We start from the raw sequence: 112,140 nt of genomic DNA on the forward strand, positions 1-112,140 counted from the left end.
GCTCGGCGTGGTGGCGTGCCGAGATCACCGATGCGCTGCTGGTGACCTGGCCCACCGGCCCTGACCCGCTGAAGCGCTCCGATACCGAGTGGGCGGCGCTGCGGGCGGCGCTGCCGGACGGAGGTGCGGTGGCGGCCTCGGTGGTGCGTGCACGCACCCGGCAGATCGGGGCCTTCCATGCCGCCCAGGGTCGGCTGCCCGCTGAACTGTGTGAGCTGGAGGATCCGCCCGGTGGCGGGTATCAAGTGGTGCTGGCCGCCGCCGACAAGCAGCTGGCTACCTTGGCCCGGTGTGAGGAGGATCCTGCCCGCTTTGCGGTGTTGACGGTGCGGTTGCCGGTGCGGCCCGACCCGCGTACTCGCACCGACTGGCACCCGGTGCTGATCCGGTTCCGGCTGCCGCCGACCATCGCGCACACCGCGGCACTCCATATGCCCACCCTGCGGCTGCGCAGCGGCAGGCTGCGGCTGGATGTCGCCCACACCACCGCCGTCCCCAAGACCCGCCGCAACGGCCACGTACGGGCGGTGGCCTTCGACTACGGGCTGAACACCCTGCTCACCGGCGGGGTTCTGGCACTGTCCGGCGGGGTGCAGCCGACTGTTCTCACCGATGGCCGACCGGTGTTCTTCCGCACCAGCGGGGTGCTGGCGAAGGCCGACCGGCTGCGTGTGCTGGCCGAGCGGTTGTGGGCCAAGGCCGCTCGCCTCCAGTCCCTGATCGACGGCCGGACCGCACGAGGGTGGCGCGCCGACCCACTCATCGTGGCGAAGCTGGCGGTACTGCGGGCCGAGTACGCGGCGGTCGGCCGACGCCGCAAACGCCTGAACGAGCAGCTTGCCCAGGCCGCCGCGCGTTTCATGGTCACCCAGGCGCGGGCGGCTGATACGTCGGTGATCTATCTGGAGGATCTGCGGGACATGGAGGTGCGCGGCAAGGGCCGTACCCTCAACACCCGCCTCTCGCAGTCCGTGCGTGGGCAGATCGTGGCCCGTACCCGCCACCAGGCCATGAAGTACGGGATCGCGGTGGTGATTGTCCCGGCCCGGGGCACCTCGAAATACTGCCCCAGGTGCCTCACCGCCTTCCGGCACCGCACCGCCCCGGACCGTACGACCCCGGGCTGGAAGTGGGCGAGCTGCCCCAATACGGCCTGCGCTTACAGCGTCGACCGTGATGTGGCGGCCTGGCAGCGCATCGGAGCCCGCGGTCTGCAACATCAGCATCTGACCGTCCTGGACCGGGCGAGTGGCACGTATGTGATCCGCCGCACCGTTCAGGAGTTGGACCTCCCGGTCCAACACACCCCTCGCCCCGGACCCGCCACCATGTCTGTGCCACAGCAGCCTGCTGTTGTGGACCGGACGAAGGCGGGGCCGACGAGAAACCGCCCTGTGCCCAGGCAGCGACGCAGGGTCCCCGCCCCACCCGCAACACCCGCAGCGCATACTGCGGGCCCGGGTGGAAAGCGTCCGGCGGGGCGGCCGCCCCAGTCCCCAACCCACCGCACCCAGCGGCGGCGCAGGGGGCAGGCACCGCACACGATGAGCACCCCCACCCGGCAGTCACACCAGCCGTGCGGGGCGAGACTCGGCGCAGGCTTCCACCTGCACACCCACGCCACCCCCGTCACACCACGCGGGCGGCCAGGGCCGAGACCTCTTTTCCTTCAAGGCCGGGCCGAAGACCCAGCCCGCCCAGGAAAGCCTAAGCTCATCTGAGACGCTGTACCAGCTGGTGTCGAAGTTGACGAGCTGCACGCCGCCCCACACCACGTCCGCGTTGTCACGCCAGAAGTCGAAGTCGACGTGGCTGAGAAGTTCGTGGTGGACGATGTCCTCCGCGTCGAAGACGCCGATGATGTCGCCCCGGGCGTACGGCAGCGCGGTGTTGAGGGCGCGGGGCTTGTTCTTGACCTCGTGGGTGTCCACGACGGCCTGGGTCAAATGCGGGTGTTCGGCGGCCAGTTGGTGTGCGATGGCGCGGTGCCGGGGGCGTCGTGGTCGAGGATCAGCACGACCTCGCAGCCGGGATGGTGGTCGGTCCGCTCAGAGTGTGAAGTCGCCCTTGAGGGTGTCCAGCGCGCGGTCGACCAGCGCGATCAGGTCGTCCTGCCGGCTGCCCTCGGCTATCATCCGGGCGCGTACGGCGGGCACTTCGACCAGCCTCGTGCGCAGCAGCATCTCGTCGGGCTCGGCGTCGAGGGCGTGCTGCAGGGCCTGCCGGCCATCAGGCCTGGTAGGCGACGAGCGAGATGCCGACGTAATGCGCGACGAAGGCGGCCAGCGTCAGGGAGTGGAACACCTCGTGGAATCCGAACCAGCGCGGCGACGGGTTGGGGCGCTTGAGGCCGTAGATCACGCCGCCGGCGCTGTAGAGCAGGCCGCCGACGATGACCAGGACGAGTACGGCGATTCCGCCTGCTCGCATGAAGTCGGGAAGGAAGAAGACGGCCGCCCAGCCCATCGCGATGTAACAAGGGGTGTAGAGCCAGCGCGGGGCGCCGACCCAGAAGACCCGGAAGGCTATGCCCGCGAGTGCCGCCCCCCAGACCGCCCACAGGAGCGTGCGGCCGGTGGAGTCGGGGAGCAGGAGCATCGTGAGGGGCGTGTAGGTGCCCGCGATGATGAGAAAGATATTGGCGTGGTCGAGTCTGCGCAGGATGGCTTCGCCGCGCGGACCCCAGGTCCCGCGGTGGTAGATCGCGCTGATGCCGAAGAGCAGACAGGCCGTCAGGATGTAGATCGCGCAGGCCACGCGGGCGCGGGTGGAGTCCGCAAGGGCGATGAGCACCAGCCCGGCGACGACCACGGCGGGGAACATGCCGGCGTGCAGCCAGCCGCGCAGCTTCGGCTTGACCAGGCTGGAGAGGTCGGTCTCGGCGGTCGTCATGGCGGCAATCCTAGCTACGCCACCGTAGGTTACGCGTCGGTACCCCCGTATTGAGTGGTGATGCTCACGTGAGAGGTCCTCTGGACATATGGGCGCGCGGCACGGATCATCAGATGAGTGCGGTCGGCACCGGATGAGCGCCAAAGAATCAACGCCGTAAAGCGTCCGGGTCGAGGCCCCCAAGGGGCATACATCTAAAAAACCCCTCATTTAGGAGCAACCGTGGCGCGCGACAACGCGGCTCCCACCACCCTTCCGACGAACCACCAGGAGCTGATCTCCTGGGTCGACGAGATCGCAGCCCTCACCGAGCCCGCCCAGGTCGTCTGGTGCGACGGCTCGGAGGCCGAGTACCAGCGCCTCGCCGAGGAGCTCGTGGCCAGGGGCACGTTCAAGAAGCTGGACCCGGTCAAGCGCCCGAACTCGTACTACGCCGCCTCCGACCCGAGCGACGTCGCCCGCGTCGAGGACCGCACCTTCATCTGCTCCGAGAAGGAAGAGGACGCGGGCCCGACGAACCACTGGAAGGCCCCCGCAGAGATGCGCGAGATCTTCTCGGGCGAGAAGGGTGTCTTCCGCGGCTCGATGCGCGGCCGCACGATGTACGTCGTCCCGTTCTGCATGGGCCCCGTCGGCTCGCCGCTCTCCGCCATCGGCGTCGAGATCACGGACTCCGCGTACGTCGCCGTCTCGATGCGCACCATGACCCGTATGGGCCAGGCCGTCCTCGACGAGCTCGGCACCGACGGCTTCTTCGTCAAGGCCGTCCACACCCTCGGCGCCCCGCTCGCCGAGGGCGAGGCCGACGTGCCGTGGCCGTGCAACTCCACGAAGTACATCTCGCACTTCCCCGAGGACCGCGAGATCTGGTCGTACGGCTCGGGCTACGGCGGCAACGCCCTGCTCGGCAAGAAGTGCTACGCCCTGCGCATCGCGTCCGTCATGGCGCGCGACGAGGGCTGGCTGGCCGAGCACATGCTGATCCTCAAGCTGACGCCGCCGAGGGGCGAGTCGAAGTACGTTGCCGCGGCCTTCCCGTCCGCCTGCGGCAAGACCAACCTCGCCATGCTGGAGCCCACGATCTCCGGCTGGACCGTCGAGACCATCGGTGACGACATCGCCTGGATGCGGTTCGGCGAGGACGGCCGGCTGTACGCGATCAACCCCGAGGCCGGCTTCTTCGGCGTCGCGCCCGGCACCGGCGAGCACACCAACGCCAACGCCATGAAGACCATGTGGGGCAACTCGGTCTTCACGAACGTCGCGCTCACCGACGACAACGACGTGTGGTGGGAGGGCATGACCGAGGAGGCGCCCGCGCACCTCACGGACTGGAAGGGCAACGACTGGACCCCCGAGTCCGGCACCCCCGCCGCCCACCCCAACGCCCGCTTCACCGTCCCGGCGGGCCAGTGCCCGATCATCGCGCCCGAGTGGGAGGACCCCAAGGGCGTACCGATCTCGGCGATCCTCTTCGGCGGCCGCCGCGCCACGGCCGTGCCGCTGGTGACTGAGTCCTTCAACTGGCAGCACGGTGTCTTCCTCGGCGCGAACGTCGCGTCCGAGAAGACCGCCGCCGCCGAGGGCAAGGTGGGCGAGCTGCGCCGCGACCCGTTCGCCATGCTGCCGTTCTGCGGCTACAACATGGGCGACTACATGGGCCACTGGGTCAAGGTCGGTGCGGACAAGGACCAGTCCAAGCTCCCGAAGATCTACTACGTCAACTGGTTCCGCAAGAACGACGCGGGCAAGTTCGTGTGGCCCGGCTTCGGCGAGAACAGCCGCGTGCTCAAGTGGATCGTGGAGCGCCTGGAGGGCAAGGCCGAGGGCGTCGAGACGCCGATCGGCATTCTGCCGGCGAAGGGCGCGCTGGACACGGAGGGCCTGGACCTGCCGGAGTCCGACCTGGACTTCCTGCTCTCCGTCGACAAGGAGGTCTGGCGCGAAGAGGCCGCGCTGATCCCCGAGCACCTCAACACCTTCGGTGACCACGCCCCGAAGGAGCTGTGGGACGAGTACCGCGCACTGGTCGAGCGCCTGGGCTGATCCCCGGCTCACCAAGAGCCCCGCGGCCGGGCCTTCCTGACATCCGCCCTGACCTGTGGGGTCACGGGCCCGCCGCGGCAGAGCCCCCCGAAGCCCCCTCACGGTTTCGGGGGGGCGCCTCTTTGCGCCTAAACCGTTGCCTCCCCCAGACTCCGTCCGGGGGTACCCCCACTCGCGGATGTGGCTGCTCGCCGTGTGGGGTTGCTCAATTGATGGTTGCGATTTGTGGCACCCGGTTCGTGGGCCTCTGCGGCCTACGAACCGGGGCCGTCAGTGGGCGCCGACCAGATCGAGGTCGGCGAGCGCAGCCGCGTGCGCATCCATGCGCTCGGCGGCGAGAATCGCGGCCGCGGTGTCCGCGCGCGACGCCGCCACGACGAGCGCGCGGCCCGCCAGCTCGTGTGCGCGGCGGTGGAGCGCGGCCGGGGCCGCGTGGGTGAGACCGGCGTGCCTGGCCGGCGGGGCTCCGCGCAGCCTGGCCACCTCGGTGGCAATGCGCTCGGCCGCGGCGTCGAGGCCGAGCTCGTCGGTGACGGCGAGGAGCGCCGCGAGATGCCCGGCGAGCTGGATGTCCAGCTCTTCCTCACGGCTGCGGTGCGGGAAGTCGGCCTGGTCGACGGCCATGCGGTGGACCGACTTGCTGCGGATCGGCTCGTACATGGGAAGGCCTCCTGCCAGGGTCAGGACACCAGCCTACATTAGATTCTGTCTAAAGTTGAGCCGAGTCGGGGCGAGTCTGTGATCGCCTACGGCTGCCCGTACCCGTCCAGGAAGCGCCCGATCCGAGTCACCGCATCCGCCAGATCCTTCGCCGCCGGCAGCGTCACGATCCGGAAGTGATCGGGCTCCGGCCAGTTGAAACCGCTGCCGTGCACGACCATGATCTTCTCCGCCCTCAGCAGGTCGAGGACCATCTCCCGGTCGTCCTTGATCTTGTAGACCTTCGGGTCGAGACGCGGGAAGAGGTACAGCGCACCCTTCGGCTTCACGCACGTGACGCCCGGAATCTGGGTCAGCAGCTCGTACGCCGTGTTCCGCTGCTCCAGGATCCGCCCGCCCGGCAGCACCAGGTCCTCGATCGACTGCCGCCCGCCGAGCGCCGTCGCCACCGCGTGCTGCGCCGGCATATTGGCGCACAGCCGCATATTGGCGAGGATCGTCAGCCCCTCGATGTACGAGGAGGCGTGCGCCTTCGGGCCGCAGACGGCCAGCCAGCCGGACCGGTATCCCGCGATGCGGTAATTCTTCGAAAGCCCGTTGAAGGTGAGCGTCAGCAGGTCGGGCGCGACGGCGGCGGTCGGCGTGTGCGTCGCGCCGTCGTACAGAATCCGGTCGTAGATCTCGTCGGAGCAGACGACCAGCTTGTGCCGCCGGGCGATCTCTGTCAGACCGCGCAGCATCTCGTCGTCGTACACCGCGCCCGTCGGATTGTTCGGGTTGATGATGACGAGGGCCTTGGTGCGGTCCGTGATCTTGCGCTCGATGTCGGCGAGGTCCGGCATCCAGTCGGCCTGCTCGTCGCACCGGTAGTGCACGGCGGTGCCGCCCGCCAGCGAGACCGACGCGGTCCACAGCGGATAGTCCGGCGCCGGTACGAGCACCTCGTCGCCGTCGTCGAGCAGCGCCTGCATCGACATCTGGATCAGCTCGGAGACGCCGTTGCCGAGGTAGATGTCCTCGACGTCCAGGTCGATGCCCTTGGTCTGGTAATGCTGCATGACCGCGCGCCGCGCCGCCAGGAGCCCCTTCGCGTCGCCGTACCCGTGCGCGCCCGCGAGATTGCGGAGGATGTCCTCCAGAATCTCGGGCGGGCACTCGAAGCCGAAGGCCGCCGGGTTGCCGGTGTTGAGCTTGAGGATGCGGTGACCCGCCGCTTCGAGCCGCATCGCCTCCTGGAGCACGGGGCCGCGGATTTCGTAACAGACGTTTGCGAGCTTCGTCGACTGGATCACCTGCATGACGGCAACCTTACGGGCGCGTAACGGGACGCGCTCCGTGTTTTTGGCCACGTGGGTGTCAGGCCGGGTGTCGGTCCTTGTCTCAAGCCTTCTCCAGAAATGCGGTCTTGAGGACGAGGCCCTTGACCTTCTTCGTGTTGCATTCGATCTCGTCGGGCTTACCGGTAAGGCGGATGTTTTTACCAACGTTCCGCGTTTCAGGGTCTCCGAAGTGCCTTTTACCTTCAAATCCTTGATCAGGTTTACGGAATCACCGCCCGTCAGAAGGGTGCCGTTGCTGTCTTTCGTCTCACTGCTCATGGCGTGAAAGGTTATTCATCGGCCCGAGCGGTGGTCGATATGCCCCATTATCGGCCCCAGCTACTCCCGGCGCCCCGAAGTCCTTACAATCCGCGCCCATGAGCCACCAGGACAACGCGGTCTTCGTCGACGCGTCGGGGCGCCGCAACCGCCTCATGAAATACGTGGCCGTGCTGATCGGCGTCGTCCGCACCGGTGGCACCCCCGGACGTGGCACCCCCGCCGCCCCCGACGCCCCCGGCAAGGGCCACGACAGGTGACCCGGCACGCCTGCGGGCGCCGGTACGCGCTGCTGGCGGCGGCGGTGACGGCAATGGTGGTGCTGTACAGCCGCTCGACGCGAGTCGACGCAACGCTGTGATCAGCGACGCGCAGTGGCGCCGGATCCGTGGTGAGTTGCGCTTCGGCCAGGTCTTCACCGGCACCGTCGTCAAAGTGCCCAAGCCCGGGGTGATCGGCATCTTCGTGGACATCGGGCTTGACGTGGGCGGCTTCGTCGATGTCGTTCACCTGCCGAGGACAAGGGCCGAGGAGCGGTGGCCCGTTGAAGGAACGGTCACTCGGTTCGAGGTGTGGTGGGCAGCGGACGAGCCGCAACAGATACGCCTGAGGCCGCTGGATCCCGCCTACCGGTGCGACGACTTCGCCGACTACGTGGAGCGTTGGCGACCAGGGTGGCCCGAGCAGATCGGGCAGATCGTCGAACCGCAATAGCCCGAATCGGCTGCGCTCCAGGGGTCTTGTCCGCCGCACCGAATCCCCCAACAATGCCCATGACAAACCGAGCGCAACTCCGGTTGCGCAACTTCGGTCACAGAGGCAACAAAGAGGGGACCCCCACATGAAGAAGCCTCTCGTCGGCGCGCTCTTCGCCCTCCTTCTCCTCGGAGCAGGGGCGGCGCCCGCAGCCGCGGAGACTCTCGTCAAGCCCCAACCGGCCGCCAAGGCGGTCGACTTCGCCGGAACGGTGGCGCTCAGCAACTGTTCCGGCTCTGTTGTGCGTACGCCCGATTCCCAGCCGGACGACCCCGCGCTCGTCCTGTCCAACGGCCACTGCCTGGAGACCGGCTTCCCCGGCCCGGGCGAGGTCATCGTCGACCAGCCCTCCTCCCGTACCTTCAGCCTGCTCAACTCCTCCGGCAGTAAGGTCGCGACGCTCCGCGCAAGCAAGATCGCGTACGCGACGATGACCGACACAGACGCCTCGCTGTACGAACTCACCACCACGTACGCCCAGATACAGAACAGCTACGGCATCAAGGCGCTGGAGCTGAACGCCGCCCGCCCGGCGCAGGGCACGGCCATCAAGGTCGTCTCCGGCTACTGGAAGCGGATCTACAGCTGCAGCATCGACGGCTTCGCGTACCGCCTCAAGGAAGGCGCGTGGACCTGGAAGGACTCGGTCCGCTACACCTCCGCCTGCAAGACCATCGGCGGCACCTCGGGCTCGCCCGTGATCGACACCGCCACGGGCAAGGTCGTCGCCGTGAACAACACGGGCAACGAGGACGGCGCCCGCTGCACGGACAACAACCCGTGCGAGGTCGACGAGAGCGGAAACGTCACCGTGCGCAAGGGCATCAATTACGCCCAGCAGACGTACGGCTTCGTGGCGTGCATCGGCACCGGGAACAAGATCGACCTGACCCGCCCCGGCTGCGTACTTCCCAAGCCGTAGGCGTGTGACGCGGCGCCGCCGGGGTACCGGCGGCGCCGTGACGGGCCGGTCCGGTATCGGCCAACTTCGAGGCATTGCTCCCGCACACACCCGGGTGAGGCCGTCGGCAGGTTAGGTTCGCCGCAGCGTGACGGTCACTCCATTCCATGTGCATGAGAAGGGTGTGTCATGAGCGAACTGCCTGTTCAGACTTGGGGTTTGTGGGATCGCGAAGGTGCTGCGACCGTGCCGGCCGCTCCCGCCCCCGACGCCGAATGGATCTTCCCGGCCGAGCGCACCAGACTGGGCGGCTTCGCGCGGGTGTACTACGCGAAGGACCGTACGCGGCTGGAGAAGCCGGTGATCATCTCGGACGGGTTCAACTCCGGCCGGTCCGACATGGACGAGTTCTGGGACGGACTGAACAACAAGAACTACCCGTTCGCGACCGAGCTCTCCCACCGCGGCTACGACCTGATCCTCCTCGGCTACGAAGAGCGCTCCGCGCCGCTCCTCGACAACGCCAAGGTCGCGCGGGCCTGCATCCTCAAGGCCATCGCCGAGCGCTCCGGCACCGCGACGCTGACGGTCGGCGGCTTCAGCATGGGCGGACTCATCACCCGCTACGCGCTCGCCAGAATGGAGTTCGACCGGGTCGACCACGAGACGTCGCTGTACTTCAGCTACGACACCCCGCACCGCGGCGCGTGGATCCCCGTCTCCCTCCAGGCGCTCGCCCACTTCATGACCGGCATCCCGAAGCTGAGCAGGCAGATCAACAGCCCCGCCTCGCGGGAACTGCTGTGGCGGCACATGTCGACCGTGGACGGCACGCCGGCCGAGGACCGGATGCGCCGTGAATTCCGCCTCGCGCTGCGCGAGGCGGGGGAGTGGCCGATGATGCCGCACAAGATCGCGGTGGCCAACGGCGACGGCCGTGGCCGCGGTAACGGCGTACCGCCCGGCGCGAAGGCGCTGGAGTGCACGGAGGGCTACTTCACGCCCACCACCCTGCGGAGCCAGACCCCCGACGACTCGGTCGTCGTCGCCTACCTCAAGGGCCTGCTCCAGGAGAAGGAGGTGGGCGGCGCAGGCCTCCCGGCGCTGGACGGGGCGGCCGGCGGCATGCTGGAGTCGTTCGGCATCGCCGCGCACAACCTGACGAAACCGCTGCTGGGCATGAAGGCGGTCGCGTACCACCCCTCGATCTGCTTCGTACCGACGATCAGCGCGGTCTCGATCCGGGACATCGGCCCGGAGACGCTGCAGGAGGCCGTCAGCGCGCTCTCGCAGGACGAGAGCGACCTCGACGAGTTCATGTGCTCGTCAACGAACACCATGCACTCGCAGATGACGCCGGAACTGGGCAGCTGGATCCTGGACCGGCTGCCGGAGAAGTAACCGGCAACCCCGACTGGACGCTGGCACATCGGGCGGCGGGAACAGGCATGTGGCCGCCGCCCGATGCCCCGACTGACGTCAAGGACGCATCACCGGGAACTCGGCAGGGCTCCACAGCGCACGTACGCCGACCCGCTCGTCGTACGCCAGACCGTCGTCGGTGTTCCAGATCTTGACGGGGGTGGTGGCGTCCTCGACCGGCGCCCAGCCCGGGTCGCCGGTGGCGGCGAAGTCGGCCCACGCCCGGACCATCGACCGTGACAGCCGGTGGTCCGCGGGGTTGGGCGGGCCGCCGATGAGGAATGCGAGGCGCTCGTCGTCGATGTTCCCGAAGGCGAAGGGAATGTCCGCGCAGTGCCAGGCGCGTACCGCCGCCGCCCCCTCTGTCCCCGTACGCCGACGGGCGAAGTGCGACATGAACGCGCGGCCACCAGCCTTGGCGTGTTGCTCGGCGAGCCGGCTGCTGTACTCGCCGAAGAGAAGGTCGCCGAAGACCGCGAGGTAGACGTTGAGCACCGGGGCGTCGGGCATGAGGTCGTGGTAGCCGGTGACCAGGCCGTCAGGCAGCCCGAAGTCCTTTGCGAACTGTGCGAGTTGCTCATCCGTCGTCACCTTGGCGCTGCTGCCGACGGCGTCGAGCAGCCAGTACTCCTCGGTGGTGTGGCACACCAGCAGATCCACGCCGACGGCGGCACCGGCGGCCACGCCCGCGAGCGGGTCATGAGGGAGGACATCGCCGTCGACCACCGGGGCGTAGATCACGGGGTCGTAGTGGCGGTTACCGGAACTGGGGTCCTTGCGGTACCTGTCGACCACCTGGTCCGAGGCGCGGACCAGCGCCTGCGGGGTCGCAGCAGCCAACCCCTCGGCGGTGGCGGGGCAGCCCGCCGCTGCGGCGACTTCGCGGGTGGTCGCGTCGGCGAGTCCGGGCGAGTAGCAGGGCCTGGCGACGCTGTGGGCGATGGCGCGGTGGAACAGACCGCGGGCGCGTTCCATCACCATCAGGCAGGCGACGGAAGCGGCCCCCGAGGACTGCCCGGCCACCGTGACGTTGCCGGGGTCGCCGCCGAAGGCAGCGATGTTGTCGCGGACCCAGCGCAGGGCGGCGACCTGGTCCAGCAGCCCCCGGTTGTCCGGGAAGGAGGTTCCACCGCCAGGTATACGGCCGAACCCCTCGAACCCCAGCCGGTAGTTGAGCGTGACGACGACGAGCCCGGCGCGGGCGAGCGCGGTGCCGTCGAAGTCGGGCTGGGCGGAGGATCCGAAGGTGTAGGCACCGCCGTGTATCCAGACGAGAACGGGCAGGCGCCGCCCATCGGCATCCGGCGTCCAGACATTGACGCTGAGGATGTCCTCGTGACTGGGCGACCAGGTCGGCGAGCCCGGCAGCTCGGCCGACTGCGGGGCGATCGGACCGTACCGGCCGCAGTCCCGGACACCGCTCCACGCCGCTGCGGGGCGTGGCTCGCGGAACCGATTGGCGCCGAACGGCGGGGCGGCGTAAGGAATTCCGAGGACGGCGACGACGCCCGGCACAGCGCGATGCCCGAGTACCCAACCCGCCTGCGTACAGAAGATGTCGTCGCTCACAACCGTCCCTCCGACCAGGGCCGCCCTGCTTGACCGGCCGCGAACATTCCACCGCGGGCCACCTGCCCGGGTCCAACACCAAGATCACGCCGATTGACGCACCTCGAATGTCAATCCCTTACTCGCCTCTACTCGTACCGGTACTTGAGGGAGTCCGCCTCCGACTGCAGGACGTCGTCGATGGTCAGACCGGGCATCCGCAACTGGCTGAGAGTCACCTCGGCCGAGCTGGGCTGCGCATCGGCGGGCAGCCACTCCTCGGGCTTCCACGCGGAACTGCGCAGCAGCGCCTTGGGGCAGTGCGGGTACACCTCTTCGATGCCCACCACCAGCGCGCTGACCGGCGGCTTGCCCACGGCGGTCAGCTGAGAGAGCAGCTCCGGCCGGGCGGACACACAGGCGCGACCATTGACGCGCAGGGTGCTGGTGCGGCCGGGTATGACGAACAGCAGCCCGACCCGGCCGGTCTCCAGCACGTTCTGCCAGGTGTCCAGCCGCTTGTTGCCGGTGGCGTCCGGTATCGCCAGCGTCCGCTCATCAAGCACGGACACAAACCCGGCGGGCCCGCCGCGCGGAGTGTTGTCGCAGTTCCCCTCGGCATCGGCGCTGGAGATGAACACCAGCGAGGCGCACGCGATGAGCTGCCGCGTCTTGTCGGTGAGGCGGTCCATCTGCTTGCGTACGGCGGCTTCACCGGGCAATTGGTACAGCTCGCGCAGTTCGGCGGCGTCGCGCACGGCATCGGCGCGCAGGTCCTCGAACAGGCTGCTGAGGTGGCTGTTTGACATGAACGCAAACCTAGAACATGTACGCGTCCGGCAACTGACGCCCGCCCGGACGGTCGGCCCTGGGCGAGGGGCGACGGTCAAAGACACGCCCTGAGCGCCGCCACTCTCCGACGTACATCCTCCGCATGGCCGCCGGACTCGCAGCCGGACTCGCCCCCTCCGCCGTCTCCCCGGCACCTCTTGCACAGCCCGTCCGGCAACAGCTCAGGCAGCCCGGGTGCGCCGCACTCCGCGCACTCCACCAGGACCTGCCGCCGCGAAGGCCCCGGCACAGCGGGCCGTACGGGCATACTCGGCGGCATCTTGTCCCGCAGTCGGCGTCGGACGAAGGCCCCGGGAGAGTGAACCTGATCCGGCAGCCCGGCGCAGAGCGACCGCAGCAGCTGGTCCGGGGTGATTCCCCGCGCAAGCCACTGCGCGGCGAGCTCTTCGAGCGCGAGGCACTCCGCGGCGGACAGCGTCAGCCGCACATCGCAGCCGCCCAATTGGGCAAGCGCGCCGTACGCATCGGAACGCACGGCCGGCGCCGCCGCCTCCTCCGGCGGTACGTCGCCGCTGAGGAACCGCAGCCACCAGTCGCGGTCGCGCGCGGTGCGGCTGAAGTAGGTGTGGAACACCCACTGGGTCAGCCCTTCGCCGAGCGGCACGCGCAGCCGCCGCAGGTGCCCGGCGCGGGTGAGAGCAACGAGCGCGGAAGCAACCGCCTGCTGTCCGTACCGGGGCAGGTGCTTGGCCAGCGTTTTCACGTCCATCGCGGCGCCCTCGGGCAACCGGTCCAGGTAGGCGGCGATGGCCGCCTCTCGGGCGGGCAGATGATCGAACTCACCCTTGCGTCGCACCGCTTGCCCGGGGACGTTGCGTTTGCCGTACCCCGGCTTGGCCAGGGGGTGTGCGGACGCGGGCAGGGCAGCGTTAAAGTCTTCAGAAGCCACGAGATCGCTCCACGGATCTTGTAGGTCAGACCCCGGTCAGGTGCGCTAACACCTGGTCGGGGTTGTTTGTTGTCGCGAACGCTAAGCGCTCGCAACACCCCGTGGCAAGCCGATCACGAAAAGTCACCTTCGGTGCCACGGGGGCCAATTGGGAGGGTGGGTGGGTTGAGCCGACCACCCATTCCGTTAAGAAGGCGCTCGGATCCCGAGCCCCGAATCCCGGATCTCACCGGGGCGGCGGCGCCCAGTAATCCCCCAGCATCTCGCCGGGCCACGCGGGCTGCCGCTGATCACCGCGCGGTCCGAACTCGGCGAAGTACGGGGCGAGGTCGTAGACCGGGGTCCCGTCGATGGCGTCCAGGTCGGTCACGTGCAGATCCAGTCCGTCGGCCTTGAGCAGCCGGGGGAAGCTCACGGCCAGCTGATTCGGCCGGCGGTGGTTGCGGTGTACGAAGGTGCCGGTCGCCGGCCAGGCCGGGTTGTTGCGCGGGCTGCGGGCGTGAAGGGCGACGTCGTCGGGCGAGGCCTTGTGGAAATGCCAGGTCACCACCAGATGCGAGAACTCCTCGATCCCCTGCACCGACTCGACCGGGAAGCCGGGGTTGAGACGGATGATCGACGTGGTCCCGCCCCAGTGGTCGTCGGTGGGTTCAACGCGCCCTCCGACCACCGTGCCAATGGGCTTGATCTCCAGCGACTGAGTCACGCGCCCTCCTCATTCTTCGACGTTGCGCGGTTAATCTACTTGGCTGAGATAGCCGGTCGCGCGGGCGCTCAGCCGGGCCGCAGCGGGCACTCCTCGGTTCCGGTACGGGGAAAGCAGTCGGCGGATATCGATGACCGCTTGCCGGGCGCGACCCGAATAGACGCCGTCCTCCATCGCATCAAGCGCTCGGCTCCATGTCGCGCATGCCTCCTCAACCCTTCCCCCGGCCACCTGAACCGCCCCGAGATAGCCAAGCGTCACCAAGTGGGTCCGGCGGAAGGTGGTGGCCTTGCGGGTCCGTACGCTGCGATTGAACTCACGGACAGCGCCTTCGCGGTCTCCGCATTCCCGCAAAGTGCAGGCCGTCTCGTGAGCCAGCGAAGCCTCCGCGAAGAAGAACGTGCGGTTTGGTTCCTGTATCCCCGGCCCCGCTGACGACAGATCGTCCTCGGCGTTCAGCAGGGCCTTCGCAGCAGCCCGTTTCTTGCCAATGGCGGCGAGGCTTCGGGCGTACACGACGCCCAGCAGCGCTCTCTCCCGGGGCGTGGCTGCTGCGTAGCGCTGCCCTTCCATGGAGGCAGACGCGAGGTCCAGGCCCTGCTGATGGAAGCCGAGATCGATGGCTTGGTGAGCCATCGCGCGCAGGATGTGACCGCTCAATGGCGGGTCGTCGGCCTGCGCCGCGAGCTTTACCGCCAGGGTGAAGTACTTCTGGGCCAACGCGTGGTCACCATTGTCGAACGCCATCCAGCCCGACAGGTAGGAAAGTTCACCCGCTGCCGAATACATCTCCCGTCGTACGTGCTCGCTCGCGAAATGGCCGTGCAGGAAGCTGGTGACATCCGTACGCAGATATTCGACGAGAGCTCGCCGACCGTGGCCCCCGCCGCGCTGCTGATCGACCCGCGAAAAGGCTGCCGTCATGTCCTGGACGATTGCCACGTCTCCGCGCCCTACCCGTCGTGAGTCGACAGGGCTGAGGGGCTGGCTGGAGGCCATCTCCACCCACCAGTCTTCTCGCGGCAGCGCCAGTGCAGTGATCGAGTACACCGCGCCTGTCAGAAGGCTTCGCCGGTCCGCGTTCAAATCGGATCTCCCGAGGTCGGGCAGCACGATCAATGGGTCGATATGCCAGTCCAGTGCGCTCTGAGTGGGAGGGGTGGGATCTGAGAACCCGAGTTCCTCCGGGGTGATTGGACGCTTCAGGCGGCGGGACAGTGCCTGGCACAAGACTATGGGTGCCTGACCCGAAGGCATGGTCCCGCCCACCCACATGGTGATGTGCCCGCGTCCAATATGGGTGAAGTCGTCCAACTTGCTCTCTTGGGCAACGCGAATGAATGCAGCCGCTGCCTGGGCCCGTGACCAGCCCGCTTCCGCCAGCAGTGCTGCGAGATGCTCATTTCGTGTACGCGCCATGATGCGCCCTCGTATGTCCGATGGCCTGTTGCCACCTTGCCGAATCTCAGGGCTTGAGCCTGTCAGGCTGCTGCCCGCGCAGAACGACGAAAGTAGCCGCAATACCCCTGCAAGGGTGGGCAATTGGCTAGACCGTACCCATGCGTGTGGAGGCGTAGCGGGGAAACGAGCCTTTACCACTTTGACCAGCCTGAGGTCTCTCATGGGATACCCAGTCGGGCTGCACCACGGTTGCCTGTTTGTGTCCGCCCAACCTCTCGGACGCAGGAAGGAAGCCGAGCACATGAGACGCCCCCACAAGGGAGTGACAACAGTCGAGCCGAGATCACGCCCACTTGTCGAGTCGGCTACGCAAGGGATGGCCATAGGGCTGAAGCGCGAGGTGTCCGAAGTCGCGAGAGTCAGAGACGAGTTGTCGCGTTGCTTGGTGGCTTGGCGCATCCCCAGAGCCATCGACGACACGCTTCTGGTCGCGAACGAACTTGTCGCCAACGCTCTGGTGCATACCGCCGGAGACGACATCGGGCTGACCGCGACATACGGCGATGGACTGCTCCTCGTCGAGGTGCGGGATGCCAGTGATGAGCCGCCCAGTCCCGTCGCAGATGCGGGACTGGACGTATGCGGACGGGGGCTGGCGATGGTTCATGCGCTCAGCTCCGACTGGGGTTGGACGCGTCGCGCTGAGGGCGGCAAGAGCACCTGGGCGCTGCTGGCGGTGCGCCGTGCCGAGTCGCCGAAGCGCCGAGTAGAGACGAGGGAAGGGTGTCCCTGATGCAACACACACTGAGTGAGTGCGACCACGAGTGGGTGCAGTGGAGCGGGCAGCAGCGTTGTCGTAAGTGCGGCGCGACTCAGGGGTAGGGGACATATGGGACCGCATGTCGAGTGGGAAGAACTTCCTGACGACGTTCGGCAGGCCGTTGAGCTGCGGACGGGCCGTGTGGTCGCGGCAGAGGTGGTCGAGGAAGGGCTCAACTGCTCGACCGCGCTCGTTCTGGACACTGAACGGGCCGGGGCCGTCTTCCTCAAGGGTGTACTTCTGACGGACAGCGCGGGGGTCGGCGCGCTGACGGTCGAAGCCCGGGTCAACACCGCTGTCGCGGGTGTCGGCCCCCGCCTTCTATGGGCGGGAATCCAGGCGGGTGGCTGGTACTGCCTCGTCTTCGACTACGTCGACGGCTGCCATGCGGACCTGAGCCCCGGATCGCCCGATCTGGATTCCGTGGCGCTTCTGTTGCGCAGGATGCAGCTGCTCAGGGCTCCGGCGTTGCCCTTTCCGCAGCTCGCAGCCAGATTCCGGGCGTACTTGTGTCCGGGGGAGGCTGGTCTGTTGCGTGGGGACCATCTGCTTCATACGGATGCCAACCCGCACAACATCCTGATCAGCGACGACGGCTCGGCCTCCCTGGTGGACTGGGCCATGCCCGCTCTCGGGCCCGCCTGGGTGGATGCGGCGTACACCGCCGTACGACTCATGGAGAGCGGGATCGCTCCCGTGCGTGCCAGGGCCTGGCTGTACGGCTTCGAAAGCTGGAAACAGGCGGATGTGAAGTCCGTACGGACATTCATCGGTGTGACGTGCAGGCACTGGGACGCCGTGGTCGGGCCGGACAAGGCGCGGCCGAGCAATCAGCGCTTTCTTCAACTCATCGAGTGAGGGCCTGCCGTGGGCTGCGCGTTCGGTCGTCTGTTCCCAATTTTCCCTGCGCGGAGGTCTCTTGATCTTGTACGTTGATCGCACAAACCACTGACCATGGTTGTTTTGTCTTCAGGGGGAAATGAGTCATGCGCAAATTCATCGTTGCCGCCGCGGCATCGTCCGCACTTGTCCTTGCCTTCGGGGCGGCGGCTCCTGCGGGCGCTGCCGAGCAGGCGGCTCCGCCCGAGCCGGGGGTGTTCGTCACCAATGGCGACCACGTTCACATCTCCAGCACGGCGCCCGCCACCGCGTCCGCGCACGGATGGTGGAAGAAGATCAGCGGGCCCGGCACCAAGGCGAAGGTGACCATCGAGCTGCAGGCGCTGGACTACCGGGACAACAAGTGGAAGACGGTCGCGACCGGCTCCAAGACCGTGAAGTCCGGCGGTGGCAGCGTCAACCGGGCCAATGCCCGCAAGACGTGTACGAACCGGGTCATGCAGGTAAAGTGGCGCAGCCGTATCGACGTCGACCTCATTGGTGTCGCCGACTCGCCGGAGAAGGCCATCACGGCGACCAAGACACTCTGGTGCGGGGCCTTCTAGGAGACTGCATTGTTGGGACCGGGCTCGGAATCGACCATGATCCTCGGTGTTCACGGAGTCCTCGGCCTGAAGCCCTGGATTCGTCGGGCGTACGAGGACGAGGGGCTCGAAGAGGACACCTTCAGCCTCGTGGTCAAGCGGACCATGGCCTACGGGTGGAGTTCGTTCCACGCCGGAGGCCCGGAAACCGGGCGCTGGGGCCACAACGACGCAGGCGGCGACTGGAGCCAGGACGGACGCGTTCGGCAGCTGGCCTGGCTCCAGGTCGACGTCCCGGGCGATCCGCGTGGGCAGCGTCTGCCGGTCCTTCCGGCTGCCACGGTTCTCGGTGACGTACTCCATCGCGTGGGCCAGTTCCAGCTCACGGGACTGCACACGCTGGCACCGATGGACCTGGCTGTCGACAGCCGCGCGGACCTTGCCAACGCGGCTGACTGGTTTTCCCTGGCGGAACAGGGCGGGGAGTCCGGTGAGTTCACCCTGTCCGTCCTCGGTACGGAGGGAGCGGACCTGCCCGGGCGCATGGCCGGCATTCTCGCCTCAGCCCTGGACCGTACGTACGGATGCATGACCATCGAGGCTTCACCGGCCGACGACGGCACCGCACGGGCCGGGCTGTCCCTGCCGCTGGCCGGGGAGTTGCAGACGGAAGGCCTGCGGCACGGTCCGGCCTTCCGGTGCGGTGTGCGGGAGTGGTCGCTGGACGTCGCCGCCTGGGCGACCGAGGTGTTCATCGATGCGGTGAGGGAGACGGGACCTACGGGGCCGGTGCTCCTCACGGTGTCCAGGCCTGCGGCCGCCTGAGCGTCAGCCTCTGTCAGGCAGCAGCCCGCGCCTCCCGGCGGTATACGCCGGGAGCCGTGCCGTATTCGCGTTTGAAGGCTTTCGCGAAGGCGAACTCGGAGCCGTATCCCGTGCGGGAGGCGACGGTCGTCAGCGGTGCGTCGGATTCGCGCAGCAGTCTGGCGGCCGTTGTCATGCGCCAGCGGGTCAGATACGCCATGGGCGGTTCGCCGACGAGGGTCGTGAATCGTCGGGCGAAAGCCGCGCGGGAGAGGCCTCCCCGGTCGGCCAGCGCCTCGACGGTCCACGTCGCCGATGGGGCCTCGTGGATGGCCGCCAGGGCCGGGGCGACCGCCGAGTCGCCGAGCGCGGCGGCCCAGCCGGCGGCGGCTGCCGGTGGCTGGGCCTCCAGCCAGGCCCGCAGGATGTAGAGCAGGAGCGAGTCGATGAGGGTCGGCACAATGCCGTCCGATCCGATCCGCGGGTTCTCCAGCTCCGCGCCGAGCAACTGGACCGCCGCGCTCAGCTCGGGATGGCGTCCGTTCCGCGTCGGCAGGTGGATCACCTCGGGCAGCTGGCGGACCAGGGGGTGCGGACGCCCCTGGTCCAGGTGGTAGTTGCCGCACAGCAGGCTCGTACGGGCGCCGTCGCCGCCCATCGAGACGGTGGCGATCGGCGAACCCGGACGGAAATGCTCCGGCCTCTCCTCCTCGGCGGGTGTGGCGGGATCGTCGGCGAGGATGTGGCCGCGGCCGTCGCGCAGGAAGATCACGTCGCCGGGGCTCAGCGCGATCGGCTTCAGCGGCTCCAGTGGCTCCAGTCGTCGCGCCGGTGCTTCCTCGTCCTCCAGCGGGATCAGCCAGCACGAGCCGTGCAGCACCACATGGAAACCCGCCCCCGCGACGGACGGCAGCCGCAACCCCCACGGCGCGCGGCCTTCCGTACGGACGGACGTCGGACGCCCGGTGCGCATCGACGCCAGAGCTTCGGTCAGGATGTCCAACGTCCTCCCCCTCCTCATGGCCGCCCGAGACTGCCTCAGACGACGGTCAGTACGATCTTGCCCTGCGCACGCCCAGATCCGACCACCTCATGCGCCTTGCCGGCCTCGGCCAGCGGGAACGTCTCGCCGACGTACGGGCGGATCCGCCCCGCGTCGACGAGCTCGGCGATCGCCTCCAACGACGCGTAGTCCGGCTCCACCGAGATCCCCGCGAAGCGGTACCCGGCCGCCTCGACCTTGGCGGCGAGCTCCCGGTCCCCGTGCTCCATGATGCTGACGAGCATGCCGCCGGGCTTCAGCACGTTCAGGGAACGCTCGCCCTGGGAGTTGGAGTCGAAGACCACGTCGACGTTCGTCACCGCCTCGGTGAAGTCGGTGGTCCGGTAGTCGATAACCTCGTCGGCTCCGAGACCCCGTACGAAGTCGTGCTTGGCAGCACTCGCCAGCGCGATCACATGAGCACCGCGCGCCTTCGCTATCTGCACCGCGAGGTGACCGACGCCGCCCGCCGCCCGGTGGATCAGCACCCGGTCGCCGGCGGACACGTTCGCCGCGTTCACCAGGCCCTGCCAGGCAGTGAGCGCGGCGAGGGGGAGCGCGGCGGCGTGCACATGGTCGAGGGATGCGGGCTTACGGGCCAGCTGGCGCGACGGTGCTGCGACGTAGTCGGCGTAACCGGTCGCGGCCCGGGGGAAGAACGGCATCCCGTACACCTCGTCGCCCACCTTGAACCGGGCCCCGGGGCCGGCTTCCTCGACTACGCCGGAGATGTCCCAGCCGACGCCGAAGACCGGCTCGCCGAGGAGGGGGAAGGCGCCGGACCTGACGGCCACGTCGACCGGGTTCACGGCGCTCGCGTGGACCCGTACGAGGACCTCTGCGGCGAGCGGCTCGGGTCGCTCGGTCTCGACGATTTCGAGTACTTCGGGACCGCCGAAGGACTTCTGGACAACAGCGCGCATGGGGAGTCTCCCTGGGACGTTCGGGTTGATGTCCTCAACCGTAGGGAGATCCAACGAGCCGCAGAATGGCCTGCCGTCTCGGAAACATGTCCCAGCGTCTTGCGCCAGGGCTGGGTCAGGCGCCGTTCGTCTGGGGGTAGTTCGTCGCGATGTACGACCAGCGCGCCATCCCCAGCACGACGAACACCGCCGGCGGCGCCAGCCACCAGCCGCTCAGGGCGCGGCGCATCACCGGGAGGGCTGCGATCAGCAGGGTCGTGACGCCGATGAGGATCACGCAGAAGGAGCCGACCTCCATCGCCGTCAGGCTGCTCTCGTCCCATGCGCCCTGCGGCGGATGCAGCGCCCAGAACGCGATGTAGGCGTTCAGCGCGTTCGCGAGGACCATCGCCGCTACCGCGGTCCCCCGGAGGAGGCCATTCAATTCAGGCGCCCCATGTCTCCCCCGTGGGCTGTGCCGTGCCGTGCCGTGCCGTGTCATGCAGTGCAGTGCCGTGCCGTTTGGTCTCGTGCAATACAGATTTTGATGCCTGGTTAACGTACAACATCCGTAAGGGGGTTACGGGGCTCGGCCTGTTACGCCGCCGCTTACGCCACCCCCTTGGTGCGGCGGATCGCGCGGCCCGCCAGGACGTCCGTACGGCGGCCGTCCTCGACCACGAACTTGCCGTCGATCAGGACGTACGGGATGCCGACCGGCAGCGTGCGCGGCGACTCGAAGGTGGAGCCCGCCGCGACCGTGGCCGGGTCGAAGAGAACCAGGTCGGCCCGGTAGCCCTCACGGATCAGGCCCCGGTCGGGGAGGCGCAGGCGTGCCGCCGGGCGGGAGGTGAGGTGGGCGACCGTCTCTTCGAGGGAGAGGATGTTCAGGTCGCGGGCGTAGTGGCCCAGGTAGTGGGGGAAGGTGCCGTACGCGCGCGGGTGCGGCTTGCAGCCCTGGAGGATGCCGTCGCTGCCGCCCGTGTGCACGCGGTGGCGCATGATCTGCCGCACGTTCTCCTCGTGGCCTACGTGCTGGAGGATCGTCGAGCCGAGGCTGTCGTCGATGAGCAGGCGGCGGGCCGTGGCCCAGGGGGCTTCGCCGCGCAGGGCGGCGGACTCCGCGATGGTTGTGCCGACGCAGCTCGCCAGGCTGGGGTCGCTGACGCCCGAGATCTCGATGGTGTCCCACTCGATGGGTACGCCGTGGCAGCCGTCCGCGCCGATCTCCTCCATGTGGTGGCGGATTCTCTCGGCGGTCGCGTCGTCCCGGAGGCGGGCGAGGATCGCCTCGGGGCCGCCCTCGCTCGCCCAGCTCGGCAGCATCGCGACGAGCGTCGTGCAGCCGGGCGTGTAGGGGTACGTGTCGAGGCTGATGTCCGCGCCGTCGACGAGGGCCTTGTCGAGCAGGGCCAGGAGGTCCGGGGCCTTGCCCTTGTTCACGCCGAAGTTCATGGTGGCGTGGGCGAGGTGGAGGGAGCAGCCGGCGTTCCGGCTGAGGGTCACCATCTCCTCGTACGCCGCGAGGGCGCCGACGCCGTAGGAGCGGTGGTGGGGGCAGTAGTAGCCGCCGTACCGCGCCACCACCCGGCACAGCTCCGTGAGTTCGGCGTCGTCGGCGTACATGCCGGGGGTGTAGGTCAGGCCGGACGACATGCCGACGGCGCCCTGCTCCATGCCCTCGGCGACGAGCTGTTTCATGCGGGTCAGCTCGGCGGGGGTCGCGGGGCGGTCGTCCCAGCCCGCCGCGTACATACGGACGGTGCCCTGCGGGACGAGGTACGCGGCGTTGACGGCGATGCCCCGGTCCAGGCGGTCCAGGTACTCGCCGACCGTCCGCCAGTCGAAGTCGATGTCCGAACCTCCCCCACTCTCGGCTTCGGTCGAGCGGGAGGGGCCCCCTCCGTTCCAGCCGGTGATCGCGCGGCGGACCTCGGTGAGCGTGCGGTCGTCGACGGGTGCGTAGGAGAGACCGTCCTGGCCCAGGACTTCGAGGGTCACGCCCTGCGCGGCCTTGGCGCTGTGGTCCGGGTCGCGGAGGAGGGCGAGGTCGCTGTGGGCGTGCATGTCGATGAAGCCGGGGGAGAGGGCCAGGCCGGTCGCTTGCAGCGTGCGGGGGGCGGTGAGGCGGGGGCCGCCGCCCTCGCGCTGTATTTCGGCGATGCGGCCGTCGCTGATGCCGATGTCTGCGCGGTAGGAGGGGGTGCCGGTGCCGTCGATGACGCGGGCGTCGCGGATTACCAGGTCCATTGGTGTTGCCTCTCGCTTCTGGGGCCCCAGTCCCCCTTGCATACGGGGGCTGCGCCGCCCCGGGCTCTGTGGTGGGGGGGCGTGTCCGGCGAAGCTTTTTGTTTCCCCACCCCGCCCCTTCCCGAACTGGGGCTCCGCCCCAGACCCCGCGTCCTCAATCGCCGGACGGGCTGAAATGAGGGCATCCGGGGGTCTGGGGGCCTGCCCCCAGTTTCGGGAAGGGGCGGGTAGGGGAATGCGCCGCAGGCAACCCGCACCGCACCCGCTCTGCAACCGCACCGCACCCGCTCTGCAACCGCACCGCGCCCGCTCTGCAACCGCACCGCACCCGCACCGCGCCCGAACCGCCCGCCACCCCCCGCCTAAAAGAACGTCCGGACGTAATCCGTGACCGTTCCGTCCGCCTCCACCAGCGGAATCAGCTGCCACTTGTCGAACGACGTGCACGGGTGCGAGAGACCCATGCCCACCCAGTCACCCACCTCCAGCTCCGCACCCGGCCCCGTCCGCACCCACCCGTGCTGGTCCGACAGCCCGGTGATCGTGATGCCGGTCGCCGGGCGGATCTCGCCGGTGCGTGCGTCCCGTACGACCTGCGCCTCCGGCAGGTCCAAGTCGTACGCCGCGTCCCGCTTCCCCGCGTTGACGAACGCCTGCTCCGGCGTCGGACGCGAGACGACCTGCGCCCAGAGGCGGAACGCGGGCTGGAGGGTGCCGTCGTCCGGGATGCGGTTGAAGGGGGTGATGCGGCGGTAGTGGCCGTCGTCGTGCGAGACGTACGCGCCCGAGCGCAGCAACTTCAGTACCGGAAGTGAGAGTTCGGGGACGGTCGCGAAGACGTCCGCCACCGCGTCGAACCACGCACTCCCGCCCGCGCTGATCACAATCTCGTCGAGCCCGGCCGGGAAGCGGCCCGCCTTGTCGAACTCCACCGCGATCCCGACGAGTTGCCGCATCCACGCCCGGACCTTGTCGGCGTCCGCCTGCGGCACCTCGCCCTCGTACCCGGCGACCCCCACCAGCCGCAGCGTCGCCGTGGCCGCCACCGCGTCCGCGACCGCCGCGCAGTCGGCAGCCGTACGGGCGCCGGTACGGGCCCCCTCGCCCGCGCCGAGTTCGACCACGACGTCCACGGGTCGCGAGGCGGAGGCTGCCCGCAGCGCTTCGTCCATCAGCTCGACGCCGCGCACCGAGTCGACGTAACAGACGAAGCGGAAATCGGGATCGGCGTCCAGTTCCCCGGCCAGCCAGCGCAGCGCCACCGCGTCGACGACTTCGTTCGCGAGGAAGATCCGCTGGATGCCGTACGCACGGTAGACCCGCATCTGGTGCGGAACGGCGGCGGTGATTCCCCACGCGCCGCGCGCGAGCTGGCTCTCGAAGAGCTGCGGCGACATGGACGTCTTGCCGTGCGGGGCGAACGCGAGGCCGTGCTGCTCGGCGTACATCTCCAGGAGCGCGAGGTTGTGCTCGACGGACTCGGCGGAAAGGGCGAGCACGGGGGTGGTGAACCCGCCCGTGAAGAGGTTGCGCCGCTCGGCCGCCAGCTCGCCGACCGTCAGCCCTTCCGCGTCCGGCGGGAGCGCCTTGAAGCGGTGGTCGACGCGCTCGTCGGCGAGTTGTACGACCGGGTTGCCTACGGCCATGAGGGAGCCTCCTCGGTAAGTGTCGTTGCGGTATCTGCAACGACCATTGCGCGTTTCGCTTGGCGCTGTCTAACATCCGAGCCCAAGCAGGGTCAATGGTGAGGAGTTTGATTGTGGTGGACGAGGTTGACGTGGTGGACGTTGACGTCGTCGACGCGGACATGGACGTGGACGCGGACATGGACGCGGTCTGCCTCGGCGAGTCCATGGTGACCTTCCTGCCGTCCCGTCCCGGCCGCCTCGCCGACGTACCCTCCTTCGAGCGCGGCATCGGCGGCGCCGAGTCGAACGTCGCCTGCGCCCTCGCCGCCGCCGGCCACCGCGCCCGGTGGGTCAGCCGGGTCGGCGCCGACGGTTTCGGCGACCACCTCGTGGAGACCGTCGCCGCGTACGGAGTCGACACCTCCGCCGTCCAGCGCGACCCGCACCGCCCCACCGGCATCTACTTCCGTACGGCCACTGACCGCGACGCCGACGGCTTCGAGGTCGTCTACTACCGCACCGGTTCCGCGGCCTCCGCGATGTCCCCGCACAACATGCCGCTCGACCAGCTCACCTCGGGCCGCGTACTCCACCTCTCGGGCATTACGGCCGCCCTCTCCGTCGACTGCCTCTCTCTCGTACGCAGCCTGGTCGCCACCCGCCGCTCCGGCCGCCCCCTCATCTCGTTCGACGTCAACTACCGCGCGAACCTCTGGCCCGAGAACGCCGACGCCCACCTCCTCCTCGACCTCGCCCGCGCCGCCGACCTCGTCTTCGTCGGCGAGGACGAAGCGCAGACCGCCTGGGGCCTGCGCGGCTCCGCCGAGATCCGCGCAGCCCTGCCCGAGCCGGACGTCCTGGTCGTCAAGCAGGGCGCGACCGGCGCCACGGTCTACGGCGGGAACAGCGGTACCGATGATCACGCCCCCACCACCGTCCCCGGCCTCCGCGTGGACGTCGTCGCCCCCGTCGGCGCCGGCGACGCCTTCGCCGCCGGGTTCCTCTCCGCGACCCTGCGCGGCCTGCCCGTACGCGACCGGATCCGGCACGGGCACCTCATGGCCGCCGCCACCCTCACCGTCCCCGGCGACCTCAGTACGCCCCCTGCCCGCGCACACGCCGACCGTCTCGCCGCCCTCGACGAGACCGCCTGGGGGACACTTCGTCTCGGCCCCGGCTGGACGGGCGCCGCCGACCAGGAGGTACGTACGCCATGAGCCAGACCGTCGATCGCGCGCTGAGCATCCTGCCGCTGCTCGCGCAGGGGCCCGCAGACCTCGGCCAGGTGGCCGAGCGGCTGGGCGTGCACAAGTCGACCGCCCTCCGGCTGCTCCGCACGCTGCACGAGCACGGGCTCGTCTACCGGCAGCAGGACCAGCGCTACCGCCTCGGCGCCCGCCTCTTCGCGCTCGCGCAGGAGGCCGTCGAGAACCTCGACGTACGCGAGATCGCGCACCCCCACCTCGCCGCGCTCAACGAGCAGTGCGGGCACACCGTTCACCTCGCCGTGTACGAGGACGCCGAGGTCCTCTACATCGACAAGGTCGAGAGCCGCTACCCCGTCCGGATGTACTCGCGCATCGGCAAGCCCGTCGCGATCACCGTCGCCGCGGTCGCCAAACTGCTCCTCGCCGACCTCCCCGAAGCCGAGCGCCGCACCATCGCCGAAAAGCTCGACTACCCCACCTACACGTCCCGTTCGACCCCGAACGCCGGCGCCTTCCTCAAGGAACTGGCCGTCGTGGGCGAACAGGGCTGGGCCACCGACCTCGGCGGCCACGAGGAGTCCATCAACTGCGTCGCGGCCCCCATCCGCGGTGCGGACGGCCGGGTCGTCGCCGCCATGTCGGTGTCCGCACCGAATGTCGTCGTCACCGCCGAGGAACTCCTCACCCTCCTCCCGCTGGTACGCCGCACCGCCGACGCGATCAGCCGTGACTACTCAGGCAAGGACCACGCATGACCGAGAAGATCGCGCTCACCCCCGCCACCCACACCGCCCCGCCGGCGAAGTTCTCGCACGGCGTCAAGAAGGGCAACATCCTCCAGGTCGCCGGCCAGGTCGGCTTCCTGCCCGCCGTCGAGGGCCGGCCGCCGACGCCCGCCGGTGTGACGCTGCGTGAGCAGACCCTCCAGACCTTTGCCAACGTCAAGGCGATCCTGGAGGAGGGCGGCGCGACCTGGGACGACGTGATGATGATGCGCGTCTACCTCACCGACGTCGACCACTTCGCCGAGATGAACGCCCTGTACAACGAGTACTTCGCGGACTTGAAGGAGGTGCCGGCCGCGCGTACGACCGTATACGTCGGACTGCCCAAGGGGCTCCTGATCGAGATCGATTCCCTCGCCGTGCTTGGGTGAATGTGCGGAGACCGAACGCGTGACTTTTCCTGACGAGCTCTCCGCTATGTACGAAGGTGCCCCGGGATCCGTGGAACCCGGGGCACTCATACTTGGACGCATGGACGAACAGACCGGATATCAGGTTGGCGCGGCACTGGGCCCGGGCTCGTATCCGCCGCCTCCGCAAGGCTTCGGCCCGCCGCCCCCGGCCTACGCCCCCGCGCCGCAGGCGCAGCAGCCGTACGCCCCTTCGCCGTACGCGGCCCCTTCGCCGTACGCGCCGCAGATGCCTGGCGCACCGGCGCCTGCCCCAGCCCCTGCCCCTGCCCCAGCCCCTGCCCCCGGCCCGGAATTCCTCGCGGCGGACCGCAGGAACGCGGTCGTTGTGGACGCCGAAGGCGTTTCCTTCGAATGGAACGGCGCCACCGCCGACTTCCCCTGGCGAGACATTCAGACCGTTCACTTCAAGCAGGGTCCGCAGGGCCTGGTCCTCATGGTGGCCGTCGTGCTTCCCGACGGCCGGTTCTACGAGGGCGCGGTGCTGGCCCGGAACCAGGCCAAGCTCCACGAGTGGTTCGCGGAGCTCGCCCCGGTACTCGGCTTCTATCTGGCGGGTCGCGGAGGCTAGGGGGTGTCCGGTCGATCTCCGTGGGAGAAGGAGCGGGGCTTGGCACGCACATCTGCGGCGTTGTCGTCGGTCGGCGACGCTCCGCGTCGCCTCCCTCCTCCGCCTTGCAGCTGCACGCACCAAGCCCCGCTCCTTCTCCCACGGAGATCGACCGGACACCCCCTAGTTGCTCAGCTTCCGCTGCAGTACTGCTGCTCCTTGCCGATCGACCGGTACATGCAGTCCCCGTTCTCGATCAACTGGAGCACAGCGTCACGGTTGCGGCTGGTCTCGCGCTCGATCACCTCGTCGGGCGGGTAGAAGCCGCCACCGCCGAAGCCGCTCGGGAACATCTCGAAGGTGTAGCCGAAGATCTTCTGGTTGCCCCACAGCCAGTCGTCGATCGACCCGTCCGTGATGTAGAGGTCGCTGGACTGCTCGGGCTTGTAGCCGTTGCTCGCGGCCATCTTCTGGCCGACTGCGGCGAAGGCGTTGCGGTCGTCCTGCGTCATGCCGGGCGCGGTGTCGGCATTGGTGTAGCCGAACGGCCAGAGCACCAGCTCGCTGTACGTGTGGAAGTCGATGCCCGCTTTGATCTGCTGCTTTCCGCCGACCACCCGGGAGCGGACGAAGTCGGCGACGACCTTGACCTCGGGGGCGGACTCGGCGGCCCGGCCGCGGTAGGTCTCGGAGCTGAACGAGCCCGAAGAGCCGCCGCAGCAGCCCCACTTGTAGTTCCAGTTGCGGTTCATGTCCGTACCGACGTACGACGAACCGGAGTTGGGCTGCCGGTTTTTGCGCCAGCTGCGGTACGACCCTGAGGCGATGTCGTACTCGCCGCCGTCCGGGTTGAGGTCCGGCACGATCCAGATCTCGCGGCCGTTGACGGCGTTGGTGATGCGGGAGTCGGAGCCGTAGCCCGCGCCCAGTTCGCGCAGCAGGTACAGCGCCATCTCGACGGTGAGGTGCTCGCGCGCGTGCTGGTGGTGGGTGAAGAGGATCTCGGGCTCGTTCTCGTCGCTCGCCACGTTGTCGCTGATCTTGATGGCGACGATGTCCCGGCCCTGGTACGACTTGCCGATGACGCGCTTGCTCATGATGTTCGGGTACTGCTGGAGACGCTGGTTGATCTCCGTGTTCATCTCGGCGTAGTTGTGATAGCGCGAGTCGGCGGGCGGGAAGTCGAACGGCTCGACGGCCAGCCCATTGGTCCGCGCGGGCGGCCCCGGCAGCGCCTTCGGCGCGTATCCGAGCGCCTTCAGCCGCTTGAGCTGCGCGGCGTTGGCGCTGACGACGACCGAGTGGTCGTCGGCCTCGTCGACCGAGACGCCGGTGGCGGCGACGGCGGTCCGGTCGGCGGCGGTGGCCGGGCCGTGGATCTCGTACTGCCTGGTCACTTCCTCTGCGGTGGCGGCCGGGGCGGGTTCCGCCCCTGCCGTGGTCGCGCTCGCGGTGAGTGGCGCGGCCACGGCGAGTGCCACGAGGGCGGCCAGGGTCGCCGGCCCTCTTCCGCGTATGCGAAGTCGCATGCTGTCTCCTGGGTGGGGAGTGTGGGGGGTGTGCTCAGTGCGACGCATGTCGTGCGGGTGCTGCGCACATGGTGGGCGCATGGCATGACCCGGTCAAGAGTGAGGATCGGCCACAAGGCGTCGTACCTCTTGCGCGAACAACCCGGCCCGGCTTTGGTGACCTTGACCTGGATCACCATCGGGGACGAGCGGGAGGACGCCGGAGATGACAGGCAGCACGACAGCGAGCGGCACAGGAGAGGCCATCTCCCAGCCGCGCAAGTCCAGTTGGAAGTACATCGGCCCCGGCATCGTCGTCGCCGCGACCGGCGTCGGAGCCGGTGACCTGGTCGCGACGCTGATCGCGGGCAGCAAGTTCGGGTACACGCTGATGTGGGCCGCGGTCATCGGCTGCATCGTCAAGATCTCCCTCGCCGAGGCGGCGGGCCGCTGGCACCTCGCCACCGGCCGCACGCTCTTCGAGGGCTGGCGCAGCCTAGGCCAGTGGACCACGGTCTATTTCGCGGTCTACGTCGTCATCTGGGGCTTCGTGTACGGCGCGACGGCCATGTCGTCGTCCGCGCTGCCGATAGTCGCGCTCTTCCCGGACGGCCCGAGCCTCAAAACCTGGGCGATCATTACGGGCCTGATCGGCCTGGTCTTCGTCTGGTTCAACCAGTACGCCGTCTTCGAGAAAGTCATGACGGTCCTCGTCGGCGTGATGTTCGTAGTCGTCGTGTACGTCGCCGTACGCGTCGGCCCCGACATTGGCGCGACGTTCGCGGGCCTGGCGCCCGTACTCCCGGACGGCTCGCTCCTCTACACCCTCGGTCTGATCGGCGGCGTCGGCGGCACGATCACCATGGCGGCGTACGGCTACTGGGTGAACGCGAAGGGATGGACCAACTCCGGCTGGATGAAGGTGATGCGGCTCGACAACCGCGTCGCGTACATCACCACCGGCATCTTCGTGGTCGCCATGCTGATCGTCGGCGCGGAACTGCTGCACTCCTCCCAACTCGCCCTGACCAAGGGCGACAGGGGCCTCATCGACCTCGGCAAGATCCTGGAGGACCGGTACGGCGCGGCGACCGCGAAGCTCTTCCTCGTCGGCTTCTTCGCCACCTCGTTCTCGTCGCTGATCGGTGTATGGCACGGCGTGAGCCTGATGTTCGCCGACTTCGTCGAGCGGCTCCAGCGCGACCGCAAGGGCGCACCGGTCGACGAGGGCACGGTGGAGGAGGTCGCGGCCGGGGTGAAGGAGCGCTCGATGCCCTTCCGCGCGTATCTGCTGTGGCTGACGTTCCCGCCGATGGCGCTGCTGTGGCTGGACCAGCCGTTCGGGCTGGTGGTGGTGTACGGCGTGCTCGGCGCGTTCTTCATGCCGTTCCTGGCGCTGACGCTGGTGTGGCTGCTCAACTCCTCGCGTACACCGGCGGAGTGGCGGAACGGCATCCTGAGCAACGTGATGCTGACGGCGGCGGGGCTGCTGTTCATCGTGCTGTGCGTGCAGCAGGTGCGGGAACTGCCCTGGTAGTTGGTGGTTACGGGGCCGTCGCCGCGCGCAGCTCACACCAGACGGTCTTGCTGCCGGCCCTCTGCTGGACGCCCCAGCGGAGGGCCACGGCGGCCAGTAGCGCCATGCCGCGCCCGGACTCGGCGTCCTCGGCGGCGTGCAGGTGTACGGGCAGAGCGCGCGGGTCGGGATCGGTGACCTCGACGCGGGTACGGTCGCCGGTTCCGCTCACGCGGAGGGTTACGGGGGTGCCTTCGCCGACGTGCGTGATGACGTTGGCGAGGAGCTCACTGACGCAGAGCTGAACGTCGGGACAGGGTGCGCCGAGGTGCTCGCGCACGGCGCGGCGGAGTTCGGGGACGGCCTTGGGGGCGGCGAGGAGTTCGAGGTGGAGGTGGGGGGCCGTGGGTGTGGTGGGGGTGGTGGGGGTGGTCGGGATCACGGGCGTACGCCTTCCAGTGCGCTGTGTGACGAATTGCTCACACAGTGGCGTGATCCGCTCTACCGTTGAAGGGCTTTGAGGTCCACACGGACAGGCGTGGAAGGTGATCAACTGTGGGACGACGCAAAGACCTTGATGCGTCCCTGAGTGTCCCGTCGTTCTACGGCGGTGAGTTGCGATGGCAGCGTGAGCACAAGGGGCTCACGCTTGCCGAGGTGGTCGAGGGCAGTTTCTACAGCCCCACGCTGCTGAGCGAGATCGAACGCGGCAACCGGCGGATGCCCCAGGATCTGGCACGGCACGTCGACCAATTGCTGAAGACCGACGGGTTCTTCGAACGGCGGTGCACGGATGTACACAAGGCTCGTATGAGCAAGCACGCCGAGTACTTCGCCCATGTCGTGGATCTGGAAGCACGCGCGAAGGAGATCGAGGAGTGGAACCCCACCCTGATCCCCGGGCCACTCCAACTAGAGCCGTATATCAGAGCAGTTGTCCATGCCGCCTACCCTCACGAGGCCGAGGAGTCGGTCAAGGTCAAGGTCGAAGCACGGCGAGAGCGGGCATGGGTCTTCGAAGACGCGAAGGGGCCCGAGTGCTGGCTCGTGCTGCACGAGTCAATCCTTCGGCAACCGATCATCGGGGAGGGCGATATGGCCGAGCAGCTCGCCCATATCGTCGCCGTCGCCCAACACCGTCGTTTCATTCCACAGATCCTTCCGTGGAATGCCGGAGCGCACCCCTTCATGATGGGAACGACCTGGCTCATGACCTTCACTGATGCCCCACCGCTCATGTACACGGAGGGCATGTACAGCGGGCAGATCATCGATGAGCCGGAGCTCGTAGGGCAGTACACAAGCGCATACGGTCGACTCAGAGCTGCGGCATTGCCGCCCGAGGAATCGCTGAAGATGATCGAAAAGGCAGCGGAGGATTACGGAAATGGCAAGTGCAGGACCTGACTTGGGCAACGACGTCTGGCGCAAGAGCAGCTACAGCAACGGCTCCGGCGGGCTCTGCCTCGAGGTCGCCGACGGCCTCACCGGCATCGTCCCCGTACGCGACAGCAAAACCGCACCGCACGGACCCGCCATCGTCGTCCCGGCGAACGCTTGGGCGCGCTTCGTTGCGGCGGTCCGGCACGGCGACCTCACCACCTGACGCCACGGCGGTTCGGGCCAGGGGCGTTGATTGTCTCTGCCATGGGGCCGCCCTTTTCGGGAGTTTGGCGGTTCCGGGCCGGCTGTAAAGGGCGCTCCCTGCGGTCGCGTCGCTGCGCGATGACCCTACGGGCCACCCTTGACACCCACCCCTCCACCGCTAGTTCTTCACGGGGGGCGGCCCCCGGGGCGGGGCCCACGGGGAAGCTGTGTTCGTTGCTCGGCTTTCGCTGCCGGGCGGCGGCCCGGCGGGTGGAGTGCACCAGTTGAATGGGGTGACCCGGCTCGGCTCGGCGTCCACCCCGGCCGGTGATCGGCTGAGACTCATGCCCCGTATCTGGGCTGGGTGGGTGGTGCGCAACCCTCCGGCGTAAGCAGAGGGTTCCATGGGACTCAGGAGGCTGTGGGGACTCCCAAAAGAGTCTTGTGTGCAGAACAGGACACTCCAAGCCCCGGCGCCAGCCCGACCAGTGTCCTCTTCCGCACGGGGATGTCGAACCGGGCCTTCATAGAAGCCCTACCGCTCGGCGGGGTCCTCGGCACCGTCACTGTCGCTCCACCGTTGCAGCACGGTGTTGAAGGCGGTCAGTCTGCAGACGAGCGCGCCGGTCGGCATGGTGAAGGTGCTGTTCGGCCGCATCCTCGCCCCGCTCGCCCAGTCCCCGGACCGGGGTGCGCTGCCCCAGCTGTATGCGGCAACCGACCCGTGTGGAGGGCGGCCAGTTCATCGGCTCGGACGGCCTGGCGGAGCGCGGCGGACCGACGCGCGTACAGCTGTCCCCTGCGGCGGCCCACGCCGAGACCGGCCGCCGCCTATGAGAGTTGCCGGAACAATCGACCGACGTGCGGTTCGTGCTTCCGCCCCCTGCCCATTGATGCCGCGCCAGCTGGCGTCTTGTGTGCGGAAGAGGACACCGTCAGGTCTGGCGCCGGGGCTTGGGGTGTCCGGTTCCACACACATGACGCTTTCGGCAGTCCCCACAGCCTCCTGAGTCCCATGGAGCCCTCTGCTTACGCCGAAGCGGGTGCGCACCACCCACCCAGTCCAGATACGGGGCATGAGTCTCAGCCGACCACCGGCCCGCCGCCCGCCGAGCCGAGCCGGGTCACCCCATTCAACTGGTGCACTCCACCCGCCGGGCCGCCGCCCGGCAGCGAAAGCCGAGCAACGAACACAGCTTCCCCGTGGGCCCCGCCCCGGGGGCCGCCCCCCGTGAAGAACTAGCGGTGGAGGGGTGGGTGTCAAGGGTGGCCCGTAGGGTCATCGCGCAGCGACGCGACCGCAGGGAGCGCCCTTTACAGCCGGCCCGGAACCGCCAAACTCCCGAAAAGGGCGGCCCCATACCAGAAGCAACCAACGCCCCCGCCCAGGACAGCAGCCCCACACTTTCCGACGCGGAAAGTTAAGACTTGACGAAATGGAAAGTAAAAGCTTGACTTGCCGGTATGGAAACTGACGCTTCGCTCTCCAGCCACCGCCCCACGCCCGCTGAGGCGGCCGCCGCCCTCAACCGGGTGGAACACGCACGGTCGTCTGTGGCGCAAACGCCGATACCGCTGCGCATCGGCGTTCTGCTCGTGGCGATTGTCGTGGCCGTTCCCCTCACGCGACTGCTGCCCGGTGTGTGGCCGTCTGTCGTCTGCGTGCTGTTGGCTGCGGCGGGCGGCGCCATCGGCGCTTGGCAGGTGCGCGTGCTCGGGTTCCGCGGGCGGATGACGTCGCGCGACATCGCGCTCATGGTGGGGCTGGTGGCCGTGTGCATTGCTGGGTTCGCCACGGCCGCTTTCCTCGGCAGTGCCGTGTGGTTCGCCGTCGCCGCCGTAAACGGCGTACTGATGGCTGCTCGGGTACTTCTCGTCGGCCGTCGCGTGGCCGGAGGCGAGCGGTGACCAGGGCGGACGCCTCCGGTCGCGCCTCCGACGACGCGTCGGACGGCTTCGACGTCATCATCCACGCACCCAAAAGGCTGATGATCTGCGCGCTGCTCGATGCGGTCGCCGAGGCCGAGTTCGCTGTCGTCCAGGAGCGAGTCGCAGTGAGCGCCTCCGTGCTGAGCAAGCATGTGGCGGTGCTCATGGAGGCCGGCTACGTCGCCCAGCGCAAGACCGTCCGCGACACCCGTCCGCGGGTTCAGCTGCGGCTTACGTCCGACGGACGACGCGCCTACCGAGCTCATGTAGCTGCTTTGAGGGCCATCGTCGATGCAGCCCCTGACGACTGAGCCGACCTGATCCCTGATTCCTGCTCCCGGATCAGAGTTCAGGTTGCTGCTGGGTCGCGCAGTGGATGCCGCCGCCGCCCTCCGCGACCGTGTCGATCCGCACCTGGACGACTTCCCTGCCCGGGTGGAGTTCGCCGATGATCGACGCGGCGTTCCGGTCGGCCTTGCGGTCGCCGAAGCGCGGGATGATCACGGCGTCGTTCACCGCGTAGAAGTTGGCGTACGAGCCGAGGAAGTCCGGCCCGCGGCGGCCGAGTTCGGACGGGTCGGGCTCGGGCAGATCGACCAGCTCCAGCTGTTGGCCCCGCGCGTCGGTCGCCGTTTCCAGCACGCCACGGGCCTGGTCGTAGGCGCGGGTCCATACGTCCGGCCCGGCACCCTCGGGTGGGCGGCTCAGCAGCACTGCGCCGTCTTCCGCGAATCGCGCCAAGGCATCGACGTGGTAGTCGGTGATGTCCTTGCCCCGTACGCCCTTGAGCCAGATCACGGTGGTCACACCCAGCAGGTCTTTCAACACGGCTTCGATCTCGTCGCGCGACCTGCCGGGGTTCCGGTTTCCGTTCACCAGTGAGCTTTCGGTGACCAGGAGCGTGCCGTGGCCGTCGACCTCCAGCGAGCCGCCCTCGGCGATCAGCGGCGCGTCGATACGGGGCACGCCTTCGCGGGTCAGGACGGTGCGGGCGACCTTCGCGTCTCGTCCGTGCTCCTGCTTTCCGCCCCAGCCGTTGAAGTGGAAGTCGATGCCGTGCAGGAGCTGGCCCTTCCCCTTCGGTCCGGTCGCGACAAAGGTCGGCCCGGTGTCGCGCATCCACAGATCGTCGACCGGCACTGGAATCACCTCGACGCCCGATCCGCACGCCCGCCGCGCCGCTTTCGCCTCCTCCGGAGCGGCCAGCAGCACCACCGGCTCGAAATCGGCGATCGAGCGGGCGATCCGGGCGATGTCGCCCTGGACGTCCTCCGCCCATTCCTTCCACACCGAATCCAGCGGCGGCCAGGCCATGTACGTGCGCTCATGCCGCTGTGTCTCGGCAGGCATGCGCCGACCAGCCGCCTGCTTCTCCTCAGTCACCTTCTCCTCGCCCGTCTTCTTCTGTCCCGACGGCGCGCAGGCGTTGAGCCCTGCGGCGCCGGCGAGTACGGCCGCTGCCCCGGACCTCAGCAGCGTTCGGCGGTTCGGTTGTCCCCTCACGCGTGCCCCTCAGCATCGTGATTGATCGCAAACACATCCTGTCTGAAAATTCAGTCAGGATCGAGGCTAGCACCAGAACGCAGCAGCGCCGCCGGGGGAGCGGCGGCGCGGCAGCGTTCTGAAGACTGTTACGGAATGCCTATGGAATGCCGTTACGGCAGGTTGTGTACGTGCGGTCCCACCGCGTCCGACCAGGCGTTTCCGGCCGTCGCGTCCCAGTTGGTCGACCACGTCATCGCGCCGCGCAGCCCGGGGTAGGTCTTGGTGGGCTTGAACGTGCCGCAGCCGGTGCCTCGGGTGAGGCAGTCCAGCGCGTTCTTCACCACGGAAGGGTCGACGTAACCGCTGCCGGCAGCCCGCGTGGATGCCGGTACGCCGATGCCGACCTGGGACGGATCCAGGCCGCCCTCCAGCTGGATGCAGGCGAGCGCGGTGAGGAAGTCCACCGAGCCCTGGGAGTAGACCTTGCCGTCGCAGCCCAGCATCGAACCGCTGTTGTAGTACTGCATGTTGACGACGGTGAGAATGTCCTTCACCGCCAGCGCCGTCTTGAAGTACTCGTTCGACGTCGACTGCATGTCGATGGTCTGCGGCGCCATGGTCAGGACCAGCCCGGAGCCCGCCTTGGCCGACAGCTGACGCAGTGCCTTCGTCAAGTAGGCGGAGTTGACGCCGTGCTCCAGGTCGATGTCGACGCCGTCGAAGCCGTATTCCTGCATCAGGGCGTGGGCGCTGTTCGCGAAGGCCGTCGCGGAGGCGTCACTGTTGATGGTGACGTTGCCCTTTTCGCCGCCGATGGAGAGGATCACCGACTTCCCGGCGTCCTTCTTGGACTTGATGTCCGCCTTGAAATCGGCGGCGGAGCTGTAGCCGACCGCAGGATCGAGGTTGAAGGTGATCTCGCCGGGTGTGGCGGTCGAGTCGGCGAAGGACACGGCGATGATGTCGTACTGCGCCTGTACGTCGCGGAGTTTCTGGACGGTGGCGCCGTTGTTGAAGTTCTGCCAGTAACCGGTCAGCGCGTGCTTGGGCACGGCTGCGGGCTCCGCGTGGGGAGCTCCGGTGGCAATACCGGTGCCGGCCAGCGCGGCTGTCACGACGACAGCCATCACCGACCCAATTCCGAACCGACTCCGACGCCGACGCAGGGTGTTTTCTCTGCGGTCCACTTGATGCCTCCGGTGGGGGTGGGGGGAGGAGGTTTCACTGGGACGGTGGCCACCGCTGGTCGACCAAACTGGTTCAGACCAATTGAGTTGTCAAGACCTCTGGCAGCAACGGGCGGTGAGCTGCCGCCACTTCACCTGTTCGGCCCCGTCGACTTCGTCAACTTCGACAGGCGGGCGTGCCCCCAGAAGAAAAAGGAAAAGTGTTCACCACCAGGTAGGTCGTGGATAAAGTGCTGGTGCAGCACGACGGAGAGTGTCGATCTGCGTACGCCGGGCTGATCGGCGTACGGAGTGAACGGGGAAACCTACGTGCCGACCGCGATAGCAGTCACCAGCGCCGACCTGGTGCTGCCGCCCACCGACCAGCAGACGCCGACGGCCGCCCTGCTCCAGGCCCCGGACGCTCAGCCGCTCGAAGCCGCGCTGCTCGACATGAACGTCATGCTGGAACGGCACGGCTACGTCGTCGCCCTCTACCCCGCGTCGATCCCGACCGCGCACGAACGGCGCCTGCACACCATCCGCTCGGTCCTGGAGACCGACCGGCTGGCACTGCTGAAGCTGGATCTGCCGCCGCTGGGTGTGGCCGTACTGGTGCGCCAGCTGCGGCAGTTGTCGATCTGCGACTTCAGTGCGGGTGTTGTCGCCTCGGCGGCGCGGCTGCTGTCGCACTACATCTACGCGGGCGGGCTGCTCAACTCGGTGACAAAGCTCGACCGGGTGCCGGTCAGCCTCAAGTCGCACGCGAAGTCGTGGGTGCCGGGAACGCAGTTCGGCGTACTGGCGAATCCGAATCCGCAGCTGATCAAGATCGGCAACGAGGGGAACGGCCTCAACGGCCCCGGCTTCGCCACACAACTTCTCGTAGGCAAAGGGACTTTGGTGTCCGACTGGGTCACTGGGACACTCGCTCCCGCGTGGCAGGTCCAAGGCGTACGGGAGACCGGGCTGCCCGCCGACTCCCCCCGCTGGTGGGGCACGTCGAAGATGATCGAGTTCGCCGCCTTCCTGCCGGACATCTCCGTCCTCTACCAACTGGTCGCGTCGGTGCGGCGCGAGCAGTGCCACTGGTGCGGGATCGAACTCATAGGGGACCGCTGCGGTTTCTGCTCGGCCCCTCTCCCGCCGCCCGAGAACCGAACGCACGCGGTTGGTGTCTTGAACCAGGGGTCGCCCTAGCACCGCGCAGGGCACCATCAACTCATGCACGCGCACCACCCCGCTCACTGTCCGTTGATCCGACGTTCCTGATCGAGGTAGCCCGCCCCCATGAATTCACGTCAGCGCCGCGGCATCATCCTGCTGCTCCTCTCGGTTCTCTGCGCCCTCGGCGCGTTCGCCGGCGTGCTCTCGGTGATCAGCGATGTGAACTCCAAGGTGGGGCCGGAGGTCGCGGCGTACCGCCTCAAGACCGATGTGGCACCGTACAAACAGCTCGACGCCGGGCAGTTCGAGAAGATCGAAATGCCCAAGCGGTGGCTTTCGGCCAATGCCGTGACCGATATTTCCGAGGTACGGGGAAAGATCGCCGTCACGCAGCTCCAGAAGGGCTCGCTGCTCCAGAGCGACATGATCGTGAAGAAGCCCGAACTGGGCTCGGGCGAGCAGGAGATCGCGATCATGATCGATGCGGCAACCGGCGTGGCCGGAAAGATCAACCCGGGGTCGAGCGTGAACATCTACGCGACCTTCGAGGGTGACAACAAGGGTTCGCCGAACAAGTCCACAGTCATCGTCTCCGGTGCCCGCGTCCTCGACGTCGGCAAGATCACGGCGCTGGAGCCGGGCAGGAACGAACGTAGCCGGAAGGCAACGGACGCGGTGCCGATCACCTTCGCTCTCAACACCCTCGACGCCCAGCGCGTGGCGTACGCGGAGTCATTCGCCGAGCATGTGCGGCTCGCCCTCGTGGCCGACGGCAGCGACACCACCATTTCGCCGCGCGACCGTGAGTACACCCTCGACGGGGACAAGTGAGGACCGGCGTATGACGACTCGTATCCTCCCGGCGGTCGGCGACCCGGACGCCGCCCGCGCCATCACCACCCTCCTCAGCCAGCTCCCGGACGCGGAGCCGGCCGCGCCCGTCACCGACTCGACGTCGCTGCTCGACACTCTCGCCCGGCTCGCCGGCGAAGCGCTCGACGAGCTGCCCGAGGTGGTCCTGGTCCACGAGCGGATTGGTCCGGTACCCGCGCTGGAGCTGATCAGGGAGGTGTCTCTTCGCTTCCCGGCAGTCGGTGTCGTGCTGATCACCACCGACGCGGGGCCGGGTCTCTACACGGCCGCCATGGACTCGGGTGCACGCGGCCTTGTCGGGTTCCCGCTCGGTTACGAGGAGTTGGCGGCCCGTGTGCAGGGTGCCGCCTCCTGGTCCACGGGCGTACGCCGCCACCTCGGCACCGGCACGGACGTCTTCACCGGCCCGGGCGGCACAGTGGTCACAGTCACGGGCGCGAAGGGCGGCACAGGAGCCACGGTCGCCGCCGTGCAACTGGCCCTGGCGGCCAAGGCGTCGGGACGGACCGTCGCTCTTGTCGACCTGGACCTTCAGTCCGGTGACGTGGCGTCGTATCTCGATGTGCAGTTCCGGCGCTCCATCGTCGACCTGGCGGGAATCTCCGACATCTCGCCGCGCGTCCTCCAGGACGCGGTCTTCACCCACCCCACGGGCCTCGGCCTGCTGCTCGCACCGAACGAGGGCGAGCGCGGCGAGGAGGTCACCGACCGGGTGGCTCGGCAGGTGGTGAGCGCGCTGCGCAACCGCTACGAGGTCGTGATCGTCGACTGCGGAACCCAGATGAACAGCGCGAACGCGGCGGCCGTCGAGATGGCCGACCAGGCGGTGCTCGTCGTCACGCCGGACGTGGTGGCGGTACGGGCGGCCAAACGCATGGTGCGGATGTGGGACCGCCTCCAGATCCGCAAGGCGGAGGAGACGATCACCGTCGTCAACCGCCACACCCGCAACACGGAGATCCAGCCGCCGCTGGTGGAACGGATCACGGGCACGAAGGTCGCGAGCGTTGCGGTTCCGTCCAACTTCAAGGAACTCCAGTCGGCCACGGACGCCGGCCGCATGCAGGACCTGGACAGCCGGAGCACGGTCAAGCAAGCACTCTGGGCACTCGCAGGGGAGCTGGGACTGGTGAAAACGGCGGAGGGAGCGGGAGGCAAGAGCGGCGGAAGGCTCAAGAGCGACCGCGGTGCGATCGGATTCCGCGGCAAGGGCAAGGACCGCGGGGCGGCCACGGTGGAGCTCGCCGGCATGGCCCCGCTGATCATCTTCGTGATGGTCGCGATGTGGCAGGCCGTGCTGTTCGGCTACACGTTCTCGCTGACGGGCAACGCGGCCGACGAGGGCGCGCGGGCGGCGACGGCAGCGGCGACGAGCGGTAACGACGAACAAGGGGCGTGCGAGGCCGCGGCACGCGACCACCTGCCCTCCTCATGGCAGGGCGAAGCGCACATCAGCTGCGTGCCGGAGGGCAACCTGTGGCAGGCCAGCGTCCGCCTCAGCACCCCCATCCTCTTCCCCGGGGCCGGCAGCTTCCCGTGGACCGTCTCCGGCAGCGCGGGCGCTGCCCTGGAGGGAGGACCGGAATGAGAATTCTGAAGCGTCGGACCATGGGCCGGGACCGCGACAGGGGCGCAGCCATCCTGGAGTTCGCGGGGTTCCTGCCCATCCTGCTGCTCGTCGCCATGGCCGGTATCCAGCTCGGCATCATCGGTTACGCCGCCTCCCAGGCGGGCACCGCCGCGCGGGCGGCCGCCCGTACGGAGTCGCAGGAGGACTTGCGGGGCCAGGGCCGGGCGACCGGTCTTGCGGCGATGAGCGACTGGCTGGCCGACGGGACCGTGATCGACGTCGGCGGCACCGACACCGTCACCGCGACCGCCAGCGTGTCGATCCCCTCGGTCGTGCCCGGCATCAAGGACTTCGGCAAGGCGGTCAAGGAGGTGACGATGCCGGCCGACTAGGGCGGGCTCCCTGGTCGGCCCCACGCACAACAGATCAACCCGAGCGAGGAGTTACGTACATGAGTCTGCGGGCACGCATCACCGCCCCCGACGAGCACGTGGGCGGACGGGAGGACGGCCACCTGGTCGCCACCTACCGGACCAAGCTGCTCGAGGAGATCGACCTCGCGGAGATGTCCTCGCTCGCGGCGGGGGAGCGGCGGGCCCGGCTGGAGCGCGTACTTGCCCACATCATCAGCCGAGAGGGCCCGGTCCTCTCCACTGCCGAGCGCTCCCAGCTCATCCGCCGTGTAGTCGACGAAGCGCTCGGACTCGGCGTACTCGAACCGCTCCTCGAAGACGCCTCCATCACCGAAATCATGGTGAACGGCCCCGACTCGATCTTCGTCGAGCGAGCCGGCCGGGTCGAGCAGCTCCCGATGCGATTCGCGTCCAACGAGCAGCTCATGCAGACCATCGAGCGCATCGTCTCGACCGTCAACCGCCGCGTCGACGAGTCGAATCCGATGGTCGACGCCCGTCTGCCGTCCGGCGAGCGCGTCAACGTCATCATCCCGCCGTTGTCCCTGACCGGCCCCACGCTCACGATCCGCCGGTTCCCGCGTGCTTACCGGCTCCAGGAACTGATCAGCCTCGGGACGCTCGACGAGCAGATGCTGATGCTGCTGTCGGCGCTTGTGCGGGCCCGCTTCAACGTCATCGTCTCCGGCGGTACCGGCTCCGGCAAGACCACGCTCCTGAACGCCCTGTCCGGCCTCATCCCGGACCACGAGCGCATCATCACCGTCGAGGACGCCGCTGAACTCCAGCTCCAGCAGGCCCACGTGATCCGGCTGGAGACCCGGCCGCCCAATGTCGAGGGCAAGGGCCAGATCACCATCCGGGATCTCGTACGCAACTCCCTGCGTATGCGCCCCGACCGCATCATCGTCGGCGAGGTCCGCGGCGGCGAGACGCTTGACATGCTCCAGGCAATGTCGACCGGCCACGACGGCTCCCTCGCCACTGTCCACTCCAACAGCGCCGAGGACGCGCTGATGCGCCTGCAGACCCTCGGCTCCATGTCGGAGGTCGAGATCCCCTTCGAGGCGCTCAAGGACCAGATCAACAGTGCCATCGACGTCATCGTCCAGCTGTCCCGGATGGCCGACGGCTCCCGCAAGATCAGCGAGATCGCGATTCTGGTGTCCCACGGCCGCGAACAGTTCCAGATCGCCACCGTCTCGCGCTTCCTCGCCCAGCCGATGAGCGCGGACCGCATCGTCCACGGCCGGTTCGAACACCTCGCACTGCCCCGCCGCATCGCGGACCGGCTCCACCTCGCGAACGAGTCGATACCGCCCGCCTTCGGCGTGACGGAAGACCGCGACCCCTTCTACACCCGAGAGGCCCTGTAGGTACGCCAATGAACAGTCCCGCAATGCTGGCGATCGGCAGCACGCTGCTCTGCGGCGTCCTGGGCGTCGCCGGACTCCACACCTACGTCTCGGGCAAGGCCCAGCGCGCCGCTCTCGTCGAACGCCTGGCCGTCACGGGCTCGCACACGACGGGCCGCCAGCGGCGCTTCCGGGAAGTCGACCGTCGGCTGAGGAAGACGACGCTCGGCAGGAAGATCCACCTGCGGCTGTCCGCCACAGGCCTCGATCTGACCGCCGGTGAGTTCTTTGTCTATGTGCTGGTGGGGGTGGCCGCCCTCTGGCTGATCGCCTCCTCGGTGCTGGCGCCCTTCTTCGGCCCCGTCGCAGGTCTTGTCGCCGTCTGGGGAGGCAGTGCCTTCCTCAACTGGCAGCGCCAGAAGCGCATCGAGGCCTTCATCAACCAGCTTCCCGACCTGTCCCGGATCCTGGCCAATGCGACAGCGGCCGGACTCGCGCTCCGTACCGCACTGGGCATGGCGGCCGAGGAGCTGGAAGCTCCGGCGGGCGAGGAACTGGCGGGCGTCGCGAATCAGTTGGCCGTCGGCCGGTCCATCGATGACGCGCTCGGAGAGCTGGCCGAACGTCTGCCGTCACGTGAACTGGTAGTCCTCGTCACGACCCTCGTGCTCTCGAACCGTGCAGGCGGCACGGTCGTCGGATCCCTCCGGAACCTCACCGAGACCCTGGAGGAGCGCAAGGAAACGCGGCGCGAGGTCCGCACCATGCTCTCCGAGGTCAACGCCACCGCGTACACGATCCCGCTTCTCGGCCTCGGCGCAATGATCATGCTCAACTCCGTCACGCCGGGCTCCATGGCCCGAATGACCAGCAACCCGGTCGGGCAGATCATCGTGATCGTGGCCATAGGGCTCTACGCGCTCGGCTTCATAGTGATGCGCCGCCTCGGCAAGATCGACGTCTGAACCGCGCGTACGACCCGAAACAGCCTGCAACGGCCTGAAACAGGAGGTACCCGGCATGGGACTGCTTCTCGCACTGGTGGTCGGCCTGAGCGTCGCGGGCGTCTTCCAGGGCATCAAGATGTACCGCGCCGAAGCCAAGATCCCCGGGGACCTGGCCGTCGCACTGGAGATCGGCGCATCGCGCGTCTCGGGAACGGAATCCGCGATCGACCGCCTCGGTATGCGCTTCGCCCCGGGCGTGCTCCGCATCATGGGGCCGAAGCTCGTCGACAAGAAGCGACGCAAGATCGACATGGCGGGAAACCCCGGCGGCCTGACCGTCGATCGCTACGCCGCCCGCAGAGCTGTGTACGGGCTCTTCGGCGGACTCTCGGCCTTTGTTCTCCTGCTGAAAGATCTGCCGCTCTTCGGGGTCTTCTGCATCGCGTACGGGTGGTTCGCCGCAGACGTCACCATCTGGCAGGCCATCCGTGAACGCAAGGATGTCATCGAGCGGACCCTGCCCGACTTCCTCGACGTCCTCGCCGTCGTCGTCAGCGCGGGACTCGGCTTCCGACAGGCACTCGACCGCGTATCGGAGAAGTACGAAGGGCCCTGGGCCGACGAACTGCGCATCACCCTGCGGCAGATGGACATGGGCGTGAGCCGTCGCCAGGCATTCGACGAACTGCGCAGGCGCAATGAATCCGAACAGGTCTCCCAGTTCGTGACGGCTCTCCAGCAGGGTGAGGAACTCGGCGCACCGATCGCCGACACACTGATTCAGATCGCCAACGACATGCGGCGCACGGATGCGCAGAACTCCCGGCGCCGAGCGGCCAAAGCGATCCCGAAGACAACGGTCGTCACCCTCGCCTTCATGGTCCCGGCCACGCTGCTCCTCATCGTGACCAACATGTTCCTGGGGTCGGAAACCGACTTCGGCTCGGTCTTCGGCGGCTGACGGCGATGGCGCTTCCGACGATCCGCCTCAGGGGCGGGATGCTCCAGGGCGGCATGGCCGCTCCGGAAATGCCTGCCGCATCCGCTCTTGCGGACGACGTACCCGCCCCCAGCATTCCGATCCAGATCAACGCCCTCCAGGCGCTGTGCCGGCAGGTCTTCGGCTTCCGGCTCGCCATGATCGCGCTGGGTGCGCCCTTCGCGCTCGCCAGGGCCGGGGGACAGTTCGGCGGGTGGCTGGTCGGTGCGGCCGTGGTGTTCAGCTTCGTCGGCTCGTACGCGATGCTCAGGGACTGGGAGGTGTTCGGCCCCCTGCTCATCAAGTACCGCTCACTGATGGGTGTCGACCTGGTCTTCGGCTCTGTCCTGCTGCTGACGGCTTCGCCCGATTCCGCCCTCGGTTATGCGACGGTGTGCACACCGCTCCTCGCGGGCCTGCTGTACGGCTGGCGGGGCGCGGGCATCTTCGCCGCGATCCAGATCCTGCTGCTGGCTGCGGCCTACTCGGCATGGGCGGAACGCATGGCGAGCCCGGCCAGCACGCTCCTGATCAGCGGCTTCTGCGTGGCGGCAGGAATCATCGGCGTAACCCTGCGCAATCTGATGTTCCGCTTCGGCACAGCCACCCAGGCCCTCTCCGAAGCCAATGCCCGGCTCGCGGTCACCGACGCCGTGGAAGGCGAGCGTGCGCGCCTTGCCCGGGAGATGCACGATTCGGTCGCGAAGACGCTGCATGGCGTCGCGATGGCCGCCGACAGCCTCGCCCAGTCCGCCGACCGCATGGACCCACTCACCGTCAAGCACCAGGCGGGCATGGTCGCGCGCTCGGCGCGGCGGGCAGCGGCCGAATCCCGGGAGATCCTCTCCGACCTGCGCAGACAGGCGAACTACGAGGGCGGGGGAGTGGCGGTCGCCGACGAACTGGCCGCTCGCCTGGCCGACTTGGGCCGACGGACCGGCATCAGCACGGCCTTCCACCCTCTTGGCGGCGGACCTGTACCGACGGTTCCGCACGCGGTCGCGCGCCACCTCCTGACGATCGCCACGGAAGCCATGGAGAACAGCCACCGCCACGCCCACGCCTCGCGCGTCACGCTGGAACTCGGCCTGGTCGGCGGGGTTTTGCGTATCAGCGTCCTCGACGACGGCCGTGGCCTGCCCGTCGGCATCAGCCTTGACGACCTCCGCAAGGCGGGTCACTTCGGACTGGTGGGGATGGTCGAGCGCGCTGCTGGAATCGGCGCCCGCATCTGCATCGGCCGCGGACGCAGCGCGGGCGGCACGGAGGTACGTCTCGAACTTCCGGTAGCGGCGTTCGCCCCGGCGGGCGTCGTCACCTCGTCACCGCTCCTCAACTGACCCACAACAACCCATCGACCGTCCACTGTCCACCGTCCCCCCCACTCCCGAGAGGAGGCCGCACCATGCCGGACGAAAGCTCGTACAGCTCCGGGCCCAACCAGTCCGTGTCGTCCCCGTCGCACGTGTCCCAGCACACGTCGTCGCACACGATCGAACCCCGCTCGGAACACACCCCCGCCGGGGTCCGCGTTCCCCCGCCGGCGGCGGCATTCCCCGATCCGTCCCCCAACGCTTCCCCCACCCCTTCCCTCACCCCCTCCCTCGACCCCTTCGGTCCGCCGAGTGTCCTGCGTGTCGTCATCGCGGACGACAACCCGGTCGTACGAGCAGGCCTCACCGTCCTGCTCGGCGGCCGCGAGGACGTCGAGGTCGTCGCGGAGGCGGCCGACGGCCGCGAGGCGCTGGCCGCCGCACAGCAGACCCGGCCGGACGTTGTCCTGCTGGACATACGCATGCCCGGCGTCGACGGCATCTCCGCTCTGCCGTACCTGGTCCAGGTGGCGCCGGTGATGATGCTGACGTACAGCCGCGAGAGCGAGATCGTGCGCGAGGCGCTGCGGCTGGGCGCGGGCGGCTACTTGGTGCACGGCGAGTTCACCGCCGATCAACTGGTGGGCGCCGTACGCGACATCAAGGAGGGCCGCGCCCACTTCACGACCTCGGCGCAGAATGCCTTGCTGGCCCATATGCGGGGCGGTGGCGCGGGGGCGGCGGGGGCAGGGCCGGAGCTGCCGGAGGGGCTCGGCACGGTGTACGCGACGGGCGTCCCGTACACCGGCGCGGGCACGAGCCGGATCCCTGGCCACTCGGCGGCCCACGATGCGACTGCACACGCTGCGCGGGAGGCCAACAGTGGGCCAGATGTCTCGGATTCGGCGCGACTCCCGGAAAACCCTTCGCAGATGCAATCGGGCATGGCACAGTATTCAACAGACCGGTCGCGGTCCCAGCGGTCGCACAACTTACAGGATTTCGGGCTGAGTTCGAGGGAGGTGGAGGTCATGGATCTCATCGCATCAGGCATGAGCAACCAGCAGATCGCCGCCACCTGCTTCATCAGCGAGAAGACCGTCAAGAACCACATCAACCGCATCTTCGCGAAACTTCACAGCGCGAGCAGGAGCGAAGCGATCGCGCTGTGGCTGGGCTCGGCGAGGGGGACGACCGGTCATGGCTGAGGTCGAGACTGAGCTGCGAGTGGTCCGGGCCCAACGCGGGTTTTGGGCCCAGGGTTGGGCCCACGGACCCTCTGACGGGACGCCTGTCCCGACGTACGTTTCTCGTGTCGAAAGCGGAGAGACGTACGAACTCGGAGGGGTACCCCATGTCGAAGGACATCACGCTCAAGACCGCCACGAAGGCCCAGCTCGCGTTCAGCAACTGGCGGAACACGGTTGTGGCCCGCATGCAGAAGCGTGCGGACGAGGGCGCGAGCGTCGTGGAGTACGCCGGCCTGGTCGTCGTGATCGCGCTGATCGTGGTGGCGGTACGGGAGCTCGACCTGGACGACACGATCTCGGAGGCCATCAGCGACGCGGTGGACGACATCACCGACAACTGATGACGCGAAGTCTTCGGCAGGACCGAGGGCAGACCCTCCCCATGTACGTAGTGGTGGTGGGGGGTCTGCTCTTTCTTGCGTTCGCCTACTTCGCCTTTGCGCAATCAGCAGCTGCCCGTAACAGCGGCCAGTCGGCTGCCGATGCTGCTGCGCTGGCGGCTGCTCAGGACGTACGGGACGAAATGACCGACGGATTCTTCGACTCGCTGAATGATCCGGCGGAGTGGCTGGAGTGGCTCATGGCCGACGGAGACTTCCTGGGCGCCGGATATGACGCTGCTGCGCAGCAGCTCGCTGACCAGAACGACTCGGATCTCATTGGCGATGTCGGGCTGACAGAGGTCAATGGCAACCCTGCGTTCATCGCGGAGATCGAGACTCGGTTCACGGTGGGCGACTCGGTCATTCCTGGCACGGAGGACATCCACGCCGTGGCCGATGCCAAGGCGGTGATCGAGCCCCGTTGTGAGATCACACCCGGTAGCGAGCCGTCAAAGCTGATCGAAATTGACTGCGACGGCAGCGGGCACTGGGAGATTGACCCCAAGGCTCCCATCGACGAGCTGGAAGACCTGCCCGAGGCGAAGGACCTGTTCTCTGTCCATCTGGCCGAGTGACGAGCGAACGACAAGAAGAAGGAACGGTTACTGATGAGCATGCGGCACACCATGAAGGCCCGAAGGGCACTGACCGCGGTGGCGATCACGACTGGCTTGGTCCTCACGGTGGCCGGTTGCGGTGGAGGCGAGGGCGACAAGCCCGATGCGGGCTCTTCTTCGACTTCGCCCGACAAGGGTAAGGGGGGCGAGGAGGAGCCGAAGGGCGGTGAATCTCAGCCTCCAGCAGCCGACACCATCCTGGCTGAAGTAACGGGTGGTGACGACAACACCACCCTCACCATTACTTCTGCCGTACGCGACCAAGGTGGCTTCCTTACTGTCAATGGAAAGCTGAAGAACGGAAAGGGCGGCAATTGGGTTCCGAACTCGTGGCGGGGAGACGAGAAGGAGCTTTCCAATAACGGCAGTTCGATGGCGGGCGCGTCGCTCGTGGACAGGGTGGGCAAGAAGAAGTACCTCATCCTTCGGGATACCGACGGACGTTGTCTGTGCACCCAATTCTCCGGGGCCTTCAAGGACAACGAGGAAAAGACTTGGTTCGCTCAGTTCCCCGCCCCGCCTGCCGGCACTACAAAGGTAGACTTCCAGATCGCTGACATGCCTGTGGCAGCCATCGAGATCTCCGATGGCGAGTGACGCCATGTCCTTCACTTTCTCGCCGAGCCGTGTCGCCTGCCTCGCTTCGGCAACACTCACCGCAGCACTCCTGGTCACCGGCTTCAGTGCCACGAATGCCCACGCCGATCCCGACCCAAGCGCGCCCCCGGGCAGCACGACGTCGTCGCCACCGCCAACGGTCGATGGCAATTCACCTGGGCTCAAGCTGGGCGACGGTTCAACCCTCGCCCCTGCCCGCGTACTCGACATCAAGTCCGTAGTAGAAGACCTGGGCGGCGAAGAACGTCGCGAAGACACCAACTCCGACGTCAAGTTCGCCCTCCAGGCCGAAGTCCTCTTCGGCAAGGACAGCGCGAAGCTGAACTCCGAGGCCGCCTCCCGTATCAAGGCCATCGCCGACGAGATCACCGCCCAGAAGGCAACCAAGATCCGTGTCTTCGGCTTCACCGACGACCTCGGCTCGTACGAACACGGCAAGGTGCTTTCCAAGAAGCGCGCGGACGCTGTCCAGCAGGAGCTGAACAAGTCTCTCGACTCCAACGTCACCTTCGAGATCCGCGGCTACAGCGAGGACTATCCGATCGCCGACAACGACTCGGAAGAAGGCCGCAAGAAGAACCGGCGAGTGGAGGTCTCGTTCCCGCGCGGCGACGCGCCCGACGCCAGCCCGAGCAGCCAGACGTAGGGGCGATATCGGCGTGAGTGGGTGCTTGGGCCGCCGGGCCCGGCCGGCGTCAGGTCGGCCGAGAGCGCGGCGGCCTTCGTGTTGCCCTCAGACGCCGACGGCTCGTACTCGATCGCCGCAGAGCTTGTTGATGTCGTCCACGTCCGAGGTGACGACAATCCGTGGACCTGTGTACCCCAGCGCTGTGGCTGCCACGACGGAGTCGATGGCGTACTTGTGTCCGTGGAGGTTCGCGTTGCGGAGCAGGTCGATGGCCTGCCACGTGATCGCCTCCGTGACAGGCAGCACCTCCAGGCGGGATACGTGCCACCGGAGCCGGTCCATGCGGATCTTCGAATGCCAGGCTTCGATCAGAGTCAGATTGCTGACGGCGACCAAGGCGTCCTTGGACTGAGCGGCGCGAATGAGCCCGGTAACCCGCGGATCGCTGTCTATGAACTTGCTGAGCCCCTCGGAGTCGAGGAGAACAATGCCGTGACTCAGCTGGCCTGCTCCGCGTCCCACTCGGTGTCCCCCTCCGGCATAGGCTCCGCGTGTTCCTGTGCGGACAATGCTTCCGCTTCCCGGAACATTTCTGCGGCCCATTCCTGGACGTCCGGGGAGGGCGGGCCGATCTCCGCCTCCTTGGCCTGTAGCAGCTCTTCCAGCAGGTCGCGCTGTATCTGCCGTTCGACGGCCGCGCTGATGTAGGCCGAGAAGCCACGGGATCCGACGCGTGCCTTCACGGCCGCGATCCGGCCGGCCGGCATGGAAACGCTGACCTTCTGGGCGGGTCCCTCGTCCGGGCCGTACTGCACGGGAGTGTCCATGAGGCGAGAGTAGCAAAGTATGTGGCAAATGCACTGTCGGGTGCCGACGGGACTCGGGTGCCGACCCGGACCGGCCGGGCGCGATCAGAATAGAGCTCTTGGTCGTTGTTAGCTGATGCATGCGGCGAGGCGGGCGAGGGTGGGGCCGACGCCGGCGTCTGGAGGCTCTGCATCCCGGGGCGCTGTGAGGCGCAGGCTGGGTTCTTGGTTGGCGCTGTCGGGTTAGCGTCTTGGCATGACCACAGAGAGCGCCTCCGTGCTGGTCGACATGCGGAAGTACGACGGCAGCCTGAGCGCGCAGTGGACCGCTGACCGGCTCGGTGAGGACGAGTATGGCGTGTGGTTGGGCACGGCGCAGGGTGTCCCCATCGGTTCGGCCACGGGCGGCTGGACAAGCCGGTTCGCGTACGTGATGTTGGTCCCGCGTGGTCAATGGTGGACGGCCACGTTCTGTGCGGACCCAGGCCCCGAGATGTACTGCGACGTGTGCACGGTGCCCGAGTGGAACGCGGACGGGACCGTCCTGCGCACGGTGGACCTCGATCTCGATGTCGTGCGGCCTCGTGGCGGCGGGGCCCGTATCGAGGACGAGGACGAGTTCGCCGAACACCGAGTGCGCTACGGCTACCCCGACAGCGTCATCGGCAAGGCCCGGCAGACCTGCGAGTGGTTGATGGAGGCGGGCTGTCGCGATGGTGATGGCGTCGAACCCTTCGCCTCGGTGTACCGCTACTGGCTCGGCCTCATCGGGTAGGCCGGGGCGCGGTGTTATCCGATGCGCGCCGTCCACGGACTGTTTTGCACCGAAGGCGAGCTGGGCAACCCTATCGACCAGCACCTCTCCGACGTGCTGGGCTCCGAGGACGACGAAGACGACGAGGAGTAGCCGGGGTGCCGCCGCGACAAGCCCTAGCAGGTTGGGGGGTGAGGTCAGAGCAGGTGGTCGGTCTTGCCTGCCTTGATGTCCCGGATCATGTTGCGCAGAGCGTCTTGGCTGTCGGTGAGGTAGCGGTCCTCCTTGCCGAGGATGGCGATGTAGCCGTTGCCTTGCCCGTCGGTGCCGAGACGGAAGCAGCTGGCTCCCTCGCCGCAGAACGGCTCTTCCCACGTGATGTCCGGCATGGAGATCCTCCTCAGATGTGACGTGCGATGTCGTGGATGAAGTCCCGCGACGCCTCAGGTGACAGCGCGATCCGCTCCATCCAGTCCAGATGCGCACGGTACTTCGCCAACTGGGCCTCGCCGTAGAGGAAATCGGGACCGTGTGCGCTGTCGATCTGGACGGTGTCCAGTTGCGCGACCGGCCCTTCGGCGTAGTTGACCGTCTGCCCAGCACCAGGGAAGGCTCCGGCCTGGAATGGGATGACCAGCAGGCTGATGTGTTCCCGCTCGGACAGCGCGAGCAGGTGCTCAAGCTGGGCGCGTGCGACGACCGGGCCGCCGAACTGCATGCGCAGGGCTGCCTCGTGTATGACGCCGACGTACTCGGGAGAGAAGTTGCCCTCCAGGACTTGTTGGCGCTCCACTCGGTGCGCCAAACGCAGGGCGACTTCGTGCTCTGGCAGGGGTGGAACCACCACACGGAAGACAGCCAGGGCGTGATCGCTGGTCTGGAGTATCCCGGGGATGTGGACGGAATGAGCCGACCGCATACGCGAGGCGTTGGCCTCCAACTCGGCGATGTCCAGCAGGCCGGACGGAAGCGAGCCGCGGTACCGCTCCCACCAGCCTCGCTTCTGCGGCCCCGTCATCTCGACCAGAGCATCGATGTACTTCTCGTCCGCACAGTCGCAATTGCAAGCGAGGGTGCGCAGCCGCTCCTCGCTGATCGCGCGAATCCCCTGCTCAATGTTCGAGATCTTGGAGCGGTCGACGCCGAGCAGCCCGGCCGCGACTTCGGCGGACATTCCCGCTGACGTACGCATCTTCCGCACCTCGGCTCCCAGGCGCTTCTGGCGTTCTGTCGGGGAGACTCTCGCAGCCATGACACTCCCTTTCCTTTTGCGTACCCGTGCAGTCTGCCGTGCGGCTGCGATGTCGGGACACGCAGGGGCTCAAAATTCCCGATTGGGTGGCCAATGTGTCCCGTCGCGCCCTACAGTGAGTAATGCACCGCTCACGCAAATGAGTTGAGTCGAAGTGCATCGCGCGGTCCTGCCCGCAACCTCCTGCCCTGGGAGGGGCGGTCCCGCGTCAGGGAGACAGGCCACCACTCATCACCGGTCCCGTACCACCGCGTGAGCCACCCGCCCCCACCAAGGGAGTCGACGCCGACCATGCCTCCGCACATCCGCACCGCGCTCTGCCCCGTCAGCGCCGAGCCCCGGACCGGCCCGTACCTGCGGCGCCGCCGCCCCGACGACGGGCTCGCGCTCAGCCTCACCGTGCCGTGCGTACCCCGCAGCGCCGCCATCGTCCGTAACGCGATGACGTCCGCACTACACGCCCACAGCCTCGACCGCTACGGCCTGCCCGCGACAGTCGCCGCCACCGAACTCGTGTTGACCGCAACGAAGTTGACGCCCGAGGAGGACCTCTACCTCTCCCTCCGCCACCGCGACAACGCACTCCGCCTGGTCGTCTGGGACCAGCACCCGCATCACGCCAGCCCCGTCGCGGTATCCCTCTGCGAGGAACGGCGGCGACGTTCCCTCTGGCTGCTCGCTGCGGTGGTTGAGGACTGGGGTGGTGACTGGGGCGTCGGCGAGGCGCGCCCGCCGCACAGCGGTACCAAGTCATGGGTCGTACTGCCCCGTTGATCGCCGTGAACGGCATCATCATGGCCGGTCCGCAGCGCAATCGACGCGGCGTCGCGGACCGGCCATACGCGTATACCCTCGCGCTCACGCGCCCCCAACCGGCATGATCGGCCGATGACTTGGACCGCACCCGACGCAATCCGCACCGACGGCCCCCTCGCAGCGAACGAGCGCGTCATGCTCGAAGGGTTCCTCGGCTGGTACCGCAGCACACTGCTGCAAAAGTGCGCCGGCCTTACGGGCGAACAGCTCGCCGTCGCATCCGTACCGCCGTCCAACCTCACCCTGCTCGGGATCCTGCGCCACATGGCGAAGGTCGAACGCACCTGGTTCCGCCAGCGGTTCGCCGGTGAGGCGCTCGATCCGATGTACGAGCCGACGCAGGGGAAGGACGCCGACTTCGAGGTCCTGGAGTCGGCGAAGGCCTGCGACGACTACGCCCGCCTTGTCGAGGAGTGCCGCCTGGCGGACGCGGCTGCCGCAGGGGCGTCGCTCGACGACACCTTTACGCACGGCGGCGAGGTGTACTCGCTGCGCCTCGTCTACATCCACATGATCGCGGAGTACGCCCGCCACATCGGCCACGCGGACCTGCTGCGCGAACGCGTCGACGGCGTTACCGGAGCCTGAGTCTGGTCCGGGTCTGACCGCTACTGGGCTGCGGCCGGGGCGGGAACCAGGCCGTCGGCGACGAGGCCCGCCAGTACCGCCGCCCCCAGGGCGTGAACCGCTGACTGCGGGCGCACCATCACCGTGAACTCCCTGATCAGGCCCGCCTCGTCGAAGTGCAGCAGGTCGATGCCGTGGATCGCCTTGCCGTCCACCACGGTCCTGAAGAGCAGCACGGCGGACGGGCTCGCCGTGCCGTCCGCACTCGTCTCGGCCGTGCCGTCGAACTCCCCGACGTACCGGAAATCCTCGAAGGTGCGCAGCAGTACGCCGAAGAGCCCCATCACCATCGGCCTGCCCTCGAAGGGCGTGAACTTCACCGGGCTGTAGAGGCGGATGTCCGGCGTGAACAGGCCCTCCAGCGCCGCGAGATCACCCTTCTCGATCGCGGTGCGGAAGCGTTCGACGGTCTTCTCCATGAACCTCACCCCAAACTTCCTATACTCAAGAATCTGACTAGTCACTTTCTTGAGTAAGATGATGCAGGGGTCGACGCAGAAATGGAAGACGGAACACAGGAACGGGGATCCGATGGCCTTGCGACATGCCGTACTGGCAGCACTGCTGGTCGGCGACGGAGACGACAAGCGCAGTGAGTGCAGCGGGTACCAGCTCGCCAAGGCGTTCGACGTCGGCGTAGCGAACTTCTGGCATGCCCTGCCCCAGCAGCTGTACGCCGAGCTGGCCAAGCTGGAGAAAGAAGGGCTGGTCAGCGGCCGAGAGGTGGTCCAGGAGTCGCGCCCCAACAAGCGGCTGTTCCACGTCACCGACGCCGGCCTCGCCGAGCTGGAAGCCTTCGCCGCCGCCCCTTCGAAGCCGTCGTTCATCCGCGACGACCTGCTCGTCAAGGTCCAGGCAACCGACTCCTTCGCCGACACCGGCCCGGTGATCGAACAGCTCGAAGAGCGCGCATCCATCGCCGAAGCCAAGATCGAGCTCTTCGGCAAGCTGCTCCGCAAGATGCGCGGCGAGCTCGACGAAGAGGAGTTCCTGCGCAGTGGCGAGCGAGTCGGACCGTACCTGACCTGTCTGCGCGGCCTCTCCCTCGAACAGGAAACCCGCGACTGGGCCCTGCGCATCGCCGCCGTCCTGCGCGAAAGGCGGACGACCCGTGCCGAACGCTGAACGCACCTTCATCCGTTACGTCGCCCTCGGCGACAGCCAGACCGAAGGCCTCGGCGACGGCGACGACACCACCGGCCTGCGCGGCTGGGCCGACCGCCTCGCCGAGCACCTCGCGGCCGTCGATCCCCGCCTCCAGTACGCCAATCTGGCCGTACGGGGCCGCCTCGCCCGGCAGGTCCACGCCGAGCAACTCGTACCCGCCCTCGCCCTGCGCCCCGACCTCGCCACCGTCGTCGCCGGGGTCAACGACCTGATGCGGCCCAAGTTCGACGCCGCCGAGGTGGTCGGTCACCTGGAGGCGATGTTCGCCGCTATCGGCGCGACCGGGGCGCACGTCGCGACGGTCACCTTCCCCGACATCGGGAAGGTCGTGCCGCTCGCCCGTCCCCTGCGCCCACGCGTGTACGAACTCAACTCGCGCATCCGCGCCGCTGCCGCCCGCCACGGAGTGACGGTCGTCGAAACCGCACAGCACGCCTTCGCCACCGACCCGCGCATCTGGAGCGAGGACCGGCTGCACCTCAGCTCCCTCGGCCACGAACGCTTCGCCGCCGCCGCGGCCCACGCCGTACAGCTCCCCGGCAGCGACGACACCTGGACGCGCGCTCTGCCCCAGGGCCCCGCAGCCCCGACCGGCCTGCGCGCCGCGAACGCCGAACTCCGCTGGCTGGCCGCGTACCTGGGCCCCTGGCTCGCCCGGCGCGTACGCGGCCGGTCCTCCGGCGACGGCCGCACGGCGAAACGTCCGCAGCTGCTGGCGGTCCCGGTGGATCCCGACGAGCGCACCGGCGGCTTTGCGCGCTGAGCTACGGCCTGACGGAACCGTGCCTCCCCCTGCCTCACCCTGCCTCAATGGAGGGGGCGGTTACTGGAGGAGGCGCTTACTGAGGAGGTCCCCGAGCGCTGCGAGCTGGAACGCGACAAAGAACACGGCGAAGCCCCAGCGCGTACGTCCGCGCAGGGCCAGGGTCGCCGCTCCGACGCCGGCGACTGTGGCAAGGGCGCAGACAGCGACCCAAATGCCCATACCCACACCGGCGTTGAGACCCACTGCGACGACTGTCAGAGGGACAACCGACGCCAGCGTCGAGAACGCGGCCAACGCGATGCGCGCCCCCCGCGCCTTCCGCGCCCGGTCGTCCGCGAGGCCTGACCGCGCCTGCTGCTGAAATCGACCCCGCAGATCGTCAGTGTCCGGCGTTTCCGCGTCCCGTGCAGTCATGGGATGGAGCCTAGGCCCGGCCCTCTGCCGTACGGCTGGAGGGTCTCTCTAGACTCCCTGACCATGACAAGTCCCTACGCGCACGGTCCCGCCCCCACCGCCACACTCATACGCATGGGCCGGAGCGCTGCCCGGACCCAGGTTCCGGTCGGAGTCGGCTGCACCGTGGTCGGCGCATTCGCCGCGCTCGGCGGGGTTGCGGCCATGGCTGGTCTGACCGGGAAGGAACCCAACCCCGGTGGGATTGCGGGCGTCATCATCGGGCTGCTGATCGCCTTCGTCGGCGTCGCCTTCCTGACGTCCACCTGGAAGTCCCGGCACACCTTCCTGTGTGTCGACGAGACGGGCCTGTGGATCAGCAACCCCGGAGGCCAGAAGGTCATCCCCTGGGTCACCCTCGCCGGGGTCGGCCTGCACTGGAGCAGGACGGGAAGCCGCCCCGTGAAGCACTACTCCGTCGAGCTGTTCCCCAACGGTCCCATCGACCGCGATCACCCGGTCCTGTGGGCCATGGTGCGCGACGAGGAGCCCCTGCGCCCCGACCTGCCGCGACTGCGCTACCGCCTTGTCGCCAACGGCGGTTTTCGAGAGCCCCTGGTGGCGGCGATCCAGCAGTACGTCCCCCACCTGTGGCTCGGCGAGTCCGAACGCGAGCGCGGCCATCTCGGCCTGCCCGACGTCAAGGGCCATCGGGAGCGCACGCGTGGCCGTACGCGCTGACATGCGGCCGTACCTGCTGACGCGTGGCCGTACGCGCTGAGCAGGGTCCCTGAGCTGCGGGCGGGGGCTCCTCAACTCTGGATCGGCGAGACCGAACGCGAGCCGGACTATTTCGGCAGGCCCGCGTGCGAGGGCGACCAGGACGGGTGACGCGCGAGGCCGACCGGGCCTCGCGCCCCGCTACCCCTTGGCCTTGCTCCTATTGCTCCTCTTGCTGCAGGGCCGTGAGGGTTGCGTCGAGGTCGGCGGGGCGGGGCCGGTTGTGGGGGAGCTTGGCGAGGACTGCGGCCATGCCGCAGGTGTTGGTGGCGGCGGAGAAGACGAGGCCGGCACCGATGGCGGCGGAGAGCCAGCGGGCGGGCCGGTAGCGGGCGCCGACGGCGAGGCCGAGGACCACGAGTCAACCGGCGGCGAGTCGGACCTGGCGTTCCATGGCCCAGACCGCGGTTGCGCCGTCGGGGCGGTGCAGGGCGTGCCCCTGCTCGGCCCAGGCGGTGGTGCCGCCGGTGAGGGTTGCGGCGGCGATGCCGGCAGCGGCCAGCTCTTGGCAGGCGGTGGCGGAGCGGTTGCCCGAGGCGCAGACGATGAGCAGGTCGCCGCGGGCGGCTGCGGCCTTGAGGGCGGGCAGGGCGGTGCGGACGTGGTCCAGGGGGATGTTGTGGGCGCCGGGGACGTGGCCTGCGGCGTATTCGCCGGCGGTACGTACGTCAATGACAGTGTAGTCGGCCAGGCGGGGTGCTGCCTGGGCGGGAATTACAGCGGTGGGGGCGGTCATGTGCGGTGGTCCTTTCGCTTGCGGGTCGGCCGGGGCAGGCCTGTCGTGATCGCGATGCGGCTGTTGTCGCGGAGTAACTTCCGCTGAGGCGGGCGGACTTCACCCCCTCTGATCTCATGTCATCGGCATGGCATGGCATCGGACGCGTGACGAGAATGCGCGGCGGTGTGAACTCCAACGAGGTCGCAGCCACCACGGCATCGATGGCGTAATTGTGTCCGTGGAGCCCCGCGTCATGCAGGAGGTCAACGGCGTGCCACCTGATGGGCCCAGCCCCGGACCTCCTGGGGGTGCGGGACAGAGTGCCTCAGTCCCGTACGTCCCGCGGGACCTGATCGGCCGCAGCATCGGCCACTGCGGACGATGCCGCCGCCGCATGGCACGCGCCCCGGCCGTCCGCGCGGGCGACGATACGGGCTGCCTCGATACGTACGGCAGCCTCCGTCCCGTCGCTGACCGCAGGCACGCCGGCCGCTGCGGCGAGGGTGCCCGTCTCGTCGTACACGACTTGCAGGCGCGGCCATGCCGACGGCGGGAACGCCTGGCGCAGGCAGTTCGCGAGGTCGGCCACGACGAGCCGTGCCAGCGGCGTCAGCTCGTCCGGGTCGCCGGTGACCAGGACGGCGGTCACCCGCGCCCCGGGCCGTGCGGCCCGTACCGCTTCTTCGGCGGCTTCGAGCCGGTGCAGCCCGAGGACTGCCACAACGCCGTCGTCCGTGAGCCGCGCGGGCTCGCCGCGTACCGCGTCGAACGCGGGCGGCGGGGACCACGGGGCGTCGGCCGGGCGGGCCTGCGGGATGTAGGGGAGGTGGGGCGGGGGCCATACGTCGCCGAGGTCGAGGTCCGCCAGCTGCTCGCAGGCGCTGATTACGTTGAAGGGGTCGACGAAGCCGGGGGCGGCGGCGGAGAGCTGACCGGCACCGTAGAGGGTGGTGAGGGCGGCTTCGGCTACGCGTACTTGGCGGGGGCGGCCAGGTGGCGTGCTGGGCGGCGTGGCGGGCGGGTGCAGGCCCTTCGGAGCGAGGCGCTCCAGGGCCAGGCCGAGCAGGATCGCGTCCAGCTTCATCAGCTGCGCGAAGGGTCTCTGGATCCGCTCCTCGGCGAGGATCTCGGGCATCACATGCATGCCGAGCCGCGCGGCTCCGTGCGGCTCGTGGGCGACGCCGGTCTCGGTGAGCGGCAGCCGGGCGACCCATGCGCGGGCGAGCGCGCCCAGTGCGTCGCGGGGGGTAGGACTTCGCTCAGGCGCAGGCTCCGTATGCGAAGGGGTGGGTGCGGGCGCGTGCTCGGCGAGGTCGGCCAGTACCGCGAAGTAGAGGGCCCTTTTGCCGGGGAAGTTGGAGTACACCGCGCCACGGGTCAGCCCCGCACGCCCGGCGATGCCGTCCACCTTGGCGTCCCGGAAGCCGCGCTCGGCGAACTCGTCCCTGGCGGCGGCCAGCACCCTGGCACGGTTGCGCTGCTGCAGCTCCGCCCTGCTGAGCCGGCCCATGGTCCTCACTCGTCTGTCGCGCTGCCGTGCGTTGCTGTCGTACCGGCTTCAAGATACCGTCGGCGTTCAGATGGTGACGTCATATGTTCTGGACATTCCAATGACGCGAACCACTGGTGAGGAGACGTTTCCGAGTGCTCAAGTGCACGTTCTGCGCGAAGACCCAGAAGCAGGTCAACAAACTGATCGCGGGCCCGAGCCCGCTCTGCATCTGCGACGAATGCGTCCGGCTCTGCACCGAGCTCATCATGGAAGACCGCAACGACACCGCTTCCTCCTCCACCGAGGACGGGCCGCTGGACCTGCCGACACCACGCGAGATCTTCGAGTTCCTCGGGCAGTACGTCGTGGGGCAGGACGCCGCCAAGAAGACGCTCGCGGTGGCCGTCTACAACCACTACAAACGCATCCAGCCGGCCACCACCACCCGGGACGAGCCGGTCGTGGAGCTGGGCAAGTCCAACATCCTGCTGCTGGGTCCGACCGGCTGCGGCAAGACGTACCTCGTCCAGACGCTCGCCCGGATGCTCGACGTGCCGTTCGCGATCGCCGACGCGACGGCGCTGACGGAGGCGGGGTATGTCGGCGAGGACGTGGAGAACATCCTTCTGAAACTGGTCCAGGCCGCCGACTACGACGTCAAGAAGGCTGAGACCGGGATCATCTACATCGACGAGATCGACAAGGTCGCACGCAGGAGCGAGAACCCCTCGATCACGCGAGACGTCTCCGGCGAGGGCGTACAGCAGGCGCTCCTCAAGATTCTCGAAGGCACGACGGCCTCGGTCGCACCGCAGGGCGGCCGCAAGCACCCGCAGCAGGAGTTCATCCAGCTCGACACGACGAACGTGCTGTTCATCGTGGGTGGTGCCTTCTCCGGCCTGGAGCAGATCATCGAACAGCGGGCCAGCCGCAAGAGCATCGGCTTCGGCGCGGCAATCCGTACCGAGGACGACGAGCGGGATGCGGATGCCCTGGCCGAGGTCATGCCGGAGGACCTTCTCAAGTTCGGCCTGATCCCGGAGCTCGTCGGCCGGCTCCCGGTGGTGTCCACCGTTCAGCCACTGGACCGGGCGGCACTGATGCGGATCCTCGTCGAGCCCCGCAACTCACTGATCAAGCAGTACCAGAAGCTCTTCCAAATCGACGGCGTGCAACTGGAGTCACCGACGACGCGATCGGTGCGATCGCGGACCAAGCCCTGCTGCGTCGCACCGGCGCGCGAGCGGTCCGCGCCATTCTGGAAGAGGTCCTGCTCAACGTGATGTACGAGGTGCCGAGCCGCGACGACGTCGCCCGCGTAGTGGTCGACCACGACACGGTGCTCAACAACGTCGTCCCCACACTGGTGCCCCGCGACCACCCCGACGAAAAGAAGTCCGCCTGAGGGGCGGGGGCGAGGCGGGGCGAGGCGGGGCGAGGGAGGCCGACCGGTCCGGCATGGCCAGCTCGCCCCAGGGCAGGGGCGTGCCGGGCCCGGGGCGCTGGTTGCTTCTGCCGTGGGGGCCGCCTTTTCGTAAGTGTGGCGCCGGAGGCCCGCCGGTAAAGGGCGCTCCTTCGTCGCGTCGCCTGCGGCGATGTCGCTGCGCTCCACCCTTGACCGCCGCTCCTCCGCCGCATTCTTTAAGGGGGGCGGCCCCCGGGGGCGGGCCCACGGGGATGCTGGGATCGCGGATGTTCGCCGTTGCCGGGCGGCGGGTCCGTGGATGGCTGCACGCACCACGTCTTGGGGCGGCCCCGCAGATCTCGGCGCCCACCCCCGTCTGTTGGTGCGACACCACACTTCCACCGCCACAGCCGCACCCACGCCGGTGCTCGGCTGGACCGGTCGGCCGACTGGCGAGTTGTCGTGACTGGCGGGTGGGGCGCACCACTTGAATGGGGTGACGCCGCTGAGTTCGGCGCCCACCCCGTCCGGTGGTCGGCTGAGACGCATGCCCCGTTGTCGGGCTGACTGGGTGGTGCGCCCCAGGTTCGGGGAGAGGCGGAGCTCGGTTCGGCGGGCGGCGGCCTGGCGGGTGATGGTGTCGGCTTGGTGGGAGGTGAGCACCAGGCGCGGGCGGTGCGAGCCCGGCTCGACGGGTGGTGGCTCGACGGGTGGTGACCAGGCGGATGATGGCGCGCTCGATGGGCGGCGGCCCAGCGGCTGGTGGTGTTGGCCGGGTGGGTGGTGGGCACGGCGGGCCGGGCGGTCCTGCCGATTCGGCGGGCGCGGCTTTAAGCAGCGATGGATCAGGCTTTGAGCGGACAGACGCCCCCCGGCAGGTTGAAAACGGTTCTGCGCGACCCCTTGTGTGCGGAAGAAGACACCGTCAGAGCCGGTACCGGGTCTTGCGGTGTCCTGTTCCACACACAAGACGCTTTCGGAAGTCCCCCCAGCCTCCTCAGTCTCATGAGGCTCTCTGCGTACAGCCGGTGGGTGGATGCTGGCCCGCCCGTTCGCTAAACCGGCGGGGTCACTTGCTGAGCTGCTGCGCGCACCATCGCGCAAGCCGCCGCCTGCCGGGCAGTCGTCACTGCTCATCGGCCTGACGCGTGCCGACCTAGCGGCATTGCCCGACCGAGGACGGCGCGCACCCCCTAGCCGCCGCCCACGAGCGGACGTCACCCTCCCCGGACCCTCCCCGGACCCTCCCCGGACCCTCCCCGGACCCTCCCCGGCCTGGTGCGCCACTGCCCACCGGCCCACCGGCCAGCCGCCCGCTGAACCCAGCGCATCGCTCGCCGGTAAGGCGCACCATCCCCAAGCCGCCACCCGCGAACCGGGCCTCGACACTCCCCGGCCTGGGGCGTACCACTCATCAAGTCACCACCCGTCGAGCCGGGTCTTGACACTCCCCGGACCTGGTGCGCACCGCCCACTAAGCCGCAGCCCGCCGAACCGGTCTCTGCCAGTCCCTCAGCCTGGTGCGCTCCGCCCACCCAGTCCAGTTACGGGGCATGAGTCTCAGCCGATCACTGGGCGGGGTGGGCGCTGAGCCGGGCCGGGTCGCCCCGTTCAACTGGTGCGTCCCACTCACCGGGCCGCCGCCCGGCAGCGAGAGTCGAGCAGCGAACACAGCTGTTCCGGGGCCCCGCCCCGGGGGCCGCCCCCCGTGAAGAACTAGCGGTGGAGGGGTGGGTGTCAAGGGTGGCCCGTAGGGTCATCGCGCAGCGACGCGACCGCAGGGAGCGCCCTTTACAGCCGGCCCGGAACCGCCAAACTCCCGAAAAGGGCGGCCCCATACCAGAAGCAACCAACGCCCCTGGCTGGGCCAGCCCCGCCCCCGGCCGTAGCCGGGTTGTTGTTCGCCCTTCCTGGGGCGAGCCAGCCGCGCACGTCGGGTTCGATCTCGGCCTCAGCCCGGCCGGGCTCCTGGAAGTAGGAGACGTAGAACTCCTCTTCCCCACCCATCTGCGCGAAGGCCTTGCTGGGCCTCGGTCCGCCGCGCGGGGCGTAGGGGACACTGAGCAGCCCCACCGCACGGAAGACGTCCAGCAGGACCAGGGCGGAGTTGGCGGCGATCGTCGATCCCCAGTCGTGGCCGACGATCAACGCGGACTGTTCGCCCAGGGCGTGCACCACCGCGGCGTTGTCCTCCACCAGGTCGACCATCCGGTACGCATCCGTGTCCCCGTGCGCCGAGATCGGTGCCGCAATCATGCGGGGGACGGCGCGGCCGTTGCGAGCCTTGTTGCCGCTTCAGCAAACCGCTCTGGGTGGTCGTATCTCACGCGTTCTGACGGTCCTCACGGTCGTGGGACCACGAGGTCGACCACGCCATGCCTGATCAGCCATTCGGTCAGTTCTTCAGAGCGCAGAAGCGGGAGCTCGCCATCCCATCGGTGCCAGTCCAAACCACCGCCCAAGTGATGTGTCAGTACACCTAGTACCGCGCCCAGTTCGCCTCGGACCATGAAGCTGACGTCTCCCAAGCACATGCAGGTGAAGGGAGCGGCTTCCAGTTCGACCTCCAAAAGGCCCGCCAACTCGGCGATCTCATTGACGCCTCCCACCATGACTGACCGTTCGCTTCCCTCAGGCCGCCGAGGGGATACTTCGATGGAACGGGCAGCCACCCACAGAGCATCCACCTGTCTCAGCGCCGCTGAATCCATGCCGTCTCCTCGTTTCATGGCAACTGCCGTGTTTCACCCGCCAGCCAGCGACGTCAGTGCCTTGTGGATCTCGGCGATCATTGAGGCTGGTCGGCGGTAGACATCTACCGCAGTGAAGCGCAGGATCCTGCGGATTGGTGCGCAGCCAGCGAGTTCGTTGAAGCGGGCGACGTCGCGTTGGTGGGCTGCTCGGGTGCCGTGGTACGTGTAGCCCTCGATCTCCACTGCGAGGCCCTCCGCCCGGAACAGGAAGTCGACCGAGCGCCGTCGGCCTCCCGGCGGTCTGACTCCGACCTGTGACTCGGGGTGCAGTCCGGCGTCATGTATGCGCAGGCGGGCGAGGGTCTCGGGCGGTGAGCCGCTCTTCCGGTCGGCGAGAGCGAGCCAGGCGCGTGCCGTGCGTAGGCCTCGTCGAGGGCCGGACTCCAAGGCGGCGGCTACGGCGGCGGTATGCGTGAGGGCGGGGCGCTTTACGGTCATGTTGACCTGGAGCGGACGGATGGAGATCGCAGAATCGACCGCGACCAGTGCCGAGTCCCGGGGGCCTGCGCGCAGCAGGTCCGCAAGGGCGCGGTTGACCGTGGTGACGCGGATGCCGGCGAGTGTTCCTGTGTCCCCCGCGGCTAGCGCTGGTGCCCGGCGCGTGCGGCCCGTCGACCGGGAGGCTCCTGGGTACGTGGTCGTGGTGGTCGGAGTGATGAAATCGAGCTTCAGGCCCGCCTCCACATTTCGGGCTTGGTCGGTTTCCCAGGGGAGTTCAATGGTGTGCAGCCACGCGGCCGTCCGGTGGCTGGCAACCAGTTCGGGGCGGGCCAATTGGATCGCGCGCAGCCGCACTGTGTGGTCGACCTCAAGTCCGGGCTCAGCCCAGGCCCCGCGATGAATCTGCGTCCAGCCCTCGCTCCGCAGACGTCTGTTGAAGCGGCGAACCGGCCACCCCAGCGCCACTGCCTGCTTGGTCAGCAGGATGCCGTGCTGTCGGCTGCCGGCCAGCGCGGACAGCGAGACCAGTCCGTCCGTTGCTTCTTCCCCCGTTGCACGTGTCATGGAATGAGCGTCGCAGTCGGCCTATGACCTCCGCGACCCCTGTGGATAACCTCGGTCAATTGGGTCTCCGGGCCCACGACGTACGGGCACATCGTTGTTACCGTGCGTGCGGTCAGTGGTCGAGTCGCACGCACGGGAGCGGTGAGTCGTGAAGGCACGTTCAGTACGGGCAATGGCTGCGGCGGTGATGGCGGTGGTGGTTGTCTGTCTCACCTCGGCGTGCGGAGCTGACGGTGCGGATGCCGGGAAGGCCGACGTCGCTGACAAGAAGCCCGGCGCCTCGCCCACGGTGGCGAATCGGCCCGTCAGCAGTACCGGAAAGACGCTCAGCGAAGGTGAGTTGAAGAAGGTTGCCCTCGTGAGCGGTGACGTACCGGACTTTGTCGCCGCACCGCTGGAGGGCGGCGAGGAAACCGGTAAGGAGCGGGCCGAGCAGCCGGAGTGTCAGGCGCTGGCCGCCGTCATCAACGGTGCGCCCGAGCCCGCGCCCACCGCCACCGTCCAACGCACCCTCACGGACCAGTCCGAGGGGGGTACGGACGGCCAGACCGTCGTCACCGAGATCCTCACCTCGTATCCCAAGGGCGCCGCCGTACGCGTTCTGCGCGGCGTGAAGGACGCCATCGGTGCGTGCGCGGGCGGCTTCAGGACCACGACGGGCGACGATGCTTCCACCTACACCGAGGTCAAGGAGCTGACCGCGCCGAAGGCGGGGCAGGAAGCGCTCGCGTATCAGGTCACCGGTTCCTTCGAGGGGACGAAGGTGCCGCTCGTCTTCCAGCTCGTACGCACCGGATCGACGGTCGTCATCCTCTACACCGCCAACTTCCTCGACTCCGAGACCCCCGAGATTCCTGCGGAAATCGCGACCGCTCAGGTCGCCAAACTGCCCTAGCCGTCGGTGCGCGGCGGGCCGATTTGAGCCCGGGGTTGGGTCCGTGGGCCCATGCCCGTCAGTGACGTGCTCCGTACGGTCGCGGCATGCCTTTCCTCTTCGGTCGGTCCCGGTCCCGGTCCCGCAGGCGCCAACCGCGCACGGACGCCCGGCTGTTGGGGCTGCGCAAGTCGCAGTCGGGGCAGACGACCCTGGAGTACGCGGGCCTGGTGCTGGTCGTCGCGGCCATCGTCGCGGCGCTCGTGGCGACCGGGCTCGGGGAGACCGTCTCGCAGCAGCTGGGCGCGGCCGTTTGCCGGGTGACTGGCGGCGGCGACTGCGGAGGAGGTGGCGGGAGCGATGACGGCAATCCGCAGGCCGTGGACGATACGGGGAAGCAGCCTGTGTCGGACGGTGATGGCGATGGCGACAGCGACGGCGACGGGAGCAAGTCGGCCGAGCAGCTCGCGTACGAAAAGGCGCTCAAAGAGCTCCAGGACGCCAAGAACGCCGAACAGAGCGACACCGAGAAGGCCAAGCAGGCCGCAAAGGAGCTCGGCAAGATCCTGGCCGAGGAGCTCGGCATCACCGATGCGGTCGACTGCGTCACCAAGGGCGACGCCGGAGCCTGTACGGAAACCCTGATCAACGTACTGACCAGCCTCATCGGCGGCGCCGTCGGCAAGCTCGCGGCGAAATACGGTGCGCCGTGGAAGTGGAAGAAGGCCGTTGAGCTCGTACGGAAACTCAAGAAGCACGGCGGGGACCTGTACGACGGCCTCACCGGCATGGTCAAGAACCGCAAGCGCGTCAAGGCCGCGCAGGACAAGCTCGACGCCGCCAAGCGCAAGCTCGACGAGAAGAAGCCGGACAAGCCTGACAAGCGGCCTATCACCTGTGCCGCCTCCCACAGCTTCCTGCCCGGCACCCCCGTCCTCCTCGGCAACGGCACGCGCATCCCCATCGAGGCCGTACGCATCGGCGACCGCGTCACCGTCACCGACCCGACGAGCGGCCTGACGACCACGCGCCGCGTCACGAACACCATCACCACCTACGACGACAAGGACTTCACCCGCCTCACCATCAGGACGCCCGCCGGCCTCCGCGCCATCACGGCGACCGACACCCACCCGTTCTGGCTGACCGGCAGCGCGCGGCAAGGCGCACGCTGGGCCGACGCGGGCGACATCCGCCCCGGCGCGAAGCTCCGTACGCCCGAGGGCGCGGGCCTGCCTGTCACGGCGGTTGCGCAGCACACCCGGCGGCAGACGACGTACGACCTCACCGTCGCCGGAATCCACACCTATTACGTCGGCATCGGCAGCCAGAATGCGCTCGTCCACAACAACGACTGTGTGGACCAGGAACTCCTCGACGAAATGAACGAGCAGGGTGTCAAATTCGACCCCGAGAAGGTGATCAGGGCCGAGCGCAATGCCGACGGCAAGATCGTCTTCCTTGAGGAGGGCAACTCGCGGGCCGGCCTCAAGCACATCATCGAAGAGCACGCCGATGACTTCGAGCGGAGCGGAATTGCCCGCGAAGACATTCCCGACCTGGTGATGGAAGCCGCGACCAAGGGCAAGAAGGTCGGCACGCAGGGGAAGGGCGACGGGCGGCCCATCTACGAGGTCGAGTTCAAGGGCAAGAAGCGGAGGGTGGCGGTGACCGTCGGAAACAATGGCTTCGTCGTGGGCGCCAACCCCAAGAGCGTCGGATAGGTCGGTCAACGTCAACGTCAACGTGAAGGTGAAGATGAATGAAGGTGAAGGCGTGAGCACCGAGGTGCGGCTCGCCGCGGACTACGACTGCCACCCGGTCTGGGTCCGCGGCAGCGACGGCGTGCGGGACAACATCGCCCCCGCCGAACTGCCCGTCACCCCGCGCCTCGCGGCGGACCTGGACAGCTGGGGCGACGCGTACGACGCCACGCTGAACCGCGAGGACCCGGCGTCCTCCGGATTCCCCGACCCGCAGGCCGAGGCGGCGTTCGCCGAGCGCGGCGCGCATTTGGCGCGCGAGCTGGCGCGAGAGCTCGGGGCGGCGTGGCGCGTCACCTACTTCGACCCGCGCCTGGCACAAGACGTGGAAGTGGCGTACGGGGACGGGGATCAAGAGGATTAAGTAGCGTCCGTACGGTGTGCATTTTGCTGCTGGCACGCGAAAAGAGGCCGGCCGAACTCTTCTGGGACGTGATCGCGGCGGCGCTGCGGATGCCGCGCCAGCAGCGGCGCGAGCTGCTGCTGCGGCTCAAGGACAAGCGATCAGGAGCGCTTCGGTTCGAAGTGCAGACCGGTGATCCCGCAGTCGAACGGTCGAGCAGTGACGAGCTGGAGCTGCTGGTAGGTGTCGAGGTTGGCGAACACGGGCATTCCGGCGCCGATCGCGGTCGGGTTGACGAACAGGTGGAGTTCGTCGAGCAGGCCCTTGGCGATCAGACTAGATACGAGCGTGCCGCCTCCGTAGGCGATCATGTCCCCGCCCGGCTCGGCCTTGAGCTTGTTCACGGTCTCGGCGAGGTCGCCGCCGGCGACGACGGCGTTCTCCCAGGGCGACTCGGTGAGGGTGTTGGAGATGACGACCTTGGGCGTGTTGTTCATCTTGTCGATCGACGCCTGGTCCTCGCCCTCGGGACCGGCCGCCCAGGCCGGGATGAACCCCTCGGCGAGCTTGCGTCCCAGCACGATGCAGTCGACCGGTTCGGTGAGTGCGTCGATGTAGGCGTTGATGTCGTCCGACCACGGGAACGTCAGCCAGTCCATCTCGCCGTTCGGGCCGGCCATGTAGCCGTCGACGCTCATTTGGACCTGGAGCTTGAACTTACGCACGAGGTGCTTCCTTCGTCGTTGGTGTCGCTGGTGATATCGCCTGTTCAGACCAGTGCCCGGCCGAAAACTCATCGGCCCGGGCTGTGACCTGACACACATACCAGCCGCACCCCGGGCCGTACTCCCCACCGCGCCATTGCTCCCGCCTCCGCCTCCAGCACATGCCGTGCCCGGAACCTCGGCCGACCCAGGCGGCCCGGGCGCATCGTCCGTACCGCGATCACCCTCAACTCCCTGTCCAGGTAAGCCACATCGATCGCGAAGCGCATCCCGAACGTGTGCACACTGCCGGCCGGGGTGAGCAGCAGCGCGCCCGCGATCCCGTCCCGGCCCAGCAGCCCGCGCGTCCGCGCCCGCGAGGACGCCGCGATCTCCAGCGGTACGGGTGCGGGTGCGGCCACAGGCGGTCCGCCGTCGGTCGTCAACGTCCCTGTGCCGTCCCGCCATCGCCCCATCTGCGGACCGTAGCGGACCTCAGCGGATCGTCGGCCGCCGAAGCCGAAGCCGAAGCCGAAGCCGAAGCCGGAGCCTGAGTCGAAGCCGAAGCCGAAGCCGAAGCCGAAGCCGAAGCCGGAGCCGATTACCGAATCGCCGATCGATCGCCGGCCGCCCATCTGGGCCTCGTACGCCCAACAGTGGGCCCCCGGGCCCATGACCCCACCCCCCGCCCCGCCCTAGGCTCCCTGCCGTGTACGCCACGCTGATCGCGGCCGCCGTCCTCTGGGGCGCCGCCACCGGACTGCTCCTGCCCCGCGCCGCCTACCGTTTCGCCGTCGAGCCGGAGGAGCCGTGGCGCGACGCGTGCCCCGCCGGTCACCCCTTCGCCGGACCGGCGCGCGGCTGGCTCGGTACGGCGCGCTGCGCGGGGTGTGCGGCGGCGTTGGTGGGTACCCCGGCCGGCGGACCGCCCGGGTGGTCCGTTCCCGCCCCGTACGCGCGCCCCCTCCGACACGTCCCGCTCACCGCCCTCGCCTGCGGCCTGCTCGCCGCCGGGACCGGTGCCAGGCCCGAGCTCGCGGTGTGGCTGCTGCTTGCGCCGTTCGGGGTGCTGCTCGCCGTCGTGGACCGCCGTGTCCACCGCCTGCCCGACGTGCTGACCCTCCCGCTCGCCGCCGCGACCGCCGCCCTGCTCGGCCTCGCCGCGCTGCTGCCCGGCCACGGCGGATCCTGGCCCACCGCTCTGCTCGGCGGCCTCGCTCTCGGTGGCGGCTACTTCGTTCTCTTCCTGATCAACCCGAACGGCATGGGCTTCGGCGACGTAAAACTGGCCCTTGCGCTCGGGGCGGCCCTCGGCTGGTACGGGTGGACCGTCTTCTTCGCCGGGGCCTTCGCCGGATTCCTGCTGGGTGCCACGTATGGCGTCGCCCTCATGGTTATGCGCCGGGCGGGCCGCAAGACCGCGATCCCGTTCGGCCCCTTCATGATCGCCGGGACGCTGGCGGGTCTGCTGCTGGGCGGTCTCGCCGCATCCTGACGGCTGTCTGACGGCTGCCTGGCGGCTTCCTGACGGCGCGGCCCTCTGGACCGCGCGCGCCGATGGCGCAATCGTGAGAAGTTGCCATGAAGAGTGACGAACGGACGGGCGGCGCGGGAAGCCGTCCGACCGCGATCCAAAGCCGCAGCCGCAGCCAGGAGTGCCTCGATGACGCAGCCGACCCGCCCCACCCCGGAACTGCTCGCCGACCTGCGCAAGCCCCGTGTCTACCCGGCGGTGTCGGTCACGCTGCCCACGAACCGCTTCTGGCCGCAGAGCCAGCAGGACGACATCCGGCTCCGCAATCTCCTCGCCGAGGTCAACAAGCGCCTCGCCGACGACCCCGACGTCACCCGTACGCACGCGGTCGCGGTGTCCCAGCAGCTGGCCGCCGTCGAGGACGAGCTCGACCCCGAGCGGTTCCTCGACGGCCTGGTCGTCTACGCGTCGGCGGACGAACACCACACCTTCATGCTCAGTACGGGCGTGCCGGAGCGCATCGTCATCAATACGTCGTACCTCACCCGCAACCTGGTCGCTTCGGCTGCGCGGGAGCGGCCGTATCTGGCGCTCGTACTCAGCAATGGCGAGGTCCGGCTGTGGCGCGGGCTCGGCGACCAGGTCACCGAGGTCCGCGGCGACAGCGGCTTCCCGGTGGTCACGTCGGGTGCGGAGCGCGAGGTGGCGCCGAGCGCCGGGGGTGACCAGTGGGTCCTCCAGGACTTCCGCAACATGCTCGCCGAGGCCGACAGGAAGCTCACCCCGCTGCTCCAGGGCGAGAACAGCCTGCCGGTCATCCTGGTCGGGCTGCGCCGGCATATCGCGGCGTTCCGCGAGGTCAGCCGCCACGGCAAGTCGCTGGCCGCCGAGCTGGAGGTGGGCGGCCTGCTGACGACCACGTCGGCGGAGATGTCGGCCCAGCTGGCCGCGCCCCGCCGCGCCCTGGCCGAGGCCGAGGCGGCGGGGGCCATGCGCGAACTCGACGCGTCCCGCAGTGGTAAGCGCTACGCGGCGGGCGTGCAGGAGGCGTGGCAGGCGGCGGGGGAGGGCCGGATCTCGCTGCTGGTGGTCGAGGAGGGCCTGCGGGTCACCGCACGCCCCGAAACGGTGGAAGGCGCCGAACGCGCCAAGCTCACCCTGCTGGACGCGAGGGAGGGCGCCGGTGCGGAGGGCGTGGAGGAGGACATCGTCGACTCGCTGGTCGAGACGGTGCTGTCGGCGGACGGCAAGGTCGTCTTCGTCCCGGACGAGACGCTGAAGGAAGCGGAGGGAGTGGCGGCGGCGCTCCGGTACTGACCCCGTAGGACCCGTACTGACCCCGCAGGGGCGTGCTCCGTACTGACCCCGCAGGGCGTGCACCGTACTGACCCCGCAGGGCGGCCCGTCGGCGTCGTCTTTCCTCGGGTGTCAGGGGCGATTTCAGCCCACCCCCCGGCCTAAGATCCGCGCATATGCGGACAAAACTCAACGTCGGAGTGGCGCTGGACCCGCGCTCCCTCCTCGTCCACCGGCCGGGCCGCCGCCGGCCCCCCGGCCCACTCCCGCTCCAGTGGGGCTGGGCCGGGGCCCTGTTCCTCCTTTACGTCACCCTCTCGGCCCGCCGCCACGCCCTCCTCCGGAGCACCGGCTACGACCTCGGCATCTTCGAGCAGGCCGTCCGCGCCTATTCCGAACTCCGCGCACCCGTCGCGCCGTTGAAGGGTGAGGGCTTCAACCTCCTCGGCGACCATTTCCACCCCGTACTCGCCGTCCTCGGACCCTTCTACCGCCTCTGGCCCTCCCCCTACTGCCTCCTCACCGCCCAGGCGGCCCTCCTCGCCCTCGGCGTCGTCCCGCTCGCGCGCTGGGCCTCCCGGGCCCTCGGCCGCCCCGCCGCCCACGCCGTCGCCTTCGCGTACGGCGCCAGCTGGGGCATCGCGTCCGCCGTCGCCTTCGACTTCCACGAGGCCGCCTTCGCCGTACCCCTCCTCGCCTTCGCGGTCACCGCGGCCGGCAACCGGCGCTGGCGTTCCGCCGCCGCCTGGGGGCTCCCGCTCCTCCTCGTCAAGGAGGATCTCGGGCTGACCCTCGCCGCCCTCGGGGCGTACATCGCGCTGAAGGGACCCGTCCGCCTCGGCATCGCCACCGTCGGCGCCGGCGTCCTCGGCACCCTCCTCGCGACCAAGGTGCTGGTCCCGGCCTTCAGTTCCGCAGGGGCGTACGCCTACGGGCAGTACGTCGCAGGCAGCCGCAGCTCCCTCCTCGCCACCCTCGCCCTGGCACCCCTCGACGCGCTGCGCCCCGACACGAAGCCCATCACCCTGGTCCTGGTCTTCGCGGTGACGGCGTTCGTCGCGCTGCGATCACCCCTCGCGCTGATCGCGGTGCCCACGCTCGGCTGGCGGATGCTGTCGCAGCACGACTACCACTGGGGCACGGCGTTCCACTACAGCGTCGTCCTCATGCCCATCGTCTTCGCAGCCCTGATCGACGCCCTCACGCCGTACGCCCGCACCGCCCACCCGCTGGCCCGCCGCCATCTGCGCGCCTCGCTCGCCGCCTCCGTCGCCGTGACGCTCGTACTGCTGCCGTCGTTCCCCTTCGCGCTGCTCGCCCAGCGGGCCACCTGGAGTACCAGCCGCCACGTGGAGACCGCCCGCGACCTGCTGCGGCGCATCCCCGACGGGGCGACGGTCGCCGCCTCCAACCGCCTTGCCCCTCAGCTGACTTCGCGCTGCACCGTGGTCCTGTTCCCCAGCTACCCGATCCCCGGGAAGCTGTACGAGGCGTCCGGCCGGCCCCCGCCGCCCACCGCCGACTGGATCATCCACGACCGCACACCCGCGGAGTCCTGGCCGCTGCCGAAGGGGCACTGGCCGTACCCGCCCGACAGGCAGCAGGCCGAACTGGCCGCCGCTCAGCGGAAATACGACTACGAACTGGTCGCCGCCCGCGACGGTCTGACGCTGCTGCGCCACCGCCGGCTCCCGTAAAGTCGGGGACTCGGAAGTCGAAAGCCTGTACGGGCCGAGGAGCTGGTTGGCAGTGCGCAAGGCAGGTGCCGGGCGTCAGCTCGGCCCCCTCGGCACCGGGCCAGTCAGCACATGGACCAGATCCTCGCCGCCAAGCAGCAGGGTGCTGCGTCAAGGGGCCTCGGAGGCTGCCTCGACGCCCGCCTCGATTCCAGCGCTGACACCCCCGACCCGTAGCGGAGCGTCAAGGCGCGTCCACCCGCCGGGTCAGCCCAAAGAGGTACGGGCGGGGCTCCCGCAGAAAGCCTTCTTCCCTTGTGCCGCCTGGCCTCCCGGCCGCCGCGCCACCCCGCCGGGAAAATTCGCGGCACCCTTTCGGCACGGCGTGGCACCAAGCACCCTTTACGAAGGGTTATGGTGGAAACCCCCCCTCGGGCCGGTCCGTATCCCCCCCACGGACCGGCCCGTTTTTTGTGCCCTGAGCCCATGGGGAGCCTGCGACGGCCCCCGCCACGGACTCTGCCGTCAGCCCCGCCCGGCCCAGATGTTGGTGCCCGCCGTGTCGACCGCGAAGGTGTCGATCTCCTTCAGCTCCTCGTCGGACAGGGCAGGTCCGCCCAGCGACGCGACGTTCTCCTCCAGCTGCTTCACACTCGACGCACCGATCAGCGCGGACGTCATGCGCGGGTCGCGCAGCACCCACGACAGGGCCAGCTGGGCTAGGGACTGGCCGCGCCGCTGCGCGATGTCGTTCAGCCCGTTCAGCCGGCGTACGACCTCGTCCGACAGCAGACCCGGGTCGAGCGACTTGCCCTGCGTGGCGCGCGAGCCCTCCGGGATGCCCTTCAGGTACTTGCCGGTGAGCAGGCCCTGGGCGAGCGGCACGAAGGAGATACAGCCCATGCCGGCCTCCTCCAGGGTGTCCAGCAGGCCGTCCTCTTCGGTCCAGCGGTTGATCATCGAGTACGAGGGCTGGTGGATCAGGGCCGGTACACCCATGTCCCTGAGCAGCAGTGCCGCCTCGGCGGTCTGCTCGGCGTTGTACGACGAGACGCCCGCGTACAGCGCCTTGCCCTGCCGGACGGCGGTGGCCAGCGCGCCCATGGTCTCTTCGAGCGGGGTCTCCGGGTCGAAGCGGTGCGAATAGAAGATGTCGACGTAATCGAGACCCATCCGCGACAGAGAGGCGTCGAGCGAGGACAGCAGGTACTTGCGCGAGCCCCATTCTCCGTACGGGCCCGGGTGCATCAGGTAGCCGGCCTTCGTGGAGATGATCAGCTCGTCCCGGTACGGGGCGAAGTCCTGCGCGAAGATCTTTCCGAAGTTCAGCTCGGCGGACCCGGCCGGCGGGCCGTAATTGTTCGCCAGGTCGAAATGCGTGACGCCGAGATCGAAGGCGCGGCGCAGAATCGCGCGCTGCGAGTCGAGCGGGCGGTCGTCGCCGAAGTTGTGCCAGAGGCCGAGAGAGATGGCGGGCAGCTTGAGACCGCTGTGGCCCGTCCGCCGGTACTCCATGGAGTCGTAGCGGTCGTCGGCGGCGCGGTAGAACGGGGAATCAGTCACATTCATCTCCTTATCACGGACTTGTGACAGGCCGGGTTGGGCCGCCGAGACGCCCGCGCAGTAGTGTGGCGGCTTCGGGACTGCACGTGTGTCGGCGGGGGACAGCCGCGCGTGCCGCATGGTCCCGGGGGACGTACCGAACCCGCACGACGCCATGAGGTGAGACCCAGTGAACCTGCGCGACCTGGTGTACAGGCTCTACGCACGCCGGGTGGAAGGCCGCCTCGATCACGACCAGGTACCCAAGCACATCGGGGTCATCCTCGACGGCAACCGGCGCTGGGCGAAGGCCTCCGGCGGCACCCCCGAGCAGGGACACAAGGCCGGCGCGAGCAAGATCCAGGAGCTGCTCGGCTGGTGTGCCGAGACGGACGTGGAAGTCGTCACCCTCTGGATGCTGTCCACCGACAACCTGAACCGGCCGGAGGAGCAGCTGGTCCCGCTCCTGGGGATCATCGAGGACGCCGTGCGCGCCCTGGCAGCCGACGGCCGCTGGCGGGTGCACCACGTGGGCACGCTGGATCTGCTGCCCGCCCGCACCCAGTCCGTACTGAAGGAAGCCGAGCAGGCCACCCACGACAACGACGGGATACTCGTCAATGTCGCCGTCGGCTACGGCGGCCGTCAGGAGATCGCCGCCGCCGTCCGCTCGCTGCTCCTGGAGCACGCGGAGAAGGGCACCTCCCTGGACGAGGTCGCCGAGATCGTCGACGTCGAACACATCTCGGAGCACCTCTACACGCGCGGCCAGCCGGACCCGGACCTGGTGATCCGTACCAGCGGCGAACAGCGACTCTCGGGCTTCATGCTCTGGCAGAGCGCCCACTCGGAGTACTACTTCTGCGAGGTCCACTGGCCGGCCTTCCGCAAGGTCGACTTCCTGCGCGCACTGCGCGACTACGCGGCCAGGCACCGGCGTTACGGGACCTGATCCCCGCCACTCGCAGAGCGCTCCGCGAGCACCCCGAGGACCCCGGGAAGGTTCCCGGCTCACGACGTGTCATATGCCATGGCATGGCGGCGCTTGTTCGAGGGAATACCCCTTCCAGGTCGACGTCCGGTCCACGGACGCCGTATCTCAGTGAGCGGCAAGTCCGCTCGCCCGGGAGGCCCTTTGCACCAGGACGACCACGCGGTGAGTGTGGACGAAGCGGAGGGCCGGAGCTCGGCCCGCGCATCGTGGCCTGAGCCCGGTCCCAACGCTCGCGACGCCGTCGCACCCCGACCTCATGCGGGTTCTAAAAGGGGGTACGTCCTTCCGTGGTGACCAGCACAAAGCGCCGCATGCCCGACAGGCGCACCTACGTTCTCGACACCAGCGTCCTGCTGGCCGACCCGAACGCCATGTACCGATTCGACGAGCACGAAGTTGTGCTCCCGATCGTCGTGGTCACGGAGTTGGAAGCCAAGAGGCACCATCCCGAACTGGGCTATTTCGCCCGGCAGGCCCTGCGCCTGCTCGACGACTGCCGAGTCCGGTACGGACGCCTCGACGCCCCGATTCCGGTGGGCGACCTGGGCGGGTCCCTCCGTGTCGAGCTCAACCACTCCGATCCCGGCGTGCTTCCGGCCGGCTATCGATTGGGGGACAACGACTCCCGGATCCTGGCGGTCGCACGCAATCTCCAGGCCGAGGGCTTCGACGTAACGGTCGTATCGAAAGACCTGCCGCTGAGGATCAAGGCGTCCTCGGTCGGGCTGCTCGCCGAGGAGTACCGGGCAGAGCTCGCCATCACCGACTCCGGCTGGACCGGTATGGCGGAACTGCCACTCTCCGCCGAGCAGGTGGACCTGCTGTTCACCGAGGAGACGGTGTACGAGCCGGCCGCCGCAGACCTGCCCGTGCACACCGGACTGGTGATCCAGTCCGAGCGCGGCAAGGCGCTGGGCCGGGTCACCGCAGAAGGAACGGTCAGGCTCGTACGCGGCGACCGGGAGGCCTTCGGCATCCACGGGCGCAGTGCCGAGCAGCGCATAGCTCTGGACCTCCTCCTCGACCCGGACGTCGGCATCGTCTCGATGGGCGGCCGGGCAGGCACCGGCAAGTCGGCGCTGGCGCTGTGCGCGGGCCTGGAGGCCGTGCTGGAGCGCCGGCAGCACAAGAAGGTGATGGTCTTCCGGCCGCTGTACGCGGTGGGCGGGCAGGAGCTTGGCTATCTGCCCGGCTCCGAGTCCGAGAAGATGAGCCCCTGGGCGCAGGCGGTCTTCGACACGCTGTCGGCCGTCGCGGGCCGCGAGGTGATCGAGGAAGTGCTGGGGCGCGGCATGCTCGAAGTGCTGCCGCTCACGCACATCAGGGGCCGCTCGCTGCATGACGCGTTCGTGATCGTCGACGAGGCCCAGTCGCTGGAGCGGAACGTCCTGTTGACCGTTCTGTCCAGGATCGGGGCAAATTCGCGGGTTGTGCTGACTCATGACGTCGCACAGCGCGACAACCTGAGGGTCGGCCGGTACGACGGAGTGGTCGCCGTCGTCGAGAAGTTGAAGGGCCATCCGCTCTTCGCGCATGTCACCCTCACCCGCTCGGAGCGCTCGCAGATCGCCGCGCTGGTGACCGAAATGCTGGAGGACGTGCACATCTGAACCCCCATAACCCCATACAGGGGAAAAGGCAGTTGGCGCCGCCCGGCAAAGCGCAGAATCCTAGCCGGGCGGCGCCGTGCTGCACCCAGGTTTCCGTAAATCCCCTGGTCCAAACGGCGTGTGAGCTTTCACACTCAACGGAGAATTGCTTCCCGGCGTCTGCTTCCGGCAGAGTCTTGCTTCCGTCAGGCCCCGCATACGGCACACCTGCACACCCTGTCCCGCAAGGGACGCTGCACCACACAACTCAACAGCCGCTGCCGTATGCCGCCCGAGTCACTACGCGGCGCTCCCCGCAAGGGAGTTGCCCACCGGGTCCGCGCCTCCTGTGACCTAGAAATAGGGGAGGCCAGTGCCAGGGGCACGATTGCGTCCGCGAGGTCACCCATGCGGGCGCTGCTGGAAGGAAACCGTGTGAGCCGGATCTCGGTCCGGGGATTCGCCGTGGCTTCGGCTACTGCGGTCACCACTGTCGGCGCCGTTGTGGGCGTCGCCTCGGGCGACACTCAGCCCTCGAACGACAACTTCGAGGCGACCGCAGCCGACACGACGCTCCTCGCAGACATCCCTGCCGGTCAGCAGGCCCAGGTACAGATTGCGTCCCTGGCGCAGCAGGCCGACGCACAGGCGTACGCGGCCGACGCGACCGCGAAGAAGTCCGCCGAGGAATCGGCCCGCCTTCAGGCGGCCAAGGACGCGAAGTCGAAGAAGGAAGCCGCCGAGGCAAAGCTTGAGGCCGCCGAGAAGGCGGCCAAGGCCGCCGAGGAGGCCAAGGAGCGCGAGGCCGAGGAGAAGGCCAGCCGTTCCGCGACGCGTGACGCGTCCAGCTTCTCCGCCAAGAGCTCCTACACCGTCGCCGAGGTCCAGGCCATGGCGCGGCAGATGGTCCCCGCCGACCAGTTCCAGTGCTTCAGCAACATCGTGAACCACGAGTCCACGTGGAACTACCAGGCAAGCAACCCGTCGTCCGGTGCCTACGGTCTCATGCAGGCTCTGCCGGGCTCCAAGATGTCGTCCGCCGGCGCCGACTGGCAGACGAACCCGGCCACCCAGATAAAGTGGGGCCTGAGCTACATGGACGACCGCTACGGCAGCCCGTGCGGCGCCTGGTCGTTCTGGCAGGCCAACAACTGGTACTAGTACCGGAAGACGCTCAACTTCACCGAGCCCCTCACCGTCCTATGGTGGGGGGCTTCGGCACGTGTACGGTCGGGACCGACCAGCGGGTAGTGGGGGAAGAGAGAACGACATGTCTGCACAGCCACAGCCACAGCCACAGCCGGGATGGCTCGGCCGGATGGGCGCCGGGCTGACCCGGATAGGAGAGCGCCTGAACGCGCGCCGCGCCGAGGCCGAGGCCGACGCCGAGGCGGAAGCCGGCGCCGTGCCCGGTGCCGGCGTGCTCGCATCCGGCGCCCCGGACACCGGCATCGATCACGTCCCCGCGCCGCCCTCCTACGCCCCCGCCGTCGCCGCCAGGCCCGACCCGGTCGCCGCTGTCCCGTGGGGGATGCGCGTCGCGGCCGAGGCGGGCTGGCGGCTGCTCGTACTGGCGGGCACGCTCTGGGTGCTGATGAGGATCATCAGTGCCGTACAGCTGGTGGTCCTCGCCTTCGTCGCGGCCCTGCTCGTCACGGCGATGCTCCAGCCGACGGTCGCCCGCCTGAAGAGGATCGGCCTGCCGCGCGGCCTCGCCACCGCCGTCACCGCGATCCTCGGCTTCGTGATCATGGGCCTGGTCGGCTGGTTCGTGGTGTGGCAGGTCATGGAGAACATCGACAACCTCTCCGACCGCCTCAAGGACGGCATCGAGGAGACCAAGCGCTGGCTGCTCAACAGCCCGTTCCATGTCACCGAAGACCAGATCAACGACATCGCGAAGAATCTGAGCGACGCGGTCGGCACCAACACAGAGGCGATCACCTCGGCGGGCCTCCAGGGCGTCACCGTGATGGTCGAGGTCCTCACCGGCATACTGCTCGCGATGTTCTCGACGCTCTTCCTGCTGTACGACGGGAAGCGCATCTGGGAGTGGTCGCTGAAGCTGGTCCCGGCCCAGGCCCGGCCCGGCGTCGCGGGGGCGGGTCCGCGCGCGTGGCGCACCCTCACCGCGTACGTGCGGGGCACGGTGATAGTGGCCCTGATCGACGCGATCTTCATCGGACTCGGGATCTACTTCCTCGACGTCCCGATGGCGGTGCCGCTCGCCGTCTTCATCTTCCTGTTCGCGTTCATCCCGCTGGTCGGCGCGGTGATGTCGGGGGCCCTGGCGGTCGTCGTCGCGCTGGTGACCCAGGGCGTCTTCACGGCGCTGATGGTGCTGGTGGTCGTACTGGCCGTACAGCAGATCGAGGGCCACGTACTCCAGCCGTTCATCCTCGGCCGCGCGGTGCGGGTGCATCCCCTGGCCGTCGTCCTCGCGGTCGCGGCGGGCGGCCTGGTCGCCGGCATCGGCGGCGCGGTGGTGGCGGTGCCGCTGGTGGCGGTGACCAATACGGTGGTCGGCTACTTGCGGGCCTACAGCATGGAGGCGGCGATGCGGGCGGCGCCGGAGCCGGAGGGCGCTGCGGGGGTGGAGGTGGCGCCGGTGGCCCCGGCGGCGAGCTCATCGCCGGAGCACTGATTCAGCCTTTGTGCTGCCCGGCCTGCAGGAGCGCGGTGACGTCGAGGGTGACCTTGGCGCCGATCGAATCGGGCAGGGTGACCTGCTGGCCCCGGGCGTGCAGCGTGTGGTTTTCGTACGTGCCGGGGGCTGGGTCCGTCAGGACGTGGACCCGGTCGTTCTTGCGGTCGACGATCACATAGACCGGGATGTTGGCGTCGGCGTATGCGGCGACCTTGTTCTTGAGGTCGTTGTTGTAGTTGCTGGAGGTGACTTCCAGGACCAGGCGGAAGCAGGCGGGGTCGTAGCAGTTGCTCTCGATGTGGTGTTCGTCGATGTCGGCGTCGACCACGACGAGGTCGGGGATCGCATAGTCCTCCGGACCGGTCGGCAGCCATACGCCAACTCCCTGAAAGACCTCTGTCTCTCCGTCATCGAGGCCCGCTGCAAAAAAGGGGCGCACGAGCTTGTTCAGCACGCGTGCGTGGGGGATGTCCGGGGGCGGGGTCACGATGATGACGCCTCCGATGATCTCGACGCGGAAGCCGGGGTTCTGCTCCATGAGCTGATTGGCAGCTTCGAGCAGGGTCGACGGTTCCGCGTTGGGGGGCTGCTCGACTGCTGCTGCAGACATTGCGGGCCTCCTGATGGCTGGTGTCGAGAGCATCATCGTAGGCCGATCCGCCCTGGCATGTCCGGTAGCGGAACGCCCACCCGTACGAGTGAGCGAAGGGGCCCACCGACCGGAATCCCGGTCGGTGGGCCCCTTCGCTTACGTACTGCTGACTACTCGGCGGCGAGACTGTGTCTTGCCTCAGGCGTCGGCGAGGCTGGCCTCGGAGTCGAGGGTCACGCCGACGGCCTGGATCACCGCGGCGATCTTGAACGCCTCCTGGATGGTGTCGCGCTCGACACCCGCCTTGCGCAGCACCTGCTCGTGCGAGTCCAGGCACTGGCCGCAGCCGTTTATCGCGGAGACCGCGAGCGACCACAGCTCGAAGTCGACCTTCTCGACGCCCGGGTTGCCGATGACGTTCATCCGCAGACCGGCGCGCAGCGTCCCGTACTCCGGGTCGGAGAGCAGGTGGCGCGTGCGGTAGAAGACGTTGTTCATCGCCATGACCGCGGCCGCGGACTTCGCCGCGGTGTAGGCCTCGGCGGAGAGGTTGGCCTTCGCCTCCGGCTCCAGCTCACGCAGCACCTTCGGCGAGCGCGAAGCGATCGCGCAGGCCAGGACCGTGCCCCACAGCTGCTGCTGCGGGAGGTCGCTGTTGCCGATGACCGAGCCGAGGTTCAGGCGCAGGTCCTTGGCGTAGTCCGGTACGGCGGACTTCAGCTCGTCGAGGGCCATGGGTCACTCACCGGCCAGCAGTGCGACCGGGTCGAGGGTGTTCTCGCCCTTGGTCCAGTTGCACGGGCACAGCTCGTCGGTCTGGAGCGCGTCGAGGACCCGGAGGACCTCCTTGGGGTTACGGCCCACGGAACCGGCGGTCACCATCGTGAACTGGATCTCGTTGTTCGGGTCGACGATGAAGACGGCGCGCTGCGCGAAGCCGTCCTCGCCCTCGATGCCGAGGTCACGCATGAGCTCGTGCTTCGAGTCGGCCAGCATCGGGAAGGGCAGGTCCGTCAGGTCCGGGTGGTCCTTGCGCCAGGCGTGGTGCACGAACTCGGAGTCGCCGGAGAAGCCGAGGACCTGCGCGTCACGGTCGGCGAACTCGTCGTTCAGCTTGCCGAAAGCGGCGATCTCGGTCGGGCAGACGAAGGTGAAGTCCTTGGGCCACGCGAAGACGACGCGCCACTTGCCCTCGTAGGACTTGTGGTTGATCTGCTCGAACTCCTTGCCGGTCTCCAGGGAGACACAGGCAGTGAGGTCGTACGTGGGGAACTGGTCACCAACAGTGAGCACGCGCTCTCCTTGCAAAAGAAGGAACTCCCGTTATCAGGAGCTCCCTGGGGGTTGGACGGATCCCCACAGTGGCACAGCAGTCATTGATCACAGAAATAGCTAGACTGGCTTGATCTGATCGGAGGTGGCTATCAGTGGCCGTAATGAACAGGGGCAAGCAGCCCACCTTGGCGCAGCTGCGCGCCTTCGCCGCCGTCGCCGAGTATCTGCACTTCCGGGACGCGGCCGCCGCGATCGGCATGAGCCAGCCGGCGCTCTCCGGGGCGGTCTCCGCGCTGGAGGAAACCCTGGGTGTTCAGCTCGTTGAGCGTACGACGCGCAAGGTGCTGCTCTCTCCGGCGGGGGAGCGTCTCGCGGTGCGGGCCAAGGCGGTGCTCGATGCGGTCGGTGAGTTGCTGGAGGAGGCCGAGGCGGTACGGGCGCCCTTCACGGGGGTGCTCAGGCTCGGGGTGATCCCGACCGTGGCGCCGTATCTGCTGCCGACGGTGCTCACGCTCGTACACGAGAGGTATCCGGACCTGGACCTTCAGGTGCACGAGGAACAGACGTCCTCGCTGCTGGAGGGGCTGGCCGCAGGGCGGCTCGACCTGCTGCTGCTCGCGGTGCCGCTCGGGGTGCCGGGGGTGACCGAACTGCCCCTGTTCGACGAGGACTTCGTGCTGGTCACGCCGCAGAACCACTGGCTGGGCGGGCGCGGTGACATTCCGCGCGACGCGCTCAAGGAACTGCATCTGCTGCTGCTGGACGAGGGGCACTGTCTGCGCGACCAGGCGCTCGACATCTGCCGCGAGGCGGGTCGTACGGAGGGTGCGCCGGTCACGACGACCGCGGCGGGCCTGTCCACGCTCGTGCAGCTGGTCGCGGGCGGGCTCGGGGTGACGCTGCTGCCGCGCACGGCGGTCAGGGTCGAGACGGACCGCAACGACCAGCTGGTCACCGGCTACTTCGCCGACCCGGCGCCGTCGCGGCGCGTAGCGCTGGCGATGCGGGCGGGGGCGGCGCGGCAGAGCGAGTTCGAGACGTTCGCGCAGGCGCTGCGTGAGGCGATGAGGCGGCTGCCGGTGCGGGTGGTGGCGGGCGGCGCGGGGTGACTTATGCGCGTACCTCCGTGGCGAGCTTGTCGAGGCGCGCGGCGGCGACTTCCAGCCAGCGCACGTCGGCTTCGAGGTGGAAGAGCGCGTGATCGCAGATGAGCTGGTCGGCGAGGTTGCCGCGGCGCTTGCGGGTGGTGAGAGCGCGCATCATGCGCATGTGCTCGGTGCGCTGGGTGTCGATGAGGTGGGTGGCGTCGCGGCCGGTGAGGAGGGCGAGGACGACCTTGGTGTAGAGGGTCGACTGGAGGTACGGCTCGGGCTTCTCGGGCTGGGCGAGCCACTGCTCGACGTCGGTGATGCCGGCGTCGGTGATGGCGTAACGCTTGCGTTCGGGGCCACTGCCGGGCTCGATGGCGTCGACTTCGACGAGACCGTTTTTGAGGAGGCGGGACATGGTCGAGTAGACCTGCCCGTAGTGGAGGGGGCGGTCGTGGCCGAACTTGTCGTCGAAGGTGCGTTTGAGGTCGTAGCCGTGGCGGGGGCCGGATTCCAGGAGGCCGAGGAGGGTGTGGCCGATTGACATGCGGTGCACGATACGTGGTGCGTATACATGGCGTGTATAGCTGGAGTGCGTGGGAGCGGTGCGGGTTGCCTGCGGCGCTGTTCCCCTACCCGCCCCTTCCCGAACTGGGGCTCCGCCCCAGACCCCGCTCCTCAAACGCCGGAGGGGCTGAATTTGCAGCACGTATTCAGCCCGTCCGGGGCCTGGGGGCTTGCCCCCAGTTTCGGGAAAGGGGCGGGTAGGGGAAAGCGCCGCAGGCAGCCCGGATCCGCACTACCCCCCAGGAGGTTCCGGCTCGGGGGCGGAATCCGGCGCCTTCGGGGGGCGCCCCCGGCCGCGCATCGGCGCCGCACCCCCTGGCAGCCGGCCGCTCTCCGCCAGCGCCCGCCGCAGCAGGTACTCGATCTGCGCGTTCGCGCTGCGCAGTTCGTCCGACGCCCAGCGGGCCAGCGCGTCGTACACCGCCGGATCCAGCCGCAGCAGCACCTGCTTCCGGGGCCGGGGATTCTCGTTCGTCACTGGTACAGGGTGCCCGTATTGAGTACGGGCTGCGCCGCCCGGTCGCCGCACAGCACCACCATCAGGTTGCTGACCATCGCCGCCTTGCGCTCCGGGTCGAGCTCGACGATGTCCTGCTCGGCGATCCGGGTGAGGGCCATCTCGACCATCCCCACCGCACCCTCCACGATCTGCTTGCGCGCAGCGACAACCGCCCCGGCCTGCTGCCGCTGAAGCATCGCCGACGCGATCTCGGGCGCGTACGCGAGATGTGTGAAGCGGGACTCGATGATGTGCACCCCGGCTGCCTCCACCCGCGCGTGCAGTTCGACCGCGAGCTTCTCGGTGATCTCCTCCGCGTTGCCCCGCAGTGACAGGCCGTCCTCGTCGTGCGCGTCGTACGGGTACTCGATGGCGATGTGGCGTACGGCGGCCTCGGTCTGGGTGGCGACGAACTCCAGGAAGTCGTCGACCTCGAACGTCGCCTGCGCCGTGTCCTCCACCTTCCAGACCACGACCGCCGCGAGTTCGATCGGGTTGCCGTAGGCGTCGTTGACCTTGAGGACCGCGGTCTCGTGGTTCCTGATCCGGGTCGAGATCTTCGACCGTGTGGTCAGCGGGTTCACCCAGCGCAGTCCGTCGGTGCGGATCGTGCCGCGGTATCGGCCGAAGAGCTGGACAACGCGGGCCTCGCCCGGCGCGACCATGTTGAGGCCGCACATCGCGAGGAAGGCGGCGAACGCGACCAGTATGCCGAGGATGATCAGGGCCACCTTCGGGCCGGTCGAGGCGAGCGTCGCGCCGGCGGTGATGAGGCCCGCCCCCGCGAGGAGGCCGAGCAGGCCGAGGAGGAGAGCGAGGCCGCCGCCGATGCTGTGGGCGGCGGTTTCCCGGACGCGCGGCGCAGGCATGTCGGGCAGGTCGTGCGGTGCGGACACGCCGGTCGTGCCGCCGGTCGTGCCGCCGGTCGTGCCGCCGGTCGTGCCGGTGTTCGTGCTGGTCCTGGACATTCAGGCCCCCCGTTTTCGTCGTACGTACGTGCCTCGTACGCATCTAGCAAAGTGATATCACTTTAGCCGCACCGTAAACCTGTGCGAGCCCCTTCGCAACCCTCAAGCCCTCTCGTGAGTCGGTTCCAGAGAGATGGGTGCTGATTCTCACGTCCGGAAAAGACCGGATCGGCAGCGCTTTGTCCACACGTGGGGTGTTAGCTTTCTGAGCTGACATCCGGGGGCTCGATGAGTGGAGTTACGGAGCAATGGGCCGAGCAGAAGCGAGACAGGACCGGAAGCGTGGTGCGCGCCGGGCCAAGAAGAAGGCGGGAGGCATACGCCGCTTCTTCACCTGGAAGAAGTTGCTGGGCACCTTCTTCGGGCTCTGCCTGCTCCTGATGGCTGCCTTCGTGGCCCTCTATGTGTACGTGCCCGTGCCCACGGCCAACGCCGAGGCCGAGCTGCAGAGCAACGTGTACAAGTACAGCAACGGCAAGATCATGGCCCGTACCGGCAAGCTCAACCGGGAGATCGTCGGCCTCGACCGGATACCGAAGGACGTCCAGACGGCCTTCATCGCCGCCGAGAACAAGAACTTCTACAAGGACTCCGGCGTCGACTTCAAGGGCACCGCCCGCGGCCTGCTCAACACCCTCACGGGCAAGGGCAAGCAGGGTGGCTCGACCATCACCCAGCAGTACGTCAAGAACTACTACCTGACCCAGGACCAGACGGTCTCCCGCAAGCTCAAGGAGCTTGTGATCTCCATCAAGGTGGACCGGAAGCAGGAGAAGTCGGAGATCCTTGCCGGGTACCTCAACACCAACTACTTCGGCCGCGGAGCCTACGGAATCCAGGCCGCGGCCCAGGCGTACTACGGCGTCGACGCCGAGAAGCTGACCCTTGAGCAGGGCGCGTACCTCGCCGCGCTCCTCCAGGCGCCCAATCAGTACGACTGGGCGCTGGCCAGCCCGACCAGCAAGAAGCTGGTGACCGAGCGCTGGAACTACGTACTCGACAACATGGTCGAGATGAACAAGCTCGACCAGGCCGAACGCGCCGGTCTGAAGTTCGCCACACCGATGGACCCCAAGGGCGCCCCCGGTATGGAAGGCCAGACCGGATACATGGTCACGGCGGCGAAGGACGAGCTGAAGAAGCAGGGCGTCAGCGAGGCCGAGTTCGACGCGGGTGGCTGGACGATCACGCTCAACATCGACCAGAAGCGGCAGCAGGCGCTGGAGAAGGCCGTCGAGCGGCAACTGGAGTCCCAGCTCGACCGCAAGAAGAGCAAGGTCGACGAGACCCTCCAGGCCGGCGCGACCTCGATCGACCCGAAGACCGGCAAGGTCGTGGCGCTGTACGGCGGCGTCGGGTTCACCAAGCACTATTTCTCCAACGCCACCCGCTCCGACTACCAGCCGGCCTCGACCTTCAAGCCCGTCGTCCTCGCCTCCGCCCTGGACAGCAACTCCAGGACCCAGGACGAGGAGCCGATCACGCCCAACACGATCTACGACGGCACCAGCAGGCGCCCCGTCGAGGGCAGCAACACCGCCTTCGCCCCGCAGAACGACCTGGGCAAGAGCTACGGCCCCATCTCCGTCCAGCAGGCGATGAACAAATCGGTCAACTCGGTCTTCGCGCAGATGCTCGTGGACGTCGGCCCGGACCGCGTGAAGGAGACCGCGCTCAACATGGGCATGGAGGACAAGGGCGGCTTCGACGAGCGTCCTGCCATGTCCCTCGGTGTGATGGGCGCCAGCACGATGGACATGGCGGGCGTCTACGCGACGCTCGACAACCACGGCAAGAAGGTCGAGCCGTCCATCGTGAAGCTCGCGGAGCACAAGGACCGCGAGGGCGGCAAGGTCGAGATGCCGGAGCCGGTCGGCGAGCAGGTGATCAGCCGCTCGGCGGCGGACAGCGTCACCAAGGTGCTGACCGGAGTCGTGAAGAACGGTACGGGGTACGAGGCCAACACGCCCGCCTTCAACGCGGCGGGCAAGACGGGTACTTCGGAGAAGAACCGGTCCGCCTGGTTCGTCGGTTACACCCCCGAAATCTCCACCGCCGTAGCCCTCTTCGGTGAGTCCCCGGACGGCGGCAAGCAGGTCTCCCTGACCGGTACGGCCAACGCGGGCCGCGCCAACGGTGGCGGCTTCCCGGCCAAGATCTGGGCCGACTACACCCTGGGCGCCCTGGGCGGCGGCTCGGACGCGGACTTCGACCTGGAGATCGACGAGGACGACGTCTATACGCCCCCGCCGACCGACACCCCGGACCCGACCCCTACGCCCACGACCACCCCGACGACGCCCAGTGCGCCGCCGACAACGCCGAGCACGACCCCGACGACACCGTCCAGCCCGCCCCCGTCGACGCCGAGTACGCCGCCGACGACACCGTCCTTCACGATCGAGCCGCCGGACGACGGCACCACCACCGGCGGCGGCGACACCGACGGCGGCACCACGGGCGGGGATACGGACGGCACCAATGGTGGGAGCCGGCACGACGACTGGCCCATGCGCCCCTGACCCTGCCCCTGACCCGAGACCGAAACGCGTCTGCGGCGCACACCCGACGGTGTGCGCCGCAGACGCATTTCTGATGGATACGGGCGCGTATTACGGACGCGTGCCCAGCTCGAACCAGACCACCTTGCCGGACGACAGCCGCGTAGCCCCCCACCGTCTGGCCAGCCGGTTCACCAGGAAAAGACCGCGCCCGCCCTCGTCCGTGTCCCGTGCCCGCCGCTGTCTCGGCAGCTGCGGCGAGTCGTCACCGACCTCGCAGCGCAGTACGTCCGTACGGAGCAGCCGCAGCGTCACGGGCCGCTCCGCGTACCGCACCGCATTGGTCACGACCTCGCTGACCAGCAGTTCCACCGAGTCGCTCAGCTCCTCCAGACCCCAGCGGGCCAGCGCACGCCGGGCCAGCCTGCGGGCCCGTCCCGGGGCCTGCTCCTCCGGCTCCAGGAACCAGTACGCGACATCGCTCGGCGCGATGCCGTCGAAGCGGGCGGCGAGCAGCGCGATGTCGTCGTCCCGGTCGCCGGGCCCGAGCATGTCGAGTACGTCGTCGCAGAGCGCCTCCAGCGGCGGCGAGTGGTCGGGGCCCGTCAGCTGCGCGGTGGCGGCGAGACGCTCCCGCAGCTGCTCGATGCCGGTCCACACGTCCCGCAGCCGCGACTCGACCAGGCCGTCGGTGTACAGCAGCAGCGTGGCGCCCGCCGGGGCGTCCAGCTCCACCGCCTCGAAGTCGACCCCGCCGACCCCGATGGGCGCACCCGGCGGCACCCGGAGCACCTCGGCGCGGCCTCCTAGGTGCAGCAGGACGGGCGGCGGATGCCCCGCGTTGGCGATGGTGATCCGGTGCGAGACCGGGTCGTACACGGCGTACAGGCAGGTCGCCATGCGGTCCGAGCCGAGACGCTGCGCCTGCTCGTCGAGGTGGTGCAGGACCTCCTGCGGCGGCAGGTCGAGACCGGCCAGGGTCTGGGCCGTCGTGCGGAGCTGGCCCATGATCGCGGCGGAGGTCATGGAGGGCCCCATGACGTCGCCGACGACCAGCGCGACCCGGCTGCCGGGCAGTGGGATCGCGTCGTACCAGTCACCGCCGACGCGGGCCGTCTCGGCGGCCGGCAGGTAGCGGGAGGCCAGCTTGACGCCGGTCGGCTGGGGCAGCGAGTCCGGCAGCATGGTGCGCTGGAGCTCGTCGGCGATGTACGCCTCGCGCCCGTACAGCACGGCCTTGTCGATGCCGAGCGCGGTGTGGGTCGCCAACTGCGCGGCCACCAGTAGGTCGTTGGCCTCGAAGGCGGGCCGCTCGGGGCGGCGCAGGAAGACGGCGGCGCCGATCACCCGGCGCCGGCCGCGCAGCGGCGCGAGGATCGCGCGGCGCCCGCCCGGTACCCCTATGGCGTCTCCGAGCAGGTCGGGCAGGGCCGCCCGGGCGGAAGCGGAGTCGCCGAATACGGGCCGTACGCCTCTGAGTACCTCGGCGAGCGCGCCTCCGTTGCGCACCTCGCACAGCTGGGGCGCGGGCAGCGGCTCGGCCTGCAGGTCCAGCTCTTCGGCTCCGTCGTCGGCTAAACGCAGCCGGTCGGTACGGCGCAGGCGGAGCATGAACGGCACGGCGGGGCGCTCGTCGCCGACCGGCAGCGGATCGCGCAGGTAGACGAGGATCGCGTCGGTGAACGTCGGCACAGAAGCCCGGCACAGGCCGAGGACGATCTCGTCGAGGTCGATGCCGCGCGCGATGCGCCGCGTCGCCGCCCCCACGAACCGGAGCCGGTCTCCCTCACTTCGGGCAATCGCGGCGGGATCCGGCACTCCGCCGCCGGTGGCGGGCGCGGGAACGGCCGCGGGTCCTGGCGTCGCCGAGTGAGCCTCCTCCTGCCGTGGCCGGGTGCGCTCGTGCGGCCTGGCGACCAGAGGCCGCCGGCCTTCGTGCGAGGTGGACTGGTGCTCCGTCACGCGTGGGGTTCCGTCCGTCCGGAGAGCTTGTGCGATGCGGTCGCCTGGTGTGGCGATGCCGCCCTTTCCCGGGGGATAACCCCCGGACCCCAAGCCGAAACAAGGGCGCTGTGGGCGGCTTCGGCAGGGTGGCAGGCCCTGGACGTACCGGAGTTGCTCTCGGGCACGGCTCCACCCCCCTGTGGTGACATACGGTCAGTTCCTGCTCTGCGCCCGGTGTTGGTCCCGGGGCGCAGCCTTGCGGAGGACGATCCTACGTTTGACCCATGGGGGCGCATCAAGGGTCTCATGGAGCCATGTTGACAGGGGTGCGGTCCCAGTCATCAGGCAATTCCGGCACAGCCCACCGCGGATCTGGCCGCCAGTGCTCCCAGCCGTCGCGGAACGGGGCATCCCACGACTTGATCAGACGCACCGCCGCACTCCCCGCCTCCTCCACCCGCCTGGCCTTGGCCGCGCTCAGCAGGCCGACCCGGCGGGCCTGGGCGAACTCGTCCTCGTCGAGCCACTGCCAGGCGCGGTCCGGATGGACGGCGATGTCGAGGAAGTGGTCCTCGGAGTCGACCCCGCCCGACCAGCGGAAGCGGGGCTCCTCCAGGTTCACGTACCAGTTCTTGAAGCGCCATCCCCGTTCCCAGAACAGCCACACCGACCACGGATCACCGGGCCGCGCCAGCTTGAGCACGCCCGTGCCCCACCAGCGCGAGGTGGTCGTGGTGCGCGGCGCCGTGTACCGGGTCGCGAGCGGTTCCTCGTGCACGGGCGTGCCGTCCGCGAGGACCGGCCGTACGCACTCGGTGCCCGGCGCCATCCACACCGCGAGCACGTCGTCGGTGTCCCGCACGACGGTGACCGGGCGGCAGATGTGGATCTGTTCGGAGGCATTGCCGCGGTAGCGCCAGAGGATGTGGTCCCCCGGCGCCCAACGCGCCCTGCCCGCCGCCGTATCTGTCATGCGCAGATCTTAGGAGTACGGCCCGGGAGCTGCGGCGACCGAGGTCAAGGACGTGTCATACGCAGTACGTCCAGGGCCTCGTCCAGCTGCTCCACGGTGAGGTCGCCGCGCTCTACGTACCCGGATTCCAGGACCACTTCGCGGATCGTCTTCCGCTCGGCGAGGGACTTCTTCGCGACCTTCGCGGCCTCTTCGTAGCCGATGTACTTGTTGAGCGGCGTGACGACAGAAGGTGACGACTCGGCGTACTCGCGGGCCCGTTCGGCGTTGGCGGTGATGCCGTCGACCGTACGGTCGGCCAGCAGCCGGGACGCGTTGGCGAGGAGGCGCACCGATTCGAGGAGGTTCTTGGCCATGACCGGGAGCATGACGTTCAGCTCGAAGTTGCCCGCGGCGCCGGCCGTCGCGACCGTCGTGTCGTTCCCCGTCACCTGGGCGGCGACCATCAGGACGGCCTCCGGGATGACCGGATTGACCTTGCCGGGCATGATCGACGAGCCCGGCTGGAGGTCGGGAAGGCTGATCTCGGCCAATCCTGTGCGCGGTCCCGAGGCCATCCAGCGCAGGTCGTTGGAAATTTTGGTGAGGGAGACCGCGATCGTACGGAGCTGACCCGACGTCTCGACGAGTCCGTCCCGGGCGCCCTGTGCCTCGAAATGGTCGCGGGCCTCGGTGAGCGGAAGCCCGGTGGTGCGGGCGACTTCGGCGATGACGGCGGCGGAGAAGCCGGGCGGGGTGTTGATGCCGGTGCCCACCGCCGTACCGCCGAGGGGGAGTTCGGCGAGGCGGGGCAGCGAGGCCCGGAGGCGCTCGACGCCGTACCGCACGGCCGCGGCGTAGCCGCCGAACTCCTGGCCCAGGGTCACCGGGGTGGCGTCCATCAGGTGCGTACGGCCGGACTTGACGACGTCCGCGAATTCGGCGGACTTGCGCTCCAGGGCGGCCGCGAGGTGGTCGAGGGCGGGGATCAGGTCGCCCGTCACGGCGGCGGTCGCCGCGATGTGGATGGAGGACGGGAAGACGTCGTTGGAGGACTGCGACGCGTTGACGTGGTCGTTGGGGTGGACAGGGCTGCCGAGCCGCTCGGTGGCAAGCGTGGCGACGACCTCGTTCATGTTCATGTTGGAGGACGTGCCGGAGCCGGTCTGGAAGACGTCGACCGGGAAGTGCTCGTCCCAACGGCCGTCGGCGACCTCGGCCGCCGCGTCGGCGACCGCCTGCGCGATGTCTTTGTCGAGTACCCCCAATGCGGCGTTGACCTGGGCGGCTGCCGCCTTGATCCGGGCCAGGGCCTCGATGTGGGCGCGCTCCAGGCGCTGCCCGGAGATCGGGAAGTTCTCCACGGCCCGCTGGGTCTGGGCCCGCCACTTGGCGTGGGCCGGGACCCGTACTTCACCCATCGAGTCGTGTTCGACCCGGTACTCGTCCGTCGTCATCGTCACGTACCTCCTGTGAAAGTTGAGCAGTTGTCTTGTTCTGCGTATTCCCAACTCGACTACTGGCCAGTAAATACCGGTGGTAACAACAAACCGGGGAGGCGCAATGCTGCTCAACTCTGGGGGACGACCCCCCTGCCCCCGCAGCACCCGACTCAGACTTCGCTCCACCGTCGCCGCCGCAGCCGCACTGGCTGCGGCTTTCGGAGGCATGGCGACAACGACTCCGGCCCAGGCCGCCGAGTCACCCACGACCACCGCATCAACCCCCCTTCCGGCCGAACTGGAGGCCATCCGCGCCGCGGAGGCGACCAAGCTGTACGGCGACCCCGCCGAGCGGCCCATGGACCAGCGCAAAAGCGGTCTGATCTCGATCGGCGACAGTGAAATCTCCGGCGAGGGCGTCGGCACGTACGAACCGGGCACCAACGGTCCCGACAACTGGTGCCACCGCTCTCCCGACGCCGCGATCCACCGCACCGGCATCGCGGCGGACGTCACGTACAACGTCTCCTGCTCGGGCGCGTACACCGGCAACATCAAGATCGGCGGCTCGAAGCAGTACGCCGACGAGCTGGTGCAGAGCGACAGCCTCGCCATCAAGGCCCGCAACACCAAGATCAAAATGGTGCTGCTGGTGGCAGGCGCCAACGACGACCTGCAGTTCGGCCCTGTGATGACCGACTGCGTCACCCGCTACCTGACCATCCAGGGGCCGTGCGAGCCCAAGTACTCCGGCGGGTGGCAGGCGCGCGTCGACGGCCTCGTCCCCAAGGTCGAGCAGACCGTGCGCGACCTGCGCACCACGATGCGGGGCGCGGGGTACGCCGACGGCGACTACAAGCTGGTCGTCATGGGCTACCCGAGCCCCATCGGCCCCGACTTCCGCGACAACCCCAACTTCCCCGGCAAGCTGGCCTGCGGCGGCCTCGGATACGACTCCGACACCGTCTGGGGCCGCAACACCGCGGTCCCCGCCTTCCAGCGCGGCATGCGCAAGGTGGCGGCGAGCACCGGCGCAACGTACCTGGACAACTCCCGCCTCTTCCACGGCCATGAGGTCTGCATGGAGGACACCTGGGCGCGCGGGCTCTACGTCGACATCTCCAACCCCTTCCCGCCGGACGCCAATTCGGTCCGGCAGTCCTTCCACCCCAACAAGAGCGGCCACGGCGCCTTCGCCTCCTGCCTGACCCAGATGTACAACTCGGGGCTGCGGGAGGCCAGTTGTGCGGACCCGGGGAGCACAGGGAAGCCTGTACTGCAGGCGGGCGCCTGGGACGACGCATTCAAGCCACTCAAGAACGAGGCCACCGGCACGTGCGTCGACGTTCCGGGTTCCGTGACCCGTAACGGAACGATGGCAGGCGGCTGGGACTGTCACGGCGGCCGCAACCAGGGCTGGTGGTACGACAGCGCGCGCAAGTCGATCCACACCGAGCTGACGCAGGACCGCTGCCTGGACGTGCCGGGCGCGGACTACAAGGCGGGCGTGGGCCTGGTCATGTGGAACTGCTCGGGCGCCGCGAACCAGCAGTTCGTACGCCAGGCGGGAACGATCCGCCCGGCGTCGGCGACGGACCTGTGCGTGACGCTGGCGGCGGCGAAGGACCCGCTGAAGCTCCAGACGTGCACGGGGGCGGCGAACCAGCGGTTCGCGTAGTTCGCGCAGGGAGTGGTCTCCTCAATCGCCGGACGGGCCGGAAAGTCCAGCCCGTCCGGCGATTGCGGACCGCGCCACCGCGCTACGCCAGCCCAGGACCCCGCACGGGGATCGAGGTGAACGTCGGGGCCGGCGCCGGCTCCGTGAAGAAGTCGTTGTTCTTGTCGTCGACCACGATGAACGCCGGGAAGTCCTCGACCTCGATCTTCCAGACCGCCTCCATGCCGAGCTCCTCGTACTCGACGACCTCGACCTTCTTGATGCAGTCCTGCGCGAGCCGCGCCGCCGGGCCGCCGATCGAGCCCAGGTAGAAGCCCCCGTGCGCCCCGCACGCGTCCGTGACCTGCTTCGACCGGTTGCCCTTGGCCAGCATGACCTTGGAGCCGCCCGCCGCCTGGAACTGCTCGACGTAGGAGTCCATACGGCCGGCCGTCGTCGGGCCGAAGGAGCCTGACGCGTAACCCTCGGGGGTCTTCGCCGGGCCCGCGTAGTACACCGGGTGGTCCTTCAGGTACTGCGGCATCTCCTCGCCCGCGTCCAGCCGCTCCTTGATCTTGGCGTGCGCGATGTCGCGCGCCACGACCAGCGGGCCGGTCAGTGAGAGCCGGGTCTTGACCGGGTACTTGGTCAGCTCCGCGAGGATGTCGTCCATCGGCCGGTTGAGGTCGATGCGTACGACGTCACTCTCGTCGAGGTGCTCGTCCGTCGTGTCCGGCAGGAACCGCGCCGGGTCCTTCTCCAGCTGCTCCAGGAAGACGCCCTCGGCGGTGATCTTCGCGACGGCCTGGCGGTCCGCCGAGCAGGACACGGCGATCGCGACGGGCAGCGAGGCGCCGTGGCGCGGCAGGCGCACCACGCGCACGTCGTGGCAGAAGTACTTGCCGCCGAACTGCGCGCCGATGCCGATCTTCTGCGTCAGCTCGAAGACCTTCTCCTCCAGCTCCTTGTCGCGGAAGCCGTGGCCGGTCGGCGAACCCTCGCCCGGCAGCTCGTCAAGGTAGTGCGCGGAGGCGTACTTGGCGGTCTTGAGCGCGAACTCGGCCGACGTACCGCCGACGACGATCGCCAGGTGGTACGGCGGGCAGGCGGCCGTACCGAGCGAGCGGATCTTCTCCTCCAGGAACTTCATCATCGATGCCTCGTTCAGCACCGCCTTTGTCTCCTGGTAGAGGAAGGACTTGTTGGCCGAGCCGCCGCCCTTTGCCATGAAGAGGAACTTGTACGCGCCGCCGTCGGTCGCGTACAGCTCGATCTGCGCGGGCAGGTTCGAGCCGGTGTTCTTCTCCTCCCACATGTTCAGCGGGGCCATCTGCGAGTAGCGCAGGTTGAGCTTGGTGTACGCGTCGAAGATGCCGTGCGACAGGGCCTCCTCGTCGCCGCCCTCGGTGAGGACGTTCTGGCCGCGCTTGCCCATGACGATCGCGGTGCCGGTGTCCTGGCACATGGGCAGGACACCCGCAGCCGCGATGTTCGCGTTCTTGAGCAGGTCCAGGGCCACGAACTTGTCGTTCGAGGACGCATCGGGGTCGTCGATGATCCGGCGCAGCTGCGCGAGGTGCGCGGGCCGCAGGTAGTGCGAGATGTCGTGCATGGCCTCGGCGGCCAGGGTGCGCAGCGCGTCGGGGTCGACCTTGAGGAACGTACGCCCGTCGGCTTCGAAGGTGGAGACACCCTCGGCGGTCACCAGGCGGTACGGCGTGGTGTCCTCTCCCAGGGGGAGCAGATCGGCGTACTGAAACGCCGGGTTGGGCGGGCGGGAGACAGGGGGCATTACGGCCATTCCTCACTCGGCAGACGGCGACTGGCCTCCATTGGCGCAGCGCGCCCACCAGCGTAAGACGCCGACGGGGAGCCCGGTCTGTGAGGTAAGGCTCAGTTGGCGGAGATCCGCACTAGTCGCGATCTATCGCGTTTGGGTACGCTGGGCCGGTGGACCTCGACAAGAATCATTCAGCGGCCTCCGGCGGCCACCCCGAAAAGCACCCCCAGCAGCCGCAACCGGCCGCTCCCGCGGTGCCCGCCGAGCCCGCCATCCGCGCGTCCGACGCCGATCGCGACCGGATCGCGGACATCCTGCGCGAGGCCATGGCCGAGGGCCGGCTGACCGCCGAGGAGCACTCCGAGCGCATCGACTCGGTGTACCGCGCCAAGACCGTCGCCGAACTGGAGCCGCTGGTCCAGGACTTGCCCGCCCCCGGTGTCCGGCGCGAGCCGGCCTCGGCGGCGTACGACCCTCAGGATCCGTCCGGTCCCGTCACGGCGGAGAACCTGGTCGCGGTCTTCAGCAGCTCGACCCGCAAGGGGCGCTGGCGGATCGGCCGCAAGACCAACGCGTTCGCGCTCTTCGGCAGTGTCGAGATCGACCTCACCGAGGCGCTCTTCGGGCAGCGGCTGACCGTCATCAACGTGACCGCGATCTTCGGCAATGTCGAAGTGCGGGTCCCGGAGAACATCACTTTGCGCGGCAGCGGTACCGGCATCTTCGGCAACTTCGAGGTCGAAACCCTCGAAGCGGCCAACCCCGAGGCGCCGGTCGTGGTGGTCAACGGCTACTCCGTCTTCGGCAACATCGAGGCAAAGCCCAAGCGCGGCAAGCGCATCGCCGACCTGCACGGTCGCATGCGCAAACACCTCGGACACTGACGTCGGCACGGACGCGCATCGAAACTCAGTGCATAGGCGCGCGCACAGCGGGTAGGGAGTGCTGCATCGTCGCTCGCTCCCGAAGTCGTCGTCAGGAGTAGACCGTGCTGCATCCGCCGCATCAGTCCCTGCAGGTCGCCGCCGTTCCGTCGCAGCGTGCGCCGGCCCGGGATCAGGCCGGCCCCTGGCACACGGAGGCGGTGTGCCGCCGGGACGAAGCCGGGTTGTTCTTTGCCCCATCGAAGGAGCCGACGGCCGCGAGGCTGGCGCGCGAGGAAGCCGCGAAGCGGGTCTGCGCCCGGTGTCCGGTGATGGTGGAGTGCCGGGAGCACGCACTGCTCCAGCCCGAGCCGTACGGCGTGTGGGGCGGGCTCACGGCGGCGGAGCGCCGGGTGGTGCTTGCCAGGCGCAGGCGGCGCGAGATGGAGCTGAGCCAGGCCCAGGCCGCTGCGGCGGCCGACCGGATCGCCGCCGCGGGCTGATCGCGCCGGGTACGAGAAAAGGGCCGGGTACGAGAAAAGGGGCGCCCCCGCCGCACAAGCGGGGCGCCCCTTTCTCGTACTCCTACTTCATGTACTTCATGCCGGGTACTACTTCGCGCGGTCGAAGTCGATGGCGCTGTAGGCGCGCAGCTTCGAGAGGCGGTGCGTGGAGTCGATCTGGCGGATGGTGCCCGACTTCGAGCGCATCACCAGGGACTGCGTGGTGGCGGTCTCGGAGCGGTAGCGGACGCCGCGCAGCAGCTCGCCGTCCGTGATGCCGGTGGCGACGAAGAACACGTTGTCGCCGCTGACCAGGTCGTTCGTGTGCAGTACGCGGTCGAGGTCGTGACCCGCGTCGAGGGCCTTCTGGCGCTCGGCCTCGTCCTTGGGCCACAGCTTGCCCTGGATCGTGCCGCCCAGGCACTTGATCGCGCAGGCCGAGATGATGCCCTCGGGCGTACCGCCGATGCCCATGAGCAGGTCGACGCCGGTGCCTTCGCGCACGGCCATGACCGAGCCCGCGACGTCGCCGTCCGAGATGAACTTGATACGGGCGCCCGTCTCGCGGATCTCCTTGACGATGCCCTCGTGGCGGGGGCGGTCGAGGATCATCACGGTGACGTCTTCGGGGGTGGAGTTCTTGGCCTTGGCGACCCGGCGGATGTTGACCGAGACGGGGGCGTTGATGTCGACGAAGTCGGCGGCCTCGGGGCCAGTGACCAGCTTCTCCATGTAGAAGACCGCGGACGGGTCGAACATGGTGCCGCGGTCGGCTGCGGCGAGGACCGCGATGGCGTTCGGCATGCCCTTGGCGTTGAGCGTGGTGCCGTCGATCGGGTCGACGGCGATGTCGACCTCGGCGCCGGTGCCGTCGCCCACGCGTTCCCCGTTGAACAGCATCGGGGCTTCGTCCTTCTCGCCTTCGCCGATGACGACGACGCCGTTCATCGAGACGGTCGAGACGAGGGTCCGCATGGCCTTCACCGCCGCGCCGTCCGCGCCGATCTTGTCACCGCGGCCGACCCACCGCCCGGCGGCCATGGCAGCGGCCTCGGTGACCCGGACGAGCTCCAGGGCCAGGTTGCGGTCGGGGGCCTCGGGGGAGACCTCGAGCTGAGACGGAAGATGGTGCTCGGTCATCGGAGCGCACCTTTCTGTACGAACGGCGACGGCCGGATAAAGAGGGTGCTGCCGACTCTATCGGTACGTCGACAAAATGAGCAGAGGGGGTCACTTATGAGCGGCATATCGGGATGAGCTGCCCCTCGCGCGGCCCCGCTTCGGCCATGGGGGACGATGGGGGGCGTGGCAAGTATGAAGGGCAAGCAGACGGTCCGGGACATGGTGCTCTCGATGGCGTTGATCGGTGCCGTCGCCGGGGGCGTGTACCTGTTGGTCCCGCACGACGACTCTCTAGACCCGATCAAGCCGGTCGATTATCGCGTCGAGCTCATCACGGCGAGGCGTGCCGCGCCGTACCCGGTCGCGGCCCCTGTGGGTCTCCCGAAGACGTGGAGGCCGACCTCTGTCTCGTACGAGGGGCAGGACGGCAACGCGTGGCATCTGGGTTACCTGGATCCGGACGGGGAGTACGTCGCGGTCGAGCAGTCGACCGGGGACGCGGAGAAGTTCATCGCCGAGGTGAGCCAGGACGCGACGAAGACGGACAGGACCCAGCAGGTCGGCGGGGACAGCTGGCAGCGCTGGGAGGGCCCGAAGTACGACGCACTTGTGCGCCAGGAGAAGGGCGCGACGACGGTGGTCACGGGCACGGCCTCGCACGAGCGGCTGACGAAGATGGCCGCCGCGCTGGAGACGAAGAAGTCCTGACATGCGATTAAGCCGCCGTACCCGAAGGGTGCGGCGGCTTAATCGTGCGCAGGGGGGGTTGGTCAGACGGTGGTGACGGCGTCGTCGAAGGCCAGACGCGGCGAGCGCGGACTGTGCTGTCCCGGGGGGCGACCCCCGGACCCCCGGCAGTGGGGGGTTGGTCAGACGGTGGTGACGGCGTCGTCGAAGGCCAGACGCGGCGAGCGCGGACTGTGCTGTCCCGGGGGGCGACCCCCGGACCCCCGGCAGTGGGGGGTTGGTCAGACGGTGGTGACGGCGTCGTCGAACGCCAGGCGCGGCGAGCGCGGACTGTGCTGTCCCGGGGGGCGACCCCCGGACCCCCGGCAGTGGGGGGTTGGTCAGACGGTGGTGACGACGTCATCGAACGCCAGACGCGGCGAGCGCGGGAACCATGCGTCCTCGCCCGGCTTGCCGATGTTGACGACCATCAGCGGCGTGTGGTCGTCGTCCAGGAATTCCTTCTGGACGCCGGCGAAGTCGAAGCCGGTCATCGGGCCTGCGGCGAGGCCGGCGGCGCGGACGCCGACGATGAAGTAAGCGGCCTGGAGGGCGGCGTTGAGAGCCGCGGCCGACTCGCGGACCGGGCGCTCCTTGAAGAACGTGTCCTTCGCCTGCGGGAAGTGCGGGAGCAGGGTCGGGAGCTCCTCGTGGAACTCGTTGTCGGCGGCGAGGATCGCAACCAGCGGCGCGGAGGCGGTCTTCGGCCGGTTGCCCTCGGCCATGTGTGAGACGAGGCGCTCGCGGGCCTCGGCGGAGCGGACCAGGACGACGCGCAGCGGGGTCTGGTTGAACGCGGTCGGGCCGTACTTGACCAGGTCGTAGATCGCCTGGACCTGCTCCTCGGTCACCGGCTCGTCGGTGAAGGTGTTGGCAGTGCGGGCCTCACGGAAGAGGAGGTCCTGGGCGGCGGGGTCAAGAACGAGAGACATGCGGCATACCTTCCGGACGTGCAAGGAGTTCGGGCGATGTCTCGACCGTAAACGAAACTATATGAAGTTTCAACTAAAGTCGGTTGATCGTGCTCCGCCTCACAGCCCAGACCTCTGTATGTCTGACCCCGGGGCTCTCGTCAGCCCTGGTCGCCGCCCTCCGCCCGCGGTTCCGCGAGCGACGCGTCCAGCCGCGCCCGCGCCCCGTCGAGCCAACGGCGGCACACCTTCGCCAGCTCCTCGCCGCGCTCCCAGAGCGCGAGCGACTCCTCCAGCGTCGTGCCGCCCGCTTCCAGGCGGCGTACGACGTCGATGAGCTCGTCCCGGGCCTGCTCGTAGCCGAGCGTCGTGCCGGCAGCGTCGTCGGTCTTGGTCATGCGATCCACCTTAGGGCGTGTCCGAAGGATCATGCCTGGGCGCGGGGCCTGGCACGCACATCTGCGGCGTTGTCGTCGGTCGGCGACTCCCCCAAGTTCTCGACTGCGCTCGAACAGGGGGGACCCCCATCGCGTCGACTCCCTCCTCCGCCTTGCAGCTGCACGCACCAGGCCCCGCTCACCAGCACCGAGAACGCGCCGCACCCTGAAGTCGGCCTGATCTGCCGGACACGCCCTAAGCGTGAGAATCCGCGCCCCTCCGGCTGAGGAGCGGGGTCCGGGGCGAGCCCTGGTTACGGGAAGGGGCGGGGCAGGGGAAAGCCGGCGGCCCGCCGCAGCCCTGCGCACCTGCGTCACTCCGCGACCCGCACCTCGAACTCGCCCTCCGCCACCCGCGCCCGCAGCTCGTCCCCGGGCGCGACCTCGTCCGGGGACCGCACCACTCCGCCGTCCGGCCGCTGAAGCACCGCGTACCCGCGCTCCAGCGTCGCCGCAGGCGACAGAGCCAGCACCCGGGCCCGCGTGTGGGACAGCTCCGAGTCCGCGCGGTCGAGCAGGTGGCCCAGCGTGCGGCGGCTCCGGGCGACCAGCGCGTCGACCGCCGCCTCCCGCTCGTCCACCATCCGGTGCGGCCGCTCCATGACGGGCCTGGCCAGCGTGTGCGCGAGGCCCCGCTCCTCGCGGTCCATCAGGCCCTGTACGGTCCGCAGCGCCCGGTCCCGCAGCTGCTGTACGCGGACCAGCTCCTCCCCGACGTCCGGTACGACCTTCTTCGCCGCGTCCGTCGGCGTCGACGCCCGAAGGTCCGCCACCAGGTCGAGCAGTGGCGAGTCCGGCTCGTGCCCGATCGCCGACACCACCGGCGTACGGCACCCGGCCACGGTCCGTACAAGCTGCTCGTCCGAGAACGGCAGCAGGTCCTCGACGCTGCCGCCGCCCCGCGCCACGATGATCACGTCGACGTCCGGCAGCTCGTCCAGGTCCTTGACCGCCTGCACGACCTGCGCCACCGCGCTCACTCCCTGCACCGCGACATTGCGCACCTCGAAGCGCACGGCGGGCCAGCGCCGCCGCGCGTTCTCCAGGACATCCCGCTCGGCCGCCGACGCCCGGCCGGTGATCAGGCCGATGCGCTGCGGCAGAAACGGCAGCGGCCGCTTCCGGTCGAGAGCGAACAGCCCCTCGCCGGCCAGTAGTTTCTTCAACTGCTCCAGCCGGGCGAGGAGTTGCCCGATCCCCACCGGCTTTATCTCCGTGGCCCGCAGCGAAAGCTGCCCGCGCGGCGCGTACCACTCGGGCTTCGCGTGCACCACGACGCGCGCACCTTCCGCCACCACGTCCGCGATGGGGTCGAAGACCTTCCGGTAACAGGTCACGCCCACCGAGATGTCGTGCGAAGGGTCACGCAGCGTCAGAAAGACGACCCCGGCGCCGGGCCGGCGCGACAGCTGCGTGATCTGCCCCTCGACCCACACCGACCCGAGCCGGTCGATCCACCCGCCGATGAGGCGCGAGACCTGACCGACCGGCAGCGGGGCGTCCGCAGACGTATTCAGAGCCATGTACGAAGGCTAGCCGTCGCCACTGACACCATGGCCGGCCCGACGCCCCTGCTGTACGGCCACCACGACCAGCCCCGCCACCAGCCACACCGCGCCCACCGCCTGCGCCGTGCCCGAAGCCTCCACGATCACCGCGACCGCGACCGCCGCCCCCAGCACCGGCAGCAGCACATGCCGCCACCACACCGGCGGCCCCTCCATCCTCCGTACGGCGAACCAGCCCACCACCGAAACGTGCAGCAGCACGAACGCCGTCAGCGCCCCGATGTCGACCACCGACACGAGTTGATCCAGGCCGTCGTCGCGCCGGGACGCCCACACCGCCGCCGCCATCGTCACCACGGCCGCCAGCAGCAGGGCCAGACGCGGCACGCCCGATCCGCCGTCGATCCGCGCCAGCAGACGCGGCAGCCGCCGCTCCCGCGCCATCGCGAACAGCAGCCGCCCGGCCGCCGCCTGTCCCGCCAGCGCCGCGAACGCCGCCCCGATCGCCTTGCTCAGCGCCACCAGATCGTGCAGTCAGGTGCCCACCGAAGCGTCCAGCGTGTCGTAGAAGGCGGACCCCTGCCTCCCGGGCTCCGCGGCCAGCTCCGCCGCCGACATCGGCGCGAGGAGCGACGCCAGGTAGGTCTGCGCGACGAACAGCACCCCCGCCAGCGCCAGACAGCACAGCACCGCCCGTGCCACCCGCTCCGAGCCGCCCGTGACCTCCTCCGCGAACGAGGCGATCGCGTCGAACCCGAGGTACGACAGCACCGCTACAGACACCACTCCGAAGACCGCCGCGAGGGAGAAGGAGCCCATCGAACCGTCACCACTCAGCGGCGACAGCCAGCCGCGCCGCGCCCCGTCCTGTACGAGCACCACGACCGCCGCCACCACGAATACCGCCAGCACGACGATCTCCATGACCAGCACCGCGAATCCGACGCGGGCGGCCGTCCGTACACCCCACATGTTCAGCGCGGTCGTCACCACCACGGCGATCGCCGTCCACACCCACTGCGACACGGACGGCACGAGCGCGTGCATCGCAATGCCGGAGAAGAGATAGGCGACGGCCGGGATCAGTACGTAGTCGAGCATCGCCATCCACCCGGCGATGAACCCCGGCCCCTCACCGAGCGCCTTACGGGCGTACGCGAAGACCGAGCCCGCCTGGGGGACCACCCGCACCATCTGGGCGTAACTGAATGCAGTGAACGCCATGGCGACCGTAGCGACGACATAGACGAGCGCGACAGCGCCGTGCGACTTGGCGTCGAGCGTCCCGAAAACGCCGACAGGGGCCATGGGCGCGATGAACAACAGCCCGTAGACGACGAGATCCCGGAACCCCAGAGTGCGCCGCAGACCCGTCGTCTCGTCCAGGGTTCCGGTCATCGCGCCTCCGTACGTAGAACCAGGCGTTCAGTCTTGATCGCGGAGGCGACCGAAGGGCCGCGTGGCGCGGCCTTACGATGGGAAACATGACTGCACCTGCCGCCCGTCGTGTCCTTCTCGCCGCTCCCCGTGGCTACTGCGCGGGTGTGGACCGTGCCGTGATCGCCGTGGAGAAGGCCCTGGAGCAGTACGGGGCGCCGATCTATGTCCGCCACGAGATCGTCCACAACAAGTACGTCGTACAGACCCTGGAGAAAAAGGGCGCGATCTTCGTCGATGTGACGGCGGAGGTGCCCGAGGGCTCTATCGTCATGTTCTCCGCGCACGGCGTCGCGCCGACCGTGCACGCCGAGGCCGCCGAGCGGAAGCTCGCGACGATCGACGCGACCTGCCCGCTGGTCACCAAGGTCCACAAGGAAGCCGTCCGCTTCGCCAAGGAGGACTACGACATCCTCCTGATCGGCCACGAGGGCCACGAGGAAGTCATCGGCACGAGCGGCGAGGCCCCCGACCACATCACGCTGGTCGACGGCCCCGAGGACGTCGCCAATGTCTCCGTACGCGACGAGTCCAAGGTCGTCTGGCTCTCCCAGACCACCCTCTCCGTGGACGAGACGATGGAGACGGTCGACGCCCTGAAGGAGAAGTTCCCGAACCTCCTCTCCCCGCCCAGCGACGACATCTGCTACGCCACGCAGAACCGCCAGATCGCGGTGAAGAAGCTGGCCGAGGACGCCGAGCTGGTCATCGTCGTCGGCTCCAAGAACTCCTCGAACTCGATCCGCATGGTCGAGGTCGCCCTCGACGCCGGCGCCCCCGCCGCGCACCTGGTGGACTTCGCCGACGAGATCGACGAGGCGTGGCTGGAAGGCGTCACCACGGTGGGTCTGACCTCCGGCGCCTCGGTCCCCGACGTCCTGGTGGACGGCGTGATCGAGTGGCTGGCCGAGCGCGGCTACGGCGACGTGGAGACCGTGAAGACCGCCGACGAGTCGATCACCTTCTCGCTGCCGAAGGAGCTGCGCCGCGACTTGCGCGCGGAAGCGGCCCGCCTCTCCGGGAAGTAACTGTGAGTGTCAGTCCCACGCCGTAACGTTGTGTCCATGAACGTTTTCGGAGTGGACATCGGCGGATCCGGCATCAAGGGCGCTCCTGTGGACCTGGAGCGCGGTGACCTGGCCGAGCCGCGTCACAAGGTACTGACCCCGCACCCGGCCACGCCCGACGGCGTGGCCGACTGCGTTCACGAGGTCGTCAGCCAGTTCGGCTGGAGCGGCAAGGTCGGCATCACCTTCCCCGGCGTGGTCACGGGCGGCATCACGCGTACGGCCGCGAACGTCGACCAGGGCTGGATCGACCGCGACGCCCGGGCCCTGCTCAGCGACCGCTTGGGCATGCCGGTCACCGTGGTGAACGACGCGGACGCGGCGGGCATCGCCGAAATGACCTTCGGCGCGGGCGCGGGCCGCAAGGGCACGGTCCTGCTGCTCACATTCGGTACGGGCATCGGCAGCGCCCTCTTCCGGGACGGCCGACTCGTCCCGAACACCGAGCTGGGCCACCTGGAGCTGAACGGCCACGACGCGGAGAAGCACGCCTCCACGAGGGCCAAGGACGACGAGGACCTGTCCTGGGAGCACTGGGCGAACCGGGTGCAGAAGTATCTGTCCCATGTCGAGATGCTGTTCTCGCCGGAGCTGTTCATCATCGGCGGTGGAGTCAGCCGCAAGGCGGACCGCTTCATCCCCCGGATCGAGGGCATCCGCGCCGAGATCGTCCCGGCGCAGCTCCAGAACAACGCGGGAATCGTAGGAGCGGCAATGGCAGCCAGCACCCGAACGTAACGTCGCCTCTACTTTGACTTGACCGGCTTGGGGCGGCGGGCGGCGGTGCGGAGGGCGGCGGCCTGCTGCCGGCGCTGTGTCATCAGCCGTACCTTCCGTACGGTCGTGATGACCCCCGCGACGAGCGTGCCGCCGTACAGCCAGCCCGCGTGGACCGCGAGGCCCGTGATGACGGCCATGATGCGGCTGCCGAGGCCTTCCCCGCCGCCGCCCGCGATGGGCACCATGCCGACGGCGAATGCGATCGGTACCGCGATCGGCGCGGTGACCAGGTCGACGGGCCGCACCCACAGGGCGGTCAGGGCGCTGACGGGCAGGAACAGCAGTCCGTACACAACCGCCGAACCGTCGAACAGCAGCCCGTCCAGGCCGCCGAACACCAGCATCACGGCGGCGGCGAAGAGCCCGCTGCCGAGCCCGGTCAGCCGCGGGTTCGGCAACCGCCGCAAGGCAAGCACGACGGGCGGCACCGGCCGTGCGGGCCTGGTCGCGACCCGGCAGACGGCGGCGGCCTCACCTGGCCCGCTCGACGGGAGCAGCGGTGTCTGCGACCGCTGCTGGGGACGAGGGGGTCCTGTCCTGTGTTGCTCCACCTGGACAACGTAGGTCGCAAGGCAGGAGGAATCCGGCGCAGGACACGCCCTTTGGGTGACCTTGGCCGTGAGTTCGATGTCACGTTTCCGCTCGGCAGCCCTGCGGGAGCTTCCCGCCGTCGGGCTTTCCGCCCGCGCCCGTAAACTGGGGGATCGGTCCACTCCCGGGCCAGTCCTCACTCCAGGAAGTCGCCAACGTGTCGCTCACGATCGGAATCGTCGGCCTGCCGAATGTCGGCAAGTCGACCCTGTTCAACGCCCTGACCAAGAACGACGTGCTGGCGGCCAACTACCCGTTCGCCACCATCGAGCCGAACGTCGGCGTCGTGGGCGTTCCCGACCCCCGCCTGGCCACGCTCGCCGGAATCTTCGGCTCCCAGAAGATCCTCCCGGCGACCGTCGACTTCGTCGACATCGCGGGCATCGTGCGCGGCGCCTCCGAGGGTGAGGGCCTGGGCAACAAGTTTCTGGCGAACATCCGCGAGTCCGACGCGATCTGCCAGGTCATCCGTGCCTTCAAGGACGAGAACGTCGTACATGTGGACGGCAAGGTCTCGCCCAAGGACGACATCGAGACGATCAACACCGAGCTGATCCTCGCCGACCTCCAGTCCATCGAGAAGGCCGTCCCGCGCCTGACGAAGGAGTCCCGTCTCCAGAAGGAGAAGGTCGCGGTCCTCGCGGCGGTGGAGAAGGCCCAGAAGATCCTGGAGACCGGCGAGACCCTCTTCTCGGCAGGCATCACCAAGGGCACGGAGCAGGGCGACCTCCTCCACGAGCTCCACCTCCTGACCACCAAGCCCTTCCTGTACGTCTTCAACGTCGACGAGGACGAACTGGTCGACGAGGACTTCAAGAACGAGCAGCGCGCCCTGGTCGCCCCCGCCGAGGCGATCTTCCTCAACGCGAAGATCGAGTCCGAGCTCATCGAGCTCGACGACGACGAGGCCCTGGAACTCCTCCAGTCCATGGGCCAGGAAGAGCCCGGCCTCGCCACCCTCGGCCGCGTCGGCTTCGACACCCTGGGCCTCCAGACCTACCTCACGGCAGGCCCCAAGGAGACCCGAGCCTGGACGATCAAGAAGGGCGCAACGGCCCCCGAGGCGGCCGGTGTGATCCACACCGACTTCCAGAAGGGCTTCATCAAGGCCGAGGTCATCTCCTTCGCCGAGCTGGTCGAAACAGGCTCGGTCGCCGAGGCCCGCGCGAAGGGCAAGGCGCGTATGGAGGGCAAGGAGTACGTGATGCAGGACGGCGACGTGGTGGAGTTCCGCTTCAACATTTAATTGAAGTTTCAACTAAATTGCCTGCCCTGTAAAGTCGCAGGTCAAGAGGGGTCCGTCAATTCGAGATGGGCCCCTTTTGCGGCTCATTGAAGGTCTGGCGGTGCTTTTGGTGCTGGATGCTGTCCCGGCGGGCCGGAATCGACCACCTGTCGGTACCTGTGGCCACCCCCGGGATGCTGTCCCGTGCTGACATTGCGATCTCGGTGCAAGGTCTGACGGCAACTCGCGGCAGGGCGGGCCTGATGCTCGAGACGGGCGGTGGCGGTCTGACTCTGTACAGGCGGCGGGCGCCGGGGCCGTCGATCTTGTCGTGATCGGTTCATTTGCCAGAGCGGAGCGCTCGGTTAGGCATAAGCTGAGAGGTCTTGTCACAGGTGAGGGCCGGATGTGGCCTGGTCGAGGAGCAGCAGCGTATGAGCGGGCAGGCACGGCGTCGTGAGCAAGTCCCGGAGCAGCTGAAGGCAGCCGCTCGGAAGTCGCCCAACTTCGGGCGGCTCTACGCGATGCAGCCCCTGCTCTCGATCTACGGTTCCCAGGCCGAGCAGTCCGTCTTCACCAATCCCAACGTCTCTTACGTGGCGTCGGGCCAGTTCGGAGAGGTGCTTGCCGAGGAGCTGGTCCAGCGGGCAGGGGTGCGGATCGAAGGGACCCGTCAGGTCGACCGGCTCGCCGGGCTCCAGCGGGCCGGTCTGCTGCCGGGCCGTACCCGGGACGCCTTCGACACCCTTCGCCGGGGGCGGAACGACGCCGCGCACAATCACCTCTTCGACACCAGTAAGGCCCTCAAGGCCGTCGAACTCTGCTTCCAGCTCGGGCAGTTCTTCTCTCGTGCGATCGATGGCGTCCGTGAAATCTCTGCGTTCGTACCGCCGCGGCTGCCGAGTGACGTGGCGGCCGGTCCCGCCGAGCTCGAGGAGCTTCGCGAGGCGCTCGGCCACCACCAACGCACCCTCGCTGAGTCCCGCACCCGCCTCGGCGAAGTCGGCGACCGCCTGGAGGCCGAGCAGCGTGGCCGGGAGGAGGCCGAGAAACTGACCGCGGCCGCCGAGCAGGCCCGCGCCGAGTCGGAAGCACTGGCCGCGAGCTACCGGGAGGAGATCGAGCGGCTCAGGAGCGAGCAGCGGAGCCGTTACAACCAGGAGCGTCTCAAGCCCCGCCCGGTCGCTGCCGCCGCTCGCGAGGCGATCGTCGCCCGTGCGCAGCGGCCCGAGCCGCTCAACGAGGTGCAGGCTCGCGCCCGTATCGACGAAATGCTTGCCGCGGCCGGCTGGACCGTCCAGGACAAGGCCGACCTCAACCCGCTCGCCTCCCAGGGCGTCGCGGTCCGCGAGTTCACCCTGGCCACCGGCCGCGCCGATTACGTCCTCTATGTCGACGGCATGATCGTGGGCGTTATCGAAGCCAAGCGCGAGGGCACCGCCCTGGCTGGGGCCCTTGCCCAGAATGAGCGGTACGCGGCCGGTGTCCTCAAGGAGTACTCACTGGCGGTGTGGCGCGAGGAGGAACCGTTCGCCTTCCGCTACGCGACCACCGGCGCGGAGACGTTCTTCGTCAACCTCCTCGACCCGTACGCCCGTTCCCGCCCGGTGTTCGCCTTCCACCGGCCCGAGACCGTCGCCGCCTGGATGAAGCGGGCCACCGAGCACCCGGACACTCCGACCTTCCGCGCAGCGCTGCGCACCGGGCTCCCGGTCCTGGAGACCCACGACCTCCGCGCGGCGCAGGAGGAGGCGATCATTGGCCTTGAGCAGTCCCTCGGCGAGGACAAGCCGCGCGCCCTGATCCAGATGGCCACCGGCGCGGGCAAGACTTACACCGCCGTCACCGAGGCGTATCGGCTACTGAAGCACGCGGGCGCGGGCCGCGTCCTCTTCCTCGTGGACCGGAACAACCTCGGCCGCCAGGCCAAGGCCGAGTTCGACAAGTACCGGGCCCCGGACGAGAACCGCAAGTTCACCGACCTCTACAACGTCGACACGCTCGGCCGCACCGGCCTCCAGGAGACCTCCGCCGTGGTCGTCTCCACCATCCAGCGCATGTACTCCCTCCTCAAAGGCGAGCCCCTGGAGGACACAACCGAGGCCCAAGACCGCGAGGACTCGTCCACCCTCGACGAGAACTACATGACCGACCGCCCGGTCACCGTCGAGTACAACCCGGACGTCTCCATCGAGTCCTTCGACGTGATCGTGATCGACGAGTGCCACCGCTCCATCTACGGCCTATGGCGCGGAGTCCTCGACTACTTCGACGCCCACCTGGTCGGCCTCACCGCCACCCCCACCCGCCAGACCAAGGGCTTCTTCGACCACAACCTGGTCTCCGAGTACACCTACGAGCGGGCCGTCGCCGACGGGGTCAACGTCGACTTCGACGTGGTCACCATGGACACCTCGGTACGGGAAGCCGGCGGCGCGAAGATCGACAAGGGCACCACGGTCCGTATCCGCGACCGCAAGACCCGTACACAGCGGTATGAGGAACTGGACGAGGACTTCGCGTACACGGTCGGCCAGATCGGCCGCACAGTGATCACCGAGGACGAGATCAGGGCCGTTCTCACCTCATACAAGAACAACTGGCAACGCTGGTACCCGGGCCGCGCCGAACTGCCCAAGACTCTTGTCTTCGCAGCGAGCGACGACCACGCCGACGAGGTCCTGAAGCAGGTGAAGGAGGTCTTCGGACGCGGTGACGCCTTCGCCAAGAAGATCACCTACCGGTCCCGGGACAAGGGCGACGACCCCGAGCAACTCGTCAACGACCTGCGGAACTCGCCGTTGCTCCGGGTCGCCGTAACCGTCGACATGATCGCCACGGGGACGGACGTTCGCGCCCTGGAGTGCGTAATATTCCTACGCGCCGTACGCAGCCCCGTCCTCTTCGAGCAGATGAAGGGGCGAGGCTCCCGCACGATCGACCCCGACGAGCTGAAGGCGGTGACGCCGGAGGCGGCGGCCGACCTCGCCAAGGACCGTTTCGTACTGGTCGACGCGGTGGGCGTCACAGCCTCGCCGCTGGTCGACACCCGGCCGATGCTGCCGCCGGACACCGGGAACCTCAGCACGGACAAGCTCATGGACAGGGCGGGCAGCCGCTCGCTCACCGCCGAACAGGCCGAGACGCTCGGCCGTCGCCTGGCCCGCCTGGACCGCAAGCTCACCGAGGAGGAGCGTGAGCAGATCAAGCAGGCATCGGGCGGCGTCCCACTCGGCGAGCTGGTCCGCCGGATCTCGGACGCGGTGGATGTCGACACCCAAGACCGGGCGTACCGGGAAGGCGGCGCGGATCAGGCCCGGCGCCTCGTCCAGGACGCGGTCGAGGTCCTGACCACGCACCCGGGGCTCCGCAAGCTGATCGTAGGCATCAAGCAGCAGCACGACCTGACGTACGACGCGACAACCGAGGTCGGGATACGGCTGACGGAGGTCCCGCGAGAAGAACGCGCGGAGAAGGAACTCGCCGAGTGGCGGCGGTTGTTGGACGGCCGCCGGCGCGACGAGCAGGCGGCGGAGGCGATCGCACTCCAGGTGATCCTCGGCAGCGGTTCCCGGGTCCGCTCGCAGGAGGCACGGGCCCATCTTCGCGAGCTGCTCGCCACCATCAAGGCCACCAACCGGACGTGGACCCCGAAGGTCATCTGGGACCACTACGACCTGCTAGGCAAGGCGTCGGAATCCCTGTCGAAGACGGCCGGCCTTGGCGACCTCATGAATCTCGTCCGCTACACGCTCGGCGCGGACGACGAACTCCGCCCTTACCGTACGGTGGTCGAGGAGCGCTTCGAGGGCTGGCTGCTGCGGCAGAACCAGACGGGCATCGAATTCACCGAGGACCAACAGTGGTGGTTGCACCGCATCAAGGACGCCATCGCGGTGGACGTGGGTATGGAACGCGAGGACTTCGGCCACCTCCCCTTCTCGGCGAAGGGCGGCGGCCGCGGCTTCGCGAATGCGTTCGGTGACAAGGGCCGGGCGCTGGAACTGCTGGACGAGCTGAATCAGGAACTGGCTTGAGTGCGGATATGGGTGAGTTGGCGGAGGGGTGGGTCGCCACTTCCCTGGACCAGGTCTGCGACGTCAACGGAGGAATTCAGAAACAGGCGAAGCGTCGGCCGGTTGTCAACAAGTTCCCATTTCTGCGGGTGGCGAACGTGGGGCGGGGCACGCTGGACCTCTCCGAAGTTCACGAAGTTGAGCTGTTCGAAGGGGAACTCGACCGATTTCGCTTGAAGGCTGGCGACTTGTTGGTCGTGGAAGGGAATGGAAGCCCGGATCAGATTGGGCGCGCCGCGACCTGGAGGGGCACCATTCCTGATGCCGTCCACCAGAACCATCTGATCAGGGTTCGCCCGACACAGGCGATCGACCCAAAGTTCCTGGAGCTCCTCTGGAACTCGCCCGTGGTGAAGAATCAGTTGATGAGCGTGGCCCAGTCCTCAAGCGGCTTGTACACGTTGAGCACAGCGAAACTGAAGCGGGTCCAGCTGAACCTGCCGCCTTTGGTCGAACAGCACCGCATCGTCGAGGCACTCGAAGAACAGCTCTCGCGTCTCGACGCCGCAAAGGAGGGGGCGGAGAGGTCACTCAAGCGCATTGACATACTGGGCTCAACTTTGCTGACTTCCGCATTGGCGTCGACGACAAAGGTTGCGAAGCTAGCAGATGTCCTCGCTTCGCCGTTGATTAACGGCAGATCGGTAAAGACCTTGGAAGGCGGCTTTCCCGTCCTTCGGTTGACTGCAATCAAGGATGGTCGACTCGATCTGTGCGAATTTAAGACTGGAGCGTGGGATTCGGAAGATGCTAAGCCCTATCTCGTCGAGAAGGGTGACTTCCTGATCTCCAGGGGAAATGGATCGCTGAAGTTGGTGGGGCGAGGCGGACTGGCTGGTGAAGTCAAGGAAGGGGTGGCTTTTCCGGACACGATGATTCGCGTACGGGCCAACCCTGCAATTGCCACTCCCGAGTTTTTGTCATTGATTTGGGGGACGCGCACTGTTCGCCGGCAGATCGAGAGTCGTGCGCGAACAACGGCTGGCATCTATAAGGTCAATCAGCAGATTCTAGAGTCAATCGAGTTTCCGTTGCCCAGCCTTGACGAACAGCTCGCGATGGTTCGACGTCGCGAGGCCGAGATCGATTACCTGGCCGCAGTCCGGACCTCTGCGGGAAATGCGCTGAGACGCTGTCGCTCGTTGGAGAACGCGCTGCTTCGCAAATCGCTCTCCGGCAACCTGCTCCCTCAGAACCCCGCCGACGAACCCGCCACCACGCTCCTCGCCCGCATTGCCGCCGAGCGCAACGCCGCCAAGCCTGCCCGCAAGGGCAGGCACGCCGCTCGCCCCCGCAAGGCAACCGCAGCAGCCGCGGCGCCCGCCCCGGCTCCAACCCCCGCCCCCGTAACGACCGTTCAGCAGGAGCTCTTCCAGTGACCGCCCCCGCTACAGACGACGCAGCCACCCCCTCCGCCGAGGGTGTCCCGCTCACCGAAACGCCCAAGTCCAAGAAGGCCGCCGCGCAGACCAACACCCTGGTCGCCAAGCTCTGGAACTACTGCAACGTCCTCCGTGACAACGGCATGTCCACCATCGAGTACGTCGAGCAGCTCTCGTACCTGCTCTTCCTGAAGATGGTCGACGAGATCGAGAACGACCCGTGGGAGAGCCGCGACCTCAGCGGCATCGTGCCGGAGGACTACAACTGGGAGTCCCTCGTCAGCAAGCGCGGAGCGGAGCTCGAAGCGCACTACCGCGCCATCCTGGAGCACCTGGGCCGTAAGCCCCACACCACCATCGGCACGATCTTCGCCGACGCGCAGAACCGGATCACCAAGCCCGCACTGCTCGAGAAGCTTGTCGTCGAGCTGATCGGCCGCGAGGAGTGGACGGTCACCGGGACCGACCTCAAGGGCGACGCCTACGAGGGGCTGCTCGCCAAGGGCGCCTCGGACACGAAGACCGGCGCCGGCCAGTACTTCACGCCGCGCGCGCTCATCGACGCGATGGTGGACGTGACACGGCCCGGACCGGACGACACCATCACCGACCCCGCCTGTGGCACCGGCGGGTTCCTGATCGCCGCGCATACGTACATCACCCGGCACCACATCAAGGACATGGACCTTGAGGCCCGCAAGGCGTACGACAGTGGCCGCAAGATCTGGGGCAACGAGCTGGTCACCGGCACCGCCCGCCTTGCCGCCATGAACATGCTCCTGCACGGCATCGGCAAGAGCGACGGCCCGAGCCTGATCGACGTCGGCGACGCGCTCGCCGAGAAGCCGAGCGGGCGGCACGCCTCACTCGTCCTCGCCAACCCGCCCTTCGGCCGCAAGTCCGCGATCACCGTGATCGGCCAGGACGGCGACCTAGAGAAGGAAGACGTCCAGTACGACCGCGACGACTTCACCGCCACCACGACCAATAAGCAGCTCAACTTCCTTCAGCACATTATGTCGTTGACCGCCGTGAACGGCCGGGCGGCCGTCGTCCTCCCGGACAACGTCCTCTTCGAGGCAGGCGCAGGCGAGAAGGTCCGCCGCAAGCTGCTCGACGAGTTCGACCTGCACACGATCCTGCGCCTGCCCACCGGCATCTTCTATGCAGGCGGCGTCAAGGCCAATGTCCTCTTCTTCGACAAGAAGCCCCCGCGCGCTGACGGCAAACCGCACACCACCATCACCTGGATCTACGACTTCCGCACCGGCCAGCACTTCACCATGAAGCAGCGCCCACTGACCCGCTCCCACCTGGACGACTTCGTCGCCAGGTACAAGGCGAGCGAGCCGCTGACCGCCCGCGTCACCGACGAGGACGACAACGGCCCCTGGAAGCCATACACGTACGAGGAGTTGACGGCGCGCGACAAGGTCAACCTCGATATCACGTGGATGAAGGACCCGGCCCTGGAGGACGCGGACAGCGACCTGGAGCCGGAGGTCATCGCTGAGGAGATCGTGCGCGATCTCCAGTCCGCCCTCGTTGAGTTCACTGCCATCGCGAAGTCCCTGGGCGCGGATGTGGACGTACCGGAGGCGGAAGAGGTCTGACGACGGCCGGAGAGTTCGTCGTCACCGCGCCGGGGAGCCACAATGCCAAGTGCCTCGTGGCCCTTCGGCGTTCCCGTGCGGCTGCTGCCGGCTATTCCTCCGGGACGGCGATGCCGATGGTTCCTTGCGCCGGCACCGTTTCTACGATGCACCGGCCCGATGATGGAGCAACCGCGACAGCACAACGGCGGACACCCCCC

107 protein-coding genes and 6 pseudogenes are annotated in these 112,140 nt (G+C 68.5%); 62 read left to right on the forward strand and 51 right to left on the reverse strand.

Annotated features, from left to right (window positions below; all coding sequences use genetic code 11):
• Window positions 1-920 precede the first annotated feature (920 nt).
• A complete protein-coding gene (locus PXH83_RS32510) occupies window positions 921-1,721 on the forward strand; it encodes a zinc ribbon domain-containing protein (protein ID WP_420803234.1) in 801 nt (266 codons plus the stop codon).
• On the opposite strand, the pseudogene PXH83_RS19435 reads toward PXH83_RS32510, so the two are convergent.
• From PXH83_RS19435 to trhA, 3 genes and pseudogenes are all read right to left on the reverse strand, one after another.
• A pseudogene (locus PXH83_RS19435) lies at window positions 1,662-1,931 on the reverse strand (glycosyltransferase); the annotation flags it as partial. The gene PXH83_RS32510 and the pseudogene PXH83_RS19435 overlap by 60 nt on opposite strands.
• Before the next feature lie 117 nt (window positions 1,932-2,048).
• A complete protein-coding gene (locus PXH83_RS19440) occupies window positions 2,049-2,183 on the reverse strand; it encodes a hypothetical protein (RefSeq protein ID WP_274561647.1) in 135 nt (44 codons plus the stop codon).
• 46 nt (window positions 2,184-2,229) lie between these two features.
• Window positions 2,230-2,892 (reverse strand): PAQR family membrane homeostasis protein TrhA, encoded by a 663-nt coding sequence (gene trhA / locus PXH83_RS19445; RefSeq protein WP_274561648.1) that lies wholly within the window; start codon window positions 2,890-2,892, stop codon window positions 2,230-2,232.
• Between the two features lie 222 nt (window positions 2,893-3,114).
• On the opposite strand from trhA, the gene PXH83_RS19450 reads away from it, so the two are divergent.
• Window positions 3,115-4,938, forward strand: a complete 1,824-nt coding sequence (locus tag PXH83_RS19450) for a phosphoenolpyruvate carboxykinase (GTP) (protein ID WP_274561649.1) — start codon at window positions 3,115-3,117, stop codon at window positions 4,936-4,938.
• Window positions 4,939-5,208: 270 nt separating this feature from the next.
• Here the strand turns inward: PXH83_RS19450 and PXH83_RS19455 are convergent, their stop codons facing one another.
• From PXH83_RS19455 to PXH83_RS32515, 3 genes and pseudogenes are all read right to left on the reverse strand, one after another.
• Window positions 5,209-5,598, reverse strand: coding sequence for an SCO4983 family protein (locus tag PXH83_RS19455; protein ID WP_214928463.1), 390 nt, complete (start codon window positions 5,596-5,598; stop codon window positions 5,209-5,211).
• A gap of 86 nt (window positions 5,599-5,684) precedes the next feature.
• The gene (locus PXH83_RS19460; RefSeq protein ID WP_274561650.1) at window positions 5,685-6,896 is read right to left on the reverse strand and encodes a pyridoxal phosphate-dependent aminotransferase; all 1,212 of its coding nucleotides are present in this window, start codon (window positions 6,894-6,896) and stop codon (window positions 5,685-5,687) included.
• A gap of 82 nt (window positions 6,897-6,978) precedes the next feature.
• Window positions 6,979-7,196: pseudogene (locus tag PXH83_RS32515) on the reverse strand (PhnA domain-containing protein).
• Between the two features lie 98 nt (window positions 7,197-7,294).
• Here PXH83_RS32515 and PXH83_RS19470 point away from each other — a divergent pair.
• The 4 genes from PXH83_RS19470 (at window position 7,295) to PXH83_RS19485 (ending at window position 10,254) form a co-directional block, all read left to right on the forward strand.
• Window positions 7,295-7,456, forward strand: coding sequence for a hypothetical protein (locus PXH83_RS19470; RefSeq protein ID WP_274561651.1), 162 nt, complete (start codon window positions 7,295-7,297; stop codon window positions 7,454-7,456).
• 97 nt (window positions 7,457-7,553) lie between these two features.
• Complete coding sequence (locus PXH83_RS19475; protein WP_274561652.1) at window positions 7,554-7,910, forward strand: hypothetical protein; 357 nt, start codon at window positions 7,554-7,556, stop codon at window positions 7,908-7,910.
• A gap of 127 nt (window positions 7,911-8,037) precedes the next feature.
• Entirely contained in the window at window positions 8,038-8,874 is an 837-nt protein-coding gene (locus tag PXH83_RS19480; protein WP_274561653.1) for a S1 family peptidase, read from the forward strand.
• Between the two features lie 225 nt (window positions 8,875-9,099).
• Entirely contained in the window at window positions 9,100-10,254 is a 1,155-nt protein-coding gene (locus PXH83_RS19485) for an esterase/lipase family protein (protein ID WP_274561654.1), read from the forward strand.
• A gap of 78 nt (window positions 10,255-10,332) precedes the next feature.
• Here the strand turns inward: PXH83_RS19485 and PXH83_RS19490 are convergent, their stop codons facing one another.
• From PXH83_RS19490 to PXH83_RS19510, 5 genes are all read right to left on the reverse strand, one after another.
• Window positions 10,333-11,844 (reverse strand): carboxylesterase/lipase family protein, encoded by a 1,512-nt coding sequence (locus PXH83_RS19490; RefSeq protein ID WP_274561655.1) that lies wholly within the window; start codon window positions 11,842-11,844, stop codon window positions 10,333-10,335.
• Window positions 11,845-11,972: 128 nt separating this feature from the next.
• A complete protein-coding gene (locus PXH83_RS19495; RefSeq protein ID WP_274561656.1) occupies window positions 11,973-12,632 on the reverse strand; it encodes an MSMEG_1061 family FMN-dependent PPOX-type flavoprotein in 660 nt (219 codons plus the stop codon).
• A 77-nt stretch (window positions 12,633-12,709) separates the two neighbouring features.
• Window positions 12,710-13,564, reverse strand: coding sequence for a hypothetical protein (locus tag PXH83_RS19500; RefSeq protein ID WP_274561657.1), 855 nt, complete (start codon window positions 13,562-13,564; stop codon window positions 12,710-12,712).
• Between the two features lie 226 nt (window positions 13,565-13,790).
• Complete coding sequence (locus PXH83_RS19505) at window positions 13,791-14,270, reverse strand: SAM-dependent methyltransferase (protein WP_274561658.1); 480 nt, start codon at window positions 14,268-14,270, stop codon at window positions 13,791-13,793.
• A gap of 30 nt (window positions 14,271-14,300) precedes the next feature.
• A complete protein-coding gene (locus tag PXH83_RS19510; RefSeq protein WP_274561659.1) occupies window positions 14,301-15,689 on the reverse strand; it encodes an NsdA family TPR-like regulatory protein in 1,389 nt (462 codons plus the stop codon).
• A 358-nt stretch (window positions 15,690-16,047) separates the two neighbouring features.
• Between PXH83_RS19510 and PXH83_RS19515 the strand changes: the two genes are divergently transcribed.
• The 4 genes from PXH83_RS19515 (at window position 16,048) to PXH83_RS19530 (ending at window position 18,740) form a co-directional block, all read left to right on the forward strand.
• On the forward strand, window positions 16,048-16,464 hold the full coding sequence (locus PXH83_RS19515) for an ATP-binding protein (RefSeq protein ID WP_338054721.1): 417 nt from the start codon (window positions 16,048-16,050) through the stop codon (window positions 16,462-16,464).
• A 96-nt stretch (window positions 16,465-16,560) separates the two neighbouring features.
• Window positions 16,561-17,349 (forward strand): phosphotransferase, encoded by a 789-nt coding sequence (locus PXH83_RS19520; RefSeq protein WP_274561661.1) that lies wholly within the window; start codon window positions 16,561-16,563, stop codon window positions 17,347-17,349.
• A gap of 128 nt (window positions 17,350-17,477) precedes the next feature.
• A complete protein-coding gene (locus tag PXH83_RS19525; RefSeq protein WP_274561662.1) occupies window positions 17,478-17,936 on the forward strand; it encodes a hypothetical protein in 459 nt (152 codons plus the stop codon).
• A 36-nt stretch (window positions 17,937-17,972) separates the two neighbouring features.
• Window positions 17,973-18,740, forward strand: a complete 768-nt coding sequence (locus PXH83_RS19530; protein ID WP_274561663.1) for a hypothetical protein — start codon at window positions 17,973-17,975, stop codon at window positions 18,738-18,740.
• Between the two features lie 13 nt (window positions 18,741-18,753).
• Here the strand turns inward: PXH83_RS19530 and PXH83_RS19535 are convergent, their stop codons facing one another.
• The 5 genes from PXH83_RS19535 to PXH83_RS19555 all read right to left on the reverse strand — a co-directional run bounded on the left by PXH83_RS19535 (window position 18,754) and on the right by PXH83_RS19555 (window position 24,559).
• Window positions 18,754-19,722, reverse strand: a complete 969-nt coding sequence (locus PXH83_RS19535) for an AraC family transcriptional regulator (protein WP_274561664.1) — start codon at window positions 19,720-19,722, stop codon at window positions 18,754-18,756.
• Between the two features lie 35 nt (window positions 19,723-19,757).
• A complete protein-coding gene (locus PXH83_RS19540) occupies window positions 19,758-20,684 on the reverse strand; it encodes an NADP-dependent oxidoreductase (protein WP_274561665.1) in 927 nt (308 codons plus the stop codon).
• A 115-nt stretch (window positions 20,685-20,799) separates the two neighbouring features.
• Window positions 20,800-21,108 (reverse strand): hypothetical protein, encoded by a 309-nt coding sequence (locus PXH83_RS19545; protein WP_274561666.1) that lies wholly within the window; start codon window positions 21,106-21,108, stop codon window positions 20,800-20,802.
• A gap of 164 nt (window positions 21,109-21,272) precedes the next feature.
• Window positions 21,273-22,955 (reverse strand): N-acyl-D-amino-acid deacylase family protein, encoded by a 1,683-nt coding sequence (locus tag PXH83_RS19550; protein ID WP_274561667.1) that lies wholly within the window; start codon window positions 22,953-22,955, stop codon window positions 21,273-21,275.
• Between the two features lie 320 nt (window positions 22,956-23,275).
• Entirely contained in the window at window positions 23,276-24,559 is a 1,284-nt protein-coding gene (locus PXH83_RS19555; RefSeq protein WP_274561668.1) for an alanine racemase, read from the reverse strand.
• Window positions 24,560-24,720: 161 nt separating this feature from the next.
• On the opposite strand from PXH83_RS19555, the gene PXH83_RS19560 reads away from it, so the two are divergent.
• The 4 genes from PXH83_RS19560 (at window position 24,721) to PXH83_RS19575 (ending at window position 27,515) form a co-directional block, all read left to right on the forward strand.
• The gene (locus tag PXH83_RS19560) at window positions 24,721-25,758 is read left to right on the forward strand and encodes a sugar kinase (protein WP_274562909.1); all 1,038 of its coding nucleotides are present in this window, start codon (window positions 24,721-24,723) and stop codon (window positions 25,756-25,758) included.
• Window positions 25,755-26,504 (forward strand): IclR family transcriptional regulator, encoded by a 750-nt coding sequence (locus tag PXH83_RS19565; protein WP_274561669.1) that lies wholly within the window; start codon window positions 25,755-25,757, stop codon window positions 26,502-26,504. Before PXH83_RS19560 ends, PXH83_RS19565 begins: the two co-directional genes overlap by 4 nt.
• On the forward strand, window positions 26,501-26,905 hold the full coding sequence (locus tag PXH83_RS19570; RefSeq protein WP_274561670.1) for a RidA family protein: 405 nt from the start codon (window positions 26,501-26,503) through the stop codon (window positions 26,903-26,905). Before PXH83_RS19565 ends, PXH83_RS19570 begins: the two co-directional genes overlap by 4 nt.
• Window positions 26,906-27,005: 100 nt before the next feature.
• Entirely contained in the window at window positions 27,006-27,515 is a 510-nt protein-coding gene (locus PXH83_RS19575; RefSeq protein ID WP_274561671.1) for a hypothetical protein, read from the forward strand.
• A 170-nt stretch (window positions 27,516-27,685) separates the two neighbouring features.
• Here PXH83_RS19575 and PXH83_RS19580 read toward each other — a convergent pair whose 3' ends face one another.
• Window positions 27,686-29,023, reverse strand: coding sequence for a M14 family metallopeptidase (locus PXH83_RS19580; protein ID WP_274561672.1), 1,338 nt, complete (start codon window positions 29,021-29,023; stop codon window positions 27,686-27,688).
• A 205-nt stretch (window positions 29,024-29,228) separates the two neighbouring features.
• Between PXH83_RS19580 and PXH83_RS19585 the strand changes: the two genes are divergently transcribed.
• A complete protein-coding gene (locus PXH83_RS19585) occupies window positions 29,229-30,539 on the forward strand; it encodes an Nramp family divalent metal transporter (RefSeq protein ID WP_274561673.1) in 1,311 nt (436 codons plus the stop codon).
• Between the two features lie 7 nt (window positions 30,540-30,546).
• Here the strand turns inward: PXH83_RS19585 and PXH83_RS19590 are convergent, their stop codons facing one another.
• Window positions 30,547-30,960: an ATP-binding protein gene (locus tag PXH83_RS19590; protein ID WP_274561674.1), complete on the reverse strand. Its 414-nt coding sequence runs from the start codon at window positions 30,958-30,960 to the stop codon at window positions 30,547-30,549.
• 113 nt (window positions 30,961-31,073) lie between these two features.
• Between PXH83_RS19590 and PXH83_RS19595 the strand changes: the two genes are divergently transcribed.
• A complete protein-coding gene (locus tag PXH83_RS19595) occupies window positions 31,074-31,925 on the forward strand; it encodes a helix-turn-helix domain-containing protein (RefSeq protein WP_274561675.1) in 852 nt (283 codons plus the stop codon).
• Window positions 31,906-32,124: a DUF397 domain-containing protein gene (locus PXH83_RS19600; RefSeq protein WP_274561676.1), complete on the forward strand. Its 219-nt coding sequence runs from the start codon at window positions 31,906-31,908 to the stop codon at window positions 32,122-32,124. The genes PXH83_RS19595 and PXH83_RS19600 overlap by 20 nt, the downstream gene beginning before the upstream one ends.
• 516 nt (window positions 32,125-32,640) lie before the next feature.
• On the opposite strand, the gene PXH83_RS19605 is transcribed toward PXH83_RS19600, so the two are convergent.
• Window positions 32,641-32,763 (reverse strand): hypothetical protein, encoded by a 123-nt coding sequence (locus PXH83_RS19605; protein WP_274562990.1) that lies wholly within the window; start codon window positions 32,761-32,763, stop codon window positions 32,641-32,643.
• 50 nt (window positions 32,764-32,813) lie between these two features.
• Between PXH83_RS19605 and PXH83_RS32520 the strand changes: the two genes are divergently transcribed.
• The 3 genes from PXH83_RS32520 (at window position 32,814) to PXH83_RS19620 (ending at window position 34,345) form a co-directional block, all read left to right on the forward strand.
• A complete protein-coding gene (locus PXH83_RS32520) occupies window positions 32,814-32,942 on the forward strand; it encodes a hypothetical protein (protein ID WP_420803187.1) in 129 nt (42 codons plus the stop codon).
• 627 nt (window positions 32,943-33,569) lie between these two features.
• Window positions 33,570-34,013, forward strand: coding sequence for a hypothetical protein (locus tag PXH83_RS19615; RefSeq protein ID WP_274561677.1), 444 nt, complete (start codon window positions 33,570-33,572; stop codon window positions 34,011-34,013).
• Entirely contained in the window at window positions 34,010-34,345 is a 336-nt protein-coding gene (locus PXH83_RS19620; RefSeq protein WP_338054722.1) for a transcriptional regulator, read from the forward strand. The genes PXH83_RS19615 and PXH83_RS19620 overlap by 4 nt, the downstream gene beginning before the upstream one ends.
• Window positions 34,346-34,376: 31 nt before the next feature.
• On the opposite strand, the gene PXH83_RS19625 is transcribed toward PXH83_RS19620, so the two are convergent.
• Together PXH83_RS19625 and PXH83_RS19630 are read right to left on the reverse strand one after the other, a co-directional pair.
• Window positions 34,377-35,537 (reverse strand): agmatine deiminase family protein, encoded by a 1,161-nt coding sequence (locus PXH83_RS19625; protein ID WP_274561678.1) that lies wholly within the window; start codon window positions 35,535-35,537, stop codon window positions 34,377-34,379.
• Between the two features lie 152 nt (window positions 35,538-35,689).
• Window positions 35,690-36,646 (reverse strand): chitinase, encoded by a 957-nt coding sequence (locus PXH83_RS19630; RefSeq protein ID WP_274561679.1) that lies wholly within the window; start codon window positions 36,644-36,646, stop codon window positions 35,690-35,692.
• Between the two features lie 369 nt (window positions 36,647-37,015).
• On the opposite strand from PXH83_RS19630, the gene PXH83_RS19635 reads away from it, so the two are divergent.
• The 13 genes from PXH83_RS19635 (at window position 37,016) to PXH83_RS19695 (ending at window position 48,816) form a co-directional block, all read left to right on the forward strand.
• The gene (locus PXH83_RS19635) at window positions 37,016-37,885 is read left to right on the forward strand and encodes a hypothetical protein (protein WP_274561680.1); all 870 of its coding nucleotides are present in this window, start codon (window positions 37,016-37,018) and stop codon (window positions 37,883-37,885) included.
• Between the two features lie 90 nt (window positions 37,886-37,975).
• Window positions 37,976-38,683 carry a Flp pilus assembly protein CpaB gene (gene cpaB, locus PXH83_RS19640; RefSeq protein WP_274561681.1) on the forward strand — a complete coding sequence of 236 codons (708 nt, stop codon included), beginning with the start codon at window positions 37,976-37,978 and terminating at the stop codon, window positions 38,681-38,683.
• Between the two features lie 10 nt (window positions 38,684-38,693).
• Entirely contained in the window at window positions 38,694-40,313 is a 1,620-nt protein-coding gene (locus PXH83_RS19645; protein ID WP_274561682.1) for a CpaE/TadZ family protein, read from the forward strand.
• Window positions 40,310-40,687 (forward strand): TadE family protein, encoded by a 378-nt coding sequence (locus tag PXH83_RS19650; RefSeq protein WP_274561683.1) that lies wholly within the window; start codon window positions 40,310-40,312, stop codon window positions 40,685-40,687. The genes PXH83_RS19645 and PXH83_RS19650 overlap by 4 nt, the downstream gene beginning before the upstream one ends.
• 59 nt (window positions 40,688-40,746) lie before the next feature.
• Complete coding sequence (locus tag PXH83_RS19655; protein WP_274561684.1) at window positions 40,747-42,084, forward strand: TadA family conjugal transfer-associated ATPase; 1,338 nt, start codon at window positions 40,747-40,749, stop codon at window positions 42,082-42,084.
• Window positions 42,085-42,092: 8 nt separating this feature from the next.
• Entirely contained in the window at window positions 42,093-43,028 is a 936-nt protein-coding gene (locus PXH83_RS19660; protein ID WP_274561685.1) for a type II secretion system F family protein, read from the forward strand.
• Window positions 43,029-43,083: 55 nt separating this feature from the next.
• Window positions 43,084-43,971: a DUF5936 domain-containing protein gene (locus PXH83_RS19665; RefSeq protein WP_274561686.1), complete on the forward strand. Its 888-nt coding sequence runs from the start codon at window positions 43,084-43,086 to the stop codon at window positions 43,969-43,971.
• A gap of 5 nt (window positions 43,972-43,976) precedes the next feature.
• Entirely contained in the window at window positions 43,977-45,329 is a 1,353-nt protein-coding gene (locus PXH83_RS19670; RefSeq protein ID WP_420803188.1) for a sensor histidine kinase, read from the forward strand.
• A gap of 65 nt (window positions 45,330-45,394) precedes the next feature.
• Entirely contained in the window at window positions 45,395-46,510 is a 1,116-nt protein-coding gene (locus tag PXH83_RS19675) for a response regulator transcription factor (protein ID WP_274561687.1), read from the forward strand.
• Window positions 46,511-46,656: 146 nt separating this feature from the next.
• On the forward strand, window positions 46,657-46,893 hold the full coding sequence (locus tag PXH83_RS19680) for a hypothetical protein (RefSeq protein ID WP_274561688.1): 237 nt from the start codon (window positions 46,657-46,659) through the stop codon (window positions 46,891-46,893).
• 41 nt (window positions 46,894-46,934) lie between these two features.
• Window positions 46,935-47,510: a hypothetical protein gene (locus tag PXH83_RS19685; protein ID WP_338054723.1), complete on the forward strand. Its 576-nt coding sequence runs from the start codon at window positions 46,935-46,937 to the stop codon at window positions 47,508-47,510.
• Window positions 47,511-47,543: 33 nt separating this feature from the next.
• Window positions 47,544-48,149 (forward strand): hypothetical protein, encoded by a 606-nt coding sequence (locus PXH83_RS19690; RefSeq protein WP_274561690.1) that lies wholly within the window; start codon window positions 47,544-47,546, stop codon window positions 48,147-48,149.
• A 4-nt stretch (window positions 48,150-48,153) separates the two neighbouring features.
• Complete coding sequence (locus tag PXH83_RS19695; protein WP_274561691.1) at window positions 48,154-48,816, forward strand: OmpA family protein; 663 nt, start codon at window positions 48,154-48,156, stop codon at window positions 48,814-48,816.
• Between the two features lie 87 nt (window positions 48,817-48,903).
• Here the strand turns inward: PXH83_RS19695 and PXH83_RS19700 are convergent, their stop codons facing one another.
• Together PXH83_RS19700 and PXH83_RS19705 are read right to left on the reverse strand one after the other, a co-directional pair.
• Window positions 48,904-49,320, reverse strand: a complete 417-nt coding sequence (locus PXH83_RS19700) for a PIN domain-containing protein (RefSeq protein WP_274561692.1) — start codon at window positions 49,318-49,320, stop codon at window positions 48,904-48,906.
• Window positions 49,296-49,625 (reverse strand): hypothetical protein, encoded by a 330-nt coding sequence (locus tag PXH83_RS19705; protein ID WP_274561693.1) that lies wholly within the window; start codon window positions 49,623-49,625, stop codon window positions 49,296-49,298. Before PXH83_RS19705 ends, PXH83_RS19700 begins: the two co-directional genes overlap by 25 nt.
• Before the next feature lie 235 nt (window positions 49,626-49,860).
• On the opposite strand from PXH83_RS19705, the gene PXH83_RS19710 reads away from it, so the two are divergent.
• The gene (locus PXH83_RS19710; RefSeq protein WP_274561694.1) at window positions 49,861-50,379 is read left to right on the forward strand and encodes a ribonuclease FAU-1 family protein; all 519 of its coding nucleotides are present in this window, start codon (window positions 49,861-49,863) and stop codon (window positions 50,377-50,379) included.
• Between the two features lie 176 nt (window positions 50,380-50,555).
• On the opposite strand, the gene PXH83_RS19715 is transcribed toward PXH83_RS19710, so the two are convergent.
• Together PXH83_RS19715 and PXH83_RS19720 are read right to left on the reverse strand one after the other, a co-directional pair.
• Window positions 50,556-50,747, reverse strand: a complete 192-nt coding sequence (locus PXH83_RS19715) for a hypothetical protein (protein WP_274561695.1) — start codon at window positions 50,745-50,747, stop codon at window positions 50,556-50,558.
• Between the two features lie 11 nt (window positions 50,748-50,758).
• Entirely contained in the window at window positions 50,759-51,610 is an 852-nt protein-coding gene (locus tag PXH83_RS19720; protein WP_274561696.1) for a helix-turn-helix domain-containing protein, read from the reverse strand.
• A gap of 291 nt (window positions 51,611-51,901) precedes the next feature.
• Between PXH83_RS19720 and PXH83_RS19725 the strand changes: the two genes are divergently transcribed.
• Window positions 51,902-52,384 (forward strand): ATP-binding protein, encoded by a 483-nt coding sequence (locus PXH83_RS19725; RefSeq protein ID WP_274561697.1) that lies wholly within the window; start codon window positions 51,902-51,904, stop codon window positions 52,382-52,384.
• 114 nt (window positions 52,385-52,498) lie between these two features.
• Window positions 52,499-53,014 carry a DinB family protein gene (locus PXH83_RS19730; protein ID WP_274561698.1) on the forward strand — a complete coding sequence of 172 codons (516 nt, stop codon included), beginning with the start codon at window positions 52,499-52,501 and terminating at the stop codon, window positions 53,012-53,014.
• A gap of 20 nt (window positions 53,015-53,034) precedes the next feature.
• Here PXH83_RS19730 and PXH83_RS19735 read toward each other — a convergent pair whose 3' ends face one another.
• Window positions 53,035-53,472: a nuclear transport factor 2 family protein gene (locus PXH83_RS19735; protein WP_274561699.1), complete on the reverse strand. Its 438-nt coding sequence runs from the start codon at window positions 53,470-53,472 to the stop codon at window positions 53,035-53,037.
• A 112-nt stretch (window positions 53,473-53,584) separates the two neighbouring features.
• On the opposite strand from PXH83_RS19735, the gene PXH83_RS19740 reads away from it, so the two are divergent.
• Both PXH83_RS19740 and PXH83_RS19745 read left to right on the forward strand, forming a co-directional pair.
• Complete coding sequence (locus tag PXH83_RS19740; protein WP_274561700.1) at window positions 53,585-54,178, forward strand: PadR family transcriptional regulator; 594 nt, start codon at window positions 53,585-53,587, stop codon at window positions 54,176-54,178.
• Window positions 54,165-54,983 (forward strand): SGNH/GDSL hydrolase family protein, encoded by an 819-nt coding sequence (locus PXH83_RS19745; protein ID WP_274561701.1) that lies wholly within the window; start codon window positions 54,165-54,167, stop codon window positions 54,981-54,983. Before PXH83_RS19740 ends, PXH83_RS19745 begins: the two co-directional genes overlap by 14 nt.
• Before the next feature lie 60 nt (window positions 54,984-55,043).
• Here PXH83_RS19745 and PXH83_RS19750 read toward each other — a convergent pair whose 3' ends face one another.
• Entirely contained in the window at window positions 55,044-55,400 is a 357-nt protein-coding gene (locus tag PXH83_RS19750) for a hypothetical protein (RefSeq protein ID WP_274561702.1), read from the reverse strand.
• A 63-nt stretch (window positions 55,401-55,463) separates the two neighbouring features.
• Here PXH83_RS19750 and PXH83_RS19755 point away from each other — a divergent pair, with 63 nt between their 5' ends.
• Window positions 55,464-56,120 carry a hypothetical protein gene (locus tag PXH83_RS19755; protein WP_274561703.1) on the forward strand — a complete coding sequence of 219 codons (657 nt, stop codon included), beginning with the start codon at window positions 55,464-55,466 and terminating at the stop codon, window positions 56,118-56,120.
• 199 nt (window positions 56,121-56,319) lie between these two features.
• Here PXH83_RS19755 and PXH83_RS19760 read toward each other — a convergent pair.
• Window positions 56,320-56,895: pseudogene (locus tag PXH83_RS19760) on the reverse strand (rhodanese-like domain-containing protein).
• Between the two features lie 307 nt (window positions 56,896-57,202).
• A complete protein-coding gene (locus PXH83_RS19770) occupies window positions 57,203-58,387 on the reverse strand; it encodes a TetR/AcrR family transcriptional regulator (RefSeq protein ID WP_274561704.1) in 1,185 nt (394 codons plus the stop codon).
• A gap of 113 nt (window positions 58,388-58,500) precedes the next feature.
• Between PXH83_RS19770 and clpX the strand changes: the two are divergent.
• Window positions 58,501-59,774: pseudogene (gene clpX, locus PXH83_RS19775) on the forward strand (ATP-dependent Clp protease ATP-binding subunit ClpX).
• 1,914 nt (window positions 59,775-61,688) lie between these two features.
• On the opposite strand, the pseudogene PXH83_RS19780 reads toward clpX, so the two are convergent.
• The 3 genes and pseudogenes from PXH83_RS19780 to PXH83_RS19790 form a co-directional block, all read right to left on the reverse strand.
• A pseudogene (locus tag PXH83_RS19780) lies at window positions 61,689-61,997 on the reverse strand (alpha/beta fold hydrolase); the annotation flags it as partial.
• Window positions 61,998-62,116: 119 nt separating this feature from the next.
• Window positions 62,117-62,485, reverse strand: coding sequence for a hypothetical protein (locus PXH83_RS19785; RefSeq protein ID WP_274561705.1), 369 nt, complete (start codon window positions 62,483-62,485; stop codon window positions 62,117-62,119).
• 33 nt (window positions 62,486-62,518) lie between these two features.
• Window positions 62,519-63,532 carry an endonuclease domain-containing protein gene (locus PXH83_RS19790; protein ID WP_274561706.1) on the reverse strand — a complete coding sequence of 338 codons (1,014 nt, stop codon included), beginning with the start codon at window positions 63,530-63,532 and terminating at the stop codon, window positions 62,519-62,521.
• 148 nt (window positions 63,533-63,680) lie between these two features.
• Between PXH83_RS19790 and PXH83_RS19795 the strand changes: the two genes are divergently transcribed.
• The 3 genes from PXH83_RS19795 to PXH83_RS19805 all read left to right on the forward strand — a co-directional run bounded on the left by PXH83_RS19795 (window position 63,681) and on the right by PXH83_RS19805 (window position 66,533).
• The gene (locus PXH83_RS19795) at window positions 63,681-64,427 is read left to right on the forward strand and encodes a hypothetical protein (protein ID WP_274561707.1); all 747 of its coding nucleotides are present in this window, start codon (window positions 63,681-63,683) and stop codon (window positions 64,425-64,427) included.
• Between the two features lie 86 nt (window positions 64,428-64,513).
• Window positions 64,514-66,130, forward strand: a complete 1,617-nt coding sequence (locus tag PXH83_RS19800) for a Hint domain-containing protein (RefSeq protein WP_274561708.1) — start codon at window positions 64,514-64,516, stop codon at window positions 66,128-66,130.
• A 52-nt stretch (window positions 66,131-66,182) separates the two neighbouring features.
• A complete protein-coding gene (locus tag PXH83_RS19805) occupies window positions 66,183-66,533 on the forward strand; it encodes a hypothetical protein (RefSeq protein WP_274561709.1) in 351 nt (116 codons plus the stop codon).
• A 140-nt stretch (window positions 66,534-66,673) separates the two neighbouring features.
• Here the strand turns inward: PXH83_RS19805 and PXH83_RS19810 are convergent, their stop codons facing one another.
• Together PXH83_RS19810 and PXH83_RS19815 are read right to left on the reverse strand one after the other, a co-directional pair.
• Entirely contained in the window at window positions 66,674-67,237 is a 564-nt protein-coding gene (locus PXH83_RS19810) for a dihydrofolate reductase family protein (RefSeq protein WP_274561710.1), read from the reverse strand.
• 68 nt (window positions 67,238-67,305) lie between these two features.
• Window positions 67,306-67,692, reverse strand: a complete 387-nt coding sequence (locus PXH83_RS19815) for a DUF192 domain-containing protein (protein ID WP_274562911.1) — start codon at window positions 67,690-67,692, stop codon at window positions 67,306-67,308.
• Between the two features lie 233 nt (window positions 67,693-67,925).
• Between PXH83_RS19815 and PXH83_RS19820 the strand changes: the two genes are divergently transcribed.
• The 3 genes from PXH83_RS19820 (at window position 67,926) to PXH83_RS19830 (ending at window position 71,683) form a co-directional block, all read left to right on the forward strand.
• Window positions 67,926-68,711, forward strand: coding sequence for a prepilin peptidase (locus tag PXH83_RS19820; protein ID WP_274561711.1), 786 nt, complete (start codon window positions 67,926-67,928; stop codon window positions 68,709-68,711).
• Window positions 68,712-68,879: 168 nt separating this feature from the next.
• On the forward strand, window positions 68,880-70,007 hold the full coding sequence (locus PXH83_RS19825; protein WP_274561712.1) for a baeRF3 domain-containing protein: 1,128 nt from the start codon (window positions 68,880-68,882) through the stop codon (window positions 70,005-70,007).
• Between the two features lie 155 nt (window positions 70,008-70,162).
• Entirely contained in the window at window positions 70,163-71,683 is a 1,521-nt protein-coding gene (locus PXH83_RS19830) for a DUF2079 domain-containing protein (protein WP_274561713.1), read from the forward strand.
• A 504-nt stretch (window positions 71,684-72,187) separates the two neighbouring features.
• Here PXH83_RS19830 and mgrA read toward each other — a convergent pair.
• Complete coding sequence (gene mgrA / locus PXH83_RS19835; protein WP_420803189.1) at window positions 72,188-73,231, reverse strand: L-glyceraldehyde 3-phosphate reductase; 1,044 nt, start codon at window positions 73,229-73,231, stop codon at window positions 72,188-72,190.
• A gap of 163 nt (window positions 73,232-73,394) precedes the next feature.
• On the opposite strand from mgrA, the gene PXH83_RS19840 reads away from it, so the two are divergent.
• The 4 genes from PXH83_RS19840 (at window position 73,395) to PXH83_RS19855 (ending at window position 78,431) form a co-directional block, all read left to right on the forward strand.
• Window positions 73,395-74,156, forward strand: coding sequence for an isoprenyl transferase (locus PXH83_RS19840; RefSeq protein ID WP_274561715.1), 762 nt, complete (start codon window positions 73,395-73,397; stop codon window positions 74,154-74,156).
• Between the two features lie 329 nt (window positions 74,157-74,485).
• Window positions 74,486-75,808, forward strand: a complete 1,323-nt coding sequence (locus PXH83_RS19845) for a PhoH family protein (protein WP_274561716.1) — start codon at window positions 74,486-74,488, stop codon at window positions 75,806-75,808.
• 414 nt (window positions 75,809-76,222) lie between these two features.
• Window positions 76,223-76,948, forward strand: a complete 726-nt coding sequence (locus tag PXH83_RS19850; RefSeq protein WP_274561717.1) for an aggregation-promoting factor C-terminal-like domain-containing protein — start codon at window positions 76,223-76,225, stop codon at window positions 76,946-76,948.
• 109 nt (window positions 76,949-77,057) lie between these two features.
• Window positions 77,058-78,431, forward strand: coding sequence for an AI-2E family transporter (locus PXH83_RS19855; protein ID WP_274561718.1), 1,374 nt, complete (start codon window positions 77,058-77,060; stop codon window positions 78,429-78,431).
• Between the two features lies 1 nt (window position 78,432).
• Here the strand turns inward: PXH83_RS19855 and PXH83_RS19860 are convergent, their stop codons facing one another.
• The 3 genes from PXH83_RS19860 to PXH83_RS19870 all read right to left on the reverse strand — a co-directional run bounded on the left by PXH83_RS19860 (window position 78,433) and on the right by PXH83_RS19870 (window position 80,319).
• Complete coding sequence (locus tag PXH83_RS19860) at window positions 78,433-79,044, reverse strand: Uma2 family endonuclease (RefSeq protein WP_274561719.1); 612 nt, start codon at window positions 79,042-79,044, stop codon at window positions 78,433-78,435.
• A gap of 180 nt (window positions 79,045-79,224) precedes the next feature.
• Window positions 79,225-79,761 carry an alkyl hydroperoxide reductase gene (locus PXH83_RS19865; RefSeq protein ID WP_274561720.1) on the reverse strand — a complete coding sequence of 179 codons (537 nt, stop codon included), beginning with the start codon at window positions 79,759-79,761 and terminating at the stop codon, window positions 79,225-79,227.
• Between the two features lie 3 nt (window positions 79,762-79,764).
• The gene (locus PXH83_RS19870) at window positions 79,765-80,319 is read right to left on the reverse strand and encodes a peroxiredoxin (protein ID WP_214920192.1); all 555 of its coding nucleotides are present in this window, start codon (window positions 80,317-80,319) and stop codon (window positions 79,765-79,767) included.
• A gap of 143 nt (window positions 80,320-80,462) precedes the next feature.
• Between PXH83_RS19870 and PXH83_RS19875 the strand changes: the two genes are divergently transcribed.
• The gene (locus PXH83_RS19875; protein WP_274562912.1) at window positions 80,463-81,410 is read left to right on the forward strand and encodes a hydrogen peroxide-inducible genes activator; all 948 of its coding nucleotides are present in this window, start codon (window positions 80,463-80,465) and stop codon (window positions 81,408-81,410) included.
• A 1-nt stretch (window position 81,411) separates the two neighbouring features.
• Here the strand turns inward: PXH83_RS19875 and PXH83_RS19880 are convergent, their stop codons facing one another.
• From PXH83_RS19880 to PXH83_RS19890, 3 genes are all read right to left on the reverse strand, one after another.
• Window positions 81,412-81,936 carry a PadR family transcriptional regulator gene (locus PXH83_RS19880; protein WP_274561721.1) on the reverse strand — a complete coding sequence of 175 codons (525 nt, stop codon included), beginning with the start codon at window positions 81,934-81,936 and terminating at the stop codon, window positions 81,412-81,414.
• Window positions 81,937-82,188: 252 nt separating this feature from the next.
• Window positions 82,189-82,434 carry a type II toxin-antitoxin system antitoxin gene (locus PXH83_RS19885; RefSeq protein WP_274561722.1) on the reverse strand — a complete coding sequence of 82 codons (246 nt, stop codon included), beginning with the start codon at window positions 82,432-82,434 and terminating at the stop codon, window positions 82,189-82,191.
• Complete coding sequence (locus tag PXH83_RS19890; protein WP_274562913.1) at window positions 82,431-83,324, reverse strand: SPFH domain-containing protein; 894 nt, start codon at window positions 83,322-83,324, stop codon at window positions 82,431-82,433. The genes PXH83_RS19885 and PXH83_RS19890 overlap by 4 nt, the downstream gene beginning before the upstream one ends.
• Before the next feature lie 347 nt (window positions 83,325-83,671).
• Between PXH83_RS19890 and PXH83_RS19895 the strand changes: the two genes are divergently transcribed.
• Window positions 83,672-85,945, forward strand: a complete 2,274-nt coding sequence (locus tag PXH83_RS19895; protein WP_274561723.1) for a transglycosylase domain-containing protein — start codon at window positions 83,672-83,674, stop codon at window positions 85,943-85,945.
• Between the two features lie 90 nt (window positions 85,946-86,035).
• Here PXH83_RS19895 and PXH83_RS19900 read toward each other — a convergent pair whose 3' ends face one another.
• The 3 genes from PXH83_RS19900 to PXH83_RS19910 form a co-directional block, all read right to left on the reverse strand.
• On the reverse strand, window positions 86,036-87,886 hold the full coding sequence (locus tag PXH83_RS19900; protein ID WP_274561724.1) for a SpoIIE family protein phosphatase: 1,851 nt from the start codon (window positions 87,884-87,886) through the stop codon (window positions 86,036-86,038).
• A 286-nt stretch (window positions 87,887-88,172) separates the two neighbouring features.
• Window positions 88,173-88,841: a cytidylyl-2-hydroxypropylphosphonate hydrolase gene (fomD, locus tag PXH83_RS19905; protein ID WP_274561725.1), complete on the reverse strand. Its 669-nt coding sequence runs from the start codon at window positions 88,839-88,841 to the stop codon at window positions 88,173-88,175.
• Between the two features lie 44 nt (window positions 88,842-88,885).
• The gene (locus PXH83_RS19910) at window positions 88,886-90,277 is read right to left on the reverse strand and encodes a class II fumarate hydratase (RefSeq protein ID WP_274562915.1); all 1,392 of its coding nucleotides are present in this window, start codon (window positions 90,275-90,277) and stop codon (window positions 88,886-88,888) included.
• A gap of 211 nt (window positions 90,278-90,488) precedes the next feature.
• Here PXH83_RS19910 and PXH83_RS19915 point away from each other — a divergent pair, with 211 nt between their 5' ends.
• Window positions 90,489-91,940, forward strand: a complete 1,452-nt coding sequence (locus tag PXH83_RS19915; RefSeq protein ID WP_274561726.1) for a ricin-type beta-trefoil lectin domain protein — start codon at window positions 90,489-90,491, stop codon at window positions 91,938-91,940.
• An 82-nt stretch (window positions 91,941-92,022) separates the two neighbouring features.
• On the opposite strand, the gene PXH83_RS19920 is transcribed toward PXH83_RS19915, so the two are convergent.
• Window positions 92,023-93,711: a fumarate hydratase gene (locus PXH83_RS19920; RefSeq protein ID WP_274561727.1), complete on the reverse strand. Its 1,689-nt coding sequence runs from the start codon at window positions 93,709-93,711 to the stop codon at window positions 92,023-92,025.
• A gap of 158 nt (window positions 93,712-93,869) precedes the next feature.
• Here PXH83_RS19920 and PXH83_RS19925 point away from each other — a divergent pair, with 158 nt between their 5' ends.
• Window positions 93,870-94,583: a DUF1707 SHOCT-like domain-containing protein gene (locus PXH83_RS19925; protein ID WP_274561728.1), complete on the forward strand. Its 714-nt coding sequence runs from the start codon at window positions 93,870-93,872 to the stop codon at window positions 94,581-94,583.
• 104 nt (window positions 94,584-94,687) lie between these two features.
• Window positions 94,688-95,065: a WhiB family transcriptional regulator gene (locus PXH83_RS19930; protein ID WP_214920203.1), complete on the forward strand. Its 378-nt coding sequence runs from the start codon at window positions 94,688-94,690 to the stop codon at window positions 95,063-95,065.
• A 108-nt stretch (window positions 95,066-95,173) separates the two neighbouring features.
• On the opposite strand, the gene glpX is transcribed toward PXH83_RS19930, so the two are convergent.
• The gene (gene glpX, locus PXH83_RS19935) at window positions 95,174-96,205 is read right to left on the reverse strand and encodes a class II fructose-bisphosphatase (RefSeq protein ID WP_274561729.1); all 1,032 of its coding nucleotides are present in this window, start codon (window positions 96,203-96,205) and stop codon (window positions 95,174-95,176) included.
• A gap of 165 nt (window positions 96,206-96,370) precedes the next feature.
• Between glpX and PXH83_RS19940 the strand changes: the two genes are divergently transcribed.
• The gene (locus PXH83_RS19940) at window positions 96,371-96,895 is read left to right on the forward strand and encodes a DUF4245 family protein (RefSeq protein ID WP_338054724.1); all 525 of its coding nucleotides are present in this window, start codon (window positions 96,371-96,373) and stop codon (window positions 96,893-96,895) included.
• Window positions 96,896-97,254: 359 nt separating this feature from the next.
• Here the strand turns inward: PXH83_RS19940 and PXH83_RS19945 are convergent, their stop codons facing one another.
• From PXH83_RS19945 to PXH83_RS19960, 4 genes and pseudogenes are all read right to left on the reverse strand, one after another.
• Window positions 97,255-97,845: a malonic semialdehyde reductase gene (locus tag PXH83_RS19945; protein ID WP_274561731.1), complete on the reverse strand. Its 591-nt coding sequence runs from the start codon at window positions 97,843-97,845 to the stop codon at window positions 97,255-97,257.
• 140 nt (window positions 97,846-97,985) lie between these two features.
• The gene (locus tag PXH83_RS19950; protein ID WP_274561732.1) at window positions 97,986-98,222 is read right to left on the reverse strand and encodes an exodeoxyribonuclease VII small subunit; all 237 of its coding nucleotides are present in this window, start codon (window positions 98,220-98,222) and stop codon (window positions 97,986-97,988) included.
• A 353-nt stretch (window positions 98,223-98,575) separates the two neighbouring features.
• A complete protein-coding gene (gene xseA, locus PXH83_RS19955) occupies window positions 98,576-99,784 on the reverse strand; it encodes an exodeoxyribonuclease VII large subunit (protein WP_274561733.1) in 1,209 nt (402 codons plus the stop codon).
• 9 nt (window positions 99,785-99,793) lie between these two features.
• Window positions 99,794-101,167: pseudogene (locus tag PXH83_RS19960) on the reverse strand (APC family permease).
• A 77-nt stretch (window positions 101,168-101,244) separates the two neighbouring features.
• Here PXH83_RS19960 and PXH83_RS19965 point away from each other — a divergent pair.
• Window positions 101,245-102,234 (forward strand): 4-hydroxy-3-methylbut-2-enyl diphosphate reductase, encoded by a 990-nt coding sequence (locus tag PXH83_RS19965; RefSeq protein WP_214920209.1) that lies wholly within the window; start codon window positions 101,245-101,247, stop codon window positions 102,232-102,234.
• A 36-nt stretch (window positions 102,235-102,270) separates the two neighbouring features.
• Window positions 102,271-103,011, forward strand: a complete 741-nt coding sequence (gene ppgK, locus PXH83_RS19970; RefSeq protein ID WP_274561734.1) for a polyphosphate--glucose phosphotransferase — start codon at window positions 102,271-102,273, stop codon at window positions 103,009-103,011.
• An 8-nt stretch (window positions 103,012-103,019) separates the two neighbouring features.
• Here ppgK and PXH83_RS19975 read toward each other — a convergent pair whose 3' ends face one another.
• Window positions 103,020-103,604 (reverse strand): DUF6542 domain-containing protein, encoded by a 585-nt coding sequence (locus PXH83_RS19975; protein ID WP_274561735.1) that lies wholly within the window; start codon window positions 103,602-103,604, stop codon window positions 103,020-103,022.
• A gap of 197 nt (window positions 103,605-103,801) precedes the next feature.
• On the opposite strand from PXH83_RS19975, the gene ychF reads away from it, so the two are divergent.
• The 4 genes from ychF to PXH83_RS19995 all read left to right on the forward strand — a co-directional run bounded on the left by ychF (window position 103,802) and on the right by PXH83_RS19995 (window position 111,940).
• Window positions 103,802-104,890 carry a redox-regulated ATPase YchF gene (ychF, locus tag PXH83_RS19980; protein WP_274561736.1) on the forward strand — a complete coding sequence of 363 codons (1,089 nt, stop codon included), beginning with the start codon at window positions 103,802-103,804 and terminating at the stop codon, window positions 104,888-104,890.
• Between the two features lie 413 nt (window positions 104,891-105,303).
• Complete coding sequence (locus tag PXH83_RS19985) at window positions 105,304-108,906, forward strand: type I restriction endonuclease subunit R (RefSeq protein ID WP_274561737.1); 3,603 nt, start codon at window positions 105,304-105,306, stop codon at window positions 108,904-108,906.
• Window positions 108,903-110,324, forward strand: a complete 1,422-nt coding sequence (locus PXH83_RS19990; RefSeq protein ID WP_274561738.1) for a restriction endonuclease subunit S — start codon at window positions 108,903-108,905, stop codon at window positions 110,322-110,324. Before PXH83_RS19985 ends, PXH83_RS19990 begins: the two co-directional genes overlap by 4 nt.
• Window positions 110,321-111,940 (forward strand): type I restriction-modification system subunit M, encoded by a 1,620-nt coding sequence (locus tag PXH83_RS19995; RefSeq protein WP_274561739.1) that lies wholly within the window; start codon window positions 110,321-110,323, stop codon window positions 111,938-111,940. The genes PXH83_RS19990 and PXH83_RS19995 overlap by 4 nt, the downstream gene beginning before the upstream one ends.
• Window positions 111,941-112,140 lie beyond the last annotated feature (200 nt).

Source organism: Streptomyces spiramyceticus (assembly GCF_028807635.1).
Taxonomy (GTDB): Bacteria; Actinomycetota; Actinomycetes; order Streptomycetales; family Streptomycetaceae; genus Streptomyces; species Streptomyces spiramyceticus.

Excerpts from the sequence above, each read along its gene's own strand:
- PXH83_RS32510 (WP_420803234.1), top strand. The coding sequence starts at position 921 with ATGGAGGTGCGCGGCAAGGGCCGTACCCTCAACACCCGCCTCTCGCAG.
- PXH83_RS19440 (WP_274561647.1), bottom strand. The coding sequence starts at position 2,183 with ATGCTGCTGCGCACGAGGCTGGTCGAAGTGCCCGCCGTACGCGCCCGG.
- trhA (WP_274561648.1), bottom strand. The coding sequence starts at position 2,892 with ATGACGACCGCCGAGACCGACCTCTCCAGCCTGGTCAAGCCGAAGCTG.
- PXH83_RS19455 (WP_214928463.1), bottom strand. The coding sequence starts at position 5,598 with ATGTACGAGCCGATCCGCAGCAAGTCGGTCCACCGCATGGCCGTCGAC.
- PXH83_RS19460 (WP_274561650.1), bottom strand. The coding sequence starts at position 6,896 with ATGCAGGTGATCCAGTCGACGAAGCTCGCAAACGTCTGTTACGAAATC.
- PXH83_RS19470 (WP_274561651.1), top strand. The coding sequence starts at position 7,295 with ATGAGCCACCAGGACAACGCGGTCTTCGTCGACGCGTCGGGGCGCCGC.
- PXH83_RS19480 (WP_274561653.1), top strand. The coding sequence starts at position 8,038 with ATGAAGAAGCCTCTCGTCGGCGCGCTCTTCGCCCTCCTTCTCCTCGGA.
- PXH83_RS19495 (WP_274561656.1), bottom strand. The coding sequence starts at position 12,632 with ATGTCAAACAGCCACCTCAGCAGCCTGTTCGAGGACCTGCGCGCCGAT.
- PXH83_RS19510 (WP_274561659.1), bottom strand. The coding sequence starts at position 15,689 with ATGGCGCGTACACGAAATGAGCATCTCGCAGCACTGCTGGCGGAAGCG.
- PXH83_RS19515 (WP_338054721.1), top strand. The coding sequence starts at position 16,048 with ATGGCCATAGGGCTGAAGCGCGAGGTGTCCGAAGTCGCGAGAGTCAGA.
- PXH83_RS19520 (WP_274561661.1), top strand. The coding sequence starts at position 16,561 with ATGGGACCGCATGTCGAGTGGGAAGAACTTCCTGACGACGTTCGGCAG.
- PXH83_RS19525 (WP_274561662.1), top strand. The coding sequence starts at position 17,478 with ATGCGCAAATTCATCGTTGCCGCCGCGGCATCGTCCGCACTTGTCCTT.
- PXH83_RS19530 (WP_274561663.1), top strand. The coding sequence starts at position 17,973 with ATGATCCTCGGTGTTCACGGAGTCCTCGGCCTGAAGCCCTGGATTCGT.
- PXH83_RS19540 (WP_274561665.1), bottom strand. The coding sequence starts at position 20,684 with ATGCGCGCTGTTGTCCAGAAGTCCTTCGGCGGTCCCGAAGTACTCGAA.
- PXH83_RS19550 (WP_274561667.1), bottom strand. The coding sequence starts at position 22,955 with ATGCAAGGGGGACTGGGGCCCCAGAAGCGAGAGGCAACACCAATGGAC.
- PXH83_RS19555 (WP_274561668.1), bottom strand. The coding sequence starts at position 24,559 with ATGGCCGTAGGCAACCCGGTCGTACAACTCGCCGACGAGCGCGTCGAC.
- PXH83_RS19560 (WP_274562909.1), top strand. The coding sequence starts at position 24,721 with ATGGACGTGGACGCGGACATGGACGCGGTCTGCCTCGGCGAGTCCATG.
- PXH83_RS19565 (WP_274561669.1), top strand. The coding sequence starts at position 25,755 with ATGAGCCAGACCGTCGATCGCGCGCTGAGCATCCTGCCGCTGCTCGCG.
- PXH83_RS19570 (WP_274561670.1), top strand. The coding sequence starts at position 26,501 with ATGACCGAGAAGATCGCGCTCACCCCCGCCACCCACACCGCCCCGCCG.
- PXH83_RS19575 (WP_274561671.1), top strand. The coding sequence starts at position 27,006 with ATGGACGAACAGACCGGATATCAGGTTGGCGCGGCACTGGGCCCGGGC.
- PXH83_RS19580 (WP_274561672.1), bottom strand. The coding sequence starts at position 29,023 with ATGCGACTTCGCATACGCGGAAGAGGGCCGGCGACCCTGGCCGCCCTC.
- PXH83_RS19585 (WP_274561673.1), top strand. The coding sequence starts at position 29,229 with ATGACAGGCAGCACGACAGCGAGCGGCACAGGAGAGGCCATCTCCCAG.
- PXH83_RS19600 (WP_274561676.1), top strand. The coding sequence starts at position 31,906 with ATGGCAAGTGCAGGACCTGACTTGGGCAACGACGTCTGGCGCAAGAGC.
- PXH83_RS19605 (WP_274562990.1), bottom strand. The coding sequence starts at position 32,763 with ATGCGGCCGAACAGCACCTTCACCATGCCGACCGGCGCGCTCGTCTGC.
- PXH83_RS32520 (WP_420803187.1), top strand. The coding sequence starts at position 32,814 with ATGCGGCAACCGACCCGTGTGGAGGGCGGCCAGTTCATCGGCTCGGAC.
- PXH83_RS19615 (WP_274561677.1), top strand. The coding sequence starts at position 33,570 with ATGGAAACTGACGCTTCGCTCTCCAGCCACCGCCCCACGCCCGCTGAG.
- PXH83_RS19630 (WP_274561679.1), bottom strand. The coding sequence starts at position 36,646 with ATGGCTGTCGTCGTGACAGCCGCGCTGGCCGGCACCGGTATTGCCACC.
- cpaB (WP_274561681.1), top strand. The coding sequence starts at position 37,976 with ATGAATTCACGTCAGCGCCGCGGCATCATCCTGCTGCTCCTCTCGGTT.
- PXH83_RS19645 (WP_274561682.1), top strand. The coding sequence starts at position 38,694 with ATGACGACTCGTATCCTCCCGGCGGTCGGCGACCCGGACGCCGCCCGC.
- PXH83_RS19650 (WP_274561683.1), top strand. The coding sequence starts at position 40,310 with ATGAGAATTCTGAAGCGTCGGACCATGGGCCGGGACCGCGACAGGGGC.
- PXH83_RS19655 (WP_274561684.1), top strand. The coding sequence starts at position 40,747 with ATGAGTCTGCGGGCACGCATCACCGCCCCCGACGAGCACGTGGGCGGA.
- PXH83_RS19660 (WP_274561685.1), top strand. The coding sequence starts at position 42,093 with ATGAACAGTCCCGCAATGCTGGCGATCGGCAGCACGCTGCTCTGCGGC.
- PXH83_RS19665 (WP_274561686.1), top strand. The coding sequence starts at position 43,084 with ATGGGACTGCTTCTCGCACTGGTGGTCGGCCTGAGCGTCGCGGGCGTC.
- PXH83_RS19670 (WP_420803188.1), top strand. The coding sequence starts at position 43,977 with ATGGCGCTTCCGACGATCCGCCTCAGGGGCGGGATGCTCCAGGGCGGC.
- PXH83_RS19675 (WP_274561687.1), top strand. The coding sequence starts at position 45,395 with ATGCCGGACGAAAGCTCGTACAGCTCCGGGCCCAACCAGTCCGTGTCG.
- PXH83_RS19680 (WP_274561688.1), top strand. The coding sequence starts at position 46,657 with ATGTCGAAGGACATCACGCTCAAGACCGCCACGAAGGCCCAGCTCGCG.
- PXH83_RS19685 (WP_338054723.1), top strand. The coding sequence starts at position 46,935 with ATGTACGTAGTGGTGGTGGGGGGTCTGCTCTTTCTTGCGTTCGCCTAC.
- PXH83_RS19690 (WP_274561690.1), top strand. The coding sequence starts at position 47,544 with ATGAGCATGCGGCACACCATGAAGGCCCGAAGGGCACTGACCGCGGTG.
- PXH83_RS19695 (WP_274561691.1), top strand. The coding sequence starts at position 48,154 with ATGTCCTTCACTTTCTCGCCGAGCCGTGTCGCCTGCCTCGCTTCGGCA.
- PXH83_RS19705 (WP_274561693.1), bottom strand. The coding sequence starts at position 49,625 with ATGGACACTCCCGTGCAGTACGGCCCGGACGAGGGACCCGCCCAGAAG.
- PXH83_RS19710 (WP_274561694.1), top strand. The coding sequence starts at position 49,861 with ATGACCACAGAGAGCGCCTCCGTGCTGGTCGACATGCGGAAGTACGAC.
- PXH83_RS19715 (WP_274561695.1), bottom strand. The coding sequence starts at position 50,747 with ATGCCGGACATCACGTGGGAAGAGCCGTTCTGCGGCGAGGGAGCCAGC.
- PXH83_RS19720 (WP_274561696.1), bottom strand. The coding sequence starts at position 51,610 with ATGGCTGCGAGAGTCTCCCCGACAGAACGCCAGAAGCGCCTGGGAGCC.
- PXH83_RS19725 (WP_274561697.1), top strand. The coding sequence starts at position 51,902 with ATGCCTCCGCACATCCGCACCGCGCTCTGCCCCGTCAGCGCCGAGCCC.
- PXH83_RS19730 (WP_274561698.1), top strand. The coding sequence starts at position 52,499 with ATGACTTGGACCGCACCCGACGCAATCCGCACCGACGGCCCCCTCGCA.
- PXH83_RS19735 (WP_274561699.1), bottom strand. The coding sequence starts at position 53,472 with ATGGAGAAGACCGTCGAACGCTTCCGCACCGCGATCGAGAAGGGTGAT.
- PXH83_RS19740 (WP_274561700.1), top strand. The coding sequence starts at position 53,585 with ATGGCCTTGCGACATGCCGTACTGGCAGCACTGCTGGTCGGCGACGGA.
- PXH83_RS19750 (WP_274561702.1), bottom strand. The coding sequence starts at position 55,400 with ATGACTGCACGGGACGCGGAAACGCCGGACACTGACGATCTGCGGGGT.
- PXH83_RS19755 (WP_274561703.1), top strand. The coding sequence starts at position 55,464 with ATGACAAGTCCCTACGCGCACGGTCCCGCCCCCACCGCCACACTCATA.
- PXH83_RS19770 (WP_274561704.1), bottom strand. The coding sequence starts at position 58,387 with ATGGGCCGGCTCAGCAGGGCGGAGCTGCAGCAGCGCAACCGTGCCAGG.
- PXH83_RS19785 (WP_274561705.1), bottom strand. The coding sequence starts at position 62,485 with ATGGATTCAGCGGCGCTGAGACAGGTGGATGCTCTGTGGGTGGCTGCC.
- PXH83_RS19790 (WP_274561706.1), bottom strand. The coding sequence starts at position 63,532 with ATGACACGTGCAACGGGGGAAGAAGCAACGGACGGACTGGTCTCGCTG.
- PXH83_RS19800 (WP_274561708.1), top strand. The coding sequence starts at position 64,514 with ATGCCTTTCCTCTTCGGTCGGTCCCGGTCCCGGTCCCGCAGGCGCCAA.
- PXH83_RS19815 (WP_274562911.1), bottom strand. The coding sequence starts at position 67,692 with ATGGGGCGATGGCGGGACGGCACAGGGACGTTGACGACCGACGGCGGA.
- PXH83_RS19825 (WP_274561712.1), top strand. The coding sequence starts at position 68,880 with ATGACGCAGCCGACCCGCCCCACCCCGGAACTGCTCGCCGACCTGCGC.
- PXH83_RS19830 (WP_274561713.1), top strand. The coding sequence starts at position 70,163 with ATGCGGACAAAACTCAACGTCGGAGTGGCGCTGGACCCGCGCTCCCTC.
- mgrA (WP_420803189.1), bottom strand. The coding sequence starts at position 73,231 with ATGAATGTGACTGATTCCCCGTTCTACCGCGCCGCCGACGACCGCTAC.
- PXH83_RS19855 (WP_274561718.1), top strand. The coding sequence starts at position 77,058 with ATGTCTGCACAGCCACAGCCACAGCCACAGCCGGGATGGCTCGGCCGG.
- PXH83_RS19860 (WP_274561719.1), bottom strand. The coding sequence starts at position 79,044 with ATGTCTGCAGCAGCAGTCGAGCAGCCCCCCAACGCGGAACCGTCGACC.
- PXH83_RS19865 (WP_274561720.1), bottom strand. The coding sequence starts at position 79,761 with ATGGCCCTCGACGAGCTGAAGTCCGCCGTACCGGACTACGCCAAGGAC.
- PXH83_RS19875 (WP_274562912.1), top strand. The coding sequence starts at position 80,463 with ATGAACAGGGGCAAGCAGCCCACCTTGGCGCAGCTGCGCGCCTTCGCC.
- PXH83_RS19880 (WP_274561721.1), bottom strand. The coding sequence starts at position 81,936 with ATGTCAATCGGCCACACCCTCCTCGGCCTCCTGGAATCCGGCCCCCGC.
- PXH83_RS19890 (WP_274562913.1), bottom strand. The coding sequence starts at position 83,324 with ATGCCTGCGCCGCGCGTCCGGGAAACCGCCGCCCACAGCATCGGCGGC.
- PXH83_RS19895 (WP_274561723.1), top strand. The coding sequence starts at position 83,672 with ATGGGCCGAGCAGAAGCGAGACAGGACCGGAAGCGTGGTGCGCGCCGG.
- fomD (WP_274561725.1), bottom strand. The coding sequence starts at position 88,841 with ATGACAGATACGGCGGCGGGCAGGGCGCGTTGGGCGCCGGGGGACCAC.
- PXH83_RS19910 (WP_274562915.1), bottom strand. The coding sequence starts at position 90,277 with ATGACGACGGACGAGTACCGGGTCGAACACGACTCGATGGGTGAAGTA.
- PXH83_RS19915 (WP_274561726.1), top strand. The coding sequence starts at position 90,489 with ATGGCGACAACGACTCCGGCCCAGGCCGCCGAGTCACCCACGACCACC.
- PXH83_RS19920 (WP_274561727.1), bottom strand. The coding sequence starts at position 93,711 with ATGCCCCCTGTCTCCCGCCCGCCCAACCCGGCGTTTCAGTACGCCGAT.
- glpX (WP_274561729.1), bottom strand. The coding sequence starts at position 96,205 with ATGACCGAGCACCATCTTCCGTCTCAGCTCGAGGTCTCCCCCGAGGCC.
- PXH83_RS19945 (WP_274561731.1), bottom strand. The coding sequence starts at position 97,845 with ATGTCTCTCGTTCTTGACCCCGCCGCCCAGGACCTCCTCTTCCGTGAG.
- PXH83_RS19950 (WP_274561732.1), bottom strand. The coding sequence starts at position 98,222 with ATGACCAAGACCGACGACGCTGCCGGCACGACGCTCGGCTACGAGCAG.
- xseA (WP_274561733.1), bottom strand. The coding sequence starts at position 99,784 with ATGGCTCTGAATACGTCTGCGGACGCCCCGCTGCCGGTCGGTCAGGTC.
- PXH83_RS19965 (WP_214920209.1), top strand. The coding sequence starts at position 101,245 with ATGGGAAACATGACTGCACCTGCCGCCCGTCGTGTCCTTCTCGCCGCT.
- ppgK (WP_274561734.1), top strand. The coding sequence starts at position 102,271 with ATGAACGTTTTCGGAGTGGACATCGGCGGATCCGGCATCAAGGGCGCT.
- PXH83_RS19985 (WP_274561737.1), top strand. The coding sequence starts at position 105,304 with ATGAGCGGGCAGGCACGGCGTCGTGAGCAAGTCCCGGAGCAGCTGAAG.